At 51.7% G+C, this 115,343-nt stretch carries 109 protein-coding genes (2 of these 109 cut by a window edge); 52 read left to right on the top strand and 57 right to left on the bottom strand.

The features are described 5' to 3' along the window. Positions 1 to 1,625 carry the 5' portion of an acyl-CoA dehydrogenase C-terminal domain-containing protein gene (locus B3007_RS15565; protein WP_301377714.1) on the bottom strand. 145 nt of this gene lie to the left of the window's left edge, so the window shows 1,625 of its 1,770 coding nt (coding positions 1–1,625); its start codon is at positions 1,623 to 1,625; the stop codon falls past the left edge of the window. A gap of 193 nt (positions 1,626 to 1,818) precedes the next feature. Between B3007_RS15565 and B3007_RS15560 the strand changes: the two genes are divergently transcribed. From B3007_RS15560 to B3007_RS15485, 16 genes are all read left to right on the top strand, one after another. Next, a complete protein-coding gene (locus B3007_RS15560; protein WP_301377712.1) occupies positions 1,819 to 2,805 on the top strand; it encodes an NAD(P)/FAD-dependent oxidoreductase in 987 nt (328 codons plus the stop codon). Then, complete coding sequence (locus tag B3007_RS15555) at positions 2,802 to 3,212, top strand: sirohydrochlorin chelatase (protein ID WP_301377710.1); 411 nt, start codon at positions 2,802 to 2,804, stop codon at positions 3,210 to 3,212. The genes B3007_RS15560 and B3007_RS15555 overlap by 4 nt, the downstream gene beginning before the upstream one ends. A 176-nt stretch (positions 3,213 to 3,388) precedes the next feature. After that, positions 3,389 to 4,360, top strand: coding sequence for a YbgA family protein (locus B3007_RS15550; protein WP_301377709.1), 972 nt, complete (start codon positions 3,389 to 3,391; stop codon positions 4,358 to 4,360). Further along, positions 4,357 to 5,214 carry a MerR family transcriptional regulator gene (locus B3007_RS15545; protein WP_297531301.1) on the top strand — a complete coding sequence of 286 codons (858 nt, stop codon included), beginning with the start codon at positions 4,357 to 4,359 and terminating at the stop codon, positions 5,212 to 5,214. The genes B3007_RS15550 and B3007_RS15545 overlap by 4 nt, the downstream gene beginning before the upstream one ends. Then, on the top strand, positions 5,211 to 6,632 hold the full coding sequence (gene phrB / locus B3007_RS15540) for a deoxyribodipyrimidine photo-lyase (protein WP_301377707.1): 1,422 nt from the start codon (positions 5,211 to 5,213) through the stop codon (positions 6,630 to 6,632). Before B3007_RS15545 ends, phrB begins: the two co-directional genes overlap by 4 nt. A gap of 24 nt (positions 6,633 to 6,656) precedes the next feature. Then, a complete protein-coding gene (locus tag B3007_RS15535; protein WP_301377705.1) occupies positions 6,657 to 7,619 on the top strand; it encodes an acyl-CoA desaturase in 963 nt (320 codons plus the stop codon). Continuing rightward, on the top strand, positions 7,585 to 8,082 hold the full coding sequence (locus tag B3007_RS15530; RefSeq protein WP_301377704.1) for a nuclear transport factor 2 family protein: 498 nt from the start codon (positions 7,585 to 7,587) through the stop codon (positions 8,080 to 8,082). Before B3007_RS15535 ends, B3007_RS15530 begins: the two co-directional genes overlap by 35 nt. Continuing rightward, positions 8,079 to 8,900 (top strand): SDR family NAD(P)-dependent oxidoreductase, encoded by an 822-nt coding sequence (locus B3007_RS15525; RefSeq protein ID WP_301377703.1) that lies wholly within the window; start codon positions 8,079 to 8,081, stop codon positions 8,898 to 8,900. Before B3007_RS15530 ends, B3007_RS15525 begins: the two co-directional genes overlap by 4 nt. Next, the gene (locus B3007_RS15520) at positions 8,897 to 10,159 is read left to right on the top strand and encodes an NAD(P)/FAD-dependent oxidoreductase (protein ID WP_301377701.1); all 1,263 of its coding nucleotides are present in this window, start codon (positions 8,897 to 8,899) and stop codon (positions 10,157 to 10,159) included. The genes B3007_RS15525 and B3007_RS15520 overlap by 4 nt, the downstream gene beginning before the upstream one ends. Next, positions 10,156 to 11,058 (top strand): DUF1365 domain-containing protein, encoded by a 903-nt coding sequence (locus tag B3007_RS15515; protein ID WP_301377699.1) that lies wholly within the window; start codon positions 10,156 to 10,158, stop codon positions 11,056 to 11,058. The genes B3007_RS15520 and B3007_RS15515 overlap by 4 nt, the downstream gene beginning before the upstream one ends. Further along, a complete protein-coding gene (locus B3007_RS15510; protein ID WP_301377697.1) occupies positions 11,055 to 12,305 on the top strand; it encodes an SAM-dependent methyltransferase in 1,251 nt (416 codons plus the stop codon). The genes B3007_RS15515 and B3007_RS15510 overlap by 4 nt, the downstream gene beginning before the upstream one ends. Then, a complete protein-coding gene (locus B3007_RS15505) occupies positions 12,305 to 12,832 on the top strand; it encodes a DUF2878 domain-containing protein (protein WP_301377695.1) in 528 nt (175 codons plus the stop codon). Before B3007_RS15510 ends, B3007_RS15505 begins: the two co-directional genes overlap by 1 nt. Further along, complete coding sequence (locus B3007_RS15500; protein WP_301377694.1) at positions 12,825 to 13,523, top strand: hypothetical protein; 699 nt, start codon at positions 12,825 to 12,827, stop codon at positions 13,521 to 13,523. Before B3007_RS15505 ends, B3007_RS15500 begins: the two co-directional genes overlap by 8 nt. Before the next feature lie 23 nt (positions 13,524 to 13,546). Further along, positions 13,547 to 15,571 (top strand): TonB-dependent receptor plug domain-containing protein, encoded by a 2,025-nt coding sequence (locus tag B3007_RS15495; RefSeq protein ID WP_301377693.1) that lies wholly within the window; start codon positions 13,547 to 13,549, stop codon positions 15,569 to 15,571. Between the two features lie 106 nt (positions 15,572 to 15,677). Beyond that, positions 15,678 to 16,619 (top strand): LysR family transcriptional regulator, encoded by a 942-nt coding sequence (locus tag B3007_RS15490; protein ID WP_068434414.1) that lies wholly within the window; start codon positions 15,678 to 15,680, stop codon positions 16,617 to 16,619. 18 nt (positions 16,620 to 16,637) lie between these two features. After that, entirely contained in the window at positions 16,638 to 17,507 is an 870-nt protein-coding gene (locus B3007_RS15485) for a class I SAM-dependent methyltransferase (protein ID WP_301377690.1), read from the top strand. 14 nt (positions 17,508 to 17,521) lie between these two features. On the opposite strand, the gene B3007_RS15480 is transcribed toward B3007_RS15485, so the two are convergent. Then, positions 17,522 to 18,139, bottom strand: coding sequence for a histidine phosphatase family protein (locus B3007_RS15480; protein ID WP_301377688.1), 618 nt, complete (start codon positions 18,137 to 18,139; stop codon positions 17,522 to 17,524). Between the two features lie 92 nt (positions 18,140 to 18,231). Here B3007_RS15480 and B3007_RS15475 point away from each other — a divergent pair, with 92 nt between their 5' ends. Both B3007_RS15475 and B3007_RS15470 read left to right on the top strand, forming a co-directional pair. Then, positions 18,232 to 18,573 carry a PilZ domain-containing protein gene (locus tag B3007_RS15475; protein WP_301377686.1) on the top strand — a complete coding sequence of 114 codons (342 nt, stop codon included), beginning with the start codon at positions 18,232 to 18,234 and terminating at the stop codon, positions 18,571 to 18,573. A 45-nt stretch (positions 18,574 to 18,618) separates the two neighbouring features. After that, positions 18,619 to 19,536, top strand: a complete 918-nt coding sequence (locus B3007_RS15470) for an ROK family protein (protein ID WP_301377684.1) — start codon at positions 18,619 to 18,621, stop codon at positions 19,534 to 19,536. Between the two features lie 158 nt (positions 19,537 to 19,694). Here B3007_RS15470 and ampE read toward each other — a convergent pair whose 3' ends face one another. Further along, entirely contained in the window at positions 19,695 to 20,567 is an 873-nt protein-coding gene (gene ampE, locus B3007_RS15465) for a regulatory signaling modulator protein AmpE (RefSeq protein WP_301377682.1), read from the bottom strand. Between the two features lie 2 nt (positions 20,568 to 20,569). Beyond that, a complete protein-coding gene (gene ampD / locus B3007_RS15460; protein WP_301377680.1) occupies positions 20,570 to 21,136 on the bottom strand; it encodes a 1,6-anhydro-N-acetylmuramyl-L-alanine amidase AmpD in 567 nt (188 codons plus the stop codon). Positions 21,137 to 21,239: 103 nt separating this feature from the next. Here ampD and B3007_RS15455 point away from each other — a divergent pair, with 103 nt between their 5' ends. From B3007_RS15455 to yacG, 8 genes are all read left to right on the top strand, one after another. Next, on the top strand, positions 21,240 to 22,592 hold the full coding sequence (locus tag B3007_RS15455) for an alanine/glycine:cation symporter family protein (protein ID WP_301377678.1): 1,353 nt from the start codon (positions 21,240 to 21,242) through the stop codon (positions 22,590 to 22,592). 90 nt (positions 22,593 to 22,682) lie between these two features. Next, entirely contained in the window at positions 22,683 to 23,534 is an 852-nt protein-coding gene (gene nadC / locus B3007_RS15450; protein ID WP_301377718.1) for a carboxylating nicotinate-nucleotide diphosphorylase, read from the top strand. A gap of 289 nt (positions 23,535 to 23,823) precedes the next feature. Further along, the gene (locus B3007_RS15445; RefSeq protein WP_301377677.1) at positions 23,824 to 24,282 is read left to right on the top strand and encodes a pilin; all 459 of its coding nucleotides are present in this window, start codon (positions 23,824 to 23,826) and stop codon (positions 24,280 to 24,282) included. Positions 24,283 to 24,414: 132 nt separating this feature from the next. Next, positions 24,415 to 26,124 (top strand): type IV-A pilus assembly ATPase PilB, encoded by a 1,710-nt coding sequence (pilB, locus tag B3007_RS15440; protein WP_301377676.1) that lies wholly within the window; start codon positions 24,415 to 24,417, stop codon positions 26,122 to 26,124. A gap of 40 nt (positions 26,125 to 26,164) precedes the next feature. Beyond that, positions 26,165 to 27,397 (top strand): type II secretion system F family protein, encoded by a 1,233-nt coding sequence (locus tag B3007_RS15435; protein ID WP_301377674.1) that lies wholly within the window; start codon positions 26,165 to 26,167, stop codon positions 27,395 to 27,397. Beyond that, positions 27,394 to 28,275, top strand: a complete 882-nt coding sequence (locus B3007_RS15430) for a prepilin peptidase (RefSeq protein WP_301377672.1) — start codon at positions 27,394 to 27,396, stop codon at positions 28,273 to 28,275. The genes B3007_RS15435 and B3007_RS15430 overlap by 4 nt, the downstream gene beginning before the upstream one ends. Positions 28,276 to 28,391: 116 nt before the next feature. After that, a complete protein-coding gene (gene coaE, locus B3007_RS15425; protein ID WP_297531262.1) occupies positions 28,392 to 28,982 on the top strand; it encodes a dephospho-CoA kinase in 591 nt (196 codons plus the stop codon). A gap of 7 nt (positions 28,983 to 28,989) precedes the next feature. Continuing rightward, positions 28,990 to 29,217 carry a DNA gyrase inhibitor YacG gene (yacG, locus tag B3007_RS15420; protein WP_301377670.1) on the top strand — a complete coding sequence of 76 codons (228 nt, stop codon included), beginning with the start codon at positions 28,990 to 28,992 and terminating at the stop codon, positions 29,215 to 29,217. Positions 29,218 to 29,249: 32 nt separating this feature from the next. On the opposite strand, the gene B3007_RS15415 is transcribed toward yacG, so the two are convergent. From B3007_RS15415 to B3007_RS15395, 5 genes are all read right to left on the bottom strand, one after another. Further along, positions 29,250 to 30,425 carry a hypothetical protein gene (locus tag B3007_RS15415; RefSeq protein ID WP_301377669.1) on the bottom strand — a complete coding sequence of 392 codons (1,176 nt, stop codon included), beginning with the start codon at positions 30,423 to 30,425 and terminating at the stop codon, positions 29,250 to 29,252. A 199-nt stretch (positions 30,426 to 30,624) separates the two neighbouring features. Further along, a complete protein-coding gene (locus tag B3007_RS15410; protein WP_301377667.1) occupies positions 30,625 to 33,189 on the bottom strand; it encodes a LuxR C-terminal-related transcriptional regulator in 2,565 nt (854 codons plus the stop codon). 80 nt (positions 33,190 to 33,269) lie between these two features. Continuing rightward, entirely contained in the window at positions 33,270 to 33,995 is a 726-nt protein-coding gene (locus tag B3007_RS15405; protein ID WP_301377665.1) for a PepSY-associated TM helix domain-containing protein, read from the bottom strand. Then, the gene (locus tag B3007_RS15400; RefSeq protein ID WP_301377664.1) at positions 33,979 to 34,458 is read right to left on the bottom strand and encodes an FMN-binding protein; all 480 of its coding nucleotides are present in this window, start codon (positions 34,456 to 34,458) and stop codon (positions 33,979 to 33,981) included. The genes B3007_RS15405 and B3007_RS15400 overlap by 17 nt, the downstream gene beginning before the upstream one ends. Positions 34,459 to 34,514: 56 nt before the next feature. Then, a complete protein-coding gene (locus B3007_RS15395; protein WP_068443359.1) occupies positions 34,515 to 34,742 on the bottom strand; it encodes a hypothetical protein in 228 nt (75 codons plus the stop codon). A 303-nt stretch (positions 34,743 to 35,045) separates the two neighbouring features. Here B3007_RS15395 and leuS point away from each other — a divergent pair, with 303 nt between their 5' ends. From leuS to B3007_RS15375, 4 genes are all read left to right on the top strand, one after another. After that, positions 35,046 to 37,625, top strand: coding sequence for a leucine--tRNA ligase (leuS, locus tag B3007_RS15390; protein WP_301377717.1), 2,580 nt, complete (start codon positions 35,046 to 35,048; stop codon positions 37,623 to 37,625). A 178-nt stretch (positions 37,626 to 37,803) separates the two neighbouring features. Then, positions 37,804 to 38,268, top strand: a complete 465-nt coding sequence (gene lptE / locus B3007_RS15385) for an LPS assembly lipoprotein LptE (protein ID WP_076515358.1) — start codon at positions 37,804 to 37,806, stop codon at positions 38,266 to 38,268. Continuing rightward, entirely contained in the window at positions 38,268 to 39,284 is a 1,017-nt protein-coding gene (gene holA / locus B3007_RS15380; RefSeq protein ID WP_273089658.1) for a DNA polymerase III subunit delta, read from the top strand. Before lptE ends, holA begins: the two co-directional genes overlap by 1 nt. Positions 39,285 to 39,525: 241 nt before the next feature. Next, complete coding sequence (locus tag B3007_RS15375; RefSeq protein WP_084188794.1) at positions 39,526 to 40,122, top strand: hypothetical protein; 597 nt, start codon at positions 39,526 to 39,528, stop codon at positions 40,120 to 40,122. A gap of 17 nt (positions 40,123 to 40,139) precedes the next feature. Here the strand turns inward: B3007_RS15375 and B3007_RS15370 are convergent, their stop codons facing one another. The 7 genes from B3007_RS15370 to mpl form a co-directional block, all read right to left on the bottom strand. Then, entirely contained in the window at positions 40,140 to 40,976 is an 837-nt protein-coding gene (locus tag B3007_RS15370) for a sugar nucleotide-binding protein (protein WP_301377662.1), read from the bottom strand. A 69-nt stretch (positions 40,977 to 41,045) separates the two neighbouring features. Continuing rightward, positions 41,046 to 41,417 (bottom strand): hypothetical protein, encoded by a 372-nt coding sequence (locus B3007_RS15365; protein WP_068438994.1) that lies wholly within the window; start codon positions 41,415 to 41,417, stop codon positions 41,046 to 41,048. Between the two features lie 51 nt (positions 41,418 to 41,468). Beyond that, positions 41,469 to 41,720: a DUF2175 domain-containing protein gene (locus B3007_RS15360; RefSeq protein ID WP_076515367.1), complete on the bottom strand. Its 252-nt coding sequence runs from the start codon at positions 41,718 to 41,720 to the stop codon at positions 41,469 to 41,471. Positions 41,721 to 41,826: 106 nt separating this feature from the next. Beyond that, positions 41,827 to 44,289 (bottom strand): thrombospondin type 3 repeat-containing protein, encoded by a 2,463-nt coding sequence (locus B3007_RS15355; protein WP_301377659.1) that lies wholly within the window; start codon positions 44,287 to 44,289, stop codon positions 41,827 to 41,829. Between the two features lie 14 nt (positions 44,290 to 44,303). Beyond that, the gene (locus tag B3007_RS15350) at positions 44,304 to 44,651 is read right to left on the bottom strand and encodes a hypothetical protein (protein WP_297531237.1); all 348 of its coding nucleotides are present in this window, start codon (positions 44,649 to 44,651) and stop codon (positions 44,304 to 44,306) included. Positions 44,652 to 44,653: 2 nt separating this feature from the next. Then, complete coding sequence (locus B3007_RS15345; RefSeq protein WP_297531235.1) at positions 44,654 to 45,274, bottom strand: flavin prenyltransferase UbiX; 621 nt, start codon at positions 45,272 to 45,274, stop codon at positions 44,654 to 44,656. Next, a complete protein-coding gene (gene mpl, locus B3007_RS15340; protein ID WP_297531233.1) occupies positions 45,267 to 46,634 on the bottom strand; it encodes a UDP-N-acetylmuramate:L-alanyl-gamma-D-glutamyl-meso-diaminopimelate ligase in 1,368 nt (455 codons plus the stop codon). Before mpl ends, B3007_RS15345 begins: the two co-directional genes overlap by 8 nt. A 131-nt stretch (positions 46,635 to 46,765) precedes the next feature. Here mpl and B3007_RS15335 point away from each other — a divergent pair, with 131 nt between their 5' ends. Beyond that, positions 46,766 to 47,734, top strand: a complete 969-nt coding sequence (locus tag B3007_RS15335) for a class 1 fructose-bisphosphatase (protein WP_301377656.1) — start codon at positions 46,766 to 46,768, stop codon at positions 47,732 to 47,734. Between the two features lie 26 nt (positions 47,735 to 47,760). Here the strand turns inward: B3007_RS15335 and B3007_RS15330 are convergent, their stop codons facing one another. The 4 genes from B3007_RS15330 to B3007_RS15315 all read right to left on the bottom strand — a co-directional run bounded on the left by B3007_RS15330 (position 47,761) and on the right by B3007_RS15315 (position 53,874). Beyond that, on the bottom strand, positions 47,761 to 49,719 hold the full coding sequence (locus B3007_RS15330) for a hybrid sensor histidine kinase/response regulator (RefSeq protein ID WP_301377654.1): 1,959 nt from the start codon (positions 49,717 to 49,719) through the stop codon (positions 47,761 to 47,763). Beyond that, positions 49,716 to 50,600, bottom strand: a complete 885-nt coding sequence (locus tag B3007_RS15325) for a hypothetical protein (protein ID WP_301392236.1) — start codon at positions 50,598 to 50,600, stop codon at positions 49,716 to 49,718. Before B3007_RS15325 ends, B3007_RS15330 begins: the two co-directional genes overlap by 4 nt. Positions 50,601 to 50,767: 167 nt before the next feature. Continuing rightward, a complete protein-coding gene (locus B3007_RS15320; protein ID WP_301377651.1) occupies positions 50,768 to 51,583 on the bottom strand; it encodes a hypothetical protein in 816 nt (271 codons plus the stop codon). After that, positions 51,583 to 53,874: a TonB-dependent receptor plug domain-containing protein gene (locus B3007_RS15315; RefSeq protein ID WP_301377650.1), complete on the bottom strand. Its 2,292-nt coding sequence runs from the start codon at positions 53,872 to 53,874 to the stop codon at positions 51,583 to 51,585. Before B3007_RS15315 ends, B3007_RS15320 begins: the two co-directional genes overlap by 1 nt. 136 nt (positions 53,875 to 54,010) lie before the next feature. Between B3007_RS15315 and ppa the strand changes: the two genes are divergently transcribed. Beyond that, on the top strand, positions 54,011 to 54,541 hold the full coding sequence (ppa, locus tag B3007_RS15310; RefSeq protein WP_301377648.1) for an inorganic diphosphatase: 531 nt from the start codon (positions 54,011 to 54,013) through the stop codon (positions 54,539 to 54,541). Between the two features lie 62 nt (positions 54,542 to 54,603). On the opposite strand, the gene B3007_RS15305 is transcribed toward ppa, so the two are convergent. After that, complete coding sequence (locus B3007_RS15305; protein WP_068438750.1) at positions 54,604 to 55,068, bottom strand: PAS domain-containing protein; 465 nt, start codon at positions 55,066 to 55,068, stop codon at positions 54,604 to 54,606. Between the two features lie 171 nt (positions 55,069 to 55,239). On the opposite strand from B3007_RS15305, the gene B3007_RS15300 reads away from it, so the two are divergent. The 3 genes from B3007_RS15300 (at position 55,240) to B3007_RS15290 (ending at position 57,440) form a co-directional block, all read left to right on the top strand. Beyond that, positions 55,240 to 56,151: a MerR family transcriptional regulator gene (locus tag B3007_RS15300; RefSeq protein ID WP_301377645.1), complete on the top strand. Its 912-nt coding sequence runs from the start codon at positions 55,240 to 55,242 to the stop codon at positions 56,149 to 56,151. Further along, positions 56,148 to 57,155, top strand: coding sequence for a class I SAM-dependent methyltransferase (locus B3007_RS15295; protein ID WP_068439014.1), 1,008 nt, complete (start codon positions 56,148 to 56,150; stop codon positions 57,153 to 57,155). The genes B3007_RS15300 and B3007_RS15295 overlap by 4 nt, the downstream gene beginning before the upstream one ends. A gap of 159 nt (positions 57,156 to 57,314) precedes the next feature. Continuing rightward, positions 57,315 to 57,440, top strand: a complete 126-nt coding sequence (locus B3007_RS15290; RefSeq protein WP_273092020.1) for a hypothetical protein — start codon at positions 57,315 to 57,317, stop codon at positions 57,438 to 57,440. Between the two features lie 42 nt (positions 57,441 to 57,482). Here the strand turns inward: B3007_RS15290 and speD are convergent, their stop codons facing one another. Next, a complete protein-coding gene (gene speD, locus B3007_RS15285; protein WP_068439016.1) occupies positions 57,483 to 58,274 on the bottom strand; it encodes an adenosylmethionine decarboxylase in 792 nt (263 codons plus the stop codon). Between the two features lie 29 nt (positions 58,275 to 58,303). After that, positions 58,304 to 58,726: an OsmC family protein gene (locus tag B3007_RS15280; protein ID WP_068439018.1), complete on the bottom strand. Its 423-nt coding sequence runs from the start codon at positions 58,724 to 58,726 to the stop codon at positions 58,304 to 58,306. A 189-nt stretch (positions 58,727 to 58,915) separates the two neighbouring features. Between B3007_RS15280 and crp the strand changes: the two genes are divergently transcribed. Beyond that, positions 58,916 to 59,554 carry a cAMP-activated global transcriptional regulator CRP gene (gene crp, locus B3007_RS15275; RefSeq protein WP_068439019.1) on the top strand — a complete coding sequence of 213 codons (639 nt, stop codon included), beginning with the start codon at positions 58,916 to 58,918 and terminating at the stop codon, positions 59,552 to 59,554. Positions 59,555 to 60,385: 831 nt separating this feature from the next. Here crp and trpC read toward each other — a convergent pair. The 5 genes from trpC to B3007_RS15250 form a co-directional block, all read right to left on the bottom strand. Next, a complete protein-coding gene (trpC, locus tag B3007_RS15270; RefSeq protein ID WP_076515393.1) occupies positions 60,386 to 61,186 on the bottom strand; it encodes an indole-3-glycerol phosphate synthase TrpC in 801 nt (266 codons plus the stop codon). 19 nt (positions 61,187 to 61,205) lie between these two features. Beyond that, positions 61,206 to 62,252, bottom strand: coding sequence for an anthranilate phosphoribosyltransferase (gene trpD, locus B3007_RS15265; RefSeq protein WP_068439263.1), 1,047 nt, complete (start codon positions 62,250 to 62,252; stop codon positions 61,206 to 61,208). Positions 62,253 to 62,264: 12 nt separating this feature from the next. Then, positions 62,265 to 62,858: an aminodeoxychorismate/anthranilate synthase component II gene (locus B3007_RS15260; protein ID WP_068439262.1), complete on the bottom strand. Its 594-nt coding sequence runs from the start codon at positions 62,856 to 62,858 to the stop codon at positions 62,265 to 62,267. Between the two features lie 12 nt (positions 62,859 to 62,870). Further along, entirely contained in the window at positions 62,871 to 64,352 is a 1,482-nt protein-coding gene (gene trpE / locus B3007_RS15255) for an anthranilate synthase component I (RefSeq protein WP_297531210.1), read from the bottom strand. 206 nt (positions 64,353 to 64,558) lie between these two features. Beyond that, entirely contained in the window at positions 64,559 to 65,236 is a 678-nt protein-coding gene (locus B3007_RS15250; protein ID WP_068439257.1) for an HAD family hydrolase, read from the bottom strand. A gap of 219 nt (positions 65,237 to 65,455) precedes the next feature. Between B3007_RS15250 and B3007_RS15245 the strand changes: the two genes are divergently transcribed. Next, positions 65,456 to 65,797: an HPF/RaiA family ribosome-associated protein gene (locus tag B3007_RS15245; protein WP_068438613.1), complete on the top strand. Its 342-nt coding sequence runs from the start codon at positions 65,456 to 65,458 to the stop codon at positions 65,795 to 65,797. A gap of 54 nt (positions 65,798 to 65,851) precedes the next feature. Here B3007_RS15245 and B3007_RS15240 read toward each other — a convergent pair whose 3' ends face one another. From B3007_RS15240 to bioB, 6 genes are all read right to left on the bottom strand, one after another. Next, entirely contained in the window at positions 65,852 to 66,445 is a 594-nt protein-coding gene (locus B3007_RS15240; protein ID WP_068439156.1) for a TetR/AcrR family transcriptional regulator, read from the bottom strand. A 155-nt stretch (positions 66,446 to 66,600) separates the two neighbouring features. Beyond that, entirely contained in the window at positions 66,601 to 68,391 is a 1,791-nt protein-coding gene (locus B3007_RS15235) for an acyl-CoA dehydrogenase C-terminal domain-containing protein (RefSeq protein ID WP_301378639.1), read from the bottom strand. Positions 68,392 to 68,513: 122 nt separating this feature from the next. Further along, a complete protein-coding gene (locus B3007_RS15230) occupies positions 68,514 to 70,319 on the bottom strand; it encodes an acyl-CoA dehydrogenase C-terminal domain-containing protein (protein ID WP_068439160.1) in 1,806 nt (601 codons plus the stop codon). Between the two features lie 230 nt (positions 70,320 to 70,549). Next, complete coding sequence (locus tag B3007_RS15225) at positions 70,550 to 71,335, bottom strand: putative metalloprotease CJM1_0395 family protein (protein ID WP_068439162.1); 786 nt, start codon at positions 71,333 to 71,335, stop codon at positions 70,550 to 70,552. 17 nt (positions 71,336 to 71,352) lie between these two features. Continuing rightward, the gene (locus B3007_RS15220) at positions 71,353 to 71,604 is read right to left on the bottom strand and encodes a flagellar basal body rod C-terminal domain-containing protein (RefSeq protein ID WP_068439164.1); all 252 of its coding nucleotides are present in this window, start codon (positions 71,602 to 71,604) and stop codon (positions 71,353 to 71,355) included. A 103-nt stretch (positions 71,605 to 71,707) separates the two neighbouring features. Further along, on the bottom strand, positions 71,708 to 72,760 hold the full coding sequence (bioB, locus tag B3007_RS15215) for a biotin synthase BioB (RefSeq protein WP_139325806.1): 1,053 nt from the start codon (positions 72,758 to 72,760) through the stop codon (positions 71,708 to 71,710). Positions 72,761 to 72,799: 39 nt separating this feature from the next. Here bioB and B3007_RS15210 point away from each other — a divergent pair, with 39 nt between their 5' ends. The 3 genes from B3007_RS15210 to B3007_RS15200 are packed head-to-tail and all read left to right on the top strand — an operon-like array spanning position 72,800 to position 75,074. After that, on the top strand, positions 72,800 to 73,531 hold the full coding sequence (locus B3007_RS15210; protein WP_297531196.1) for a ComF family protein: 732 nt from the start codon (positions 72,800 to 72,802) through the stop codon (positions 73,529 to 73,531). A 54-nt stretch (positions 73,532 to 73,585) separates the two neighbouring features. Next, a complete protein-coding gene (locus B3007_RS15205) occupies positions 73,586 to 74,560 on the top strand; it encodes a serine/threonine protein kinase (RefSeq protein ID WP_297531194.1) in 975 nt (324 codons plus the stop codon). A 10-nt stretch (positions 74,561 to 74,570) separates the two neighbouring features. Continuing rightward, positions 74,571 to 75,074 carry an outer membrane beta-barrel protein gene (locus B3007_RS15200; RefSeq protein ID WP_076515418.1) on the top strand — a complete coding sequence of 168 codons (504 nt, stop codon included), beginning with the start codon at positions 74,571 to 74,573 and terminating at the stop codon, positions 75,072 to 75,074. Between the two features lie 209 nt (positions 75,075 to 75,283). On the opposite strand, the gene B3007_RS15195 is transcribed toward B3007_RS15200, so the two are convergent. The 3 genes from B3007_RS15195 to B3007_RS15185 are packed head-to-tail and all read right to left on the bottom strand — an operon-like array spanning position 75,284 to position 81,499. Beyond that, positions 75,284 to 76,645, bottom strand: coding sequence for a DUF1329 domain-containing protein (locus tag B3007_RS15195; protein WP_297531191.1), 1,362 nt, complete (start codon positions 76,643 to 76,645; stop codon positions 75,284 to 75,286). 32 nt (positions 76,646 to 76,677) lie between these two features. Beyond that, on the bottom strand, positions 76,678 to 78,570 hold the full coding sequence (locus tag B3007_RS15190; RefSeq protein ID WP_297531189.1) for a DUF1302 domain-containing protein: 1,893 nt from the start codon (positions 78,568 to 78,570) through the stop codon (positions 76,678 to 76,680). A gap of 19 nt (positions 78,571 to 78,589) precedes the next feature. Beyond that, positions 78,590 to 81,499, bottom strand: a complete 2,910-nt coding sequence (locus tag B3007_RS15185) for a hypothetical protein (RefSeq protein ID WP_297531187.1) — start codon at positions 81,497 to 81,499, stop codon at positions 78,590 to 78,592. Between the two features lie 279 nt (positions 81,500 to 81,778). Here B3007_RS15185 and B3007_RS15180 point away from each other — a divergent pair, with 279 nt between their 5' ends. After that, a complete protein-coding gene (locus tag B3007_RS15180; RefSeq protein WP_068439179.1) occupies positions 81,779 to 82,969 on the top strand; it encodes a thiolase family protein in 1,191 nt (396 codons plus the stop codon). Positions 82,970 to 83,294: 325 nt separating this feature from the next. Here B3007_RS15180 and purU read toward each other — a convergent pair whose 3' ends face one another. Continuing rightward, positions 83,295 to 84,146 carry a formyltetrahydrofolate deformylase gene (gene purU, locus B3007_RS15175; protein ID WP_068439192.1) on the bottom strand — a complete coding sequence of 284 codons (852 nt, stop codon included), beginning with the start codon at positions 84,144 to 84,146 and terminating at the stop codon, positions 83,295 to 83,297. 111 nt (positions 84,147 to 84,257) lie between these two features. On the opposite strand from purU, the gene B3007_RS15170 reads away from it, so the two are divergent. From B3007_RS15170 to ppnN, 3 genes are all read left to right on the top strand, one after another. Beyond that, on the top strand, positions 84,258 to 85,028 hold the full coding sequence (locus tag B3007_RS15170) for a hypothetical protein (RefSeq protein ID WP_301378645.1): 771 nt from the start codon (positions 84,258 to 84,260) through the stop codon (positions 85,026 to 85,028). Between the two features lie 69 nt (positions 85,029 to 85,097). Continuing rightward, positions 85,098 to 85,694 (top strand): HPP family protein, encoded by a 597-nt coding sequence (locus tag B3007_RS15165; protein WP_068439182.1) that lies wholly within the window; start codon positions 85,098 to 85,100, stop codon positions 85,692 to 85,694. Between the two features lie 33 nt (positions 85,695 to 85,727). Then, entirely contained in the window at positions 85,728 to 87,089 is a 1,362-nt protein-coding gene (ppnN, locus tag B3007_RS15160) for a nucleotide 5'-monophosphate nucleosidase PpnN (protein WP_301392235.1), read from the top strand. A 3-nt stretch (positions 87,090 to 87,092) separates the two neighbouring features. Here ppnN and B3007_RS15155 read toward each other — a convergent pair whose 3' ends face one another. Then, positions 87,093 to 88,715 (bottom strand): alkaline phosphatase, encoded by a 1,623-nt coding sequence (locus B3007_RS15155; RefSeq protein WP_297531181.1) that lies wholly within the window; start codon positions 88,713 to 88,715, stop codon positions 87,093 to 87,095. Between the two features lie 186 nt (positions 88,716 to 88,901). Here B3007_RS15155 and B3007_RS15150 point away from each other — a divergent pair, with 186 nt between their 5' ends. Then, positions 88,902 to 90,812 carry an alkaline phosphatase PhoX gene (locus tag B3007_RS15150; protein ID WP_068439188.1) on the top strand — a complete coding sequence of 637 codons (1,911 nt, stop codon included), beginning with the start codon at positions 88,902 to 88,904 and terminating at the stop codon, positions 90,810 to 90,812. A 77-nt stretch (positions 90,813 to 90,889) separates the two neighbouring features. Beyond that, the gene (locus B3007_RS15145; RefSeq protein ID WP_301378649.1) at positions 90,890 to 92,596 is read left to right on the top strand and encodes a hypothetical protein; all 1,707 of its coding nucleotides are present in this window, start codon (positions 90,890 to 90,892) and stop codon (positions 92,594 to 92,596) included. Positions 92,597 to 92,668: 72 nt separating this feature from the next. Here B3007_RS15145 and B3007_RS15140 read toward each other — a convergent pair whose 3' ends face one another. The 11 genes from B3007_RS15140 to B3007_RS15090 all read right to left on the bottom strand — a co-directional run bounded on the left by B3007_RS15140 (position 92,669) and on the right by B3007_RS15090 (position 105,463). Further along, complete coding sequence (locus B3007_RS15140) at positions 92,669 to 93,358, bottom strand: hypothetical protein (RefSeq protein ID WP_297531176.1); 690 nt, start codon at positions 93,356 to 93,358, stop codon at positions 92,669 to 92,671. Positions 93,359 to 93,426: 68 nt separating this feature from the next. Beyond that, entirely contained in the window at positions 93,427 to 95,187 is a 1,761-nt protein-coding gene (locus B3007_RS15135; protein WP_301378650.1) for an alkaline phosphatase, read from the bottom strand. A 16-nt stretch (positions 95,188 to 95,203) separates the two neighbouring features. Next, entirely contained in the window at positions 95,204 to 96,790 is a 1,587-nt protein-coding gene (locus B3007_RS15130; protein WP_297531173.1) for an alkaline phosphatase, read from the bottom strand. 308 nt (positions 96,791 to 97,098) lie between these two features. Then, a complete protein-coding gene (locus B3007_RS15125; RefSeq protein ID WP_301181646.1) occupies positions 97,099 to 97,773 on the bottom strand; it encodes an OmpA/MotB family protein in 675 nt (224 codons plus the stop codon). Then, the gene (locus B3007_RS15120) at positions 97,773 to 98,576 is read right to left on the bottom strand and encodes a motility protein A (RefSeq protein WP_068444604.1); all 804 of its coding nucleotides are present in this window, start codon (positions 98,574 to 98,576) and stop codon (positions 97,773 to 97,775) included. The genes B3007_RS15125 and B3007_RS15120 overlap by 1 nt, the downstream gene beginning before the upstream one ends. Positions 98,577 to 98,624: 48 nt before the next feature. Next, positions 98,625 to 100,544, bottom strand: a complete 1,920-nt coding sequence (locus tag B3007_RS15115; RefSeq protein WP_301378654.1) for a FliG C-terminal domain-containing protein — start codon at positions 100,542 to 100,544, stop codon at positions 98,625 to 98,627. Positions 100,545 to 100,558: 14 nt separating this feature from the next. Beyond that, positions 100,559 to 101,248: a tetratricopeptide repeat protein gene (locus B3007_RS15110; protein WP_297531167.1), complete on the bottom strand. Its 690-nt coding sequence runs from the start codon at positions 101,246 to 101,248 to the stop codon at positions 100,559 to 100,561. A gap of 8 nt (positions 101,249 to 101,256) precedes the next feature. Beyond that, positions 101,257 to 102,324, bottom strand: a complete 1,068-nt coding sequence (locus tag B3007_RS15105) for a hypothetical protein (RefSeq protein ID WP_297531165.1) — start codon at positions 102,322 to 102,324, stop codon at positions 101,257 to 101,259. A 313-nt stretch (positions 102,325 to 102,637) separates the two neighbouring features. Next, positions 102,638 to 102,934 (bottom strand): 4a-hydroxytetrahydrobiopterin dehydratase, encoded by a 297-nt coding sequence (locus tag B3007_RS15100; protein WP_068444612.1) that lies wholly within the window; start codon positions 102,932 to 102,934, stop codon positions 102,638 to 102,640. A 133-nt stretch (positions 102,935 to 103,067) separates the two neighbouring features. Further along, on the bottom strand, positions 103,068 to 104,576 hold the full coding sequence (locus tag B3007_RS15095) for a fumarate hydratase (RefSeq protein WP_068444614.1): 1,509 nt from the start codon (positions 104,574 to 104,576) through the stop codon (positions 103,068 to 103,070). A gap of 116 nt (positions 104,577 to 104,692) precedes the next feature. Continuing rightward, a complete protein-coding gene (locus B3007_RS15090; RefSeq protein WP_068444616.1) occupies positions 104,693 to 105,463 on the bottom strand; it encodes a DUF2846 domain-containing protein in 771 nt (256 codons plus the stop codon). A gap of 173 nt (positions 105,464 to 105,636) precedes the next feature. Between B3007_RS15090 and B3007_RS15085 the strand changes: the two genes are divergently transcribed. Both B3007_RS15085 and B3007_RS15080 read left to right on the top strand, forming a co-directional pair. Then, positions 105,637 to 106,149 (top strand): hypothetical protein, encoded by a 513-nt coding sequence (locus tag B3007_RS15085; protein WP_297531161.1) that lies wholly within the window; start codon positions 105,637 to 105,639, stop codon positions 106,147 to 106,149. Positions 106,150 to 106,160: 11 nt separating this feature from the next. Beyond that, positions 106,161 to 106,634 (top strand): hypothetical protein, encoded by a 474-nt coding sequence (locus B3007_RS15080; RefSeq protein ID WP_297531159.1) that lies wholly within the window; start codon positions 106,161 to 106,163, stop codon positions 106,632 to 106,634. Between the two features lie 22 nt (positions 106,635 to 106,656). Here B3007_RS15080 and B3007_RS15075 read toward each other — a convergent pair whose 3' ends face one another. Together B3007_RS15075 and B3007_RS15070 are read right to left on the bottom strand one after the other, a co-directional pair. Further along, positions 106,657 to 107,496, bottom strand: coding sequence for a hypothetical protein (locus B3007_RS15075; RefSeq protein WP_297531157.1), 840 nt, complete (start codon positions 107,494 to 107,496; stop codon positions 106,657 to 106,659). 5 nt (positions 107,497 to 107,501) lie between these two features. Beyond that, the gene (locus B3007_RS15070) at positions 107,502 to 108,296 is read right to left on the bottom strand and encodes a hypothetical protein (RefSeq protein ID WP_301378658.1); all 795 of its coding nucleotides are present in this window, start codon (positions 108,294 to 108,296) and stop codon (positions 107,502 to 107,504) included. Positions 108,297 to 108,714: 418 nt separating this feature from the next. Between B3007_RS15070 and sodB the strand changes: the two genes are divergently transcribed. Then, complete coding sequence (sodB, locus tag B3007_RS15065) at positions 108,715 to 109,296, top strand: superoxide dismutase [Fe] (RefSeq protein WP_068444633.1); 582 nt, start codon at positions 108,715 to 108,717, stop codon at positions 109,294 to 109,296. A gap of 67 nt (positions 109,297 to 109,363) precedes the next feature. Beyond that, positions 109,364 to 109,957, top strand: coding sequence for a Maf family protein (locus B3007_RS15060; protein WP_301378660.1), 594 nt, complete (start codon positions 109,364 to 109,366; stop codon positions 109,955 to 109,957). Positions 109,958 to 109,978: 21 nt separating this feature from the next. On the opposite strand, the gene gspD is transcribed toward B3007_RS15060, so the two are convergent. From gspD to B3007_RS15040, 4 genes are all read right to left on the bottom strand, one after another. Next, the gene (gene gspD, locus B3007_RS15055; RefSeq protein ID WP_068444636.1) at positions 109,979 to 111,874 is read right to left on the bottom strand and encodes a type II secretion system secretin GspD; all 1,896 of its coding nucleotides are present in this window, start codon (positions 111,872 to 111,874) and stop codon (positions 109,979 to 109,981) included. Continuing rightward, positions 111,874 to 112,755, bottom strand: coding sequence for a type II secretion system protein N (locus B3007_RS15050; RefSeq protein ID WP_301378662.1), 882 nt, complete (start codon positions 112,753 to 112,755; stop codon positions 111,874 to 111,876). Before B3007_RS15050 ends, gspD begins: the two co-directional genes overlap by 1 nt. A gap of 32 nt (positions 112,756 to 112,787) precedes the next feature. Beyond that, positions 112,788 to 113,567 (bottom strand): type II secretion system protein N, encoded by a 780-nt coding sequence (gene gspN / locus B3007_RS15045; RefSeq protein WP_068435107.1) that lies wholly within the window; start codon positions 113,565 to 113,567, stop codon positions 112,788 to 112,790. A 181-nt stretch (positions 113,568 to 113,748) separates the two neighbouring features. Beyond that, positions 113,749 to 114,135, bottom strand: coding sequence for a GIY-YIG nuclease family protein (locus B3007_RS15040; protein WP_068444641.1), 387 nt, complete (start codon positions 114,133 to 114,135; stop codon positions 113,749 to 113,751). 21 nt (positions 114,136 to 114,156) lie between these two features. Between B3007_RS15040 and trhA the strand changes: the two genes are divergently transcribed. Together trhA and arfB are read left to right on the top strand one after the other, a co-directional pair. Then, positions 114,157 to 114,825 carry a PAQR family membrane homeostasis protein TrhA gene (gene trhA, locus B3007_RS15035; protein ID WP_297531143.1) on the top strand — a complete coding sequence of 223 codons (669 nt, stop codon included), beginning with the start codon at positions 114,157 to 114,159 and terminating at the stop codon, positions 114,823 to 114,825. After that, entirely contained in the window at positions 114,822 to 115,244 is a 423-nt protein-coding gene (gene arfB / locus B3007_RS15030; RefSeq protein ID WP_301378665.1) for an alternative ribosome rescue aminoacyl-tRNA hydrolase ArfB, read from the top strand. The genes trhA and arfB overlap by 4 nt, the downstream gene beginning before the upstream one ends. Before the next feature lie 96 nt (positions 115,245 to 115,340). On the opposite strand, the gene djlA is transcribed toward arfB, so the two are convergent. After that, positions 115,341 to 115,343, bottom strand: partial view of a co-chaperone DjlA gene (gene djlA, locus B3007_RS15025; RefSeq protein WP_301378667.1) — the 3' portion only. 840 nt of this gene lie beyond the right edge of the window; 3 of the gene's 843 nt are visible here — the last part of the coding sequence; its start codon lies beyond the right edge, outside the window; the stop codon is at positions 115,341 to 115,343.

Here is a 115,343-nt window from a genome sequence, read left to right as displayed (position 1 = left end):
CCGTCTGCCAGTGCCTGCTCTGCGGTTGCCACCATACGGCTCCAGAAATAAGCAATCGCCGTGAGTGCAAACAGGCGCAGGTATGGCGTTGCAGCAGAGCCTGCCTGCTCGCGGTCACCCATACCGTTCTGCATCAGCCACATTGTTGCTTTCTGCAGGCGACCCGTTGCTGCTTTCAGCTCTTCACCGAAAGGTACACCCCCTTCTGTCTTAATGTAGCTATCCAGCATAGCGAAGAAGCTCTTCACTGCACGGCCACCGGCATGACCCAGCTTACGGCCTACAAGGTCGAGTGCCTGAATACCATTGGTGCCCTCGTAGATACGGGTAATGCGCGAATCACGCACGAACTGCTCTACCGGCCAATCCTGAGTAAAACCAGAGCCACCCATGAGCTGAAGACCGTCGTTTGCGCAGAAGAAGCCCTCGTCAGTCAGGAATGCCTTAACGATAGGTGTGAGCAGCTGCACCATATCATCGGCCTGCTGGCGCTCTTCCTCAGTCGCTGCTTTGTGTGCAATATCGAGCTGCATCGACGTGAAATAGGCCAGTGCACGGCCACCCTCGATGGTTGCTTTCTGACGCAGCAACATGCGACGCACATCCGGATGAACGATAATCGGGTCAGCCGCTTTCTCGGGCGCCTGTGGGCCAGCTAACGAGCGCGATTGCAGACGCTCTTTGGCGAAATCACGAGACACCTGATAAGCCGCTTCAGCAATGCCAAGTCCCTGCAGACCAACCATCAGGCGCGCACTGTTCATCATCACGAACATCGCCTGCAGGCCTTTGTGTGGCTCGCCGATCAGCCAACCTTTAGCATCTTCAAAGTTCATCACACAGGTAGCCGATGCTTTGATACCCATCTTATGCTCAAGACCACCGCAGAACGCCGGGTTACGTGAACCGTCATCCAGGAATTTAGGCACCAGGAACAAAGAAATACCTTTAGACCCACCCGGAGCATCGGGCAATTTCGCCAGCACCAGATGCACTATGTTATCCACGAGGTCGTGCTCGCCGCCGGTGATCCAGATTTTGTTGCCTGTGATGGAATAAGAACCATCCGCTTGCGGTTCAGCTTTGGTACGAATCAGACCAAGGTCAGTACCGCACTGAGGCTCAGTCAGACACATGGTGCCCGACCATTCGCCGCTGATCAGCTTCGGCAGGTACTTTTCTTTAAGCTCGTCTGAACCATAAGATGTCAGGGCATTAACGGCGCCGTGAGTCAGGCCCGGATACATGCCCAAAGATAGGTTGGCAGAGCACACCATCTCTTCAGCCAGAGTATTCAGTGTGTGTGGTAGGCCCTGGCCGCCGTACTCTACCGGGCCGGCAAGCGCTGTCCAACCAGCTTCAGCGAACTGGCGATAAGCATCGGGGAAGCCCTCTGGGGTTTTGACCGCTTTGGTTTCGGTATCGTAGTGGCAGCCCTCGCGATCACCAGACGTATTCAGCGGAGCTAACACGTTCTCAGCCAGTTTGGCCCCCTCAGTCAGCATCGCATCCATAATTTCTCGCGTTGCATCCTCGCATCCCGGAAGTTCAGGCAAGACAGTGTCGCCGTTCAGTACCTCGTAGAGTACAAACTGCATTTCACGGAGTGGAGCACGATAAGTCATGGTATTTCCTCAATATTCAATAGTTATACGTCAGTTATACACAATAGAATAAATTTGTACAACAGATAAAATACCGCCACAATAACCGAGTGCTTAACCCAGATTGCTTTGTACAACTTACGAGCTGCGGGTTAAGAGCTGCGGGGTTACACCTTCAGATCACAGATTAAATGGGCTACCCAGGATCAGAGTTATGAAGAAGATCGCCATTATAGGCGCAGGCGTTGCTGGACTGACCGCACTCCAGGCACTGAAGCAGCAAGACTGCTCCGTGACTGTTTTTGACAAGTCGAGAGGTTCAGGCGGCCGTCTCTCGAGCAAAAAATCCGGAGCATCCAGTTGGGACATGGGCGCTCAGTTCATGCGCGCGCACACTAAAGAGTTTAAGGCTCAGCTGAAGGCGTGGGAAACCGACGGCTGGATCGCACACTGGGATGTTACTCCCTGGTCTATCAACGGTACGCAAAGAACGGCCTCGCCGGATGATGTTGACCGCTATGTCGGCATGCCCCGTATGACGGGTCTCAGCCGGAAGCTGCTAGAATCGGCGGATGATTTCATCACGCAAACACGCATTGTCGAGTCCCGGTTTAATAGCGACCAACTCAACTGGTCACTGGTCGCTGAAGATGGTTCAGAATTTGGACTGTTCGATGAGCTCATTATCAACACGCCACCACAACAGGCCCTGCCACTCCTGCCAGCAGAATCACCGCTCATTGAGCAGGTAGACAGTATTCATATGCTGCCTTGCTGGACACTCCTGTACGGATTCGACGAACCACTGGCTTGTGCTTTCGATGCTGCCTTTGTGAAGTCAGGTCCTATTTCATGGATAGCCAGAAACAACAGCAAACCCGGGCGCGACGCCCGCGAGGCCTGGGTTATTCAAGCAAATCATGAATGGAGCGAACGTAAAAAAGATGCTCCACGCGAGGAAGTTCAGAAAGAACTGGAAGAAGCCTTCGCTATCGCGACAGGCTGCACTGTAACTCCTACGGATATCTGGCTACATCGCTGGCTATATTCATTACCCAGCAATGCGCCGGGGCTTGGCGCCCTGCGTGACGAACGACATAATCTCACGTTATGTGGCGACTGGTGTCACAAACCTTCTGTCGAAGGCGCTTGGCTGAGCGGTCGCGCCGCCGCAAACATTCTCACGGGAAACAAATCATGACGGACTCTAGAACCGCCACTCTGTTACTGGCTCATGGCAGTAGCGACGCTAACTGGCTCGCGCCTTTCTCTAACCTTCTGGCGAATATACGCAAAGGCCTGCAAGGTGAACGGGTAGAGCTTTCTTACATGGAGCTCGCAGAACCCTCCATGGAAGGACAGATCATCAAGCTTGCTGAAGAAGGCTTCGGCCACATTGATATCATGCCGTTATTTTTCGCTGCCGGACGCCACCTTAGAAAGGACGTGCCCGGCCAGATCGAAGCTCTGCAGACCACCCTCACCGAACAAGGACTGAAGGTCACCATTGAGCTGCACCCTCCCGTTGGTCTGGAGCCAGAAGTGACAGATGCTCTGCGTAACATCGTAATAAGGCAGGTCAACTCAGATCCGGCCTCTTCTGAATGATCCTCTACCTGTAATTGCGTATATGTTGCAGCGCTATAGCGCTGCAATACACCACGCCGCTGACCTCTCTGCAGTTCAAGTTATACAAAAAATAGATTTCCTGTACAATTTTTATTGACTTGTACAAGAAACCCAGCGCAGAATGAACTTATACAAATAACTCCCAGGAGTTGTACATGGTTTATTCATCCGACGATAAAATCCCTGTAGGCATCAGTGCCTGCCTCACTGGTCAAGCTGTGCGCTTTAATGGTAGCCACAAGCGATCACGCTTCTGCACCGACGTTCTCAGCGAATACTTCAACCTCCGCCCGATGTGCCCTGAAGTGGCGATCGGCATGGGCACGCCTCGCGAGCCTATTCGTCTGGTCAGTGACACGCCTGCAGACGAGAGTGTCCGGGCTGTGGGCGTTGACTCACCTGACATCGATGTCACTGACGACCTCCGTTCGGAGGCCGTGAAGGTCAGCGATCTCAATCAAGATCTCTGCGGCTTTATATTTATGCAGAAGAGTCCGAGCTGCGGGTTGTTCGGTGTAAAGCGCTACCTGAAAAATGGTCACCCTGAAGGTAAAGCGTCAGGTATTTTTGCCAGCGAGTTTGCGCGCTTGAATCCACTTCTGCCAATCGAGGAAGCTGGGCGCTTAAACGATGCAGCGTTACGTGAGAACTTTATGGTCCGCGTGTTCACCTATCGCGATTGGCAGCTGTTCACACAAACGACGGTTACCCCCGCGCGACTGATCGATTTCCACTCTCGGTATAAGTACCTGATTATGGCGCACAGCACCGTTCTGTATAAGGATGCGGGCCGTCTGCTCAGTGATTTATCCGGTGATATTAATCAGATTGCCGACGAGTACTTCGCGCTCCTGATGACGGCTCTCGCCAAGCCCGCCAGTCGCAAAACGCACACCAATACACTGATGCACTTGCAGGGGTATCTGAAAAATCTCATCAGTGCAGCAGATAAAGAAGAGCTGGCGCGGATTATTCTGGAATACCGTCGCGGGATTATTCCTCTCGTCGTCCCGCTTACTTTGCTGAAGCATCATCTGAACCACCACCAGGAAGCGAACGCCTACGCACGGCAGCAGGTTTATCTGAATCCGCATCCTTATGAACTGGGTTTGAGGAACACGCTGTGAATATTGCAGAGTGTGTGGGCTACCCAATACGTGAGTTTGCACGCCTGACCGGGGTCAACCCAGTCACCCTCAGGGCATGGGAGCGCCGCTACGGCATCATTCAGCCTTTGCGGACGGCTAAAGGTCACCGCTATTACACCGACGATCATGTCACTCAGGTGAAGTCGATCCTGTACTGGCTTGATCAGGGTTACCCAATTCGTCAGGTAAAGCTATTACTCAACGAGCCGCCGGCCCATCCATCGTCGCCATCTGATGAGTGGGACGACATTAAAAAACGGCAGCTGGCCGCTGCCCGTGATCTTAATTCCCGGGCGCTGGATGATGAATGGAGTAACGGTCTGGCAAGTTATCCGATGGCCGTTTATTACGAACGCTGTCTAGTCCCTGTTATTACTGAACTTCAACAAGACAGCAACGGCACTCTGATCCTCAACGCCTATACCCATTTGCTGCAGCGCAAACTCGCACAACTGATACAGCTCCAACAAAAGCATGCGGAAGGCCCGGGGCTGCTTATGTGCACTAACCACGAACAGGCAGAACTCCATCTTCTTGCCGCATCTTATGCCCTGGGAGCCGCCGGATTCCGACTTGAGTACTTTGGCGTGAATCTGAATCCGGATGACATACGTATAGTGTCAGACATGCTGGATTTCTCCTGGGTGTGGGCACACGTTCACCCGACGGGTCATGACGAACAGGCTTTATGGCAAAGCCTTTCAGAGAAATGCCGGATTCCGGTTTACTTTTCGGGCGCCATCCCCGACGACACAGACGAAGCACAGGCACTGCAACAACCCATGAGTAAGCAGATACAGACATTCATCCAACACGCCGGAGGCCGCTCATGACCCGCCTCATGTGGTTCAGAACCGACTTACGTGTGCTCGACAATCCGGCACTGATGCACAGCCGCCGAGATGACGAGGAAGCAACGCTGGCTATTTACTTTGCGACAGAAAAGCAGTGGCAGCAGCACGATCTGGGAGATCGCAGAACGAACCTGATGAAACAGGCTGCCTGTAACCTCCGGGAATCGCTTGATGGACTTGGAATCCCTTTACTCATCCTGAACAAAGAAACGTTCAAGGACAGCAGCGAAGCACTGCTGGAGATAATGGAGCGTTTTGATATCTCAGAGCTCAACTACAACCTCGAGTACGAGATAAATGAGCGCCATCGGGATATAGAGCTAGGCCAGTGGTGCAAAGCGAATGATGTGCAGGTCAATAAATTCCACGATCAGTGCATCGTCCCGCCGGGTGATCTGAAAACCCAGAATGATGATCCATATCGTGTGTATTCGCCTTTCCGCAAAGCCTGGCTGCGCCTGAAGAAAGACTACATGGAATCACCTTCGGCCGCTCCGTCGCAGCAGGACATGCGCACCATTTCGCATGACATACGCGATTACTGGGCGGAGAAAAGCTGGACGCCGGACTACAACAATGACGCTCTCTGGGACCCAAGTGAAGACGCCGCACACGAACAACTCAAAGAGTTTCTGGATAAAGATGGCCTTCAGTATCACGAACAGCGCGATATTCCAGAATTAGATGCGACCAGTCGCCTTTCTTTTTATCTTGCCCTTGGGGTGCTATCGCCACGTCAGTGTATTTACACCGCCTGGCAACAGAACGGGTGTTTACTCAGTGGTGGAGAAACTGGCCTGGACAATTGGATTAATGAACTCGTCTGGCGTGAATTCTACCGTCACCTGATCGTGGCCTATCCTGAACTATGCAAGCACCGTGCTTTCCGCCCGGATTACGAGAATATTCCATGGAGAGACAGCGCTGGAGATTTCGAGCGCTGGTGCAAAGGTGAGACGGGCTACCCTATCGTGGATGCAGCGATGAAGCAGCTGCTGGATCAGGGCTGGATGCACAACCGTCTACGTATGGTGACAGCAATGTTCCTGACTAAGCACCTGCTGATTGACTGGCACAGAGGCGAGAAATTTTTCAGCCAGCATCTGGTCGACGCTGATCTTGCTTCAAACAACGGTGGCTGGCAGTGGAGTGCGTCAACAGGCGCAGACGGTGCACCTTACTTCCGCATATTCAATCCTGTGACGCAATCTGAACGGTTTGATGAACAAGGGCACTTTATTGCCCGCTACCTGCCAGAACTGAACAGTCTGTCGCCCAAAGCCCGACACTTTCCGGATGAAAAGGCCCGGAAAGCCAGTGGTTATCCTGAGGCAATCGTAGAGCACAAAGCAGCGCGGCAACGCGCGCTGGACACATTCAAAAGCATGGAGAACTGAGGCAAACGCCCGGTGAAAACAGGTATGACGAGCATTCGCAAAAAATCCTGGTTACTGAACATCGCCCGCTGGTTCGATTCCTACGCAGGCAGCGATGCGCCCATGACCAGTACGCAATTTAACTGGGTTCGGGTCATTCCGTTTCTGATCCTTCACCTGGCTTGTTTTGCTGCATTCTGGACTGGCGTGAGCACCGTCGCTCTGGTGACCTGCCTCGGCCTGTTCTGGCTGAGGATGTTTGCTATTACGGCGTTTTATCATCGCTACTTTGCCCATCGCAGCTACAAAACAAACCGCTTCTGGCAGTTTATATTTGCTTTGCTCGGCAATATGTCAGCACAGCGCGGGCCACTCTGGTGGGCAGCACATCATCGTGCGCACCATCAGCACTCGGATACGGAAGAAGACCTGCACTCGCCTGTTCAGCGCGGGTTCTGGTGGAGTCACATGGGTTGGTTCACCTGCGATGCAAGCTTCAAAACTCAATTGCATAGAATCAAAGATTTCGCGCGCTTCCCTGAGCTTAAATTTCTCGACCGCTATGACGGCTTCGCGCCATTACTGCTGATCGTGATTCTATATGTCTCAGGAGAGCTGATGGCGGCCTTCGCTCCCGGCCTCAATACCAATGGCGCCCAGATGGTCGTCTGGGGCTTTGTTATCTCCACCGTCATTCTTTTTCACTCGACAGTGACCATTAATTCGCTCGGCCATATCTGGGGCTCTCGTCGCTTCAAGACCAAAGACGACAGCCGCAATAACGGTGTCCTCGCCTTGCTGACGTTGGGCGAAGGCTGGCACAACAACCACCACCGCTGGGCAGTATCGGCCCGCCAGGGATTCTACTGGTGGGAGATCGATATCACCTACATGATACTCAAAGCAATGAGTTGGGTCGGGATCGTTCACAGCCTCAATCCTGTTCCTGCTCATGTTCTGAAGGAGGGGCGTAATGGACAACAAGCGCATTCCAGCCACAACGAGTAAGACAGCAGGGGCACATACAACAGACTCCCGGCTAGCTGCTTTTTACAAGCTCTATAACACACTCGGCCCAGAAACCGCGGGGACACAGAAGCTACGGCGTTGCCTGGCGGAGGTCTACCACCCGGATATCATTTTCAGTGACCCGATGCACCGCATACTGGGCATTGATGCGCTGGAAAAATACTTTGAAGGCCTGTACGAAAATATCACGTACATCGATTTTCAGTTTCACAAAGCCTGGGTCGACTCTGATGAAGGCTCAGTGCACTGGACGATGCGTTATCGTCACCCACGACTGAAAGCCGGCAAACACGATATTAAGGTCGATGGCGTCTCTCTGCTGCGCTGGAAAGATAACCTGGTGATCCAGCATCAGGACATTTTCGACGCAGGCAGCCTGCTTTACGAACATCTGCCAGTGCTCGGCTGGCTAATCCACAAACTGAAGGAGCGCATGGCATGACACAGGCACCTCCACTCAGTCAGCAGGTGATATGGCTGACAGGCGCATCCTCGGGTATCGGAGAAGCGTTGACGGATGAACTCGCACCGCGTTGCAAAGCGCTTTTCATCAGCGCCCGCTCTGAAGAAAAGCTGCGCCCTCTGGCGGCAAAGCATTCCAATGTGACCGTTATTACCGCTGATATCACAGACGAAAGCAGCCTTCATGAAGCAGCGTCTACCATTGAAAAAGCGCATGGGCATCTGGACACCCTGATCGCAAATGCTGGGACTTGCGAATACGTCGACGTCACTGATTTTGATACGCAATTGTTTCGACGGGTTTTTGAAACCAATGTGATGGGACTGGTCAACACCACCGCTGCCGCTTTACCACTGCTTCAGAAAAGCCAACGAGGCTATCTGGTCGGCGTTGGTAGCAGCGTCTCTATGCTTGCCATGCCACGCGCACAAGCTTATGGCGCGAGCAAAGCAGCAGTCGCACATTTTCTGGAAAGTATGAAAGCCGATCTCAAGGCCATGGATATCGACGTGTCTCTGGTCAGCCCGGGCTTCGTCAAAACACCACTGACAGACGCAAACGACTTTCCTATGCCAATGCGCATCAGCGCTGAGCAAGCAGCAGAAGAGATCGTAAAAGGCGTTGAGAAGCGCCAATGGCACATACACTTTCCGAAAGGGTTTACCCGTATTCTTTGGTTTATCGGGCAATTGCCCGCTTTTCTTCGCCACAGGATCACGGCTCAGATGTCCCGTACTGATGAAGCGCTGCTGCAACAGGGAAAACGACAGATAAAACAACAGGAATCTGATTCATGAATAAACGCGTCGCAATCATTGGTTCAGGTATCGCAGGATTAACCTGTGCCTGGTTATTAAGAGAGAAGTACGATGTCTCTCTTTATGAAGCAAATGACTATGCCGGTGGTCATACTCAAACGACAGACGTTGAGGTTAACGGCACCAGCTGGCCAGTAAACACCGGGTTTATCGTATACAACGACTGGACGTACCCGAACTTTATCCGCCTTATGGATTTGCTCGGTGTTAAAAGTGAAGAGTCGGACATGAGTTTCAGCGTAAAGTGCGAGCAGTCAGGGCTTGAGTACAATGGCCATACCCTTAATACATTGTTCGCTCAACGCAGAAATATTTTAAAGCCTTCATTCTGGGGCATGATCCGCGACATTCTGAAATTCAATAAAGAAACCCGGGAAGAGCTCGCTAATAACAGAGTCGATCAGTCTGAAACGCTCGGCGGTTACCTGCAGCGGAAAGGCTACGGCGAAGCTTTCAGAACAAAATACATCATTCCTATGGGGGCCGCAGTCTGGTCAGCCAGTGAAGAAATGATGATGCAATTCCCGGTCTATTTTTTCCTTCGCTTTTTCAATAACCATGGCATGTTGAGTGTTGATGAACGCCCGCAGTGGCGGGTCATTTCGAACGGCTCGCGCAGTTATGTGACACGCATACTCGAAGATCTGCCCGAAGATCAGGTTCATCTGAATACGCCAATTGACGGCGTCAGCCGCTCTGCAGACGGTGTCATCGTCAGCAGTCACCGGGGGCATGAGCACTTTGATGAGGTGATTTTTGCCTGCCACAGTGATCAGGCACTGGGAATGCTGAAAGACGCGACCAGCGATGAGAAGGATATTCTCGGTGCTATTCCCTACAAGATGAACGATGTCGTTCTGCACACAGATAAAACCATTCTGCCCCAGCGTCGATTGGCATGGGCCTCCTGGAATTATCATATTGGAGAGGAAAGTCAGGATTCGGTCGCCGTCACCTACTACATGAATCGCTTACAGAATTTCGATGACGCACCGGTCGATTTTTGTGTCACGCTGAATAAAACAGAAGCGATTGATCCCGATAAAATTATTCGACAGTTCCGCTACGCACATCCGGTGTTTACTCTCGAGGGTATGGCCGCACAACACAGACATAGTGAAATCAGCGGCAAAAATCACTCTCATTTTTGTGGCGCTTACTGGTTTAACGGTTTCCACGAGGACGGTGTGAAAAGTGCTCTGCGTGTGACGGAAGCGTTGGGAGTTCCTCTGCCATGAGCATGACCCAGAGTGCAATATTTACCGGCACAGTTCGTCACAGGCGTTTTCATCCAGTTAAACACGCCCTGAATTACCGCGCTTTTATGGTGTGGCTGAATCTGGATGAGGCGGACGATGTGCTCCACCGCTCTGCACTCTGGGGGCAATCCCGCTTTTCTCTTGCGCGCTTTCGTCGCGAGGACTACTTTTCACTGCCTGACCTACCACATCAATCAACAGCGGATAACCTTAAGCTGCACGTCTGTGAAGCCTTCCGGCGCGAAACAGGTATGGAGCCGGAGCAGATCTGTATGATGACCAATCTGCGCTATTTCGGTTATCTGATTAACCCAGTGACCTTCTATTACGCCTACGATGCTGATGGCAAACATCTGGGTATTCTTTCTGAGATTACCAATACTCCATGGGATGAGCGGTTTCACTACACACTGCTCAGCCAGCAGGCGGCCAGTCATGCAACCGCCACGCATGCCACCCCGGAAGAGAAATTTCGCGGAATAAAGCCAGAACATACTCAACAACATGCAGATGGCCACCAGCGCCATCGTTATCGGTTCAATAAAGTTTTTCATGTATCGCCATTTAATCCGCTGGATATGACGTATATCTGGAGCATGCCAGAAGTGACGGACGACTGCCTGATTCATATGCAGACGATGAATCAGGGCAGGCTCGACTTCGATGCCACGATGACTATAAACAGACAGCCCATGACATCGAAAACGATGCGCAGAACCTTGCTTCAGTACCCCTTTATGACCATGAAGGTGGTTTGGGGAATTTACAGCAATGCGTTGCGTCTCTGGCTGAAGAAAAGCCCTTTTTACGATCACCCTGAAAATGATCCCGAGCAGGACCATAAAAAATCTATCGCCCCACGACAGGAGCACTTATGAAAACACTGACAGTGACCGCCGAAAATATGCCCTGGATTGATCGTTTCTGCCGTAATGGGCTGATCGATACGCTTCAGAAACTTCACACTGGATCTCTGGAAATTGTCGAGGGTGATAACACGTTGCAGTTCGGTAAAGCCGGATCAGACATGCACTCACGCATCGAGATTCTGGACAGCGAGGCCTACCGCAGCATTGCACTGAACGGCAGCGTCGGCGCTGGTGAATCCTACATGACCGGTGACTGGACCTGCTCAGATCTCCCGATGCTGATCCGGATTCTGTCCCGTAATAAAGACGTCGTTGATCAGATAGACAGTGGCTTGGCGAACCTGGGTAAGTTTGCCCTTAAATGGCTGCACTCACTCAACCGCAACACTGAAAAAGGTTCACGACGCAATATCGCGGCACACTATGATCTCGGCAACGATATGTTTGAACTCTTCCTTGATCCGACCATGATGTATTCCAGTGGTATATTCCCGAGTGCAGATGCCACTATGGAAGAAGCGTCAGTGTATAAACTGGACCGTATCTGCAAAAAGCTCGACCTGCAGCCAACAGATCACCTGGTGGAAATTGGTACCGGCTGGGGAAGCATGGCCATCCACGCGGCGAAACATTACGGCTGTAAGGTAACCACAACGACTATTTCCGAACAGCAATACGCCTGGGCCGAGAAGAAGGTCAAAGCGGAAGGCCTGGAAGACAAAATTACCCTACTCAAAAAAGACTACCGTGCACTCGAAGGTGAATACGACAAGCTTGTTTCTATCGAGATGATTGAAGCCGTGGGCTGGGAATATCTGGATACCTACACAGCGACTATAAGCCGACTTCTGAAGCCTGAAGGTATCGCCCTGATTCAGGCGATCACAATTGAAGATCAACGTTACGAGCAAGCGAAAAAAGACGTCGATTTTATTAAGCGTTACATCTTCCCTGGCAGTTTTATTCCTTGTGTGACCGCTATTCAGAATTCATTCACACAGTGTACCGATATGAAAATGGCACACATGGAGGATATTACGCCCCACTATGCCCGCACACTTGATGCCTGGAGAAAGCGCTTCCTCGCCAACAAGAAAGCCATCATGGCTAAGGGATATGGCGAAGACTTTATTCGCCTCTGGGATTTCTACTTCGCGTACTGTGAGGGAGGGTTCGCTGAGCGGGTTATTGGTGATGTGCATCTGATGTTCGCCAAACCACTCAATCGCAGTGAACCGGTACTTGGTAACCTCTGATGTCTGCGTCTCAGCTGAAGATCATTAATGCCGTGGCGTTCCAGCTTTGCTGGTTTGCGTGTGTACTGGGAGGCAGCCTGTGGGCGCTCCCTGCTGTACTGGCATTTATGATCTGGCACCGACAGATCGCGACCAGAGCAGAATGGCTGTTTATCTCGATACTCAGTCTCTGTGGTATTGCTTTGGACACAGTCTGGTATCAACTCGGGATCTTCAGCTTTGATAACTACTCCATGCCGGTTATTCCAGCCTGGCTCGCGCTGCTATGGCTCGCCTTTGCTTCGACGCTATTCCATTCGCTATACGTAATCTTCTCCAGAATCTGGCTCATTGTGCCTCTGGCTGCGATATCCGCCCCGATCAGCTACTACGCAGGTCAGGAGTTCGGAGCCATCGTCCTTGGCAGCAACGCCCTTTGGGTCATTTCAGCGTCCTGGGGCAGCCTGATGCTGATTGCCTCACTTGCACATTCGCATCAGTTTCCTTCAGAAATATCATCCACGACTCAGAGGAAAAGCCGTGATTAAGTATCTTACGACGGCCTTATTAGTTTCTTTATCCAGCCTGCTGACCGCGGAAGAATCGGTTCTATCTTACCGAGGTGATGCATTCAGTCTGGAGGGCGGCGAACTTCTTTATACGGAATATCACGAGTTAACCACTAAAGACGGCCGGCCTGTTGCCCGTGAGACCCGCTATCAGACACCAAACACTGAAGAGTTCGCACAAAAACAGAATCAATACGGTGAAAATCCGGCCACACCCAACTTTAACCTCAACGACACACGCTATGACTACTCTGAAGAGGTAACCTACAGCAATGGTAAGTGGCGTGTCAGTTACAGTGAACCTGATGAGTCAGATAAAGGGACACTCGGGTCACCAGATTACACTCCGGTCATTGATGCAGGCTTCGATGAGTTTGTACGCTCGGAGTGGCCAAAGTTGCTGGAGGACAAAACCGTCCGGTTTTCGTTCGCGGTACCTTCAAGGCTGGAGTGGGTTAATTTCCGTCTGATTCCTCTGCAGCGTGAAGAGGGAAAGCTCACAGTCGAAATGCGGTTGAGCTCCAGGCTCCTGTCCTGGCTTCTTGAGCCAGTTGAGCTGACTTATGATGAAAAAACTCAGCGACTCCTGACCTACCGTGGCCTTACGAATATCAGAGATAAGGACGGCGAGGGCATCAAAGCTGAAATCCGATACACTTACCCGGATTAAACGACGACTAAAAGGAAAGGAAGATGCGTCCGTTTGCAGTTCCACTGATCATTGCCATCAGCGCTCAGGCCGTACAGCTTCACGCAGAGGTCACGCTGGATAAAGTGACCACCACCGGAGAGGAAGTCGAATCTCCGCGACCTACCACAGAAAAATTATTAAAAATCCCGGGCGCCGGTAATGATCCGCTCAGAGCTTTGGAGGCGCTTCCGGGTGTCGTCTTTGGCAATGGACGCGAAGCCGCACCCGCCGTGCGCGGATCATCGCCCGACGATAACGCCTACTACCTCGATTTTCTGCCAGTCGGTTATCTCTTTCATAACGACGGCTCAAGCATCGTCAATGACGCTCTGGTCGAAGGTTTTGAGCTCTACCCTGCGGCCTTTGGCCCGGAATTTAATAATGCCACCGGCGCAGTGATCACCGCAGATTCCCGCTCGCCCTATTTTGACGACCAGCAGACCATCGTCGACTTAAGCTTGTTACGCGCTGGGGTTCTGTTTGATGTTCCCGTCAATGAATCCAATGCCGCATTTCTGAGCGCTCGCATGAGCCTGTTTCAGTACTATCTCGAAAACCTGGTCGATGACGAGGATTTCGAATTCACTACGGTGCCTGAATTTTACGACTATCAGGGCGCATGGGAATACCGACCGGATTCCGTGTCTGCGCTTCGTTTCCAGGCCATTGGTGCCCGGGATAAAGCCGGCTTCGATTTCCCCGAAGACTCTGATTTTGTTCAGCAGGACCCCGCACTCAGCGGTGGGCTGGAGGCCGAACAATACTTTAATAGTCAGGGCGTTGTTTACGAGCGCTTTTTTTCTTCGGGTCTGAGCATGAAAACCGGTATATCTCAACTTGAGGAGAGCTTCGAGTTCAGTATCGGGCAAGGCAATTTTATTGATGCCAAAAGCAATCGTTACGGTCTGCGCTCGCAGTTTATTTATCCGGTTTCCCTTTCTCATGAACTTCAGTTCGGTGCTGAATATTCGGAACAGAACATCAACTACAAAGGTCGCTTTTCCGCACCACCCTGTGATGAGTTCTCCAGCGATTGCCGTCTTGTTACGGCGACGGAGGAATTAACGGGCTCCGGAAATTTTGTAATACGCGAATTCAACGCCAATCTGGCTGACCAGTGGAACATTCTTCCCTGGTGGCAGCTGACCCCCGGCGTGCTCGCCTCCTATAATGAATTTACCGAAAACACGTACGCAGAGCCGCGACTGGAAAGCCGCATTCAGGTTGCACTGCCACTGACATGGACGCTTGGCTTTGGCGAGTACCATGCTTTGTCGGGCAACCCCGGGCAGTACACGCCGGAATTCGGAAACCCAGACATCAACGAAACCCGTTCGACACACTACGAAACAGGCCTCGAGTATCAGATCAGAGGCGGCCTCAACCTGACGTCCGAACTCTACTACAAAGACATTACAGACATTGTCGTGTCACGCGCCCCGCAAAATAACTACCCCGGCCTGACGACTGAGGAATATAACGCTCTGCCGCGCTATACCAATGACGGCAGTGGCGAGTCCTGGGGAGTGGAAACTCTCCTCAACGCGGACTACAGCGACCGCTGGTATGGCTGGGTCTCTCTCACTCTCTCACGCACTGAGCGGAGTAATGACATCACCGATGAGAACTTCCGCTACTCCTACGATAAACCCATCGTAATAAACGCCGTCGGCAATTATCGCTGGAATGACCGCTGGACCTTCGGCCTGAAGTGGCGCTACGAGAGCGGACAACTCGTGACTCCACTTGAGGGCGTTGAAGAAGACGATGACACCCCCGGCCTGTTCAATCCGATTTATGGCGACCCATTCTCAGAGCGGCTTCCGGCTTACCACCGCCTCGACTTCAGAGCAGACCGTGCCTACCAGTTCAGTCGCTGGAGTATGGACCTCTACTTTGAGGTGATTAACCTTTATGCCCGGGAAAACGTCGTAGGCTACCGTTACCTGAATGCCGACTACAGCGAGCGTGAGGAGGTCAACGACCTGCCTCCGATTGCTTCCTTTGGTGTTCGTATGGTCTTCTGAGCATGCAAATTGGATACAAAATGCAGTCAATTGTCTCATATATCTTTTCAATTGCTGTTTTTATGGCCATACTGTCCAAAGCTAAAACTCAAGGAACACTCAGCCCATGCAGATAGGTAAACGCGAAGAATTCGACCTTAACGAAATGGCTATCTTCGTTCATGTTGTGGAGGCGGGCAGTTTTACTGGCGCTGCGCGCCACCTGGGTCTACCCAAGTCGACTGTCAGCCGCAAGATTACTCAACTCGAAGAACGTCTCGGTGTACGCCTGATTCAGCGCACAACGCGGAGTCTGCGGCTTACTGACACAGGTAATGCTTATTACAACCAGTGCGCACGCATCCTGGGCGAAATTGAAGAAGCCAACATCGCGGTCACGCGTATGCAGAGCACGCCAACGGGCACTCTTCGTATTACGGCGCCTGTTCTGTTCGGCTCAACTGTACTTTCCGGACTAATTGCAGATTACTGTGACCAGCATCCTCAGGTGACTGTGGATATGGTGCTCAGCGACCAGAAGCTCGATCTGGTTCAGGACGGTATTGATGTTGCCTTCCGGGTCGGTACCCTCGAAGACTCTTCGCTGATTGGCAGACACCTTGGTGATGTGCGTTCAATTCTTTGTGTCAGCAGTGATTATGTGAAGAAGCACGGCGAACCTAAACACCCGGATACACTGGGTGAGCACGAGCTGATGACGCTTTCACAATGGCCGAGCTGGCAGCTCTGTGGGCCGTCTGGCCAGACGCACAGTCACAACGTACATGCCCGTATTCAGGTGAATGACTTTGCCAGCCTGTACACCCTGGCACTGTCGGGTGCAGGCATTGCTCCGCTGCCGACTTTAATTGCAGCGCCAGCAATTCGCGCAGGCTCACTCGTTCAGGTATTACCTGAATGGCCTTTCGAAGCCAGCCCGATTCATGCACTCTATCCAAGCAACCGCCACCTTTCTGCGAAGGTGCGCAGTTTCGTAGAATTCGTTATTGAATCCGTCCGCCCTACCCCACCGTGGGAAGTCGGACACGACATTGCACGCTCCGAATAGTAATTACGAGGTTCAGGGATGAAAACTGTTCTGCTGAGTAAGACCGCAACCATCATCACAGCCGCCCTGCTGGCGGCGTGCTCACCAGAGGCTACCGAGACGGAAGAGGCCGACAAGGCGAAGGTACTGACCAAGCAGACCACGACTTCTGCCGATACCGATGCAAAACCTAAGGTTGCGCCGACGCGCTCCGCCGCAGATCTCGCTCGGGATCAGTACAGACACCCTGCTGAAACCCTAATGTTCTTTGAGGTTGAGCCTTCTCACACCGTTGTTGAGTTATGGCCGGGTGGCGGCTGGTATACGGCCATACTGGCACCGTATCTTAAACAGAACGGTCAGTTGATTGCAGCGCATTTCCCGGCTGACAGTGAAATCAGTTTTTTCCAGAAAAGCCGTGCCGCATTTAATAAGCGCTTCCTGCTGCAACCTGAGCTTTATGGCAATATTTATGTCACTGAACTGGCGCCGCCGCAGAAGCTTACAATTGCCCAAGCCGGAGAAGCAGATCGTGTGCTGACGTTCCGTAACGTGCATAACTGGATGCGTAACCGCCAGGAACAGGCGGTTTTCGATGAAGCCTACCGGGTGTTGAAACAAGGTGGAATTTTAGGGGTTGTCGAGCACCGCGCTCCAGACTCATTTTCCCGCGAAGAGATGGTAGAAACCGGATATGTCACTGAATCCTATGTGACTCAACTCGCGATTAACGCAGGTTTTGTTCCAGATGGTCATTCTGAAATCAACGCCAATCCGAAGGACACCCGGAATCATGCTCATGGCGTATGGTCTTTGCCGCCGACATTACGGGGTGGCGACATTAACCGGGCTGAATTTCTCGCCATTGGCGAAAGCGATCGTATGACGCTTAAGTTCAGAAAACCCTGAACCGAAAAGCAGGCTCATAGCTCGACGCCGTCCATGCCGATCATGGTCACCCAATGTTTGTTGTCGTGGTCGGTGTCCACGCGCAAGCGCAACATACCTGCGTATGGAATGCCAAGCCGGTTCATCGCTTCCGGTGCCAGAGACAAGAGGTGCTGAGCCAGTACCCGCATCACACCACCGTGCGTCACGATCAATATTTGCTGGCCAGCATGTTGTTCAAGAACATGTTGCCATCCTTCCAGTACCCGCGATTGCAACTTGCCTACAGGCTCCCCTCCCGGGGCGCAGAAGTTCATCGGGTCTTCCCAGAGTTGGCGGACATGGGTCTGCTCAGCTGACATGATCTCTTTAATGGGAACATTCTCCCACGCTCCATAATCAATCTCAGCCCAGCGCTCATCGATGTGCAAAGTTAAACCGGATTGCCCAGCGACCCGCTCTGCGCTTTCACTGCAGCGACTCAACGGAGAGGACACCACGCGCTGCCAGTCACCGGGATTTCGCTCCAGCCTTTGCTGAAACTGACGACGGCCGTTGTCTGTCAGGCGGTGATCGGTGCGGCCACGAAATACCTCGCCACCCTCGGGCTCACCGTGACGAATAACGTCAAGGAACGTGACTATACTGCTCATTCTTTATCGGGCTCCGGCGAAGACGCTGTCAGTGTCTAGACTTATGACCACATGGTAACAAATTTACCCGAATCATCTTCAGGAGTATGAACATGAGCGCGCAATCATTTGCAGAAATGCGTATGGAGCCACGCTGGCAACTGAAAAGCACCGTCAGCGTGTTCCGCAAAGGAGGCAGCGACTGCCTCGGGTTACTGGTCAACTGGTCAAAGAGTGGCTTAATGATATCCAGCTACCAGGCGTTAAAAGAAGGCGAGACGCTTGATGTCGACCTGGTCGACATCCTTCAGGACAACGAACGTCGTACCGCGCCCTGCCGCATTGAGATCGCCTGGAGTAGAGAACTGAACCCCAGTCTTTACGGCAGCGGCTGTCGTCTGGTCGAAGGGTCCGCAATGTTCGACGCAATGATGCAGGACTATTGCGACGACTGAGCAGCATCGTACACTGTCCTGACATTCTCACTCGACAGGACAGCCATGCTGCAGTTTGGCATAGATCTCGGTGGTACCAAGACAGAAATCATCGCTTTAGATCCGAGCGGTAAAGAACTCCTGCGCCGCCGTAAACCTACCCCCCGCGATTGCTACGATGCAATCCTTAACAACATCCTGAGCCTGGTGAATGATGCTGCATCTGAACTTGCTCAACCCTACACTCTTGGGCTGGGTATCCCCGGCGCGCTTTCGTATCAGACTGGACTGGTAAAGAATGCCAATACCACCTGCTTGATTGGCAAAGATCTCAAAGGCGATTTAGAACGCGCCCTTGAGCAGCCTGTCGTTATCGCCAACGATGCCGATTGCCTGGCCCTGTCGGAAGCTACCGATGGCGCAGGTGCCGGCTTCCCTACTGTATTTGCTGTGATTGTGGGTACTGGATGCGGCGGAGGCTGGGTTGTCAGAGGCAGCCTGGTATCCGGGCCAAATGCGATTTCTGGAGAATGGGGGCACAACCCTCTCCCGTGGCGCGAAGATTCAGATGCGGTGCTGAACTGCTACTGCGGTTTATCCGGCTGTCAGGAGACAATCCTCTCGGGCACCGGCATTCGCTTACAGGCCAGAGAAGAAACCGGTAAAGACCAACCTGCAGAAGTCTGGGTGGCAGCCGCAGAAGCTGGTGACGAAGAAGCTAAGGGCGTGTTGTTCAGACATCATCGACGGCTGGCGAAAGCACTCGCCGCCGTAATTAACCTGATGGACCCTCACGTTATCGTGCTTGGTGGTGGCGTCTCGAACATTGCCAGTGTTTACGACGTGGTACCGCAGCTCTGGCAGGAGTGGGTATTCTCTGATTCGGTGGTCACACCGTTGAGAAAATCGGTTCATGGCGACTCCAGCGGAGTACGCGGTGCCGCCTGGCTGGGCGCTCAGGCGGTACAATCAAGTACAGGCTAACCGGCTAAGCGGCTGTTAACAGGCCGTTGAAACACGTTTTCGAGGCAGTCAGTGCAAGGCAAAAACAGGCGAAAAGCGGAGTTTATAAGTCATAAATGAGCATTATGAGCCTGTTTTTAACGAAGCAATGACAACGCAGATAGTTTTTCAGCAGCCTGTTAGAGCAGATACCCGCCCACAGTCGCGGCGCCAATAATAACCATCCACACCGACAACGAGCGGATATGCAGGCGCTGCCAACGATCAAGTTCGGCAGCGGCCTCTTCAGCACTCTCATCAACCGGGCACGACATAGTAACTGACTGCCCGGCCAGAGATTCATTTGCTACACGGTAGAGAACATCGGCACTGTGCGTCGTGCGATCCCAAAGGTAAGAATGAAGCACAGGAAATGCGCGCAGAAAGTCTCCGGCAAGCGCATAGGTTAACCCCAGAAGCCGAACGGGAATCCACTCAATCCAGTGCAGGTAACGCCAGCCCTGTGCATCGCAATGCGTTGCCCGCGCATATTGGAGAGAAAACCACGCCAACAGAATCCCGGCAATATCCGCAACCATGTACCAGAAAACCATCAGGAAAAAGAACTCAAACCAACGGTGCAGAAGTGCCCGGATCACCTGATGATTCATGGTGGTCAGGTCATCGCTGACACGTACTTCCGGCACTGCAAGGTACTGGTCAGCGCAATGATAGGCCCCTTGTGTATCGCCCTTTTTTAAGTCACTGCGATAGGCTTCGAGGTGCTTGCCGATACTGATATGCGACAGCACGTATAGCAAGACAAGAATCTTCAGTAACACACTGAGCAGACCAAAGGCATAGGGATCAGCCAGCAACATCGCCGCCGTAATAGTGACAACCGGAAGAACCACAACAACCGAGTACCTGAAATGGCGATGCCAGTTCATAAAGCGTGGCAGCCTTTCTACCTGCTTCAGCCACCAGGCGAAGGTGCGGCTACTGGTGCTGCGATGCGGTAAAGGGAAGCGCTGCTGCCATAATAAGACGACAAACAGAACGAGAAACTTCATTTCTACTCCTCAGGACACCCGTCACCCGTGACCAGCGAGGCACGGTAACGCGTCCAGTCAAAGGCAGGCCCGGGGTCCGTCTTCCTGCCAGAGGCAATGTCTTCATGCCCGGTTATCCGCTCATCCGTGATCATGCGGTAATGCCGCTTAAGACACTCAGTCACCGCCGTAAGCTGCTCATACTGAGCATCGCTGTACGGAGCAGTGTCGGTTCCTTCCAGTTCTATTCCTATAGAATAGTCGTTGCAATTATCGCGGCCAGAAAATTGCGACTGCCCCGCATGCCAGGCGCGATCATCAAAACTTACAAACTGAGTGATCGCCCCGTCGCGCTCGATAAACAGGTGACTCGAGACCTGCAAGTCTGCGATGGTCTCAAAATAGGGATGTTGCCCCGCATCAAGTTGATTGCAGAAAAAACGTTGCACACAGCCGCTGCCGAATTGCCCAGGTGGCAAACTGATGTTGTGAATCACAAGCAGGGAGATATCTCCGACGTCCGGGCGAGGACCAAAATTCGGGGATGGAATCCATTGGGCAGAATCCAGGCGACCATTCGTTATCTTCATTATTTTCCAAAGCAATCAATGTTGTTCTTCAGCTCTTCAAGTTTGGCATAAACACAGCGGGCCGATATAGTCCGGGGACCAGCGAATATGACAGGAATATAAAATGGAGTTTCTGAATACTCTCAATGGCATTGTCTGGGGCTGGCCAATGCTGGCTTTAATTGCGCTTACAGGCCTGTTTTTAACTATCGGCCTGAAGGCTTACCCTATCCGGCATCTGAAAACCGGATTCGTCGAATTATGGCAAGGCAGACATAAACACGGTGAGGGAGAAATCTCTGGCTTCAATGCCCTGATGACCTCACTCTCGGCAACGATCGGCACAGGCAACATTGCCGGGGTCGCAACGGCTGTCGCTATGGGAGGCCCTGGCGCCATTTTCTGGATGTGGATCATCGCTCTTGTTGGTATGGCCACGAAGTATTCTGAAGCCGTACTGGCTGTGCGTTTTCGCGAACAGAATGAACAAGGGCACTTTGTCGGTGGGCCCATGTACTACATCCGCAACGGCCTTGGGCCTAAGTTCAAGTGGCTTGCGGTCGCCTTTGCTTTCTTCGGTATGCTCGCGGGATTCGGCATTGGTAACGGTGTACAGGCCAACTCGGTGGCCGACGCCATGTCGCATATCTCACCAGGCGGCACTGGCATTCCTGAATGGGTAACGGGTCTGGTGGTTGCTGCTTTGGTGGGTCTGGTCCTTATCGGAGGCATCCGCAGAATCTCAGACGTCGCGGGCAAGCTGGTTCCGTTTATGGCGATTACTTACGTGATCGCCGGCGTCGTTCTACTGGGAATCTATGCCAATGAAATTCCGGCAGCGCTGGAGCTGATCGTTACACACGCCTTCACACCTATTTCGGCCGCGGGAGGCTTCGCAGGCGCCACCGTCTGGGCTGCGATTCGCTTCGGTGTCGCACGTGGAGTCTTCTCAAACGAAGCTGGCCTTGGTAGCGCTCCTATTGCACACGCTACAGCAACCACAGACAGCCCCGTGCGTCAGGGTACAATCGCGATGCTGGGCACCTTTATCGATACTATCATCATATGCACCATTACTGGCCTGGTGATCGTTGCATCCGGTGCCTGGCAAACCGGCGCCTCAGGCGCTAGCCTGACCGCATCTGCCTTTGACGCCGGGCTCCCGGTGATTGGCCAGTACATAGTCACGCTGGGGCTGGCAGTGTTTGCTTTCACCACCATTATCGGGTGGTCATTTTATGGCGAACGCTGTACCGAGTACTTATTTGGTATCAAAGCCGTTCCGGTATTCCGGCTTATCTGGGTTGCAGCCATCCCCATTGGTGCGACACAAGAGCTGAATGTCGCCTGGCTCATCGCGGATACTCTGAACGCCATGATGGCCCTGCCTAACCTGGTCGCACTGATTCTGCTCAGCCCTGTCGTGTTCGGCCTTACCCGGGAGTATCTACAAAAAGGTTCCCAGAAAGACCTGTAGTAAACCAGTCGGGCAGTATCAGTTGGGGCGCGACTTCGTGTAGAATCGCGCCCTCATGATATGAACCCACTCATAGAACGAAGCCCCGCCATGGACCTCACTCAGCATCAGACAGACATCCGCAATGCAGTTACCCGCGCCATTGAAGAAGACATCGGCACTGGTGATATTACCGCGCAGTTAATACCGGCAGAGCAGAAAAGCCATGCACGTATCATCTCCCGGGAACATGCAGTGATTGCTGGGCAAGCCTGGGTGACTGAAGTGTTCAGGCAAGTTGATCCAACAGTCGAGGTCGACTGGAAAGTCAAAGACGGCGACGTGGTCGAAGCTGACCAGGTACTGTTTGAACTGAAAGGCTCGTCACGCTCACTGTTGAGTGGAGAGCGCTGCGCTCTGAACTTCCTGCAGAGCCTGTCTGGTACGGCAACACTGTGTGAACACTACGCCTCTCTTGTCGAAGGTACTGGTGTAAAACTACTGGATACCCGTAAAACCATTCCTGGCCTTCGTATCGCACAGAAGTACGCCGTATCCGTTGGCGGATGCTTTAATCACCGCATTGGTCTCTATGATGCGTTTCTGATCAAAGAAAACCACATCATGGCAGCAGGCAGCATTTCAGACGCTGTACGTCAGGCGCATGACATTGCTCCGGGCAAACCAGTGGAAGTTGAAGTGGAAACCATGGCCCAACTGGAAGAAGCGATCGACGCTGGTGCCGACATCATCATGCTGGATAACTTCAGCCCAGCCGATATGAAAGTCGCTGTCGCTTTCACACGAGAAAAAAGCGCAGGCAATATCAAACTTGAAGCCTCAGGTGGCATCACTAAAGACACTTTGCGCCACTATGCAGAAACCGGCGTAGATTATATTTCGATTGGTGCACTCACCAAAGACTGTAAGGCGATTGACCTGTCGATGAGGATGGTTGGCTAAGCCATTACGCCTCTGTCATTTTGCGCCGCACCTCCCGTAAATGCCCACCAGAGTGACGATAATTGTCACTCTTTGCCAACTTTTTGCGCGTTTTTCGAACAGATATTTTTATGACGCCAAAAAATGTGACTTAAGCCCGAAAACAGGGCTTGCTGGTCTCAGAGAAGCTTGGCAAACTCCATCCCACAGTCATGATTAATGACAGGTAAGACCGCCGGAAGGGCCAACCCAAAAAGGACCGGAAAGCAGTCACCCAATAACAAATCTCGAAAGAGAGTGGAGAAGCCCTATGAAAAACATGAAAGCACAACAAGGTTTTACCTTGATTGAATTGATGATCGTTGTTGCGATCATCGGTATTCTGGCGTCAGTTGCACTGCCTGCGTATCAAGACTATACAAAACGCGCTCGCTATACAGAAGTGATCAACATGTCTAACGGCGTAAAAACAGCTGTCGAGCTTTGCGCACAAGAGGCTGGAAATGTACTCACAAACTGCGACTCAGCTTCAGGTGGTGAGGCTGGTGTAGTAGCCGCTGCAACTACAGCAGCTGACAACGCATCTGTTACATCTGTAGGTGTAGTTGACGGCGTAATTACTGTCACCCCTGTTGCAGGTAATGGCATCCTTGCCACAGACACATTTATTCTTACCCCAGATATTAGTACCAACGGACAGCTTAGCTGGACCAACAATGGCTCTACACCATCTGGATGTATAGCGACGGGCGTCTGTAAAGCTAACTAATCATTCTTCTATAAGAGAACCCGCCACGTGCGGGTTTTTTTTCGCTTGTGAACAAGCACACATTTTGATTTGTAGTTTACCAATACTTCATCTGGTATCTTGGATAGCTAGCATTCGATAACAGGGTTCTCTATGAGCAAAACTCTCTCTGGTTTATCAAGACGTATTGTCGAGAAAGGGCTGATCGCTCAAGAAACTGCCTCAGAACTAGCTGAAAAGGCAAAAGAAGCGAAAATTTCATTCATTACTCAAGCGGTAACTTCTGGCGCGATCAACTCTAAAATAGTAGCCCTGATCGCATCTGAGGAATTTGGCCTTCCACTGCTAGACCTCGCTTCCTTTGATACGGAGCTAATCCCACAAGATTTGATCGGCGCCAGCCTAATCGAAAAACACCGAATCATCCCATTATTTACAAGAGGTAACCGCCTATTTGTAGGTCAGAGCGATCCTTCTCATATACTTGGCATTGATGAAGTTAAATTCAGCACGGGAATGGCAGTTGAAGCTATAGTAGTAGAGGAAGATAAACTCGCTGTAACACTCGATAAAATTGTCAATGCCTCTGATAACAGCTTGGAAGAAGCATTTGGAGACCTGGATGGTACCCTAGACGAAGTAGACCTTGAGGATCCTGAAGCCAAAGCGAAAGAACAGGAAACAGATGTTACACCGGGCGATGATGCTCCTATTGTTCGTTTCGTAAATAAAATGCTGTTGGATGCCGTGCGTATTGGTGCATCCGATATTCATTTTGAACCTTATGAGAAAAGATATCGCATTCGCTACCGCACAGATGGTGTGCTAAAGGAAGTTTCCCAACCACCGATTAACTTAGCAGGTAAGATCGCCGCTCGCCTGAAAGTAATGTCGCAGATGGATATCTCTGAACGACGCATTCCTCAGGATGGTCGTATTAAGATGAAGATATCTAAAAATAAAGCCATCGATTTTCGTGTTAATACGCTTCCTACCCTCTGGGGCGAGAAGATTGTATTGCGTATCCTCGATCCCTCGTCTGCGAAACTGGGGATCGATGCCCTAGGCTATGAAGAAGACCAAAAGCAGCTCTACCTTGAAGCTCTATCAAACCCTCAGGGTATGATTCTGGTAACAGGCCCGACGGGATCCGGTAAAACAGTTTCCCTCTATACAGGACTGAATATTCTCAACGTAGAAGGTACAAACATTTCTACAGCTGAGGACCCGGTAGAGATCAATCTTGAGGGCATTAACCAGGTCAACGTGAATAATAAGGTAGGCCTCGATTTTGCCTCGGCACTGCGCTCATTCCTGCGCCAGGATCCGGATGTTGTCATGGTGGGTGAGATTCGGGATCTTGAAACCGCTCAGATTGCGATTAAAGCGGCCCAAACAGGCCACCTTGTTTTATCCACACTGCACACCAACAGCGCGGCAGAAACACTCACGCGACTTGCTAACATGGGAGTTCCCGCATTTAATATTGCCACCTCTGTTTCCTTGATTATTGCTCAGCGTCTCGCACGTCGCTTGTGCTCCAGTTGCAAAACTCCTGCAGAGATTCCGCCTGAGACCCTGCAAGAAGAGGGGTTTACTGAAGAGCAAATTTCTCACGGAGACTTCTTCTCACCGGTGGGCTGCCCCCACTGCAATGGTGGATACAAGGGCCGAGTGGGCATCTATGAAGTCGTAAAGGTTACAGATGCGGTCTCGCGTATTATTATGTCTGGCGGGAATTCAATTGAAATATCTGATGCGGCACGCCGAGAAGGGTTTGCAAACCTTAGAACTTCAGCGCTTAAAAAAGTAGCTATGGGTACAACAAGCCTCGAAGAAGCAAACCGAGTGACCATGGATTAACCTTCTATCGGGAAGGTCAGTGCAAAAGAGTTAAAAAACAATGGCAAAACAAGAAAAAACAAGCACTTTCGCCTGGGAAGGCGTTAATCGCCGCGGGCAGTCTGTAAAAGGTGAGATAATCGCTTTGAGTTCAGCATACGCAAAAGCTCAGCTTCGCAAGCAAGGTATCGAGCCGCGTAAAGTTAGAAAAGCAGCAGAGCCACTTTTCGGTATAGGTGGCCCTGGGGCAGGTAAAAAGGTTAAGCCAGCAGATATAACATTTTTTACGCGACAAATGGCTACGATGGTTAAATCGGGCGTTCCGCTTGTTCAAGCCTTCGATATCGTCAGTGACGGCGTAGATAACCAGAAGATGAAGAATATCATCAGTGATGTCAGGGATTCAGTTTCTTCTGGTAATGACTTTGCCGCAGCTCTAAGGAAGTATCCAGAGCACTTTGACGACCTTACATGTAACTTGATTGAGTCCGGCGAGCAGGCAGGTACACTGCAGACGATGCTAGAGAAGGTTGCAATATACAAGGAAAAAACGGAAGCGCTCAAGGCAAAGATCAAGAAAGCCCTGATGTACCCAGCAATTACTCTATCGGTAGCTTTTGGGGTCACACTTATTCTATTGATTAAAGTAGTGCCGTCATTTCAGGATATGTTCAATAACTTTGGTGCAGACCTCCCAGCCCCAACTCAGATGGTAGTCTCAATCTCAGAAGTAACCCAAGATTACTATCTGTATATATTATCAGCATTGGTCATTATTGGTGTCGTTTTCGTACAAAGCTTGCGTCGCTCAAAGCATTTCAGAGACCGCTTCGAAGCATTCCTTCTAGGCGTACCAGTATTTGGTGATTTGATTCAGAAAGCTGCGATAGCTCGATATTCAAGGGTTTTATCGACCACCTTCGCGGCCGGGGTTCCCCTCGTTGATGCTCTCGACTCTGTTGCCGGCGCGGTAGGTAACTCCGTGTATAGAGATGCAGTACACAAGGTTAAAGACGAGGTCGCGTCCGGGCAGCAAATGCATCTAGCGATGCGCTCCACTAAAGTATTTCCAAATATGGTCGTTCAGATGGCGAGTATAGGTGAAGAGTCAGGTGCGCTTGACGATATGCTTTCGAAAGCTGCCGATTACTACGAAGAGGAAGTAGATAACGCTGTCGACAACCTCACTGCCATGATTGAGCCGGCAATGATGATCTTCCTTGGTGTCGTTATTGGTGGTTTGATTGTAGCTATGTACTTACCAATCTTTGAGATGGGCAGCGTCATCGGATGATGTCTGTCCTCGAATACTTATCAGGGAGCTTTGATGCTCTACTATTAGCAGTTCTAACTCTATCACTTCTTATCGGCAGTTTCCTGAACGTCGTGATTCTGCGTATGCCGATCATGATGTTCAGAGGCTGGAAGCAAGAATGCCAGGGGATGGAAGGTGAACTTCCGGACCACCCGGCCATTAACGACCTGAGCAAACCCTATAACCTCGTTACCCCAGCTTCGCACTGCCCTTCTTGTTCAGCACCGGTTAAACCGTGGATGAATATCCCGGTGATCAGCTGGATTTTCCTTCGTGGTAAATGTGCGTCATGTGGCACTCGGATTGGTCTGCGTTATCCCTTGGTCGAGATAGCTACGGCGTTAATGAGCGGCCTCTTACTGCTCAAGTTTGAATGGGGTTGGCCACTACTGGCGATGCTGGTGTTCACCTGGCTTCTGATTACGATGTCGGTTATCGATATTGATCATAAGATCCTGCCGGACACATTAACACTCGGCTTGCTCTGGCTCGGCCTTCTGCTGAATACCCAGGGAATGTTTACTGACCTTCAGTCGGCTGTTCTTGGGGCGGCACTGGGCTATGGTGTGCTTTGGGGATTCTTCTGGGTCTTCAAATTGCTCACGGGCAAAGATGGTATGGGCTACGGTGACTTCAAGCTTCTCGCCGCACTTGGCGCGTGGTTCGGCTTTCAGTCGCTGTTGACCATTATCATTATGTCGAGCGTTGTCGGTGCCGTCGTTGGTATCGCAGGCGTGATTGTACTTGGACGTGATCGTCAGGTTCCCATTCCTTTCGGCCCCTATCTCGCTATGGCAGGTTGGATCGTAGCCATGTGGGGTAATGAAATCACGCAGTGGTACTTCTCGGTCATATAAGCGGCTCTTCGAATAGCTCTTACGGGGTGCCGTTGCAAGTCGCTTTTACAGGTCGAAGGTTCAGGCCTGTTCGTTCTTTTCTTTTTAGTATTTTTTGAAGCAGGCTCTCAATCAGTATGTTTATTCTCGGCCTTACCGGCGGCATAGGCAGTGGTAAAAGCGCTGCCAGCGCGTATTTCAGAAACCAGGGGATTGTCGTCGTCGACGCCGATATTGTCGCCCGTGAAGTGGTTGAGCCAGGCCAACCTGCCTTGCTCGCCATCAAACAGCGATATGGGTCTGAAGCCCTTCATGATGATGGTACGCTTAACCGTGCCTGGCTACGCGCAAAAGTCTTTGCAGAACCTGATGAACGCAAATGGCTGGAGAGCCAGACCCACCCGCGAATACGGGATAGCATTATTGCGCAATTAAAAGCAGCGACTTCCCCCTACGCCATTCTGGAATCTCCACTTTTGTTTGAGAGCGGTCAGAGCGAGCTGGTCGCCCGCACCCTGGTGATCGATGTTCCAGAAGAGATTCAGGTTGAAAGAGCCTCTTCACGTGATGGCAACGAGGAAGAACAGATTCGCCGTATTATTGCAGCACAGATACCTCGCTCAGAGCGGTTGCAGAGAGCAGACGATGCGGTGGATAATTCAGGCAATCTTGAAGCCCTGTACAGTCAGCTTGAACCGCTTCATCAGTCGTACCTGCAATTAACCTGAGGTGTTCGTGGAAGTTAAGTGTCCAACGTGCGAAAAAACGGTCCAATGGACCCCAGAAGAGAAGTACCGCCCTTTTTGCAGTGAGCGCTGCAAGCTGATCGACCTTGGCGAGTGGGCAAGCGAGGGACACGCGATTCCAGGGAAACCCATGACTGATGAGCTTATGTCTGGTGATATCTCAGACGACATGTTTGCCGCCGACGAAACCCTGAGTGACCACCTTAAACGTCATTGATAGGTGATTGAAGAAGGGTTGATCCGAGCGGATCAACCGCTCGCCGGTATCTTTTCGACCAGAGCCATTAATTCCTCGGTCTTCACTTTATCTGAAGCGAAAACCCGGCCGACTTCGGTGAGGTAGCCTGTCAGACTCTTGTCCATCTTCAGGCCCTCGTTGAAAACCCGGTTGGTCTCGAGGATCCCCTTCTCAAGAACCTTCTGAATTACCCGCTCCTGTTGCTCGTCCATGCCCAGGAACTGGATTTCCTGCTCAATGCCATCGGCAATGTCTTCCACCGCATCGGCAATGCGAACCATAACATCGTGATACCCTTTGTCGATGCCTTCCATAATGCTGGTCATCCGTGAGGTCAGCTTAACTACAAGCTGACTTTCGAGTTTCAGCGACTCAACATTATCCAAAGCGCCGACTCTGGCATCCAAACCCTGTAGCAGTGAAAAGACATTGTCCTTGATCGCACCGTATTTATTCGGGTCATCTACTGGCATGTTCCTGACCAGTAAGGAAACACGCCCGTAATTCATTATGGAGCGCTTCCCGAAGTCGACATAGCGTCCCATCTCACTGCATTCCCGCAGTAAGGTCGACTCCAGGTCCTTCGCCATCCCATTCGCTTCCATGTTCTTTTCACCGAAACGACTGCGAATCTGCAGGGAACTACTGATATTGTAACTTTTGAGTGCCTGAAACAGTCGCATCCCCGCCTGATCGAGGTTCTCACATTGATTGATATCCAGCAGAAACTGAATATTTACTCCCAGATCAGAGGTGTCTGACATGGCAATAAAGGCCATCTCATTAGCCTTATCCAGCTGCTGTTTTAACTGCTCGTTAGCGATGCGGTTAAAGATGGCTTTCATCAGGCGAACCTGTAACTCTGCGCCGTTACCAAACTGGATATGATCATCACAACCGGCATCATAGAAACCCAGCCGGGAATCCAGATCGCGCTCTTCTGTTGCCAGTACAACCACGGGTAATGGTGAAATTACCGGGTGATGTTTGAGTGCCCGAACCTGTGCCTGAGCGCCTGTTCCGTCAGCCTCTTTGTCAAGCACGATAGCAAGCTTGTATTCTTCGAGGTCAGGCAGGTGAAATGTTTCCTGCGCAGTCGCAACAGCCAACAGCGAGAACTGATTTCCGAGGTTTTCCCCGAGCTTTTTTATATCGTTGCAGCCAACAACGAGGACCTTGTATTCCATAGGCGTTAAGGCATCTAGTGAGACGTATTACAAGGTTTAGTCCAGTTAACGCAAATTTACCAACGCGATTCACGATTGGATTACAAAAGCTATCCTATTGATATCTATATCAAATTAATAGTTACATTCGCTGTTAGGCGTATTCAGAAAATCCAAGCCACTATCAAGCACACCGAAAGGCTGGAGATAGTGTCAGAAATCAGATTAACATCAGCTCTTTGGCTTTATGAATCGCCTGAGTCCGGCTAGCAGTGCCAAGTTTCACGTTTATCTTACGAGCATGTGTTTTCACGGTATGCAGCGAAATGTAGAGCTGATCTGCAATCGCTTGATTCGACAATCCCTGAGCCATAAGGTTGAGGACATCACGCTCGCGCTCACTGAGCGCAGACCCTGGCTCATGAGCCGGATTCAGTTCTACCTTTGGCAAATCAAGAAAAGCCACCAGCCCGGGCAGCCAGCTTTGTAATTGCTGGTTTACGCCTTCTGCACGAAATGTCTTCTTCACAACGTCGATCTGGCGCATGGCTTCAGCCGGTTGTTGCAGCGTCATCAAGGCCCCAGCGCGAATCATGCGGATAAACACAGACATAAAACCGTCCGGAGTATGACGCAACCAGCGATCAGTCAGCTCCAGGCATACCTCTGGGCGCCCAGCCATCAGGTGAAGTCTTGAGAGCGTCAAGGTGCTGAACCCCGGTAGCAACGCGCTGTATTCACAACGCGCAACGCCCGCACTGTCAGCATCCGCCAGTAACGCCTCAAGGCAATCATGAGCCCGGCGGAATTTTTTCTGTGAGATCCAGATATTCGAACGCACTGTATGCAACCAGGCATACGCAACAAAATCGACTTGCTGTTCCTGTAAGCGACGCTCGCCATCATCAAGAACATTCAGAGCCAGGGAGTACTGCCCCTGCCCCATCAGATTAAGCGCCCGGATTGCATACCCATAGGCTGCTGCCGGGTCAGAACGCTCTTCACATAGCAGCAATGCCTGAGTAAGAGCGGTATCCGTTGGCTCATCACTGTAACCCGTAATCCAGCCAACGGTTGCTTTCAGTATCTGCAGCCTCGCATACGCCAGACTGTTACCGCCATGCGGACTTGCTTCCAACACCTCATGGCCCTGAGTCAGAACAGATAAGCAGCGCGACGCGTGACCGCGGTTAAACTCAATACGCGCATGATCCAGATGTGCCATACCCTCGAGTGCACTCTGGCGGGATTTACGGGCGATATCGAGTGCAAAACGATTCCAGATACGTGAGCCATCAAGATCCCTATGCGCCAGCGATACCAGAGCCAGCATAGAGGCGGTAAGAAATCTCAGACTAAAACGTTCCGCGGGTAACATCTCCAGCGCCTGACGGCATTGCCGTTCCGCCCGGGTTAACTCGCCTCGCGAACCTGCCATGTACCCTTTCAAAGCAATCAGGCCAGCTTCATCTATGCCCGGAATCAGTGACAGACGCTCGATCAAGCTCTGAGCAGCATCCAGTCGGTTCGTCAAAAGGTGCGTCCAGCACGCAATCTGCATCAGATCGGGAGACGTGTATAGCTGGTCTTCGTTCAGTTGATCAAACCAGACAGTAAGCCCTTGGGTATCCAGACTAGCGAGGATACTGTCAGACTGTTGCGCCATCCAACCGGCGTCGATCGCATCATGATCGGACTGCCCAGCATGAAATAACGCTGCAATCGCATCGTTACGATCCCGAAACCAGTTAAACGCGCGCAGGTGAATATCTCTTCGCCAATCGGCTGGGCGTAGCCGCGATAGACACTGGGCTACAATCGGATCCATTCTGAACCACTCAGGACGGCCGGGAACCTCCTGTAAGTACAGACCCAGCGCCAGTAATCCCTGCATATCACCCGCTGCATAAAGGTCAGGAGCGACAGCTTTAACCAGATCATCATGAAAGGTGCCAAGCACTGCACATAAACACATGAGATCCCTCAGCGGCACAGCCAGATTTGGGATGACTTCGCCACGAAGATAATCAGACACCTCATACAGACCCAGATCACTGCTCCAGCGCTCTGGCATGCCAGCACAACGCCAGGCCATGAGCCAGAGAGCCAGGCCCGCAGGCCAACCCTGCATTTTTCGCAATAACGACGGCACCTCCGCCGAGGGAAGAGTCAGTTGTTGACACTCTAACAGCGCGTTGAATTCAGATATCGAGAAGCTGAGTTGTTGAGTGGTGAGCCAGGCAATATCAGGCAATAATCCAATACTGCCGCGGGCAAACGGTAAATGACGTCCGCTGAATACGAGTTTCAGGTTCGCTGGTCGATACCGTAAAAGGAGAGTCGTAATCGCCCGGCTTTCTTCAAAATCGAGATATTCGACGTTGTCGATGATAAATACATACTGAGTGTCTTGCTGTCGCACATGCTCCAGCAAAGTTGCCACCGCTTCCATGTCGGAAAGTGACGACGAAACACCGCTACTGGTCAGGCCCAGCTCTTTCTCACACGCTCGGACCATCAACCGCGACGACTCGTCAAAACGGTCACACTGATAATATACGACCGTGTGGTCCATCTGCAGTAAAGAGATAGACGAGGATATCACCGACGTTTTCCCATAGCCCGCCGGCGCCAATAGCATTGCCACAGGCGAAGATGCCAAGGCCGCCATGAGAATATCAGAACGGTCGATATGGCTGGCAGGCACCTCAGGACGGGTTGTCTTAACCGCGATAACGCGCGCCTCTACATCGCTTTCGTTATTGCTGGCGGGGTGTACAAACACAGTGTCAGAATCCGTGACGCAAAATTAGTTATTGGGGCCTATAGAAACAAATCGGACGAGCTGCGGCAACGTTGCTCTGGTTACCTTCTGTTACCAGGACGCGACCACCACATCCAGATACCGCTGAATGCCAGAAGAAGCATTGCAAAAGCGGCGGCATCGACTATCCATATCCCCCCACGACCAAACCAGCGCCCACTGTGCATATCCTGCATCACACGCTGCCAGCTAATGGACTGGTTGACGGAAGGAAGCACCTCATACGAGGCAATTCGGGCATGAGGCATAATTTCTTCAAGAGTGAGCGCATCAGTATTCAGCCTCTGCCAATGATCAGGCGATCCAGCAACCAGCTGCCCCTCTGAAATCGCCGGCCTGGCGTCGTCGGCCAGACTAAGAAAAGCAGGATCAAAAGACTCGATCAGCTGATAATCGCCCGTCAGCAAGTGCCAGCCAGAAAGGCAGCTGACGAGCACATAATCCAGAGCCTCTGCAGCCCCCGTCAATCGGTCACAATCTGCTATGACCTCCTCGTCTAGCATCAGCATGCCGTTAGCAGAGTACAGCAACCCGTAGCGGCCGCGGTAGCCAATGTTATCCGGCAATACCGACTGATATGGCCAGAGCAGGACACGGCTCTGAGGGTAATGATTGTCCAGCTCAAGTTGCCCAGTATGATTCAACGCAACACCGGTAATCACGAGAAGAATAAGTAGGATAGATACCAGCAGTCCCAGGCGGCGATGCCAGCGGTGCAGAAAAAAGCGGATTCTTCGTCTTAGCTGCGGTCTAAGGTTCGACTGCATTATCCTCGTTCGCCCAGCGATCTAATAGAAGCGCCAGTTTAGCGACTTTCTTCATTGTGCGCACTGAATAGGTCGCACCTGATATGCCATCAATATGCTGAGAAAGATCTCCACTGTCTGTCAGTGAAATATCTTTATATTGGCGGGTGTACTGTGGAAGACGAATTTCGTCACCACGTACTTCTCTGAATACCATAACCTCTATACGCTCTATGCGCCCAGACGAGGTGACGATGCCGAAGGTAATGGGCTTCTCTTTGCCGATCTCACTCAGCGTCCAGAGGTACCGCCCTCCAGCCGATAGATAGCGAAGCCGAGCCTGGCGAGGCGCGTCTCCTAGCAAAGCCTCAGCTTGCTGTCGGCGCTCTGGCGTCATCCAGAGCGCCGATTTTTCCGGTTCAGACTCGCTGAATACTTCAGCACTGATCTGCGCTGGCGTGTAATACGTTGTTCCGGCCGACACCGGCAAACCTATTATTAGCAAGAAAGTAAAAAGCGAGCGTAACAAACCGGTCTACCTCAGAAGCTGAAACCTACACCAAGATTGTAACCAGTGGCGCTCAATTCACCAGCGGTTTCCTGACGGAAGTAATCAGCTTTCAGAACTGCAGTATCAGCCAGCCAGTAGTTCACACCGATGTCATTCTGAGTTTTCAGTTCATCAATCTGAGCTTGTGTTGCAGCATCCGCCGCATAGGTCATGTTAGACAGAGCGATAGCGGTGCCAAGCACAGCGAGCTTTTTCATCTGGGATCTCCAAATTAAGGTCATCAATTTCATCAGGTTGTTCGATTGCGACAGGAAAGATACCCGAATGCACAATACAAAAGCAAATGCTACAGATTACTATTAACAAGAGTATTTCATTACTGTATACAATCGCATTTGTCGGTTTTATACAGTCACCGTACTGCACTACCCCAAGCAACGAAGGTTGAGCCTTACTCTTCAGACGGCAGAACTCCCATCGACCGGTTCAATCAGGTAAACTCCTGAGTCATAGAATTTGCGAATCCACGCCACGAATCAGGCCTAATACAGCACATGACCATGCAAGAGACTTATCAGCCCCAAACCATTGAATCTGCCGTTCAGAGTCACTGGGAAGAAAATCAGGTATTTAAAGCCGTAGTCGACAGCAACAAAGAAAAATTCTACTGCCTGTCGATGTTCCCTTATCCAAGCGGACGGCTACACATGGGGCATGTGCGTAATTACACCATCGGTGATGTGATCTCGCGCTATCAGCGCATGCAAGGCAAAAACGTGATGCAGCCAATGGGTTGGGATGCGTTCGGTCTGCCCGCTGAAAATGCCGCGATCAAACATCAGGTCGCGCCAGCAAAATGGACCAAAGAAAACATCGCCTACATGAAAGGTCAGCTGAAATCGCTGGGTTTTGGTTACGACTGGGACCGTGAACTGGCCACCTGCGACCCTGAATACTACCGCTGGGAACAGTGGTTCTTCACCACTCTGATCGACAAGGGTCTGGCGTACAAGAAAGTTTCTGCCGTGAACTGGTGTCCGAACGATCAGACCGTACTGGCGAACGAACAGGTCATCGATGGCTGCTGCTGGCGCTGTGACACCGTGGTTGAGCGCAAAGAAATTCCGCAGTGGTTTATCCGCATTACCGATTATGCGGAAGAGCTCCTGAACGATCTGGACCAGCTGGATGGCTGGCCAGATCAGGTGAAGGCCATGCAACGCAACTGGATCGGCAAATCCCGTGGCATCCAGATGACATTTGGTCTTAAAGATCGAGCAGACAGCCTTGAGATCTACACTACCCGTCCGGACACCCTGATGGGCGTGAGCTACGTTGCCGTCGCGGCGGGCCACCCTCTGGCGAAAGAAGCCGCCGAGAACAATCCTGAGCTCGCGGCGTTCATCGACGAGTGCAGCAAGTCCGGTACCGCTGAAGCCGACGTTGCCACCGCCGAGAAGAAAGGTCTGGCCACCGGTTTCACTGCCATTCACCCAATTTCCGGCAAAGAAGTCCCTGTCTGGGTCGCGAACTTCGTACTGATGGAATTCGGCACCGGTGCCGTAATGGCCGTGCCCGCGCACGACCAGCGCGACTGGGAGTTTGCAACCAAATACGGTATTGAGATCCAACAAGTCATCGAACCTGCCAACGGTGAAGAGATTGATCTGAGCAAAGAAGCCTTTACCGAAAAAGGCACCCTGGTCAATTCTGGTGAATTCGACGGTCTGAGTTTTGAATCAGCCTTTGATGCCATTGCAGAGAAACTCAAAAGCGAAGGCAAAGGCGAAATCAAAGTTAATTACCGCCTGCGCGACTGGGGGGTCAGCCGTCAGCGCTACTGGGGTGCGCCAATTCCAGTGATCCGTACACAGGACGGCGACACTGTTCCAGCGCCGGAGAGCCACCAGCCGGTGATTCTGCCGACCGACGTAGTGATGGACGGCGTGAATTCGCCGATCAAGAACAATCCTGAATTCGAGAACATCGAACTCGACGGTCAACCGGCATTCCGCGAAACCGACACCTTCGATACCTTTATGGAATCGTCCTGGTACTACGCGCGTTACTGCTCACCGCAGGACGACACCCAGATGCTGGACCCGAAAGAAGCCAACTACTGGCTCCCGGTTGACCAGTACATTGGTGGTATTGAGCACGCGATTCTGCACCTGCTGTACGCGCGTTTCTTTCACAAGCTGCTGCGCGATGCGGGTCTGGTGAACTGCGACGAGCCGTTCAAAAACCTGCTGACCCAAGGCATGGTACTGGCCGAAGCCTTCTCCTACACCACGGAAAACGGCGCCAAAGAATGGGTTAACCCACTCGACGTGACCGTTGAGCGTGACGAGAAAGGCCGCGTTACCGGTGCCAAACGTACCGAAGACGGTCTGGAGCTGACGGCAGCGGGCATGAGCAAAATGTCCAAGTCGAAAAACAACGGCGTTGACCCTCAGGAAGCCATTAAGCAGTACGGTGCCGACACCGTGCGCCTGTACACCATGTTTGCCGCGCCGCCGGAACAAACACTCGAGTGGTCTGACTCTGGCGTTCAGGGCGCCCAGCGCTTCCTGCAGCGTGTATGGCGCTTAAGCTATGAGCTGTTGCAACAAGCAGATCGTGGCGACATCGCTCAACTGAACAAAGATGAAAAAGACGCACGCCGCAAAGTGCATGAAACCATTCAGAAAGTGAGCGACGATGTAGGCCGTCGTTACAGCTTCAATACTGGCATTGCTGCAGTGATGGAATTGATCAACACCCTGCAGAAGCAGAAACTCGATAGCGCTGGTGCTCGTGCTGTCGTCACCGAAGGTCTGGACGCCGTGGTGCGCATGCTGTCACCGATTGCTCCGCACATTGCCCAGTCTTTGTGGGAGGCCTTTGGCAATGACGGTCTGGTTCTGGATGCGCCGTGGCCGGTAGTCGATAAAAAAGCACTGGAAAAAGACAGTATCCTGCTGATCGTTCAGGTGAACGGTAAAGTGCGTGCCAAACTGGAAGCGCCCGCTACCGCGAGCAAAGACGAACTCGAAGCCATGGCGATGGCAGACGACAGCGTTAAAGCCCAGATTGACGGTAAAACCGTACGAAAAGTTATCGTTGTGCCAGGAAAATTAGTCAACATCGTTGCTAATTAATGGAGCTAGCTGCGTTGCTCTGGCGGTGTTAAAAACCAGATTAAAATGCTCATTTATGACGTATAAACTGCGCTTTCAATCTGGTTTTTGCCTTGCCATAGCGGCCTCGCTGACGCTCCCGAAGCACTGAGTCCGGTTAAAAACATAGCCTTCAGGGTTTCTATTTTTCGGAATTAATATGCGCCACCTGATTTTCTTATTGTCACTCACTCTGATCGCCAGCTGCGGCTGGCAACTCAGGGGTGTTTCGGAGCTGCCAGAAGGCTTCCGTATTATTCACGTAAGTGGTGGCCCTCAGGGCATTCGTGAACAGCTAGTGCAGCGCCTTCGCTTTAATGACGTTGTTGTACCCGAACGAGCACTCGACGCACCTGCTCAGATTGAAATTAACGAATACTCCGTAGAGCGGCGTACTCTGACAGTAAATAGCGTTGGCCAGATTGCTGAATACGAGTTCAACGCATTACTTGATGTGACCGTAATCCGTGGAGAAGAGACGTATCAATTTGTCACAGAATCCCGGCGCACTCTGAGTAATGACGTCAACAACGTCGTTGCCACACAGCAAGAAGAACGACAGTTGCGCGATGCGCTGGATTCAGACTTGCTCAGTCGCTTGATGCGCCGTCTGGAACGCCTGTAATGAAATTACGTCAGGATCAGTTAGGGCCGCATCTCGCCAAAGAACTGGCTCCCTGCTACCTGATTTCAGGCGATGACCCGTTACTGGTCATGGAGGCTTGCGACGATATACGCAAAGCCGTCAAACAACAGGGCATTGATGAGCGCGAACTGTTTCATGCGGAAGCCGGTTTCGAATGGCGCACTCTGAGAGAAGAAGCGTCAGCCATGTCTCTGTTCTCCAGTCGTCGCCTGCTGGAACTACGCATCCCCAATGGTAAGCCTTCCGACAAAGGGGAGACGATTAAGGATCTTGCCGAGCATCCGTCGCCCGACAATATTGTGCTGATCATCTGCCCAAGACTCGATGCTAAGACGCAGAAAACCGCCTGGTATAAAGCGATTGAGAAACATGGTGTTGTACTGCCCATCTGGCCCATCGAGCGAAATCAGTACCCTGGCTGGCTGAAACGTCGCTTCCAGATGGCAGGGCTCCAGGCTGACCAGGCTGCCGTTTCTGCACTTGCTCACCAGACAGAGGGCAACTTACTGGCCGCAGTTCAGGAAATCGAAAAACTGCGGATGCTGGGCGAAACTAACGTCAGCGAAGAGCTTATTATGCAGAGTGCGGGCGACAGCTCCCGCTTCGATGCGTTCGGGCTGGCAGATGCCTGCCTGATGGGAAAGCTGGGCGAGGCAAACCGTATGCTGGGTCACCTGCGTTCTGAGGGGCACGAGCCGATTATGGTGTTGGGCGCCCTGACCCGGAAGATCAGGCAACTGATTGCATTAAAGCCCTGTCAGGGGGCACAAGCACTCTCCGAGGGTTTCCGGTCTCAGGGCGTCTGGCCAAGACAGCAGGCCCCTTATAAAGCAGCCCTTCAACGTCTGTCGATGAAAGATCTCCACAGAGCACTGAGCACTGCGGCAGAAGCAGACCTGGCCGCCAAAGGCAGCGGCGACGACGCTTGGCTCAAAATGGGGCAAATAGTCATTATCCTATCAGGTCAGGCAGACAAACTCTTTACATTGACCTGAAAAGAACCGTTAGCTCAGTCACACTTTTTTCCGATTGCCGCTGCCATACTCTCCTGAGTGATCCAATCAGCCTGAATTTGTACTCTGCCAGTCATATGGCTCACGACGACTAATCACGCGTCATGATATCGACAGAATTTGGCAATTAAGATTTCGGAAGTGTAGCCAGTGCCGTCATACCGGATTCATAATCCGGTAAAAAATAAGCGGTTTCAAAACCGCGTGTCTGATGGAGATTAAAATGAACACAGTAGCCCAGCAGCAGAACAGCGATCTCGTATGGGATCTTGAGAAACTCAATCAGCACAAACGTGCGATGAATTTCGTAAAGCAGTTCGAAAACCGCTTCTGTGTATTCTCAACTTCCGTACGTCAGCTTTACACCAATTACAGTATTTTCTTCCCGGAAGAAGCACACCGCCAGATGGTGATTCTTCCAGATCCTTACGCCTTTCACGATACCTTCAGCCACCTGAACCCTGATGCTGTCAGTGCCACAGGCCTGCATGTCATTCCGGGTAACCTGATAGGCAAGCAAGGCTTGTATCTGGTGATTTCTCACAAGGATAAGAAGGTTCGCTCGGTGCCTATTCCGTTCCAGGAAGGTATGCGTCAGATTCTTCGCCGAACAAACAGCGACGATCCTTTCCTGCCCGTATTGATGAAAGGTGACCTACGTGAGTTCAACGACAAACTGCCGTGCCTGCACTTGCATCGTCTGCGTCTGAGCGAACTGTCTGGGCTGTCATCTCTGGAGCGTGAAAGTATCCGCAGCCTGATCACAGATAAGCTGATGGATCTCTACCAGAAGTCTGCGACTTTCAACACCGGCAGCTGACCCAAAAGTCTGAAATCTCAGGCGGTTTCTTTCGATGGGTCGTGGTAATAGGCCCGAACCAGACGCGCTAACCCTTGTCGCCACGCCTTATTCTTAATCCCAAACGTGTGGAACAGAGACGTGTGATCAGCAATAGGTACCCACACCTCCGGTGTCATACCCCCCTCCTGAGTAGTCAGTTCTACGGCCGTCAAATCCTCAAACTGACGCGCCTCTGCCAGCAAGGCTTCTGCAAAGGTGTATGATGAAACCGGCTCAACGCCAGAAAAATGATAAGTTCCCCAGAGATCCTCTGCGAGATGAATCTGACGAAGCATCGCCAACACCACGATCGCAACATCGTCGACGGGGGTCGGTTCAAACTCACGCTGCATATCTAACGCCAGCGACGGCTCTGAGCGGATGACGCTGAGAATACGACTGGCAAAGTCGCTGCCATCGAGCGTTAGCAACTGCCCAACTCGAAGAATAATATGCTGAGGGTTCTCGGCCACCAGTATTTCCAGCTCAGCAAAAGCTGAGCTCAATTCACTGGTATTGTCGGCAGGTGACTGCTCCTTCACTGTTTCTTTGCTGCCCAGGTATCGATGCAAGGTGGAGAGCAACACCACCAGAGCACCCTCTTCCTGGGCCCGGCCAATCCAGAATTTAGCAGACTCAAAATCGGTAGTTTCATTCAGCGCTGGCGAAATTACGTACACCGGTCGGGCACTGGACTGCAACATCGGACGCTCAGTACTGGCAATAGACACGCCGCGATGAATGAGATTCTGTTCTGCCAGATAGCGACAGAGATAACGACCTATTGGGCGGTCTGCACCAATGACGTGGGTGTGAAAACTACTGATAGCCAAGTGCGTATTCCGAGTATGGAGTTCAAAAAAGCAAGGTTACCACTGCAATCCTTAGACAGCACGCGGGATTTAATCGACGGCCAGTGACAATTCACAGATCACATTCTGATTCCGTAATGCATCATTTCTGTTGGGATACATGCGAACGTCGTTGAGGCCGATAAGTAGAGCGAGACCTCCAGTAAGGCCGACAAACCCGGCTCTGTGCTCTTCAATAAACGGGGAATGTAACGCTAGTCCTTGTGCAAGCGCTTCATTGCGTACCATGCCTCCAGCCAAGGGATCTACGCAATCTCCCGGGCGACGAAATAGAGCGATCGACTGTGGACTGATGACAAGAGCATTGCCATTGACCAGCTCAGCCTCAGCCACAGGCGTACCATCTACCAGGGTCAGAAGCTTCCAGGCACGGATCAGATCAGATGAATTTTCAATAATCATAGACAAAAATGGCGACTTAAAAGTCGCCAGTGTACCCCACCCGAAAGCCCCTCAGAAGAGCTCAATTTCGCTGTCACCGCCGCCCTCGTCTCTGCGGCGCCGATCGTTGACTTCAGCAAGCACCATATCCTGCAGGTCCAGAAGCTCATCATCGGTAAGCTGACTGATATCCAGAGCCTGAAACGTACGCGCTAATGCCGCCTGCGCCTGATAACAATGCTGGTGGGCTGGGCCGCTACCCGGGACCGTAACACCACTGGTGCCGAATACGGGCTTTTTGCAATACACACAATTGAGTGACATAACTCTCCTTCGGGAGAAGTTGTTGACCTTCTTTGTGTGAGTATAGCCAGTGATCCCGGTTTCGCCTGCGAGGTGAGGTCAACCCCCGACCTTTACACAGTTGCAACTACTCGAAATTCACCGACTTCTCAGCACGGTTGCCAAACTTATCTTCGACAACCAGCGTCCAGCGAGTACTGTTGCCAATGATCTGGCATGGCACCATAACGTGGCCAGGGTAAGACACAAAACCATCGCAACGGTCCCCCATAACACTTTCAAGCCAGACTGACTCAATGCCGCGGCCATCATCATACGCCATGCCTGACAGCCTCTTCGTCTCATCGAGCCATTCTATGTCACCAATCACGGGAGCATCATAATCGGGGTAATCCGATTTATCCCATGGGTCCGTACCATCCCGCGCTTCAATATCGTTACTGAAGCCATCACCATCGAGATCAGTGTCTGTATTATCTCCAATGCCGTCGCCATCAAAGTCTGCCCACTCCGTTGGGTCAGATGGAAAGGCGTCCACGTCATTGCTGTAACCGTCATTGTCTCGGTCATCATCCAGCTCATCCGGAATACCATCACCATCGGAGTCCGGCGGTGTACTGGTGTTGTCGTATGGATCATACGATAGTTCGCGCTCATAGCGATTAATGATGCCATCACCATCAATATCCGGGTCACTGTTATCGCCAGTGCCATCACCGTCCGTGTCGCTCCATTCCTTGCGATTCAGCGGGAATACATCGCTGCCGTTCGGGACTTCATCACCATCAATGTCTTTGTCCAGGGCATCTGGAATACCGTCCCTGTCCATGTCTGAAGGGACACTTAATGGGTCTTTTGGATCTGTACCCAGCCGTACCTCATATTCATTGCTGATACCGTCGCCATCGATGTCGAGATCGATATTGTCGCCTTCGCCGTCTCCGTCAAGATCAGACCACTCAAGGGGATTATCAGGAAAAACGTCTTCCTCGTTCAGGTAGCCGTCACCATCTCTGTCCTGGTCAACAACGTCGGGGATTCCGTCGCCATCAGCATCACGAGGTACGGAGCTGGCATCTGCAGGATTCGTCCCTGCCTGTTCCTCATAGACGTTATCGATGCCATCACCGTCGCGGTCTCTGTCGCGATTATCGCCGATGCCGTCACCATCCAGATCAAACCACTCGGACGGGTCACGCGGAAAGAGATCAATATCATTGCCAATGGTGTCACCGTCGAGGTCGGTATCCAGCTCGTCCGGAATACCGTCCCCATCAAAGTCGTTCGGGACGCTGTCAGCATTGTAAGGGTCAAAGCTCAGGGTAAGCTCAAACTCGTTATTGATGCCGTCGTTGTCGATGTCTTCATCTGAGTTGTCGCCAAGGCCATCGCCATCAAAGTCCGCCCACTCAGAGGCGTCCTCAGGGAAGGCATCGTCTTTATTCAGATAGCTGTCACCATCAATGTCATCATCCAGTACATCAACAATGCCGTCTTTATCCAGATCACGTGGTTTACTTTCAGGATCTGAGTCATCTGAACCCGCGATCCGCTCGACTTCATTACTGAAGCCATCATTATCCCTGTCAGGGTCGCGGTTATCACCGATACCGTCACCGTCAGTGTCTACCCACTCTTCGCCATCCGACGGGAATACATCGACACTGTTATCGACGCCGTCACCATCGAGGTCAGAGTCGAAGTAATCTGGCATGCCATCACCATCGACATCCGACGGCTTGCTATCCGGATCAAGAACGCCGGTGCCAAGATGCATTTCGAAAACGTTCGGAATACCGTCGTTATCAGCATCCGGATCTTCGTTGTCCGGGATACCATCGCCGTCGGTATCCGCCCACGCCGCACTGTTGTCCGGGTAGAGATCGACATCATTAGCAAAACCATCGCCATCACGGTCATCATCAAGGGTGTCAGGAATGCCGTCACGATCCGTATCGGCTGGCGCTGAAAAACGGTCATCCGGATCAGTACCCGCCTCCTCTTCGAAGCTATTGGCTACGCCATCACCATCACGGTCGGAGTCTGTATTGTCACCCGTTCCGTCGCGGTCAAGGTCTGACCACTCGTTTTTATCCAGCGGGAAGGCGTCGTCGACGTTAGGGACACCATCGTTATCCATATCAGGGTCAAGCAGATCTGGTATACCATCTCTGTCGCGGTCTTTCGGACGGGAGCTGGCACGCGTTGGGTCAAAGCCAAGCTTTTCCTCGTACTCGTTGCCAACACCATCACCGTCGAGGTCCTGATCCGTATTGTCGCCTACACCATCGGCGTCCGTATCCTTCCAGTCGTTCAGGTCCTGCGGAAAGGCGTCTTTCTGATTGGGCACTCCATCATTGTCCATATCATCATCAATGGAATCAGGAATACCATCACCATCGATGTCTGTCTGGTCAGGGACATCAGGGTCAAAACCGGCAGCCGCCTCGAGAAAGTTCGGGAGTCCATCACCATCACGGTCCGGGTCCTGAGCATCTGCGATGCCATCATTATCGAGATCATCAAGGGCCGAATGGGCAGGCAGTGACAGCGCCGCTAATATCGCCAGCGCAAGTGGTGTACGCCACATAGTTCTTTTTATTCCTAAGGCTGTGTTCTGGCCAGATCAGGCTGGCATTCAACCGGACGATTTTTATCAGTCACCAGAATACCGGCAACGTCTTTATCATTCTGTGGTCTGAGTAACAGATAGCCACTCTCACAGAATGCTTCTTTGCCGGAAGACTTTTCGGATACTTTGACGGAATACTCGGGGCTCAGTGACAATAGCTTGAATTCAGCCACAGTAGCCCGGTCTTTCTCGTCAGGAAATTGAATATAACCGTAATGTTTGAGGGCCAGTACAGTAACGATGACACCAACAATAAACCCGATAAAGCTCCACTTCGCTTTGTCCGGTTCGTTGTATTGCTCAGGTGTACTTTCAGTCATGCTTATTTCTCCGGAGATTCGCCCCACAAGGGCATCAGCTTGTGGTCAATGCCGAGTTGATTCAGTATACGCGCGACAATAAAGTCGATCAGATCATTGATGCTTTTCGGGTCATGGTAGAAGCCAGGGCATGCCGGCATGACCGTCGCTCCCATGCGGGTCAGGGTCAGCATATTCGTCAGGTGTATTTCAGAAAATGGCGTTTCGCGAGGCACAAGAATCAGTTTACGCCGCTCTTTAAGGGCAACATCCGCCGCTCGCTCGGTCAGATTGTTGCTTGCCCCGGTAGCCACCGCTGACAAGGTACCCGTACTGCAAGGACAGATCACCACAGGGCCTGGCTGACCTGACCCCGATGCCCACGGCGCCATCCAGTCTTCCCGGCCGTATACCCTGACATCATCCTCATCACAGCCGTAGTATTTCTGCAACTCACGAGCCTGAGCCTGAGGCTTGGCCGGTAGCGTCAGCTCAGTTTCAGTTGCCAAAACCAGCAGCGCAGCTTTTGAAAAGATAAAATCAGCACCGACACCCGCAGCAATCAATGCCTGGCCAAGCCGCAACGCATAAGCAGAGCCAGAGGCTCCTGTCACTGCAATAAGGATTCGGCCAGCATCAGCCATACTTTTCCTCCAGAGCCTTGGCTAAACGTCGGGGCATATTATCAAAGCCTCCGTTGGACATCACAAGGATACGGTCTCCCGGGCGCGCGTCATTGACGACCGCATCGACTATTTCCGCTGTCGATTGATAAGAATGTGCTGGGGCACGACACGCCCTCACGACATCCGACAATGACCAGCTGATATTTTCAGGCTCAAACCAATACGTGCCGTCAGCATCGTTTACCGAGCCCGCCAGTGTCTCTTTGTGAACGCCCGCTTTCATTGTGTTAGAACGTGGCTCCAGAACCGCGAGCAGACGTCCGTCAGTGTTAGTCAGCTGAGCCTTCGCCCCCTGAAGCGTGGTCGCGATCGCGGTTGGATGGTGCGCAAAATCATCATATACAGGAATTGCGCCTTCGGGGTTCACAAGCTCCATGCGCCGTTTCACCGATTGGAACTCAGCAAGTGCCTCGGCCGCAACAGCCGGGCTGACGCCCACATGAAACGCTGCCGCCATCGCCGCCACGGCGTTACTGACGTTGTGAGCGCCAGACAAGCTCCAATGGATGGGATACGCCTCGTCACGGACAGTCACTTCAAACTGACTGCCATCGGGCGCACTCATCGTCCATTGCCAGTCAGCTCCGGCCGATGAAAAAGTCGTCTGACTACTCCAGCAGCCCATAGACATCACACGATCAATTGCCTCACAGTCGGCTGGGCGAATGACCTGCCCGCTTTGAGGAATAGTACGGATGACATGATGAAACTGGCGTTCAATCGCCGCCAGATCAGGGAAGATATCGGCGTGATCAAACTCAAGGTTATTGGCAATAAAGGTTCGCGGGCGGTAATGCACGAACTTTGACCGCTTATCGAAAAAAGCCGTATCGTACTCGTCTGCTTCGATAACAAAGAAAGGGCTATCTCCCAATGTTGCAGAAGATGTGAAGTTCTCAGGGACACCGCCAATAAGATACCCCGGAGACATCCCCGCGAACTCAAGAATCCACGCCAGCATACTGGCGGTCGTGGTTTTGCCGTGAGTCCCTGCAACCGCTAACACCCAGCGGCCTTGAAGCACGTGATCGCCTAACCATTGAGGGCCTGAGGTATAGGGAATACCCCGCTCCAGCACATACTCTACCGAAGCGTTGCCACGTCCCATAGCATTACCAATAACAACAAGATCAACATCTTCAGGGATCCCCGCTGGATCAAACCCTTGCGTCAACGCAATGCCCGCCTGCTCCAGCTGATCGCTCATCGGCGGATAGACACCGTGATCGGATCCAGACACATCGTGTCCCAAGGCTTTTGCCAGCTGTGCCAGCGACCCCATAAAGGTGCCGCAGATTCCCAGAATGTGAAGCTTCATCCGTCGACCAGTCATCTTACAAAGCGGTTAGTTTACACGGCCACTGCCGTCTCCCCAACAGCCACTGAATTTCCGCACAGATTAAGGTAGTATGCGCCCATTACTTAAATCAGGACTATGAGGTTCGGAGCATGCAGCGCCTGCGCACTTTTCTCGACAACCACTGTAAGGATTCAGACGTCGCCAACATTATTGAAGGTCTGACGGTTACCTGTAAGGATATTTCACATCGCCTGCACCTGGGTGCACTGGCAGGCGTACTTGGCAGCGCCGGACAGGAAAACGTGCAGGGAGAATCTCAGAAGTTGCTGGATGTGATCTCTAACGACCTCATCAAAGAGTGTCTCGCAGCGATGCCTGCGGTGCGCGGTCTCGCCAGTGAAGAGGAGCCAGATCCGGTTGCCTGTAACCCAGAGGGTGATTATCTGGTTCTGTTCGACCCTCTCGACGGATCATCCAACATTGATGTGAATGTCACTGTCGGTACCATCTTTTCTGTACTGAAAGCAGCACCTGGGGCTGATGGTGGCGACGAAGCTACCTATCTGCAGGCTGGAAATAAGCAGGTTGCTGCAGGTTATGTACTGTACGGCCCTTCGACCCTGCTTGTGTTCAGCACTGGCGAAGGTGTCCACAGCTTCACCCTGGACCCTCGTATCGGTGAGTTCGTACTGCAACGTGACAACATTCAGGTACCTACTGAAACTCAGGAGTTCGCCATCAACATGTCGAACCAACGTTTCTGGTTACCGCAGATGCAGAACTATGTAGCCGACCTTCTCAAAGGCGAAGAAGGCCCTCTGGGTAAGCGATACAACATGCGTTGGATTGCGTCTATGGTGGCTGAGATACACAGAATTCTGACTCGTGGCGGTATATTCATGTACCCGTTCGATAATCGTGATCCTTCAAAGCCAGGCAAACTCCGCTTGATGTACGAAGGCAATCCGATGAGCATGTTGATCGAGCAGGCTGGCGGTAAAGCCAGCACCGCCTTTGAAGATATTATGGACGTTGCCCCTGACGCGATCCACCAGCGTGTGTCTGTCGTTATGGGTTCAGCAGACGAAGTTGAGAAAGCCTGTTCCTACCATAAGTAAGCAGCGTTCTCTCTTCGATGTCTGACTCAGGTGGCTGTACTCTCCAGCCACCTTTCAGTCATCAGGATCAGCCCCTTAAGAGAAATCGGCTTGGCCATATAATCATTCATACCACTGGCAAGACATCGCTCTTCAACCTGATCGGTTGTATTCGCGGTACAAGCGATAATAGCCCCACTAAACCCTGCCTCACGCAACTTCTGACTCGTCTCAAAGCCATCCATTCCCGGCATCTGGCAGTCCATCAACACCAATGAAACGGATTGTTCTTCGACGGCGACTAACGCGGCAGCCCCAGACATCACGGCGATCACGTCACGATCAGGATGAATCCGCGCTAACATTTTTTCAGCTACTTTGAGGTTCACCTCATTATCCTCAACAATCAGCAGCTTTCCTTTATTGCCCGACGGGGAGTCCTCACTACTCCCCTCAGCCCCAGAAAAAACCCGACGACCTCCAGAATATAGAGTGCCCGAGGAGTGATCAGGAATTGCGCCCGGCACTTGATTAACGGGTGCCAATATCACTTCCGGCAAGGTAACTTCGACAATACAGCCTCCACTTTCGTGCTGGCTGAAGGTCAGCTCACCCCCCAGTGCCTTAACTACATGCGACGTTATCGTTAAGCCCAGCCCCGCGCCCTCGTATTGGCGGTTAAGATCTGACTCAAGCTGAGTGAAGGGCTCAAGAATGGATGCGTACTCCGATGCCGGGATGCCAATACCAGTATCAGAAACAGTAATACGTATCCCCGCCCCCTGTGGCGCGATACTGACGGACACAACCCCCTGCAGGGTAAACTTAAGGGCGTTATCAATCAGGTGCCTCAGTATCTGCCGCAAAAGGCCCGGATAAGTAAGAATAGGTTGCTCACGCAGCTCTCCCTGAATATCGGTGATAAACGAGAGACCTTGCGACATCGCCCGAGACCTCAGAACCTCAAAGAAAGAATCAAAGTAGTCGCTGAGCAGGCAGTACTCCGGCGCCGCAGCCACGGACTTCTGGTCGGTATCCGCAACGACCATAATGTCATCAAGAAGCTGACCGAGTTGAACCAGGCTCTGCTCCGCCTGCTCTTTATGCAGCGTAAAGTCGCTTTTCTGCATCTCATGATGCATCAGCTCCAGCATTCCCAGAGCACCGTTCAGAGGGGTTCGCAGTTCATGACTCATCATCGCCAGAAACTGACTTTTGGATTCACTCGCGCTGCGAGCTTTTTTCTGTTCTTCCAGCAGCCTGGCGGTAAACACGCGTTGCTCACTCTGAGCCCGCTCAAGGGCTTCGGCGAGGCGATTACCGCTGTTCTGTACGCGCCCCAATTCAGCGCCATCCGACTCCTCAATGCGGTTCCAGTAGTCGCCTCCGGAAAGAGACGACAGAAAAGCCGCCGTGCGCTCCAGCGGCCGCACAATCATCAGAGCAATATATCGGCCAGTCAGCGCCGCCAGCAAGACCACCAGCACGCCAGCAACTACTGATTGATAGAGAATTTCCATCTCCCGGGCGTGCAGGTAGTGATCCGTCATCGCTATTTCAATCACTGCGAATGTCACGCTTCGCTCTGAGCTTTCTTCGTCCAGCAGCCCTCCCATATCAACCGGGTCCAGATCGATAACGGTGCGGTTAAGCTCTTTCTGAAAAACACGGAGATCATCGAATTCCAGCTCGTCATAACCTTCAACTGTTCGCTCGATCAGGGGCAGACCGAGAGGATCCAGCACCCGAACCGCTGCTATCTCCGGCCTTCCCAGTGCAGCATCCATTAATGGCGCCAGCATCTCATAATTACCCGAGATCACGGGGTACTCTGCAGAGGCACTGATACTCTCTACCATCAGACGCACAATCGATTCGCTGTTCTCACCTGCATCTGACCAGCGCTGAGACATGTGCATTGCCGTTAACAGCAGTACAGTAATGAACGCCGGCACCGCAGCAAGCACAATAGCCCTACGACGAATAGACCAGTGACTGATCCTCATTGATCTGACTCCTGCGACCTTAGCCTTTTGGCCACGTCAACAGAATCAGGGAGCAACAGGTTAAGCGAACGCCCGACCTGACGATTGAATCCGACACTAAAATAAGGGTTGTAATCAGCCTCAGGAAAGGTCGCTGCCTCACTGAGACCTTCATTAACTATCTCGGTGAGCCGCTGCACAACATCTTCTGGCGTACTGTAAGTCGATGCCAGCGCTCCCGCCTTAAGATAGGCTTGCGTCGGGCCAATTAATGGCCGGTTGTGCCGGTAGGAGGTAATCAGAATACTTTTTATATTTTCAGCACTATAGAGATCAGGATCATAGACACCGATAAGCGCTCTGCTGGACCCAAGCAATTCAACCAACGCATGATTAAGACTGTCGTATTCAGATACAGGGTAAACACGAAGGTTGTCGGCCGACACAAGGCTACTGGCATCACTGGCAACCAAAGCGCCAAACACTTCCTTTTCACCGAATATGGCCTCGGCAAGCGCTAACTGACGCTGCAACGGAGCCTCAGAATACACGGCACTAGCAACATAAGAGCGGAATTCGCGGTGTTCTGCTCTGGAAAGGTAGGAGGCCACAACAGGGATATTGCCCGGAAGCCTGTCCTCGGCAATCAGTTGACGTAATGTACTACCGCTGAGAGTGACTATCAGACGGTATTTCTCAAGATTAACCTCTGAGTTCAGGTCAACCAATTCGACGCGTTCGGGGGTCGCTGTGTCTTTGAGGGAATCCTCCAGCATCTGGGCAAATTTCTGTGCCTGAGCCGTCGCCGAAGGTGCAATCATTGCAATATCAGCATGCGCGGCAATCATGCTGCAATAAAGCAACAATGCCCAACATATCCTGATAACTGCTTCCATGCGCATATCTCTGCCTTGATGATATCCTCAGCGCAGTATAGCGCTTCCTGATAACAAACGCTTTTATCTATACAAATGAATACTCAATGATATCGCTCACCTCTGACAGACCTGAAAACGCTGTGCCAGACCAGAGCATCGGAACAGAAAGCAGTTCAGATTATGAGGTGTGACTACCGTAACCGCGAGGTAATTTCAGAAATGTCTTCGGGCAGGACAATATCGAGCGAACGCGCCACCTGCTCATTCACGGTGACCGAGAAGTAAGGGTTGTACCCCGGGGGAGGGAGCACGTCTGATTCGATGATTTCGACCAGTCGCTTAACGGTATCTGCGAGAGAACTATAAGTGGTGGCAATAGCACCCGCGCGGATATAGGCCTGATGAGGGCCAACCAGAGGGATGTTCTGGCGATAAGCCGTGATCAGAATATTTTTGATCGTTGATGGGTTGTACACCCCCCTGTCGAGGGTGCCCAGCAATACATCGTGCTCAGCCAGAGCTTCTTTTAAGGTCCGGTTCAGGCTGTCCTCTGGTTTCCTGGCAAACACAGTAAAGTCATCGCCTTGCAGTAATCCAATTTCACGGCTGACCCAGTCAGGCGCTTCATCTGACAGGATCAGCGCCAGACGAGCGTCAGGAAACAGCAACCTCGTCAGATCAAGCTGGCGCTGCACAGGGGGCTCAGAAAATATCGCACTCTGAATCTTGCTACTGTTAGCCTCAATCGCCTCTCGACGGGTCCAGACCACCACGCTTTTCTGCTTACCGCGCCAGCTTTTAGCGGTCGCGTCACCGGCAAGAATGACCAGGTCGTCCTCTCCCACCAGCTCTTCAGAATGAACCTGCCGTACGGGCTTTCCGATTGCAGAGGAAACTCCCTCGGCCAGTGCTAACAGCGCAGGCGAGTGGTTCTCAGACAATAGCAGAACATCAGCGCGGGCCAGAGCCGCGCCGAAAAGCAGGATGAAGAATCCCGCTACGCGCATCAGAATTTAACACCTACCTGAAGGAATCCGAGATACTTATCTTCAATGCGGTTAGTGTTATAAGCGATCGGTTCATCATCAATCAAGTGATGCAGAAATGCGCTGGTTTCGAGCTCAAAGCTGTTGAATGCCCACCCTTTTTTCAGATGCGCCTCATAACGACGATATGGATTCAGCTCATCGTCATTACCACTGTCATAGCTACGGTGCCAGAAATAAGATTGCGTCAGACGCCAGCTACGGTATTCGAAACTCCAGCTAAGGTTATGACTAAATTCTGAGCTGAGGCGAGTTTCAACACGGAAAAGGTTTTCTACTTCTCTCACCGACAAAAGTGAAACATCCCCTAACCTGACATCAGCATCAACATAAGCTCCCGAGTACCAAAGCGAGTGTGCCCGTACCGGATTCCAGGTAAACTGCCAATCAACACCTGATAAATTCATTTCGGTATCTGAGCTGACATCAGGGGTATTCAAATTGATAGGTGCTGAAATCAGTTGATATAAGTGGTCTCGGTATAACTTGATGTCCATCTCAATGTTCTGAGAAGGCACTCGACCGTAATACCCCAATTCCCAACTGGTGATACGTTCATGATCAAGCTCTCCATAAGCGCCGTTTTGAGTCTCGAAATAAGTACCCTCTTCTAACCCGAGATAGTTCTCCGTCAAATTATCAAGCGTGAGTCGGTAGTCCGGCTCCTGCTCGAGCAAGTCGGGTGAGCGTACCGCCGTTGAATACACCAGGCGCAAACTGTGCTGGGGAGCGATCAGGAAGTTAGCGGCAACACGAGGCGAAAAAACAGCACTATTCTTGTCTTCGTCCTCGTACATGCCACCAAGGTTGAAGATCAGTTTATCCAGTGGGCGTATCTCAGCATTCGCAAATACACGCATCAGATCATTACTCACAGTGCCATTAAAGTATGTTTCAGACGTTACTTCATCTCGGCGAAAGTTCACCCCGGCAACGGTGCGCAGAACATCATTCCACTGGACAGTATCCTGAAACTCTACATCAAACCGACTTTCGTCAAAATCCAACAAATAGTCCCCGCAAACGGTGGACGCTAGTGTTTGCGCCGCAGTTTGCGGATCCGCCCCACCTTCTGCCAGTAACGCCTGCGCTTCATCAAGATCAGATTGGGAAATGTCGAAACCACGTTCAAACACCCCCTCTATCTCGGCCTCAACCACTTCAGGGTCTGCAAGACCATAGAAAACCCGAGCGAGCTGCTCATCCGGGAACTTTGACGATAGTAAAGCCGATGCCCAATACGGGTCCTGTTGATAAAGCGCCCGCAAAGTTGGAGATAAAGTAACAGCCGGACCGCACTTGCGGAAATCCGTGCGACGCTTCTCCCTCTGCCAATAAGTTCGCAATTGGGTGGTGTGGCTCGCGGAGAAATCATACTGCCACTGAGCCATCACGAAGCCGCTCTGATTGTCGTCGACCGGGGCAATCTCATCTTCCCCACGACGCTGGCGGATACGCTGTTTTCCATCTTTGTATGCCGCTTCGACAAGAAGCCGACTCTGATCGGAGAACTGAGTCGTTGCATTCAGGCTGATAAAGCTATCGCGGCTACCGTCATGTAGGTTGTCCCCTGGCTGAACAGTCTCCTGGCCGAGACGCTCACTACCATCGAAGCCATCATCATGCTTACGGGACACGGTCGCGCGATACACCCACTCGCCAAGTTCAGCCGAATGACTGACCTCGTAGTCACGTACTCCCTGGTAACCAGAGCGGGCAAACGCGCGAGAGCCCAATGTGTCCGCAGGGTGGAAGGTCACAATGTTGATCACCGCCATAAAGGCATTGGCACCGTATGAAGAGGCGTTTGGCCCACGGAACACTTCAATGCGTTGAATGTCTTCAAGCGCAACCGGGATATCTTCCCAGACCACAGAAGCGATACCTGCGCGATATACTGAGCGACCGTCGATCAAAACCTGCATACGACGCATCAGGTTAGGATTGGACGCGTGATAGGCAATAGAGTCCTGATCACCATGCTTAACGAACATGCCCGGGACAAACCTGAACAGTTCAGGAACAGTACGCACCCCCCACTGTTCGATATTCTCTGCTGTGATCACAGTCATGCTACCCGGTACCTCCGACCTGGGCTGCTTCAGCCGTGTCGCAGTCAGTACTTCCGGTACCACAGTGAAGCCGGACAGTTCCGCATCCAGACCCGCATCAGGCAGAAATAAGTCTTCTGCAACTGCTGCATTCATTGCCGTGGCCAGAATTGCGACCATTGAGCCCAAATAGCCCTTCATTGCACCCTCTCTGTTATTCTCGTTTTCTACTGTCCCGATTATAGAGTCTTTCTCCATTGGTGGAACTGACAGGACACATTAGATAGGTCTATAATCCGCGCCATCTGTTAAAAACTCTCACGTTACAGGAAATACCATGAGCTATAACGCGATTACTGCTGGCAAAGACCTGCCAAATGACGTTTACGTTGTGATTGAAATCCCGGCGAACCACGCCCCAATCAAATACGAAATCGACAAAGACATGGACTGCCTGATGGTAGACCGTTTCATGGCGACGCCGATGTTCTACCCAGCGAACTACGGTTACATCTCAAACACCCTGGCTGACGATGGCGACCCACTGGATGTGCTCGTCGTAACTCCTTACCCAGTGGCTCCTGGCTCAGTGATCCGTGCACGTCCAGTTGGCGTTCTGAACATGGAAGACGAAGCTGGTGAAGATGCAAAACTGGTCGCTGTTCCACACGAGAAGCTGACCCAGCTGTATAACGATGTAAAAGACATCGACGACGTTCCGCAGCTGCTGCGCGATCAGATCGGTCACTTCTTCGAGAACTACAAAGACCTCGAGAAAGGTAAATGGGTGAAAGTGAAAGGCTGGGGTAACGCTGACGAAGCTCGTCAGATGATCCTGGACTCTGCCGAAGCCTATAAAAACGCCTGATTCTGGCGTGAACAAAAAAGGGAGCTGTCAGCTCCCTTTTTGTTGCCTGATTATAAGTACTGTCAGGCTTTGCTGGCCTTCAGCGCAGCAAGTTCTTCCTCCGCCGCACGGGCGCGGGCTTCGGCTTCGATCTGTGCGGTGACATCTTTCTGGATGCCGATGTAATACGTCAGCTGATCCTGATCATTGCGTATAGGAGACAAGCTCAGCTCATTCCAGAACATTGTGCCGTCTTTATGATAATTTCTCAGAACTACCCGGGTACTGCGCCCTTCTTTGATGGCCGCACGTACTTCCTGCAATCCCTCCTGCTCACGGTCACCGGTTTGCAGAAAGCGACAATCCTGATAGAGGATCTCGTCAGCGGTATAGCCTGTCAGGCGCTCAAACGCCTTGTTGACGTAAATCAGAATGTTATCGTCACCTTCCTGCTCGGCAATCACGATGCCGTCGTTTGAGGCATCAACTGCCTTCTTCAGAAGTTCAAGATTGATAGGGCCCTGCTCATCATTCAGGTCTGTGACCATCGATCGTCTCCGCTGTTACTCTCTGTCGCCGACTCTCTGACTGTGATCAGAGTCGCTTTTCATATCATTCAGATCAAGACTGAGCGTATCAGCCTTTTGGTTTCTTTTACATTATGTACAACTACTTATAGAATTTGGACTGCTTTGTATAGTTCTGGAAATAAATTCGTCATGTCCGCCCCCTCTGAATCTCAGGCTGCCTACTATCCGATACGGGTAGTCTCGAACGAAACCGGTGTTAACGCGATTACTCTGCGTGCGTGGGAGCGACGTTACGGCCTCATTACCCCGAAACGTACCGCCAAGGGACATCGTCTGTATACCGAAGCAGACATACAACTTATACGCAAAGTTGTATCACTTTTGCAGCGCGGCATTCCCATTTCTCAAGCTAAGGCGATGCTGGAAAATGGTGAGCCTGAGCCCGATATTAATGTGCAGACCAGTCAACCGTCACAATGGTCACAGTACAGAGCCCGCCTCGCTAGCGCGATACGGGACTTCGACGACGTTGAAATTACGCGGGTCATGGACGAGGTAACCGGCTTCTTTCCAGTCGACATCGCCCTACGCTTTTTGCTGCTTCCACTTCATCAGCAGCTACGGGAGCAGATAACCGAACCCCTGGGCCCCGCCCGGTTACAGTTCTTCGCAGGCTTCCTGCAGGGCCGGCTATGCATGCGGCTCAGCGAATCTTCTGAGCATTCACTCAACGCCACTCTGGTATTGGCTAATACGGTATACAGTGATGATCTGGAGCTGCTTCTGCTGGGCATACTGCTGAAACAGTTTGGTATTCGGGTTATCCGCCTCGCCGGTCTTTCGACACCGCAGGAAATTTCCGAACTCATCCGCACGCAGAAGCTTCAGGGCGCAGTCGTTGGCGTTGCTGATACGCCGGAGCCGGGCCAGTTACAGAGTCTCAGAAACCTTGCTGCCGAAACGGGTCAGCTGATCTTCTGCAGTGGGCAGAATGTCTCTCAGGCGAGTACGTTACGGGAGCGCGGCCTCGTGGCACTGAACCGCGACCCACAACAGGATGCTCTCACAGTAAGAGATGTACTGACCGGCGTTAACGAATGAGCAACGTATACGAACTGCTACAGCGCCACCCGATGCTGCTGACGGCCAACACCACGATTATTGGTTCAGAAGCACGCTTACCATCAGGCTGGGCTGAACACATAAACGAACACAAGGTTCAGATTATCACCGCCGACTGGCTGACCGCTCAGGCCTACCACGCTGACAAAGAGAATCCACAGGTACAGTTCGGCGTTCCCGATGTTTCTGAGCTCTCAGGTCGACTGGTGATTGTGCTCTGGCCAAAAGCCAAAGCCGCGGGGCAGGCTCTGATCAGTATGCTCAGCCAGCAGCTCGACAGCTGCTACGTTGTCGCCGCCAATGATGCGGGTGGTAAAAGTATCGGAAACGCCCTGAAAGATCACGCCAGCGAAAGTTCAAAAATGGACAGTGCCCGACACTGCTCACTCTGGAATGTGCGTCTGAATAAATCTGATGCGCCAGCTAACTGGTTACGCTTCGCCAGCTCATTTCAGGCGGGCGACCTCAGTTTTATGACGCTGCCGGGCGTATTTGGCCATGGCAAACTCGACCAGGGAACAGCCTTGTTGCTGGAACATGTACCCGCTCCGGCCCACGGCAAGATATTGGATCTGGGATGCGGCTCTGGAGTCATTGGGCTAACCATGAAATCACGTAGCCCTGCTCTCGACATAACACTGAGTGACGTCGATGCCATGGCACTGAGAAGCGCAGAACTGAACTCCGCCCGTCTCGGACTGAGTGCAGAAACAATAGCCAGCGATGGGTTAATGAGTGTCGAAGGGCGTTTCGATTACATATTCAGTAACCCGCCTTTTCATCAGGGAAAGCGTACCGATTACGAGTTCGCCTTACGACTTTTCCGTGATGCCAGACAACACATGACACGCGACGGACAGTTGTGGATTGTGGCCAACCGGCACCTGGCCTATGAAGAGTGGGCCTCTGAAGCATTCAGAAGTGCTGAGGTGATGGTTCAGAGAAACGGCTTTAAGCTGATTTGCGCATCTGACCCAAAATAACCAATCAGACGTAGTTTTTACGATCGCTACTTCCTATGAAGTAGCTTTCCCGGCCTTATCCATGGTTTCACGCCCTTGGCTGAAAGAGCTACTCGCATAATCCACTGAAGCAGCTACTCTGAAACAGACACTGACCATAAGGACCAGGAGACGTTTCCGATGTTGTTTACCTACGCCGTTCTCAGCGGAGTGATTATTGTGGGCGGATTGCTCACCTGTGCATTACGCCAGTCTAAGGATTCCCGTGGGCGTATTCTCGCCGTTTACCCCATACGAAAACGCTGAGCATAGCTCAGCGTTTTACATTGACGGCCAACAACCTCAAGGTTACGGCATATTTCTTGAGTAAAAGATTTCGAGCATTTCTTTACGCACCTTAGCCTCTACTTCAGCACGCTCTTCGGCGCTCATATTTTTGGAGCGCTCTCCAAACAGATAATTATCCAACTCAAAATCTTTCAGGATCATCTTGGTGTGGAAAAGATTCTCCTGATACACGTTAACATCAATCATCTCGTAGGCATTACGAGTGTCTTCGGTCATGTAGTTCTGAATCGAGTTGATGTCGTGATCGATGTAATGCTTCACACCGTCCTCGTCACGGGTAAAGCCACGGACGCGGTAGTCAACGGTCACTATGTCCGAATCCAGTGAGTGGATCAGATAGTTCAACGCCTTCAGCGGTGAAATAAGCCCACACGTAGACACATCAATGTCTGCCCGGAAAGTCGAAATACCGCCATGCGGGTGACTTTCAGGATAGGTATGCACGGTGACATGAGACTTATCCAGGTGAGCGACTACGGAGTCACGCAGAGGGCCTGGCTTCTCTTCAACCATATCCTCCGGTGGTGGTACCTCATGCTCAGCAATCAGCATGGTGACACTGGCACCCTCTGGCTCGTAGTCCTGACGCGCAATATTCAGAATATGAGCACCAATAATGTCGACAACTTCCGTCAGAATCTTGGTCAATCGGTCGGCACTATAGAGCTCATCGATGTACTCAATGTACTCAAGACGCTCTTTCTCTGTCTTGGTATAGCAGACATCATAGATGTTAAAGCTCAGCGTCTTCGTCAGATTGTTAAAGCCATGCAGGCGCAGCTTATTATTCAAATCGGTAACCTCAAATGCCTAGCCAGAATTTATTCAGCTTCGGCGACAGTATAGCTATGAGTAATTTCAACACCGCCTTGTTCCAGCATAATGGAAGCAGAACAGTATTTTTCGGCGGACAGCTTCACTGCCCGCTCCACAGCCGATTCCTTCAGGCTTCTCCCCGTCACAGTGAAGTGGACGTGGATTTTAGTAAATACAGCAGGAACGGCATCTGCGCGCTCAGCGTCGATATCGGCAACACAGTCCGTCACATCCAGACGCTGCTTACGCAGAATGCTCATGACGTCAAAACTCGTGCAACCACCCAGCCCCAGCAGCAACATCTCCATCGGGCGCACACCGAGGTTACGGCCGCCGTGATCTTCAGGCCCATCCATCACCACCGAGTGACCGCTGCCTGACTCCCCGAGAAACATAGCGTTATCGACCCATTTAACCCGCGTTTTCATCTGCGTTCACTCCGGCTGGTAAAAACGCGGAGCTTAACACAGACGGGCCAGACCGATAATATGACAGCGAGAAAAATCAATAAAAGCCTGAAAAACAAAGGCAAACGGCATAAATGGCCCCAATGCCGGGTTCAACTCACGCCGGCGATGCGTAATAATCAAAAGAGATTCGATTAAGGACAATAACAAATGATCATCCCTCGTATTCCATCAATGCACGCGCCGCTGGAACACTTCCTGACGCACTGTCATAAGAAGCGCTATCCGGCCCGGACCACCATCATCCATGCAGGTGAAGAAAGCGACACCCTGTATTACCTGATGAAAGGGTCTGTGAGCGTCACCATTGAGGACGACGAAGGCCGTGAGATGATCATGGCTTATCTCAACGAAGGCGACTTCTTTGGAGAAATGGGCCTGTTTGACGACGAAAACAGCCCGCGCACAGCGTGCGTCCGCGCCAAAACCCCCTGCGAAGTCGCTGAAATTTCATATGCCCGCTTCCGTGAACTGGCAGACTCCGATACTGAACTCGTATTCCGTATCTTCCGCCAGATGGCCGAGCGCCTGACCCGTACCACCCGCAAAGCTGGCGACCTCGCCTTCCTTGACGTAACCGGTCGTGTCGCAGGCACCCTGCTGGATCTTTGCAAACAGCCAGACGCCATGACCCACCCAGACGGCATGCAGATCAAAATCACCCGTCAGGAAATCGGCCGCATCGTTGGTTGTTCCCGCGAGATGGCGGGCCGCGTACTCAAATCTCTGGAAGAACAGGGGCTGATCAGTGTGTCTGGTAAAACCATTGTGGTGTTTGGTACTCGCTGAGTACCGCAGCTGCTGAAAGCGCCCGGTTTTGACCGGGCGTTTTTGTATGTGAGGTTTATAGCTGCCTTCGGCAGAGAGGTTCTTTTGGCTGCCGCCGGGTTCCATTGCCCTTGTTAGCAGTAGCTGCCTTCGGCAGAGAGGCGCTTTTGGCTGCCGCCAGGTTCCTATGCCCTTGTTGGGGGATTGCATCCCCCGGGCGGGCGGCCCATCCCCCTGCTTTCGCGCTTTCTGGGCCGTGAATCCGATATTTACTGGCTTTTCCGGCAACCGGCTCCGGCGGGCATCCATGCCCGTATGGAGCCTCGTTCGGCATCCTGCCTCACGTTGCCTGCAAAGCTGGCGTAAATCCCGGCGACCCCAGAGGCGCATTTGAATCCGCGAAACCGTGCTCTTCTCATGGTGCGCAATACCCCCCCCCTACCGTAGGGTGGGTACTACCCACCAAAAGGCCTACATAAATATTATTCAACCTCGCCGCGAAGCGCTGATGAAGCCCGGCTTGTGATGACCCCGCAGGATCGCAGATAACGATGGGTGCTAACCGGCAGGACGCCGGTTAAGCCTGCCCGCGGCCATGGATGGCCGCTGCAGGCGTGCCCCAATCGGTATCAAGAGACAAGGATTAGGGCATCGCGCCGGAAAAGGGGATCGGAAGGGGCCTGCCCCTTGCAGAAAAAACAAAGGCCCGGCGGCAGCCAAAAAAGCCTGTCCACCGAAGATGGCTATAAACTCTGAGGACCGAAAGAGACTTGCCCCTTGCAGAAAAAACAAAGGCCCGGCGGCAGCCAAAGAAGCCCACCCACCGAAGGTGGCTATAAACCGACCGTCAGGTCAGAAAAACAGCTTGGCGAGCTCCTCGCCCGGATCATCCGCCCGCATAAAGGCTTCACCAACCAGAAACGCATGAACATCCCGCTCACGCATGGCTGCAACGTCTTCTGGCCCAAGAATACCGCTCTCAGTAACCAGCAGGCGATCAGATGGTACTTTGTCCAGCAGGCCGAAGGTGGTTTCAAGTGTCAGGTCGAAGGTATGCAGGTTACGGTTGTTAATGCCAACCAGAGGTGTCTGCATAGTCAGCGCAGTTTCAAGCTCTTCGCCGTCGTGAACTTCAACCAGTACATCCATACCCAGTTCGTGGGCAATGCCTTCAAGGTCCTGAAGCTGCATTTTGCTCAGAGCAGAAACGATCAACAGCACGCAATCGGCATTAATCGCGCGAGCTTCGTAGATCTGGTAAGGGTCAACGAGAAAGTCTTTACGGATCACCGGCAAGCTGCAGGCTTTGCGTGCCGCCTTCAGGAAGTCTTCGTGGCCCTGAAAATAATCGCGGTCAGTCAGTACAGACAAACACGCAGCGCCGGCTTTCTCGTAGGATTCTGCGATTTCCTGCGGAATAAAGTTTTCGCGCAGTACGCCTTTCGATGGCGATGCTTTCTTGATCTCGGCGATCACTGCTGGCAGGCCAGCGTCGACTTTCGCCTTCATTGAGCGGTAAAAACCACGCAGTGCGTCTTTGTCCATATCGAGTGCCTGAGCTTTGAGCTCATTCAATGGAAGGTTCGCACTGCGCTGAGCCACTTCTACGGCTTTGGTATCGATGATTTTTTTCAGAATGGTCGGAGTATTCATAGCAATTCTTTCGTGCCGCTCAGCGGTCGTTGTCTTCCGCCAGCAGTCCGGAGAAGCTGACCAGTTCATTGAGTTTGCCCAGCGCAAGGCCAGAACAAATAGCATCATCTGCCATGGCGACGCCCTCTTTCAGGCTTGTCGCAAGACCAGCCACGTAGATCGCGGCGCCTGCATTTAATGCGAGCATATCTGCAGCACGTTGGCCTTCGGCTGTTTCACGCTTTCCTAAGGCATCCTTAATTAAGGTCAGGGACGCCTCAGCACTTTCAACGTCCAGTCCTTTTAGTGGCTGAGACTCAATACCGAGCTCATCTGGAGTAATAACAAACTCACGCAACTCGCCATTCTTTAATTCACAGGCGTATGTCTCAGTGGCCAGACTGATTTCATCAAGTCCGTCTTTTGAGTGCACGACTAATACATGACCACCGCCCATTCTCTGTAATACTTCGGCAACAGGGCGCACAAGCGCCTGTGAGAAAACACCAATGACCTGATTCGCAACACCCGCTGGGTTGGTCATTGGCCCAAGGATATTAAAAATGGTACGCATGCCCAGCGACTTTCTTGGGCCGATGGCGTGCTTCATTGCACTGTGGTGTGATGGCGCAAACATGAAGCCAACACCCAGCTCATCAATGCAACGCGCAACCTGCTCTGCAGTAAGCGTCAGGTTGACCCCTGCGGCTTCAAGCAGATCCGCACTGCCGGATTTTGAAGAAACCCCGCGGTTACCGTGTTTTGCAACTGTGCCACCAGCCGCCGCGACAACAAACGATGACGCCGTTGATACGTTAAAAAGGTTCGCACCATCACCGCCGGTACCCACGATATCAACCGCATTTTCAGCCTTAACAGAAACGCCCGTAGCCAGTTCGCGCATGACGGTAACAGCACCCACGATTTCATCGATACTTTCGCTTTTCATACGCAGCGCAACCAGAAAAGCACCGATCTGAGCATCGTCACACTGACCCGTCATAATCTGACGCATGACGTCGATCATTTCGTTAGTAGCCAGGTCCTGACGCTCAACAACGCGAGCCAGTGCCTCTTTAATTTCCATGAGTTTCTCCTGTCAGTCGCGGTTAAGCGTCGTTTTTAAAAAGTTATCTAATAATTCGTGCCCATGCTCCGTCAGAATAGATTCCGGATGAAACTGAACACCTTCGACGGCCAGCTCTTTATGTCGAACACCCATAATTTCTTCGATACTGCCGTCAGGATTCTGAGTCCATGCAGTTATTTCCAGGCAGTCCGGAAGATTCTGTTTATCTATCACCAGAGAATGGTAGCGGGTCGCTTTATAAGGGTTGGGTAACCCTGAAAAAACACCCTGACCCGCATGATAAACATCAGAGGTTTTGCCGTGCATAACTTGCCCGGCACGAATGATGTCACCGCCATAAACCTGGCCGATGCTCTGGTGCCCGAGGCAAATACCCAGCACTGGAATTTTTCCGGCAAAATAGCGGATCGCTTCCATAGATATGCCCGCTTCATTCGGCGTGCAGGGCCCCGGTGAAATAACCAGGCGCTCGGGTTTCAGCGCTTCGATTTCTTCGACGGTAATTTCATCATTGCGGAATACCTTTACTTCGGCTCCGAGTTCAGTGAAATACTGGACTACGTTGTAGGTAAAGGAGTCATAATTATCGATCATTACCAGCATGCTATTTCTCCTTTACTGATCCAGCCCTGCAGCCGCCATTGCGACTGCACGGAATACGGCACGGCCTTTGTTCATCGTCTCTTTCCATTCAAGTCGCGGCACAGAATCAGCAACAACACCGGCGCCAGCCTGAATGTTAAGGGTACCGTCTTTAATCACAGCCGTGCGGATAGCAATAGCGGTATCCATGTTGCCATTCCAGCTCAGATAGCCCACTGCTCCGCCATAAACACCGCGTTTGGTGGATTCGAATTCATCGATGATTTCCATTGCACGAATTTTCGGAGCACCGCTCAAGGTACCGGCAGGATGGGCTGCCCGTAACACATCCATTGCCGTAATGCCGTCTTTTACTTTACCAGTCACATTAGACACGATGTGCATGACATGACTGTAACGCTCAACGACCATCTGATCAGTGACTTTCACCTGACCGGATTTTGCAATTCGGCCCACATCATTGCGGCCTAAATCGATCAGCATCAGGTGTTCGGCAATTTCTTTCGGGTCAGCAAGAAGCTCATCTTCGAAGGCCTTGTCTTCTTCCTCGGTATAACCCCGCTTGCGCGTGCCAGCGATCGGGCGCACGGTCACTTCACCATCTTCAAGTCGGGCGAGAATTTCTGGTGAAGATCCCACTACATGAAAATCACCAAGGTTCAGGCAATACATATATGGCGATGGATTTAACGTACGCAGAGCCCGGTATACATCAACAGGGTTACCGTCAAAAGGAATGCGCATGCGCTGAGAAATCACGCACTGCATGATGTCGCCAGACAGTACGTATTCTTTAATCTGATCGACGGCATCCATGAATTTCTGCTCACCAAAACACGAGCGAAAATCCTCTTCGGTAATTTCCGTTGCCGTACGAAGCTGACCAACTTCGCCCTGATAAGGCGCACGCAGAGTTTCGCGCAGTTCACCCAGGCGCTGTTCGGCTTTTTCGAAAGCCTGCTCCACAGACGGGTCGGCCATCACAATCAGGTGCAGTTTGCCGCTGAGGTTGTCGAAAACGACGACCTCTTCGGAGACCATCAGGAGTATGTCCGGCGTACCGATTTCATCTTCAGGACAACTGTCTTTCAGTCGCGGTTCGATATAGCGGATCGTGTCGTAGCCAAAGTACCCCACCAGCCCACCGTCAAACTTCGGCAGGCCTTCCAGATCTGGCACCCGGAAGCGCCCCTGAAATTCCTCGATGAATGCCAGAGGATCATTAACCTCCTGCTCTTCAATGATTTCGCCGTCCCGCAGGTGCTGCACGGTGTAACCACTTACCCGGATGACTTCACGGGCTGGGAGGCCGATCATGGAGTAACGCCCCCATTTCTCGCCGCCCTGCACCGACTCGAATAAGTAGGTATATGGCTGATCAGCCAGCTTGAGATAAGTAGACAGAGGAGTATCAAGATCAGCCAGTACCTGGCGTGCGACCGGAATACGGTTATAGCCCTGTTCAGCCAGAGCAGCAAAAGATTGCGGAGTCATATAAAACCTTCAGATTGTTAAGCGCGTAAAAAATAAAAGACGTAAGAAGTTCTGGCGCTTAACACCATCGACGGGTCAGGTGCTGACCCTGTTGTTGTGGGCGGCTGTATTGGAAGAACACCGCTTGCTCCGGAGAATAATTGAGAGATACGGCTGAATATAACGGCTGGTCGCCGCAGGAGCAAGACCTCTCCTGAATTTGCGTACTATGAAACGGTCTCACGCCAATCCAGTACCGGCCAGCTACGCTCCTGTGCGACATCGGCAAGAATTTGAGTCGGATTCAGAACCACCGGAAACCCGACCTGCTCAAGCAATGGCAGGTCAGCATGGCTGTCAGAATAGAAGGCTGCCTGATCCAGGCCATAGCCCGAACCACTCAAAAAACGTCGCGCCATATCTACTTTGCCAATCCCGTAACACAAGGGTTTCTGCAGCCCCTTGATCTGAGTTTCGGCGACATCCAGACGATTGCTGATGACATCTCCAATGCCCAGCTCGCGGCCGTAAGCCTCTGCGACAACCTCATCAGCGCCGGTGATCATCACGATCCGGGTTCCCTGACGTTGATAGGCAAATAACAGAGAGGCCGCCTGCGGGTAAATATGAAGCTGGCCGCGCTCATTGAAGAAACGTTCGACAGACGACTGGTAATCGGCAAGGGTCATTCCGCGGGTGCGGGTACGATAGTAATTAGACAGGCGGGTATGAGTGACGCGGCCTTTTTTGTAGGCACGATACAAAGATAGCAATGCCTGAACGCCTTCGACCATAGCCCAGCGGTCGCGGCGGAAGCGCCAGCGAATCCACAAGCTGTTGGCGTCTTTATTTATCAGGCTGTCATCAAGGTCAAAGAATACGACCGGGACATCATAAACCTTCATTCTGTCCTCCTCTGACCTACAGACTACCACACGGCCGGGATGACCATAGTGTCCCGATTGTAAAGGCGCCATCACAGAGAGACTTCATAAATGTGACAAATTAAATTTTGCCACGTTTCGAGGATTGACCTGAATCACCACAGGCGTAGTGTAAATAGTCCATCCTTAATCAAGACGGAGCATTAAAGCGACGTCTCGCCACTGTGAAAAGGAGCGACTATGAAAGGTTTGGAAATTTCTTTCCGTGATATCGAGCACTCTGACGCTATTGAGTACCAGATCCGCGAAAAAGCCAGCAAGCTGGCATCCCGCTACGATGAAATTACAGGAATTCGAGCCGTTGTTGGCTTACCCCACAATCATAGCCACAAAGGGAATATAGCCCACATCTCCCTCGAGGTCGGACTGCCGGGTGAAACCGTCGCTATCACTCACGACCATCATGACAAGTCCGAACACGAAAATATGTATGTTGCACTGCGTGATGCCTTTGATAAAGCGCAGAGAAAAATCGGCAAGATTCACAATAAGCGCATCGATAACAAGCGCAGGATTCATTAATTCGCCAACTAAAAAGGGGCCTCACGGCCCCTTTTTGTTTCACCAGCCGTCCTTTTACAGCTTACCGCTAAGCAGTACCTGAAGCAGACCCGGCCGTGACAGGTCGGCATACAGAGATGCCAGTTCTTCCGGGCTTTCGTTAAAGTCTTCACGAATCCAGCGGACAATAACCGCAAATGACGCACCCGCCAGATAATCGATAACGTAGTGAATACGACTGTTGCTGGCAATATTGAGCTTGTGTGCCTCAATGTAGCGTTCGATAGTACGACCCACATAGGTTTTGAACTCGTTCAACAGGATCGCTTCGACATCTTCAGCCACCAAGAGCTTGGCTACTTCAGAGTGCAACTGCCATTGACGGAACATCAGCACCGCGATCTCAGGGTCGACGTTCGGAGAGCGGGTCAGAATCGGGTCAATCTGTTCAGCGAACTCAAGAAACATCTGCTCAATGTAATAACGCAGCAAATCGTCCTTCGAGCGGAAGTGCAGATAGAATGTCGGCCGGGCTACACCTGAGTGCTCACAGATGTTTGCTACCGATAGCTTCGAGTATGGTTTCTCTGCCATCAGCTTAAGCAATGTATTAACTAACAGGCGGCGAGATCGTTCTACCCGTTTATCCAGTTCCTTCGCAGCGGCCACAGCGCCCCCTACAGATTGGTGAGTTTTTCTTATAAATATACAGATTGGCGCAAGTGTACATGAACTTATCAATGGGAAGAAGATGGCCTGACACTTCGGGCACAAAAAAACCGCCCGAAGGCGGTTTCTTTACGCTCATACTGACAATGTCAGTATCAGGCAGTCTCGAACATTTCGTCGTCCAGACCATAAAGTGACTCAGCGCCACCCTTAACGGTTGCAGACAGACCAATGTAACGAGGCAGCAGACGCTTAACGTAGAAACGTGCAGTCTCCACTTTCGCCTTATAGAAGCTGTCGTCCTGCTTAGGCAGAGCAACAACCGCCATCTTCGCCCACATGTAAGCGTACGCCGCGTAGCCAAAGACGTGCAGGTATTCAACAGACGCCGCACCGATCTCGTTCGGATTGCTCTGAGCCTGATCGATAACCCACTGGGTCAGGTCAGACAGATTTTCCATCGCTGCCTTCAGAGGCTCGATGAACTCAGCCGCCGCTTCGTTACCTGCCTGAGAGGCAACGAAATCGTTAACGTCCTGCTCAAACACTTTATACAGAGAGCCATTAGTACCGACAATCTTACGACCCATCAGGTCAAGCGCCTGAATGCCGTTTGTACCTTCGTAGATCTGAGTGATACGCAGGTCACGAACGTGCTGCTCCTGACCCCACTCACGGATGAAGCCGTGACCACCGAAGATTTGCTGACCCGCAATCGCGCTCTCCAGAGCTACGTCTGTCATGAACGCTTTCGCAACTGGCGTCAGCAGAGCAACCATCTGCTCAGCGTGCTTCGCCTGATCTGCATTGTCGCTGTACTTAGAAGTATCCAGCCACGCACCTACGTAAGTAGAAAACGCACGCCCCGCTTCGTTGAAGGCACGCATGGTCATCAGCATGCGACGAACATCAGGGTGTACGATGATCGGGTCAGCGGCTTTGTCTTTTGCCACAGCACCAGTTGGAGCACGGCTCTGAATACGGTCACGAGCATACGCCACGGCGTTCTGGTAAGAGTTCTCGGCAACGCCCAGACCTTGGATACCCACACCCAGACGCTCATAGTTCATCATGGTGAACATGCACGCCAGACCTTTGTTTTCTTCGCCTACGAGCCAACCTTTCGCACCGTCGTAGTTCATTACACAGGTCGCCGAACCTTTAATACCCATCTTGTGCTCAATCGAACCACAAGAAGCAGCGTTACGCTCGCCCAGAGAACCATCTTCGTTCACCATGAACTTAGGTACCAGGAACAGAGAGATACCTTTAGGGCCAGCTGGAGCATCCGGCAGCTTCGCCAGCACGAGGTGGATGATGTTTTCCGCCATGTCGTGCTCACCCCAAGTGATAAAGATCTTGGTGCCAGTAATATCGTAAGAACCGTCAGCGTTTGGCTCAGCCTTGGTACGGATAATACCCAGGTCAGTACCGGCGTGAGGTTCGGTCAGGTCCATCGCACCAGACCATACGCCTGAGTACATGTTTGGCAGGTACTTCTCTTTCAGTTCCTGAGAACCGTGAGCGTTCAGAGACAGGCATGCGCCAGCAGTCAGCATAGGCGCCAGACCGAACGCCATGTTCGAGCCCTGAACCATCTCTTCAACCTGAGCAACCAGAGTTTTAGGCATGCCCATACCGCCAAAGTCAGGGTTACCACCCAGACCGTTCAGTCCCGCTTCAACGTAAGTCTGGTAGGCGTCTTTGAAGCCTGGAGCGGCAGTCACTTCACCGTTTTCCCAGGTAGATGAGTTCTCATCACCGTCACGGTTGATCGGTGCCAGAACCTGGCTTGCGATTTTCCCACACTCTTCCAGGATGGCTTCCGCGGTTTCCATGTCCACAGCACCCTGCAGACCAGCAAGGGATTCCCACATTGAACCCGCATCAAAAACTTCATTCAGAACAAAGCGCATATCGCGTAACGGAGCTTTATATTCTGGCATGACTCACCTCATTTATATTGGTACAGAACGCACATCCGGAGCGTTCAGAAATTCAATCAAAATAGCTTTATATATAACGCAGAAAAACCGCGCCGTGGCGCGGTTCTTCTTAGTCAGACACATCAGAACGCGAAGTGTTCAGCGTCCAGATCCATCATGCTGTCAGCGCCGGCAACCATGGCTGCAGCGTGACCTTTAGCGCGTGGCAGTACGCGTGCGAAGTAGAACTTAGCGGTCTGAATTTTCGCTTTATAGAAGTCTTCTTCACTGGTGCCAGCCGCCAGAGCGTCCTGAGCAACCTTAGCCATACGAGCCCACAGGAAAGCCAGAGTCGCGTAGCCAGAGTACATCAGGTAATCAACCGATGCAGCACCCACTTCTTCGCGGTTCTTCATAGCGGTCATACCGATCTTCATGGTCAGGTCGCCCCACTCTTTGTTCACTTCAGCCAGAGGCGCTGCGAACTGAGCCATCTGTTCGTCACCTTCAACAGACTGACAGAACTTGTGAACGATCTTAGTGAAGTTACGCAGAGACGCACCCTGAGTCATCAGTACTTTACGGCCCAGCAGGTCGAGTGCCTGAATGCCAGTAGTACCTTCATAGATACAAGCGATCTTAGTATCACGTACCAGCTGCTCCATACCCCACTCAGCGATGAAGCCGTGACCACCGAATACCTGAACACCCAGGTTAGTTGCTTCGTAGCCAGCTTCAGTCAGGAAAGCTTTCGCAATTGGAGTCAGGAAGCCCAGCAGTTCGTCTGCAGCTTTACGCTCTTCTTCGCTTTCCGCTTTCTTAACGATGTCGTTCTGCTGTGCCGCCAGATAAACCAGTGCACGGCCACCTTCTGCGAAACACTTCTGAGTCAGCAGCATGCGACGTACGTCTGGGTGAACGATGATTGGGTCAGCTGCTTTCTCAGGCGCTTTAGCACCAGTCAGAGAACGCATAGCCAGACGATCTTTCGCGTACGCCAGTGCGCCCTGGAAAGACGCTTCAGCCGCAGATGCACCCTGCAGAGCAGTACCGATACGGGCAGTGTTCATGAAGGTGAACATGCAGTTCAGACCTTTGTTTTCAGGTCCGATCAGCCAGCCTTTAGCACCGTCGAAGTTCATCACACAGGTCGCGTTGCCGTGGATACCCATTTTGTGTTCGATAGAACCACATACAACACCGTTGCGCTCGCCCGGAGTGCCATCTTCGTTTGGCAGGAACTTAGGAACGATGAACAGAGAGATACCCTTGGTACCTTCTGGAGCGCCTGGGAGACGAGCCAGTACAATGTGTACGATGTTCTCTGCCATGTCGTGTTCGCCAGCAGAGATAAAGATTTTAGAACCAGTGATGGCGTAAGAACCGTCAGCGTTTGCTTCCGCTTTGGTCTTCAGGATACCGAGGTCAGAACCACAGTGTGATTCGGTCAGACACATGGTACCAGTCCACTCACCTGACACCAGCTTGCTCAGGTAGGTGTGTTTCTGTTCTGGCGTACCGTGCAAGTCCAGAGTGTTCATCGCACCGTGAGACAGACCCGGGTACATGCCCCATGACCAGTTAGATGAACCCACCATCTCAGAGATAACAGTACCCAGAGATTCTGGCAGGCCCTGACCGCCATGGTCTTCTTCGTGCGCCAGTGAAGGCCAGCCGCCTTCAACGTACTTAGCGTAAGCTTCTTTAAAGCCAGTTGGCGTGGTTACGGAGCCGTCATCGTGGCGGGTACAACCTTCGATGTCACCAGTACGATTCAGAGGAGCCAGCTCCTGCTCACAGAATTTTGCACCTTCAGTCAGAATGGCGTCGATCATGTCAGGCGTTGCAACCTCAGCATAAGCTGGGATGTTTGCGTAATGACCTGGCATATCCAGCAGTTCGTTCATTACAAACTGAATGTCACGGAGGGGAGCTTTATACTCTGGCATAGGGATGACCTCGTTGCCGTTATTTGTTAGCGCAGCTAGGCTGCCTGATTATTTTCCCGCAGACCAAAAGCCTGGCAGGGCGCAATTTCGATCAGGATATACAATCCAGATTCAAACAAGTGTTTGAAACATACGTTCGCACAATGGAATTGTCAAGCCTGAGAGGGATGCAACATCGGGGATTGATCGCATAGAAATTGAAAAGAAAGGGTTATGACCGATTAAGCCAATCAGGCTTCTTCGTCGAAGAGAGTCCCGGAGGTTGGAAGGCTCGGAGAACTTATGCGCAGCAATGTTTCGTTGATCTGACGAAGTCTGGCGTTGTATTCAGCGAAGCGCTCAGCGACGGAGACGAAACCTTCGTCTTCGTCTTCATCGGAGCCTGACTGAGCCTGTCGCGCCGCTTCGATCTCTGCACGCATATCATCACGTTTCTGATCTCTTAGCTCAGCCTCTGCGCTCAGGTCTTCGCGTTGCTGCTGAGCAATATCGGCCTGAGCTTCGGCCATTTTCTGTGCCGCCATGGCAGCGACCTGACGGTCCTGAGCAGATGGTTCCGCAGGTGCCAGCGCTGCCCGCCGGACACGCGCCATCTTCTCGTAAGTCGCGGAGGGATCTCCCGGCACGTCCGAGACATCAATACTGACTTCCCCCGATACCGCATACCGCTGACCATCCGGGCCTTTCGTAAAGCTGTACGTCGGTGCGCTTGCCAGCTGCCCACCAATTGCCTGATGGGCTCTTTCATGGTTCCGAACTTCAATATCCCGGCTCTGTAGTTGCCGTACGAGGTCAGCATCCTCCTGCTGATTACGCATGTCAGCGTCAGGCTGGCGGACGGATGAAGAGGCGCCATCAAGGGTCTTCCCCGCTTCGGGAGCGGCATTTACCGGGGAGTCGGCACCGACGTCTGTCGTTGCATCAGTGCCTATGTTGGTATTTTGGGGGCTTCTCTCAGCCCGCGAAGAATAAGCGGGCTCAGGAGCGGTGAAGAGTACACCTGACGCTATCTGCATATAACGCCCTCAGGGGATTACGCCTGCGTATCGATAAGAGAACCCAGCTGACGGTCGGCTGCCTGCAGTACTTTCGCGTTTGCGTCAGTAGCCTGCTGACCCTGCTTCATGTCTGTCATCGCAGACGCAAGATCTCCGGTCCCCTCAACGGGACGCTCGGTTGTAGTTTCAACGACGGTCTGGGCAGCCTTGGCAACCTGCTCGGTTCCCTGACTGACACCATATGCTGCGGTGGCGAACGTCGAACCTGCTGTTGATCCTATATTCATAACGACCTCTACTGAACAAATGTTCCTGATCATTATTTAATCAAATCAAAAACAAAAACGCCATCCCGGACAGGATGGCGTTTAGACTGATTTCTTATATAAATCAGTGAGTTTGTGCTGACTGCTGAGAAGCGTCATAAAAAAGATCAGCATTCTGCTCAGGTTGCGCCAATATCTCGTCAAGCTCCTGTGGGGCCTTGGTAACCCGATGTTCTGAGTTGATTCCCAGTTTACGGAACAGATCCTGGTCCTTGTTAGCAGCCGGGTTAGGAGTCGTCAGTAAGCACTCACCATAGAAAATGGAATTAGCCCCAGCAAAGAAGCACATTGCCTGCATTTCTTCCGACATTTCCTCTCGCCCAGCACTCAGACGAACATGAGACGCTGGCATCATAATGCGGGCTGCTGCAATGGTGCGGATGAAATCCAGAGGATCAAGATCGCCCTGAGTCTCAAGCGGCGTGCCCGCCACTTTCACCAACTGGTTAATCGGTACTGAATCGGGATGTACCGGAAGATTAGCCAACTGAGCCAGAAGACCCGCACGGTCTTTATGGGACTCGCCCATCCCCAGAATGCCACCGGAGCATACTTTCATGCCGGCGTTACGCACATTGGCCAGAGTATTCAGGCGATCTGAATACGTGCGCGTCGTGATAATTTCACCATAAAACTCAGGCGACGTATCAAGATTGTGGTTGTAGTAATCGAGGCCCGCTTCAGCGAGGGCATCCGCCTTCTTATCATCCAGCATGCCGAGCGTCATGCAGGTTTCGAGGCCCAACTCTTTCACGCCCTTAACCATCGCGAGTACGTAAGGCATATCTTTGTCGCGCGGCGAACGCCACGCAGCGCCCATACAAAAACGATCCGAACCCGCAGCCTTAGCCGCCTTGGCCTTCTCAATAACCGCCTCAACTTCCATCAGGCGTTCACGCTCCAGTCCGGTGTCGTAGCGGGCACTCTGAGGGCAGTACGCACAATCTTCCGGGCATGCACCCGTCTTAATGGACAGTAAGGTACTTACCTGTACGGCGTTCGGGTCATGATACTCACGGTGCACGGTCTGAGCCTGAAAAAGCAGATCATTAAACGGCGTGTTCAGTAGCTGCTCGACTTCTTCAACAGTCCAGTCGTGGCGAACAGTGCTCATCATGGTACCCTCAGTTTGGTGTCAGTATCACGGATGATAAAGATGAGGCATAACTGGTCAACCCTGATGAAAATCCGGGGTAACCTCAGTACGTTTTTTGATCAACTCTTCGAGTGTGAGCTCTGCCTTGAGCCCGATGGCAGCAGTACAGGAATCTGCGAGGAGTGCCTGAACCGCTTACCCTACATGGGACTTGCCTGCCCGCAGTGCAGCGAAAGTGTTTCGACGGAGGGGTTGTGCGGTCGCTGCCAGCGAACGCCACCAGCGTACGACTACAGCTATTGCTCTCTCAGTTACGAACACCCGCTTCCTCACTGGCTGCATCGCTGTAAGGACAAACGCGATACCAGGCAAATCAGCCGGATGCAGACGCTCATGCTGATGGCACGTCCTGCCTTAGATGACCAGCCTGAAAACTACCCAGATATGGTTACCTGCATACCCACCAGCCACCGACGACGACTCTGGCGCGGTTTTAACCTGAGTGAAGAATTGGCCCGCGCAGTCGCCCATGATCTCGGCCTGCCATTCCATCGTCTTCTGAAGAAAACGAAACACCAAGAGCAACGTGGACGTTCCGCCAGACAGCGAGCCAGTAGTCAAACCGATATGCGCGTAGAAACCAATCTCAACCTTGCTGGCAAACACATTCTTATCGTTGATGATGTCATGACTACCGGCAGCACGCTTCACACCGCTGCAGCACTTCTGAAAGAATCCAATGCGCAGAAGGTCGGCGCCTGGTGTTTTGCCAGAACACCGAAAACCCGATAAACCCAGCTCACCTTCAGGCATAATGTCCACCACACTCATGTTCCGGATTCCGCTATGCACGCCTACGCCGATTTAAGCCACGACCTGGTCATGGACGCAATTGAATCGCTCGGATACCTCTGCGATGCCCGCGTAATGGCATTAAACAGCTATGAAAACCGTGTATTTCAGGTAGGCATTGAAGATGAACAACCTTTAATCGCCAAGTTCTATCGCCCGACTCGCTGGACTGATGAGAGCATCCGTGAGGAGCACCAGTTTCTGCTTTCGCTGGCCACAGAAGATGTGCCCGTCATTGCTCCGATAGAGATAAATAACGAAACTTTATTCACCTATGGCGGTTTCCGTTTTGCACTTTTTCCTCGCCGCGGTGGTCACGCTCCCGAACTGAGTAATGACGACGACCTGGAACTGATTGGGCGCTGGCTTGCTCGCCTGCATAACATTGGTGAGACCACACCGTTTATTCACCGGCCGCATATCAATGGCAGTGAAGATATTTCCGCAGCAGCAGATACCGTACTTGCCAGCGGTTTAATGCCTGAGGATTATCATGCGGCGTACACGTCACTCATCAGAGACATCTGCGCACATACAGATCAGATCAAGCTGTCGAATCATTCACAGATTCGTCTGCATGGTGACATGCACACGGGCAATCTGATTATCCGGGACGAGAACCTCTACCTCGTCGACTTCGATGACTGCGCTCAGGGTCCTGCAATGCAGGATATCTGGATGTTACTCAGTGGCAGCCGAGAGGAACATCGCCAACAAATCATGGTCATAGCAGAAGGCTACAGCATGTTTCGCAGATTTCCTGCAGAGGAACTCCCTCTGATAGAGACCCTGTGTACACGACGAATTGTTCGACATGCCGCCTGGCTGAGCCAGCGCTGGGACGACCCGGCATTTCCGGTGGCATTCCCGTGGTTTGCATCACACCGCTACTGGTCAGAACATTTACTGGCACTGCGTGAGCAACTGTCCGCACTGCAAGAAGAACCACTGGCATTACCTGTATTTTAAAGAGGATGTTATGAAAAAGTACCTGATCGCTACCGCCATTTCTGCCGCAACTATTACGACCGTTTCTGCGGAGGAAAATAACCTGCGTAATGCGCTTTATCTCGGCGGTGCCGTTAATCACAACGTCATTGATTCACCGTTCGGCGGCGACGAGTTGGACGCCAATGGCTACTCGCTGTTTGGGGGGTATAAGTTCGACAACTCGGTTGCCGACCTGATGACAGCAGTTGAGTTTGGATACAGTGACACGGGCGATTTTTACAACAGCAATGGTAACGGTGACGAGGATATCAATGGTGTCTGGGTCGCTGCGGTTGCAGAAAAGTACCTGCCGGAAATTGACCCACGCTTAAGCGTTATTGGTCGCGGTGGCCTGGACCTGGGTGACGACGACGGTATTTTTCTCGGCGCAGGTGCCGGATTTAAAGTAAACGAACAGGTCGGGCTTCGCGCAGAATTTATTAATAAAGATGCATCCTCTGTTTATCAGGTTGGCGCCTTGTTTCATTTCTAAGTTCATTACCTGACTAGTAATCTGATCCTGACTAATGACCTGATTAATAATCTGAGTCAGGATAAATAAAAATGCCCGGCCTGAAATACAACTCAGTGCCGGGCATTTTTATGCATAAAGTGGATTAAAAAAGCTCCCCACCCTAAATGGATGAGGAGCTCTCTTAGATCAGGGAGATAAACCTCCCCATCAGGTTCGCAGTCAGAGTATCAGCGAACACCGCCACGGCGCAGGGCCGCTGGAGTGTAGTCAGAATAAGTACGCTCAAATTCGTACTGGTAACCTGACTCTTCTTCGTTATCCAGACCCAGAGCCAGGTAGCGTCCTGAGTTCAGGTCGTACAGTGTCTCGATGGCATACCAAGGCACTTTACGGTCGAAGTAGAACATGTTGTGTGATTCAGCCACACGCCACAGTTCGCCACGGCCGTCGTAATGATCGATCTCAGTCGCCTGCCAGGTATCTTCATCGATGTAGAAAACACGCTTAGCGTATACATGACGCTGACCATCTTTCAGAGTCGCTGTTACTTTCCACACACGGTGCAGTTCGTAACGAGTCAGATCCTGATTAATGTGACCAGCTTTGACGATGTCGTCATACTTCAGGCTGGTGTCTTTCAGCTGATATGAGTTGTACGGAATGTACACTTCCTGCTTACCTTCTAACTTCCACTCGTAGCGGTCCGGAGAGCCGTTGAACATATCGAAGTTATCTGCAGTACGCAGACCGTCAGACGCGGTACCTGGGCCGTCGTAAGCAACCTGCGGCGCACGACGTACACGACGCTGACCAGCGTTATATACCCATGCCTTACGTGGCTCTTTTACCTGGTCCAGTGTTTCGTGAACCAAAAGAACGTTACCCGCCAGACGCGCTGGAGACAGAACATCCTGCTTAAAGTAAAAGAGAACGTTGTCATCTTTATCCGCCTGGAAATCGACCAGGTTATTACGGAAGGTGAACTCGTCTTTAAAACGAACGACGGTGTAATCACCGTTCACCTGCGGCGTCACCTGACCGATGATACGGCTGACCGAACCACCGCGATATCGCGTAATGTGGTTCCAGATCACTTCAACACCTGTCTGCGGGAATGGGAAAGGCACGCCGAACGTGAAGTTCGCGATACCATTACCGTCATTCAGCAGAGAGGTGTTCACTGCGTTCTTCTTAGTCTCGTCGTAGACGTCCTGAGGGTAAGCCGCTGAACGCACAGTTTTGTACACGGGCATACGGTAGGTATCAGGATACTTCTCGAACATCGCTTTCTGACCGTCGGTCAGATTTGCGGCGTAGTCTTTGTAGTTCTCTGCGGTGATCACGAACTCCGGCTTGTCTCCCGCAAATGGGTTACCAAGACGACCATTCTTATCAACGCTGGCTGCGTCTGTTGCCAGACCGCCCGTCCATGCAGGGATATTACCCTGAGCTTCTTTCACTGCGCCCACTGGAGTCAGTTCTGTACCCAGCTTGGCAGCCTGATCAGCGCTCACACCTGCGTGTGCAGAACCCACCAGCATGGAGAGGGCCGCAGCCGCTCCCCAGGTTTTAAATTGTTTCTTCAACATATTCGGAACCTCTGTGTAACTTGTTCAACTGCTCAGAATGAATATTTAGCAGAAAGACTGATGTTGTCGCGGTCTTTCAACTGGTTATATTTGCCACCCGAGAAGTTAGTGTATGACACGTCTACGGATGTCTGGTTCAGATACAGGAATGACACACCCAGACCTACGGTCAGACGATCATCAATAAACTGAGAACCTGGCTCTGGACCGTAACCCTTGTCGTAAGCAATCGACAGGTTAGGCGTCATATTTACACCCGCGAAGGCGTTGTTGTACGTCAGGCCAGAGCGCAGACGGATACCACCTGACAGCTTGGTGGTGTAACCATCGTCGGTACAGTAGTCCGAGTTCACGTTTGCTGACGTGCCACCAAAGATACAATAGTTAGTATCACCGCCAGGTTCATAGACCCCATCGTTGTTACCAATACCGTAGGCACCTGAGCGGCCATAACGGGCATCATCAGTGTCCGGAAGATCCGGGATGTAGGTCGCGCCGACTTCACCAACGAGCGCCAGACGGTCTGCACCTAACACACGATCAAAGAACATGATGTAGGTTGACTGTGCCTGCCAGATATCAAACTCGTCGTAGCCCTTACCAACTTCACCGTACAGGTCAGCAGCATTACCTGCTTCTTCAGCACGTTGCTGATACAGGCGACTCCACGGAGCACCGTTACCCGCCAGAATCAGCTCAAATGCGTTCCACTGAACTGGCATATCTGGCTTATAACTGATCTCACCCGAGATAGATGCACCACTTGCGGTACTACGCGCAAACGAGACACCCGCAATTTTGATGTCTTCTGGATAAGCGATCTGATACAGCGGACGATACGTGTTATATGAAGCATCTTCATTCACTTCCATATCCGGCGTACCGGTCAGAACACCAAGGCGGTCCTGGTTCGTGATAACACCGTTGATGTATGGAAGGCGGCTATGAATGTTCATGTAGTAGAAACCGAATTCGGTATCACCCAGCGCTTCTGAATACCAACGAACAGCCATACCGTACTGACCACTGTCGCTCGGTTCTTCATCTTCGATCCGCTCTGTTACTGGTGCCACGCGGTTTGCCAGCGGCACACCCGTGTCCACTTCCAGATCGCGCAACGCGAGGATATCGCGTTCATCAGCCGTACCACCCAGAATAACCGGGCCACAACCGTCGGCTACGAAATCAACCGTTGAGAAGAATGTACCGCACGGGTCACTGCGTGTGTGATCCCACTCCAACTGATAGAAAGCTTCCAGAGTGATCTCACCCGTCAGGCCAATCGAGGTATAGAACATGTTGACCGGAAGAAGTCCCTCTTTCAGCTCGGCACCCGGCTTACGGAATGCGGAGGCATCCACTGGGTTAACGCTGTTGATGCCACCCTGAATGAAGGTACTTTCACCCCAGCTAAGAACCTGACGACCAAGACGGAAGGTCACAGGCACGTAGTTGATGTCATAGTCTGCCCAGACAAAAGCATCCAAAAGTTCAGCACCACGACCGGCGGCGTTTTCAGTTTCTTCGTTCAACTGTTTGAACTCAGTGTCCTGATCCATAATCGCGTGATCATAGTAAGCACGGGCACGGAAGAAACCACCGTAGTTGCGGTAGCTCATTTCGAGATCGCCGCTCCACTTGAAGACATTTGTATAAATGTCTCCCTGATCGTAGTTAAGCGTACCGTCGTCGTAGTTGTACGATGCACCGGAGGTGTTCTCTCCAATCGCATTCCCATTACCTGGCATAATCTGAGAGCGGTCACGCTCATCAACACGCCAGCCAATACCATAGGACACTGTGTTTGCCAGCTGAATATTTAACTCGCCAACGTTGTACTCAATTGCTTGAGCTGACGTGACTGCTCCCGCCATGGCCAGAGCCAGCGGAGTCTTTTTAAACATCTGATAAATTGCTTTATTCATGATTTTTATTCTCCGCAACTCAATTACCGGTGCTTTCAAGGACAGCCGTATTTTCAATGATCAGACCTTGCTGATCACCCGCAAGACCAGATAGTTTGGTCGCGCCATAAGGGTCAAAGAAAGATCCGATCTGTTGATAGATCTCAGCAAATACCGCCTGAGGGTCTGCCGAAGAGAAAGTCGCGTGTGTACCTTGAGCAACACGTACATTCGCCCTAACGATTGCGTCGTTAGTAGTGCTTGGGTAGTAGTACTGAGGATCAGGACTGATCACACTTCCGGTTTCCGCCTCTTCCTTCGTAATAAGAGTGTCGATACCCATCTCAGCTACCAGAGGATCTGTACCAGCCAGGAAGGATACTGAGGTTGCAAGCGTCGCTGTTTCTGCATTATTCGGCACAACCTGATCCGACGGTTCATCAGCATCACCCGTTACACCTACGTCTTCATAAACAAGCACTGGCACATCTGCAGTACCGGCAGCGAAGTTAATCGGATCAGCTGAGTCCAGCATGGCCTGGAAAACCCCAAAGAAGCTTTCGATGCTGTCCGAACCCTGCTCAACACCACTAGCTGCCAGACCAGCAATGATACGTGGACCAATCTGAGCACTGTTTTCCAGCAACTTCACGACACCACCACCTGGATTACCCAGAGCAGCCGCTTTGATCTGCGGAATGTTTGAGTTGTACGCACGAACGCTAGTGTCGTTAGCAACAGACAGGAAGGTCGCACCGACAATACCGCCCAGAGAGTGACCTACGAAGTACACATTGGCAGGATCAAGATCATCCGCTGTACCATCTGAGTTCACATCCATATCGTCAATGGATGCGGCAACATTCAGCATGTCCAGCACCGTCTGACGAATTGCATCGCGGGTACGCGCAAATTCGTTCAGGTTGATATACAGGTCACCGGATTCACCGACCGAGGCTGCAGTCACTGGGTTACCCTGAGCGTCCAGAGCACCCTGGAAAACCATGCTTACATTACTCTGATCGGCGGCCTTACCTACGTTATTGTGACGCTCAGCCAGAGCAGCGAGGCCAGGAACGTTTTCAGCGCCAACCGCCTGGATAACACCTGCACGTGCTGCAGCAAATGGGCTATTGGTGGCGGCATCAGATGCAGCAACCTGCTCGACGTTAAACAGACGCAGGCTGTTCGCCTCACCGTCGTTCAGTGGAGCAATACCGTGCATTACGTGGTCAATCGCGATGGTAGCGATACATGCCGAAGCCAGAGCGTTACCCACCAGAAGACCTGCAGTACGGTCAACGGTAATGCCGTGCTGATAGATAACTACTGGCCAGCCATCAGCAGGCTTACCAGAAGCCGGCCCCGGACCATCAGGATCACAGGAAGCATCTGGTATCATAGCCAATACAGGGACAGTCACATCGCCCTGTTTGTCTGCGTACGGGAAACGCCAGGTAACGTTGATGCTACCGTCGGCGTCGGCAGGAGCACTTTCGAGCCCAAGTGCCAGGGCAGCATTGTTGCTACCAGACCAGCTACCAAGGTCCGCATCCGCTGTACCTGCTTCAGGAAGAGGCAGGAAGTTAGGTATCGTCAGACCACCCTGAAGAATCGAGCCGCCAGATGAAATTGCTGACACCTGACCTGCGACAATAGCGTCAACAGTTGACTCATCTGCGTCCGGGTTCGCTTCTTCAACGCCCGGGCGCAGTGCCACTGTAAGGAAAGCATCGTAAGAGATCTCTACCGCTGTAGAACCATCCGCCGTAATCGGCGTATAAGTACGGGACGCAGGCTTATCAACAATCGTATCTACGCCTGCTCCGCTACCATCAGCGATTGTGGTAATGAGGCCCTGATAGTAATTCGGAGAGAAGGTCTCGCTCGCCTTCAGCACATCGCGAGTCGTGCTATCAACAGGAACGACCGTGGTTCCTGCCTGCGCATTGATCGCCGCAGCAACACCCTGTGCAATTGTCAGTAACGTTCCCTCTGCAGTTGCCTCAGCTGTCGCCTGGTCAGCTCCTCCAGCAATCGCGGTCGCGATTACAGACGCGGATATCGTCGCTTCAGCTGCGTCAATGCTGGTAATTTGAGTAGTCAGGAAGGTTGCAGGAGCTGCCATTGCGTGTAACACATCCGTCGTACCAGTCGTTGTGAATGCGTAACTGAGGATGATGTTGTCCTGGGTCACCTGGCCGGAGGTCGCCCCATTCAGGAAAGCACCCGCCAGAGATTCCCATGCCTGAACCGCATCACGAACCGGCTGCAACGTAGGCGCCGGTAGTTCCAGATCACTTGTAACAAGGTCATATTCAGCTGACGGCCCAACTTCCACACCGCTCGCTGACTCGAGTGCATCAGTCAAAACCACCAGATACTTGGTTTTTGGATCAAGAGGGGTTTTAGGGAGAATCTGAATGGCCGGTGTAGAACCTCCGTCCATTGTGATGAATCTTGCTTCGTAGTCTGTACCAGCGACAGGCTGATCTGCTGCAAACGGGTTATCACCCTCATTCTCAACGATGGTACTGATATCCAACGGATCAATCGCAGCGTTGTCTTCACTATTTTTCAGTTTTACCAGCAAAACAGTCTGACCTGCTGCGACAGTGTCTGCGTCCAATTCAGCATTGAACTTAACGTAAATGGCTGCAGATGTAGAAAAACCATCGAGTTTGTTCAGTGCGGTAGTTACTGGCGGAGTGGTGTCACTCGTGTTCGCAGTGCCGTCGGTATCACCGGCATCCGCAAATAGGAAATCGTTTGCTAAAGGAAGGGTTGCGCCGCCCGCAGAAAAAATAGGAGAAACGCGCGACACCTCCGAACCCGGAGAACCGGCAGTCACCGCCCCGGTATCAACTTTATAATCACCGCCAGTCTTACAGCCCGCAAGACCTGCGGCTGTGGCTGCGATGGCCAGACTGAGTAAAGTCTTCTTCACCATACATGTACCTGTAATGTGTTGTTATGGTTATTCAAATGCGCTGGTACACACATCCCTTGCGGATATCAGCAATCACCTGACTATAATCCCGTCGACTCATACCCTCATCACTCGAAAGTATGATTCGCCTCCTTAAACCGGGGCATTTTGTATCTGATCGTAATCAACCATAGTCCAGATCGGCCAACCTACCAAACCGGGGGATAGGATTTACGCACCCCTTTGTCATAGAATAGGCGCCCTTTTAAACCAACCCTCATTCCCGAACAGGAGATCCCTATGTCGTCCAATCAGGATTCCGTTGTAATTGTTGCTGGTGCCCGTACCCCAATGGGCGGCTTTATGGGCAGCCTCAGTTCAGTCTCTGCACCCGAGCTTGGTGCTATCGCAATTGAAGAAGCAGTGAAGCGCTCTGGCCTGCAACCAGCTGATGTTCAGGAAGTTATCATGGGTAACGTACTGTCTGCTGGTCTGCGTCAGGGTCCTGCACGTCAGGCGATGCGCAAGGCAGGTCTGCCGGATAACACTGGCGCAACCACCATCAACAAACTTTGTGGCTCTGGCATGAAAGCCACCATGATGGCTCATGATGCAATCAAAGCCGGTTCTGTTGATATCGCGGTATCCGGCGGCATGGAGTCCATGTCAAAAGCCCCTTACATCCTGGAAAACGCACGCGGTGGCTATCGCATGGGCCACGGCGATCAGGCCAAAGACCACATGTTCTTCGATGGTCTTGAAGATGCAGAGACTGGCAAACTGATGGGTGCTTTCGCTCAGGACATGTCAGATAAGAAGGAATACACCCGCGAGCAGATGGACGAATACGCGATCCGCTCCCTGAATCGTGCTAAAGACGCGATTGAGAAAGGTCTGAACACCGCTGAAATCGTACCGGTTACTGTAAAGAGCCGCCGTGGTGAGACTGTCGTTGAACAGGACGAGCAACCATTCAACGCCAACATCGAAAAAATCCCATCTCTGCGCCCGGCATTTGCGAAAGACGGCACTATCACAGCTGCTAACGCTTCATCTATCTCTGATGGCGCTTCGGCACTGGTACTGGCACGCGAATCCGTTGCCGCTGAAAAAGGTCTGACGCCGGTTGCCCGTATCGTGGCACACAGCACTCACTCTCAACACCCTTCTGAGTTCACGGCCGCACCTTGTGGTGCTATCGAAACCCTACTGGCAAAAACCGGCTGGAACAAAGACGACGTTGATCTGTGGGAAATCAACGAAGCTTTCGCCATGGTCGCTATGATGCCTATCGACGCATTCGGACTGGATGCTGAGAAAGTAAACATCTATGGCGGCGCCTGCGCACAGGGCCACCCGGTTGGCTCTACTGGCTCGCGTCTGATTGTGACTCTGATGAACGCCCTGAAAAACACCGGCGGCAAGAAAGGTATTGCTGCTCTGTGTATCGGTGGTGGTGAAGCAGTTGCCGTTGCAATCGAGATGATCTGATTGCAGCGCTAACGAAAGAAGCCGGCTTAACGCCGGCTTTTTTGTGCCTCGCACATAGCGAGCTTACTTAGAGAGTTAAAGCGTCTGTGAAGTCGTCACAGCAAGGCAAAAATCTTCGAGAAAGCGGAGCTAGTTATAAAACTGAGCCGTCGGCGAAGAAGTCATAGCGCGGCAAACATCGGCCAAAGATACGGAGCGTTTATATCAGTTAAAGCGTCAGCGAGGCGGTCACAGCAAGGCAAAAACATTCGAGAAAGCGGAGTTTACTTTAGTAAATGAGCATTTCGAGAAGGTTTTTAACAACGCTGTGACAACGCAGCTAGCTTTAAAACACGATTGTTTTGTTACCGTGGAGCAACACCCTATCTTCCAAATGACTCCGCACCCCTCTCGCCAGCACTGACTTCTCAACGTCTTTGCCTAAACGCACCATGTCTTCGACCGTATCGTTATGACTGATGCGGATTACGTCCTGATCAATGATAGGCCCGGCATCCAGCTCCTGGGTCACGTAGTGGCAGGTAGCACCGATCAGTTTTACACCGCGTTCTGCGGCCTGGTGATATGGCTTGGCCCCTACAAACGATGGCAGGAAGCTGTGATGAATATTGATCACTTGCCCAACGTATTGCTCACAGATTTCTGGCGGCAGAATCTGCATATAGCGCGCGAGTACGATGGTATCGGCCTTGTGTTCTTCGACAATCTCTGTCACCCGGCGGAAGTGTTCGGCCTTGTTATCTTTATCAACCGGTACATGAAAGTACGGAATACCGTGCCATTCCACCAGCGAGCGCAAGTCGTCGTGATTTGAGATCACGCATGGGATATCACACTCAAGCTCCCCACTGTGCCAGCGGTGCAGAAGATCAACCAGGCAGTGGCTCTGCTTACTCGCCATCAGGATGACCTTCTTAGGTGAACCACTGTCGCTGAGCTGCCAGTCCATCTCGAATTCGTCGGCAATCGGCGCAAAAGCTGCCTTCAGCCCATCAGCATCAAATGGCAGGGAGTCTGCGCGGATACAATGACGCATAAAAAAGCGTCCGCTAACCGGGTCTGAATAGTGGTTTGCCTGAACAATCCAGCCACCGTGCCCCGAAAAAAACTGGCCAATTTTAGCCACGATGCCGACCCTGTCAGGACAGGAGATAGTCAGCCTGAATACTCTTTCCATAATGTGATACATCACTCAATAACGATAGCCACCAGCTTGCATCCAGAAACCTTTCATGGTCAACTCTTTGACGCTCTAATGACTGTTCAGAACTAAAACAGAGACGGATCTATGTTACTCCTAAGGACACTCTTACTCAGCCTTTTTTTCAGCTTGCCTGCGCATGCATCAACTCTGGCAGAAGAGCTTAGCGTTTTTAAGCTGAGTACCAGTGTTAAGATTTTGCTTCTAAAGTACTACCACGTCCAGGCGGATGAGGGAAATCCTCAACTCGTCGAGGAAGTTCTGCGCCATCGCGAAGAAGTCAGTCTTCAGAAAAGTCTTCTGCTCGAGGATCTTGGAGCTAATTTTCCTGCGAGAACTCAAGGGATCCAGACCCACTGGGACGAATTTAATAGCCTGCTCGATGAGAACATCGCTGAAATCCGCGAAAGCAATTACCCTGAACTGCAAGTCGTCACTCTGATGCGCAAAGCGCAGCGAGCTATGTTGCAGGAATTAGAATTACTTTCTGACCAGATACTGGCAGAAAACGAGCTTACTCTGTCAGAACTCACTGTCTGGCAGCGTCAGCAGAAAAACCTGCTCCTTGAAGTGGTTGAACGTTACATCGAACGTGCGGCGTCCTCTATGGGAGCTCCCCTGACCATTGATAACGTCGACATCCGAGTACTATGCCAGCAGTTTGAGCGCGGTATTGCCGATATGAAGAGCCGCGTCACGGCAAGTGAAGCTCAGCGCCAGCTCAGCAAGATTCATAGCCAGTGGCTGTTTATCGAAACAGCGGCAACCGATACCAATGCGCGCCTTGTTCCGTTTCTGGTGATGCGCTATGCCGACGGTATTCTTGGACGTCTTGATGAGGTTGCTCATCACATCTGAGAGCTGCGTAAGAGGTTTTAGCCGTCGGACGCGCTATACTTAACGCTCAGCAGCCAGAAAAAGTAGCCGATGGGTTTAATTGTTTTCGACATGGGGCGCAGAGTAGAAACGCCCGTAAACAGCCCACGCCGGCGCGTGTCGCCGGTAGAGCGAACTTCTGCGGTTTCCAATATCGAAAACGAGCCTGATCAGGCACTATCATCCGACGATCTGATTTACTCCCCAGAAGGTACCACCGAACGTCAGGAGCATGCTCCACAGACGGTTGCCTTCGCCGCCGACATCATGACGCGTAATGTCATTACCATTCGCCAGGAAACAACAATCCGGGACGCCTACCAGCTCATGCGGGAGCACGACATTCACCATCTGCCGATCATCGACGAACACGATAATCTTCAGGCGTTAATTTCAGACCGGCGCATATTAAGAGCACTGGCCGAGCAACGTTCTATAGAACATGACTCCGTCATGACGGTTGCCGTCAGACCAGTCTATTGCACAGCAGAGAGCACCGACATACGACAGACAGCAAGACTACTTACGGAATATCACATCGGTGCCCTCCCTGTGCTTAATAACAAAGAACAACTGACAGGTATCATCACCCGCAGTGATTTACTGCACCTGCTCAGTGAATATGGCCCGCTGGAATTGTGGGCCTGACATGCCCTTAGGTGGGCATTAAGGAGAATGATTTTGGCTAAACAATATGAGTTAATTCACCCGAAGACACATCTACGCGTGCTTTCGCAGTATGAAATTCAGCAGCTTAAAAATGTCAGCAGCGGTGCTCACGAACTGCTCCGTCGCTGCTCATTCGCAGTCCTCTCTGCCGGAAGCCTGGAGGATGACTACACCCGACTGGAAGAGAGCTACAAGAACTTCAATATCACTGTCGAGCAGGAAGAGCGCGGCATTGTATTGCAACTCAGCGGTGCGCCAAGCGGTGCATTTGTTGACGATGAAATTATCCGGGGTGTACGCGAGCAGCTTTTTTCTGTGCTGCGGGACATCCTCTATGCGGAAGAAAATATCCTGAAAGCCCATCGTTTTGATTTAGATAAAAGCGAAGATATTACCAATGCGGTATTCCATATTCTGCGCAATGCAAACCTGCTAAAGCCAGACGTAGAACCTAAACTAGTCGTCTGTTGGGGTGGGCATTCCATTCCGCCTAACGAATATCAATACACCAAGGAAGTCGGCTATGAACTGGGGCTTCGAGGCCTTGATATCGGTACGGGCTGTGGTCCAGGTGCCATGAAAGGACCGATGAAAGGCGCAACCATTGGCCATGCTAAGCAGCATATCCGAAACGGTCGCTACATCGGTATTACCGAGCCCGGTATTATTGCTGCCGAATCACCCAACCCAATCGTCAACGAGTTGGTGATCCTGCCGGATATCGAAAAGAGGCTGGAAGCCTTCGTTCGCATGGCGCACGGAATTATTATTTTCCCTGGTGGCCCGGGTACCGCCGAAGAGATCTTATATATCCTCGGTGTTTTGTCGCACCCGGCAAATAAGGATATTCCCTTCCCTCTGATAATTACCGGCCCAGAAGAAACCCGGGCATATCTCGAAGACATTAATCGCTTCATCGGCGATACGCTCGGAAAAGAAGCTCAGGCGCGTTATGAACTGGTGATTAATGATCCGGTGACGGTTGCGAGAAAAATGAAAGCCGGTATGGAAGCCGTTCGACAGTATCGCCGTGATAACAACGACGCCTACTTTTTCAACTGGACCTTAAAAATCGATCATGATTTTCAGGTGCCTTTTGAACCGACCCACGCCAACATGAAAACCCTTCGTTTAACGCACGATGCTCCGTTCCATGAGCTGGCCGCAGATCTGCGCAGAGCATTTTCAGGTATCGTGGCCGGTAACGTGAAGGCCGATGGCGTTAAGCTGGTGCGTAAGCATGGGCCTTATGAAATTCACGGCGACGCAGATATTCTCGACGGTATGGACCGTTTACTGCGAGCCATGGTTGACCATGGCCGAATGAAAATCAGTGGAAAATATGATCCGTGCTACCGGATCGTAAAATCCTGAAGGTTATTGTTTTGCGCTGAGGCGTGCTGCTGCCTTTCCGGATAGGTTGGCAGCACGATCCATGACATGGAAAATGACGTTCTGCTCGTTCACGCCAGACACCATTGCGGCCCCCGGACCTGTTGCATAAATCGCCACATCTTCACCGCCATGCGTTTCTGAATCACGTGGAATCAGAGCCTCCTGATGATAACCAGCGGCCTCCGTATTCATACCGGTAATATCTTTACGTCCTGCATTAATTGGCTCTTCGTATACAAGTTCGGCGTCTGTTTCACCACCCAGGTGATGATGTCCGCGACCGTTCATATAACCCAACGTAGTATACGGCAGGCCATCACCGGCCATGGTGGGTTCTGTCTCACCGGGCGCAACGACTTTACCAAGAATAGGATTACCGCGCTTAGGATACCCTGCAATGGTAAATACATGACTGTGATCAGCAGTAACGATAATCAAAGTATCTTCCGGAGAAGTCATAGACTCGGCGAGAGCAACAGCATCAGAAAACTCTCGGGTCTCATTGAGCGCATTAAACGCATTTCCGGCGTGGTGCGCATGGTCAATACGACCGGATTCCACCATGAGAAAGAACCCCTCCTCACTGCCTGACAACAACTTAATCGCTTTTTCTGTCATCTGGCTAAGTGATGGCTCCCCTAATGTGTCCTGGTTGCGATCTGCCTCAAACCGCATATGCGCCTCTTCAAACAACCCCAACACAGGAGTACTGCTCAACTGATTAAACCCCTCTTCATCGATAACCAGTTGACCTTGCGGATTCTGGGCTTTCCATTCTTCCATCAGATTACGGCCATCAGTACGATCACCTTCTACCGTACTTCTGGCATCGGGGGTATTAGACTGAACATCATCAGGAAGAAAATGTCGACGACCGCCACCAAAAGCGAGTTCGATGCCATCTACCGCGACACCATAGTCTTGCAAAGTACGTTGCCTGAAACTCAGAAACTGCGAAGCAATATCCTCGCAGCCTGCTTCAACTGCAGCTTCCGGCATATCCGAAATATCTTCCCAGTTGCGTTCAGAAGAATATGCGTAAGTAGCCGCCGGAGTCGCATGGGTTAAGCGAGCTGTCGTGACTATCCCAGTTTTCTTACCGGCTAACTCAGCGAGAAGCAGAGCCGAAGGGACTTCATCCTCCACACGGTGACAAAGACCACGTTCTGCGCTCTCAGCCAGACCAATAACACCGGCGTCCGTCTTAACACCAGACATCATTGCGGTCATAGTGCCTGCTGAATCAGGAGTCTGAGCATCAACATTGTAGGTTTTACTTAAACCAGTAAAAGGAAATTTCTCAAAACTGAGCAGATTCTCCTCACCACTCATGCCCTGCTGCTGTCCGGCGTAGATTCGGGCGGCTGTGACTGTTGATATTCCCATGCCGTCACCAACAAACAAGATCACGTTCTTGGCAGGTGTAGTCTCTCGTAAAACTTCGCGTTTACTTTTTATGGCAGACCGCCCCTCGACAAACCAGGCGTTATCCTGAGGTAAGAAGTCCAGTGGTGCTTCGTTTTTAGTCTCATAGAGACACCCAGTCATTGAAATAACAAGAGAGATTAGAGTACCAACGTAAACACTGCGCATCGTTATTTCCATTACTAAAAACCTTAGAACATTAACCTTTGGATTTTACATATTTATTAATACCCATGCCTTTTTATCCGCATTTTTTGTAATAAATAATTCACCACCTGGGTTACAGAAGTTAAACATTTCTGTCACAGACCACACTTAGCCCGAGCGCTCCTGAAACCTATAACGAAGCAATATTGGGGAACCGTGATGAAACTGAAATTATTAGCAATCGCTGTAGCATCAGCGTCACTGCTGACTGCTTGTGGTGGAGAAGATGGTGACGATGGTCGCGACGGTCTGAATGGACTGAATGGCCAGAACGGAGTTTCGCCTGACGCAGCTCCGGGCGCACCAGGCTCAGATGGTGCCAACGGTGAAGATGGCCAGGATGGCGCCGACGGTAAAGATGGTGCGAATGCTGACGCCGGTGCAGGTACTCTGACGCGCATCGCGACTGTACCTTCCGGTGCTGAAGTAACGGGGCTGTTTCTGACCGAAGACGGTGATCTGTTCTTCAATGCGCAACACCCAGCAGGTAGCAACATGGAAACTGATAACAACGGTGTCGCTTACAACACAGGTACCGTTGGTGTGATAGAGGGTGTTAGCTTTAATAATCTGCCAAACACACTGATTTCAGTAGCGGTTCCTGAGTCTGACTACGAGCGCCAGACGATTCAGACAGCTTACGGTTCTTACCGTGTTATTGGTCAGACTGGCGACCAATACGAGGGTGAGCTCAGCGAAGGGCTGGGTCATATTTATAATCTCGCTGGTGACGCTCTGATCCTTGAAAACGACATGCCAGACTTCAATGGCTTCGTATCTACAGGTGCAAACACTGGCTACCTCTTCACTAACTGGGAAGAGTATCCGGGTGGTATGAGCCGTATCGGGCTGAGCAAATCCGCTTCTGGCGAATGGTCTGTAGAAGATGCCATGATGGTGAACTTTGCAAACGTAAAAGGTACGGGTGCTAACTGTTTCGGCTCTGTTTCACCTTGGAATACACCACTGACATCTGAAGAGTGGATCGTGAACTCTGATGTTAACTCGACCACTTACGCTAGCTGGAACGACCCTGAAGAAGTGGCCAACAACGATCGTCTGAATCGCTTCTGGCAGCTGATGGATGAGCCTGTTAACCCGTACGATTACGGCTACATCGTTGAGATCACCAACGCTGTTTCACCAACGCCTGTACCGGTTAAACACTTCACCATTGGCCGCTACGAGCATGAAAACTCGGTCGTTATGCCAGACCGTCGCACTGTTTACTCTTCACAGGATGACACGGGTGGCGTTCTATTTAAGTTCGTTGCTGACACAGCTGAAGACTTGAGCTCTGGTACGCTATACGGCGCTAAGCTGACTCAGGATGCGGGCGTAAATGATCCAGCGGTTACAGGCTTTGATGTTGACTGGGTAGAGCTTGCGACTTCTGACAACTCAACCATCGAAGCTTGGGTTGATGAGTTTGATGGTATCAGCACTGAAGACTATGTCGATGGCGAAACCAGCTATATGACGGTTGCAGACGTTGAAGCCTGGGCAGCCTGGGTAGTTTCAGGTCGCCCTGCGAACACTACTTACCCAACCGTAGAAAACGGTGGCGGCAAAGTCACTGCGGGTCAGCCAATGGATGACCGTGCAGCCTTCCTCGAATCACGTCAGGCCGCTAAGCAATTGGGTGCAACGGCAGAATGGCGCAAGCTGGAAGGTATCAGCATTCATGCTGGTCGAGTTCAGGAAGCCATTGAAGGCATCGACCTGATTCCGGGTGAAGAAGTCGAGAACGCATACATGTACATGGGTATCGCTGATATTGATAACACCATGATCGACGGAGAAGGCGACATCCAACTTTCTGGTCGCGTGAAAGATTGTGGTGGTGTATTCCGTGCATTGATCGATTCAGATTACAGCCTGAGCCGTATTGAACCAGTTGTGATGGGTGCGACCTACCGCAGTTCACTGGATGGTGCAGAGCGTTGTGATGTGGACAACCTGTCTCAACCTGACAACGTTATCGTTATGCAGGACGGTCGTATTCTGATCGGTGAAGATGGCTTCCAGGAAAACAACACTCTGTGGATGTACGAGCCACACCATAAGTAAGACAAAGTATTAGTACAAATATGTAAGACCTTTCAGGGGGAGAGCTTTCTCCCCCTATTTTCTTTCCGGATGTAAGTATGAAAAACCTGATTAGAATCCTGGTACTACTGCCATTACTAAGCGCGTGTAATCAAGACGTAGATACTCATTTCAAAGCCCATTCAGATACCAAAACAATAAAAAAATCTGAAACAGCTTTATCAGACGAAGTTCAGCCTGCCTATCAGCCTGGGGATGACATCCCTGCAACGGCGTACATTGAGCACGATGAAATTTATAACCCTGAGGCCGTCATCCCACCTCAGTGCTATACCCGTACCGATGGTAAGAATAACCCTTGTTATGTCTGTCACCAGACGTACACCGATGATCGTCCGAATGTAATGAAAGACGTTTATCTGCAAGGCCTTTACGATTTCTCAGATGCGGGGATGACAAACAGCTGGAAGAATCTCTTTAAAGACAGAAGCGAAGAAATCAAAAATATTCCCGATGATCAGATTCTCAATTGGGTAAATACAGACAACTACTCTGATTGGATAGAGCGCGAGAGTCAGCGCGAAGAGTCTGCTGCTCCCCCTATGTTCCTGGAGAACCTGGCAGATCCGGTGAAAGCATTTGATGAACGAGGGGTCGCTCGCGACGGTAGTCACTGGATCGCATTTAACTACAAACCATTCCCTAGCGCCTTCTGGCCAACAAATGGTTCTACTGACGATGTCATGATTCGTTTACCCGCAGAATTCCGCGAAATAGACGGAAAATACTCTGAGGCTCTGTACTTCGCGAACCTATCACTTCTGGAGCTGACAATGAAACGGCTCAGTGGTATTTCAATTCCTACGGTGAACGAACGTGACATCGGCTCTGATGTTAATGGCGACGGTGTTCTGACCGAGAATGTCTCTGAGTTGGTTCGTTCAGGTAACTATCTCGGTGATGCCTCAGATATTCCGGTCGAAGATATGCTTTACCCTGAAGGAACAGAGTTTCTGCACACTGTTCGTTATGTCGGTGTAAACAATGATGGTGATATCTTCGTACCCAAGCGTATGAAAGAAGTACGCTACATGAAGAAGCATCAACTCAAGTCTGCTGTTGCGCTCCGCAGTGCTTACTTTCTCGAAGCCAAGGAAAAGCACCTGGGTAACCTTCCGCTGACCGTTCACATTGGTGAACGAGGCATAGATAACCGCTTTGGCTGGACACTGAATGCCTACATCGAAGATCAACATGGTGAACTCCGTAAGCAGAACAAACAGGAAATGGCATTCTGCAATGGCTGCCATAAAACGGTCGGTAGTACGATTGATCAGACATTCTCTTTTGCCCGTAAAGTGGAAGGCGAAGACGGCTGGGGTTACATCGACCTGAAAGCGATGAAAGATGTCCCTACCATCAATGAAACTCAGGGTGAGTACCTGACCTACTTTGAACGTGTGGGCGGTGGTGATGAATTCCGACAGAACAAAGAGATGCAGAAGAAATACTTTGAGAACGGAACGGTTAACAAGGAAAAAGTTAAGTCGGCAGATTCAGTGTATGAGCTGATCACTCCGAGTCGCGACCGGGCGCTGGCTCTGAATAAAGTCTATAAGCGTATTGTTGAAGAACAGAGCTACATCTTTGGTCGCGATGTTGTGCTCTCACCGGCCAGCAACGTTATCGAGAATATTGATGCCGAAATAGCTCCGCTCGAAAATGATTTCCGGTATAGCTATGACATACGTCTGAATTGGGGAGCGTCTTCAGATATGAATGAGCTCGTCAGTAATCATTACTGAGTTCTCGTAATCAGTTTGCGTGCTGTAGCGTATCCGGACGCTACAGCACGCCTTTTCTTCTCTCCAGTATAATCAGTGAGCGTGACCATGCCCTTCAATTGCATGACCGTGCTCGTCGTAGAACCCACTGGCACCATGTTCCACAAAGCCCCAATTGATCATCTTCTTCACAAATGGATTCTCCTCAGAGTCACCGATATCAGCAAAATCTATGAGAGTGTAATCGTCTCTCGAAACCAAACGCTGCTGAAGCCCAGAATCACCTTGCTCAGTCAACGACCATGCGAGAACCGGATTTTCATAGCTTACAACGATCTGCTGGGCAGGTAGCCAGACAAGCTTTTCTTTCTGCGCCTCTGATTCCCAAGTTTCTACCAGCTCACAACCGCTGCCCTGCTTGGATACCAGTGTCATGCTGTCACGAACATCCGCAGGTACTGCCAGAGATATTTCCTGCCAGACCCGATCCTCATTCCCTCTGAAGTCTTCGGCCTGATATTCAATACCATGCTTTTCAGAATCAACGTAGCGAATCAACTTAAGGCGGCCTGCAGGGGAGTGATACCAATACTCAACAACGCCGGTTGTCAGATCTTCACGGACAACTTCCCTGCCAGCTCTGTGAATAGCGATCTCTTTAGTATTTCCTTGTGACGTTACCTGATATTCCAACGAAACTGGAGAAACACAGTCGCTTGCACTAACTGCAGCTGAAGCCGAAGCGGCTATGGCCGCGAGACTCAAAGTAATAAGTGTTTTCATAATCTTCAATCTGTATTTATTTAAACGGAAAAAGGGGCCAGTAAGGCCCCTTGAACTATCGAGCAGTATTAAGGCTGATTTACAACAGCATCGGCACGATTGGCCAGATCTCCAGCGAAGTTCATCACGTGAAAAATAATGCTCTGCTCATTCGTACCTGAAACCAGGTGAGCACCAGGTCCTTTCGCATAGATACCGACATCTTCACCTGAATGCGTTTCTGAACTCATTGGAATCAGAGCTTCCTGGTGGAAGCCTGGAGCAGTTGTATCAACACCAGACAGGTCGACACGACCTGTGTTAATGGCAGCACCGTACCCCGCATCCGCATCCGTTTCAGATGGATCAACAGCAACGTGACCGCGACCATTCATATAGTTCAGAGTGGTATATGGCATGTCATCAGATGCGAGGCTTGGCTCGTCAGCACCAACGGCGACTACTTTACCCAGAATTGGGTTACCACGTTTCGGATAGCCTGCAATAGTAAATACATGGCCGTGGTCGGCAGTGACAATAATCAGCGTATCGCGATTACTGGTCAGCTCATCTGCGATAGCCACCGCTTCAGACAGCTCAATCGTATCCTGAAGTGCGTTGTAGGCGTTGCCTGCGTGATGAGCGTGGTCAATACGACCCGACTCAACCATCAGGAAAAAGCCTTCTTCGTTATTATCCAGGATTTTAATGGCTTTCTCGGTCATCTCTGCCAAAGATGGCTCGCCAGCGACGTCGTTTGCACGGTCTGCTTCATACTGCATATGCGACTCGTTGAACAAACCAAAAAGGTGGGTAGTTAGTTCAGGGTCGATAGAGTCAAAGCCAGCCTGATCATAAACGTAGAAATCCCCCGGAGCGTTATACTGAGCAGACCACTCATTCGTCAGGTTGCGACCATCAGTACGATCGCCTTCAACTGCGCTGACTGCATCCGGGCTGTTAGCCTCGGCTTGTTTTGGTAGGAAGTGACGACGACCACCACCCATTACAACTTCGATACCATCAATATCGAGCATAGAATCAGCGTGACGCGTTTCCAGGTTTTCTTCAAACTCGACCAGCTGCAGAGCGATATCGGCGCAACCCTCTGCGCCCGTCTCTGGCATATCAGAGTTATCTTCCCAATTGCGGTCTGCAGACTTTGCGTATGTCGCAGCAGGTGTTGCATGCGTAATACGAGCGGTAGAAATAATCCCGGTCGACATACCTGCAATCTCGGCCAGCTCAAGTGCCGTCGCCAGCTCATTACCTGCAACAGATGAGCAATCACCACGTGCGATATCTTCGTCTACACCGATGGTACCAACATCCGTTTTTGCACCCGACATCATTGCAGTCATCGTACCTGCGGAGTCTGGAGTCTGAGCGTCGACGTTATAAGTTTTGGACAAACCACTGAACGGAAAATTACCGAAGCTCAGGCTGTTTTCTTCACCCGACATTCCTTTCATCTGTCCTTCCAGAATCCGGGATGCAGTGACGGTTGAAACGCCCATACCGTCACCAACGAAGAGAATAATATTTTTCGCTTCACCCGCCTCTTCGATAATTGTATTCACCGCACTCTGAGTGCTTGCTACTTTCTGAGACGCCTGAATATACCAGTCATTATTTTTGGTATTTGCAAGAACATCGGAAAGTTTAAATGGCAAATCTTCCACCAGACCAGGGGCTCCATCTGCACCCGGTGCACCATCAACACCATTTGAACCATTCACGCCATTCTGACCGTCGACACCATCACGACCGTCATTTCCATCTTCACCGGCACAACCAACAAGCGTCATTACTGCGGCAACGATCGCTGTATGTAATAAATTAAGTTTCATCATTTTCTCCTCAGTCTCAGTCAGCCAGCAGATTCAAAGAGCGGCCAATAATCTGGAAGACCAGATTCTGTTCAACAACGCCCTGCACCAGATGAGAGCCTGGGCCTGTCGCGTGCAATGTAATATCTTCACCAGCGTGAGTCTCAGAAGACATTGGAACCAGAGCTTCCTGGTGATAACCCGGCGTTGTTGTATCGATTGCGCTCAGATCCTGACGACCCGCATTGATCGCTTCGCTGTAACCCGCGTCCGAATCAGTTTCCTGCCCCAGATCCATCATGCCGCGACCATTGGTGTAGCCGAGCGTTGTGTATGGGAGTCCATCAGATGCCAGCGCGGGGGATTCACCACCTACCGGTACGACTTTGCCCAGAATTGGGTTACCGCGTTTTGGATAGCCTGCAATAGTGAATACATGGCTGTGGTCAGCAGTAACGAGAATCAAAGTTTCTTCTGGATCAGTGCTGTCAACCGCGGCCTGAACAGCATCAGCGAACGCCAGCGTATCTTCGAGAGCACCAGCCGCATTTCCTGCGTGGTGTGCATGGTCAATGCGACCAGACTCAACCATCAGGAAGAATCCTTTATCGTTGTTATCTAAAATATTGATAGCAGCTTCTGTCATCTCAGCAATTGATGGTTCACCAGCAATATCGTTCTCGCGGTCTGCTTCGTATTGCATGTGAGATTCATTGAACAAGCCAAGAACACGCTCTGTAGATTCAGTATCAAGCGCGTCAAAACCGGACTGATCGATTACGTATGTACCGTTCGGGTAAGCATCCTGCCATTCAGCTGTCAGATCACGACCATCAGTACGATCACCTTCCGTCGAACTGACTGCGTCAGCTGAATTGAATGCAGCATCTTTGGGCAAGAAGTGGCGACGTCCACCGCCCATGGCGACTTCGATACCATCGACATCGACGCCCGGGTAGCGCTCTTCGAGGTTGTCTTCAAAATTCACCAGCTGCGATGCAATATCCTCGCAGGCGAAAGCCGCAGATGGCATATCTGAATTATCTTCCCAATTTCGATCCGCCGCGTGAGCATAGGTCGCCGCTGGAGTGGCGTGTGTAATGCGGGCTGTTGAGACAACGCCGGTAGACAGACCTTTAATTTCAGCAAGTTCCAGCGCGGTCACAACTTCGTTTCCAGCAACGCTGTAGCAATCGCTGCGGATGACGTCTTCGTCAACACCAATTGTGCCGACGTCAGTCTTAACACCGGACACCATAGCCGTCATGGTTCCGGCAGAATCAGGCGTTTGTGCATCGACGTTGTAGGTTTTAACAAGCGCAGAATATGGGAAACTTTCAAACGAGAGGTAGCCTTCCTCTCCGTCCTGACCTTGTTTCTGACCCTTAAGAATACGGGCAGCAGTCAGTGTAGAAATACCCATGCCGTCACCCACGAAAAGGATCACGTTCTTGGCGTTGGCAGCGGGCAGCTCCATGGCAGATTTATTCATTACAGAGGTTTCTGCATCGGTGAACCAGGCATTTTCAGCCTGATGCGCAGGCACTGCGGGCGCCGCCTGGGCTACTGAGCTGACTGCGGAAGCAGCAATTACAGCAGCAAGTAGTTTCATTTTAGTGGTCATAACTCACCTGTTCTCAAGTTCAAATCGGGCTATCCGAAAATTAAAAGCGAGGTGAGCTTAGGGAGCGTAAATGACGTTTTTTTTACGAATAAATGTCATTCACAAGTAGGAATGTTATACCATTACAGTAACCATAACAGATAAAGACTACAGATTTCTTACGCTGTCATAATCAGTTACATGGTCAGACTTTTTTCAACCAGGCCAGAGATCACGGGGCTCGCAGCAAACAACCTGAAACGCCTCGACTGTTCTTGACGGTCCATGACCCCAGCTGAACGACAAACAGGACATTAATAAGTAATTGGTCAATAGCGTCTTATTGAGACCACCACACGCCGGTTGGCCTTCCGCTGTTCGTTCAGTGGCAGGTCATCCAGCCCCTCCTTTGGGCGACTGTCAGCATATCCGGATGCTTTCAGTCGCTCCTTTTCGATACCGCTCTCAAGCAGGTACTTCACAACTCCGGTCGCACGGGCGGAGGATAGCTCCCAGTTAGAGGGAAACTGCTCATTCGAGATAGGCAAATCGTCGGTGTGCCCTTCGACTTCGATCATGTGTGAACCATGGCTGACATCACGGATTACACGACTCAGCTCCTGCAGCAGTGGTGTTGCCGCAGGCTTTAATGATGCTGCGCCGGAGTCGTATAACGCAACATTCGCAAACTCTACCTGCACACCACGAGGGTCGAGCGTAACCGACACCTGATCCTGTAGACCATTCTGCTCAATATAATCATCAATGCCTTGGCGAATGTCGGTAAAGGGAGTCGTGGTAGTTTCTGATGAGATAACTTCGGCTAATCCTTCTTTAAGGGATTCGATCTTTCCTTCATTAAGATCGGATACCGCCAGAATCATGACGAAGAACGCCAGCAACAAGGTAATCGCATCGGAATAGGTCACCAGCCAGGAGCTGGATGAATCGTCAAAGTTAGGGCGGCGCCGGCGCAACCCCCGCTGGCGGCTGGCGTGACTCATTACAGCTCTCCCGAGAGTGCCTGATCACGCACGGAAGGTTTGATAAAGGCGTTCAGGCGATCCTGCATATAGAGCGCCGTTCTCTTTTCACTCAGCAGGACAAAGCCCTCAGAAATCAGCTGATGACGGAAGTACATGGTTTCCTGTTTCTCAGTGACCTGATTCGCTGCAGGCTTAAAGAATAAATTCGACAACAGCACACCATACAAGGTCGTAATCAGCGCAAGCGCTAACCCCTTGCCTAACCCCGCCATATCGCCGTTCAGGTTATCGAGCATGATAATCAGGCCGACAATCGTACCGACCATCCCAAAACCGGGAGAGTAAACAGCCATGGTATTGAGCACTTTGCCTTCCAGGGTGTGACGCTGCCAGGTTGCGTCCATCTGGTCAGTCAGCATGGTCCGGACGTCATGGTTCGCGTATCCGGCGCCCATCAGATCGATACCTGCACGAATAAATTCGTCATTGTTTTCCTGCTTCGTCAGCGATTGTTCTAGCGCAACAATGCCTCCCTGACGATAGATACTGCTCCACTCAACAAAGCGTCTCGTCACTTGCTTAAGGTGCTTCTGCGACGTCGGCGGATGAAAAAAGGTATAGAGCATACTGCGCATCGCATGTAGCACATCAGCAGTGGAGTAACTGATCAGTGCGGCCGCCATGGTGCTACCAAACACAAGCCCGAAGCTTGACAGGCTGATGAAAATAACGTGATTGTCAGTGGCACTGGCAACCGCAAATGCCAACAGGCCGATACCTGCGCAGAAACCAATGAGCGTACTGAATGAAAATCGAAACACTGACTTTGCCCCTGTTGTTGTCTCTTAATCTGCAGACTTCTGAATCGATTACTGTGCTGGCTTAACATCCGCCAGCTCGTCCATAGAAAAACGACCTTCACGGATGATTTCCCGCATTTTCTGAACCACCTGGCGACGCGCTGACTCGATCTGATCCTGTACAGTTTCAGACTCTGATACTTTCAGTTCGTTAATAATCCCCGCCCGTAATTTCGCTGGCAGCGCAGCCAATACGTGACGCTTAAACTCAATGGATGTATTGCATAAGGAGGCGGTCAGAACACCGGCATCGATAGATCGTAACTCGTTCGAGATAATACGATCTGGCGTGCGCGACAGGTCAGCGTAAGTAAAGTAAACCTGACGCAGCCTATAATAGGTTTCGGGCTTCTCGGATTTCAGTGTTTTGAGCATCCGCGTCTCTTCACTGGTCGTCATACGGTCAAGCATACCGATAAGAACAGACAGGCCATCGGCAGTGATATTCTCGAATGACGGAACAGTGAGAGAGGCTTTAGCCAAACGATCGGCAACATCTTTAAACGCCGATACAGGCAAGCTTTCAAACTGCCCAAGCTCGAAAGCAATGGCAGCGAGCTCCCGCTCGTCGAGACGTAGAATAATATCTGCAGAGCGCTGCGCTGGTAGCTGTGACATCACCAGAGCTTTAATGCGGATATCTTCATCCTTGATGAGGTACAGTACCTGCGAGTCGTTCAGCTTGTTCAGGAAAGCAAACGGCTGGGTATTAGACGCATCATCCTGCTGACGCTCAAGCCGCTGAGAAAACTGCTCCATGCCTTCAGAGAGTTGCTCTTCACTCCACTCTCCTTCCTGCAGCAATTCGTCAATCTGCTTCCAGTCCGCAGGCGTCAAATGCGGCGCCAGACTGGCAAAAAGACTTTTCCCCATCGTGGCCGACAAGGAGGCAACTTCAAAGGCCTGGGCACTGACAAGCGCCTGGGACACCGCCTGCTGAAAACGGTGTGGCTGAGACAACCCCTGACTGACTAAGCGCTGGCGAGACTCGTTAATCCGGTACCTGAGTGCCGCCGCCTCACCCTCTGACTGACGTGCTACGAAGTGTTGGCTGACAGATTCGGTTCCGCTAGCTGCATTTACCGGTGCTGTGGACACAGGCTGATTAAGCCGACGCCACAGTGCCGCAAACGCCAGCACTAACAGCAAGCCAACAACCAGCAAGGTCACCAGCCAGATCCAGGGGCTGTAAGACTCCCAGAACGTGAGTGGCGTTTCTTCTTTCTTCAGGTGACTGAATGCCGTTTTGACGATGTTCAGCGTATCGCCACGAAGTTCATTAATCTGGGCTTTACGCGTGACCAGATTTTTAAGAAATTCTATCTGTTCATCTTTCAGTGCATTGTCGACGACCAAGGTAATTTCAAGCTTCTTGATAATATTGCGATAGCCAATCGTCTTTTCTGAAGGCTTGCCACCGCCAGACTGACTCTGACTTTGCTGCGCTACGTTCTTCAACTTGTCGGCGTAAGTAATGATCTCCTGACGCTCTTTCTCAAGTTGTTGTAGCTGACTACGCAGCGCCCTTAGCTTTTCATTATTTTCTTTAAGCAACGGCATTTCGCTGACGGGCAGGCCCGGCAGTTCTTCAAGCTCATCCATGCCAGTAGCGTCAATATCAGGAAGAGAGAGAGTGCCGCTTACCCGAGGCTCTGCGGGCAACTGTGGCGCTGCTGCTTGCTGTTGACCTTCAGAGTTCTCACGAACGACGGTGCGCGCTCGTTCGATGACTGCATCGACCTGAATGATAAACCGGTTATTGCCGAGATAAGATTCAATATCCTGACGAAGGCGCGCCTCCAGGTCACTTCGGAAACGTGCTTCTTCTACCTCGTCCTTTTTAACCGGAACCTCAAACGTGTCCTGAGCAAGAACAGGTAAAGCCGCAAAAAGAGCAATGGTTACCAGCCACGTCATTAATTCTTTCATCGTCACAGCCCCTTTCATCGCACACGAGCCAGACTAGCGCGTACCTGATCCAGCTCAGGATCAAGTTCTAATGCCTGCTCCCAGCTCGCTCTGGCCTCGGGTATCAGCCCCATCTTGTAGTAGATACTGCCTTTCAAGGCGTGCGCCTGGGCTGAATCAGGAATCACTTCTAACGCTGCATTCGTCTGATCCAGGGCTTCCCAATATTCTTTTTTATAGAAAAGACTCTGAGCCGAGAGAATGTGTTTCGTCATTGTTTCGCTGCGGCGCAGTTTTTCAGACTCCTGCTCGCTGATTTTTCCGTCGACATCAGTGTGGTTTTCAGCGGCACGATCTTCGGCAGCTTCATCCGATAGTCCATCGCTACCGGCAGATTTTTCTTCAGCGCTTTGCGGTAATTCCATGATGAATTTAACGTCAGAGTCGCCAGCATCAATGGTCATAAGAACATCGTACCCAGCTCCATAACGATGAATATGCATCAGGCCATGTTGTTTCTTTGCCTTGTCAGAGATTTTTTCAAGTTGAGAAATTTCCTCAACAATGACTTCCTCTTCTGTTTTCTTCTCGGCCTCAACCGGTTTACCCGGATCAACCCATGGGCTCGGGTTAAACCCTTTCACCAGACGGTTAGAGCGTTCGTGAGAGCACCCCTGAAGCCCCAGAGAGACCAGAAGCACTGCTGCAATAATTCCTGCTTTCATACTGACTCCTAAAATCTCAGGCCAAGAGAAAGGTCGTAGCTTGCGCCACCGATTTTCCCGGTATCTTCAAGACCCGAGACTTCACTCCACTTCGCCGTGCTTTCAGGAATGTAGGTCACGCCATAATCGATGAACCCATCTTTAAAGAACGGAAATTCAAAACCAAAACGGAAGACGATGGCATTGGTATCATTAAAGAATGCCTGCCCCATACCCAGGTACACTTTGGTATCAATCAGATCGTCCATGCTTGGAATATCGGCAATAATCCGTCCTTCCAGATTGATCCCCGAAATATCGAAGTTTTCGCGGTTAGAGAAGTTGCGGAAATATTCAAAGGCCAGGGTGTATTGAAGCTGGTCATCCAGACTGGTGGTTTCACGACGGCGAATACCAAAGACAGTCAGACCTTTCACATCTTCAGAGTCTGCACTGGAGAGATGATCACGTTCTGCGGAGATACCCCAGGCGCCGACAAGCAGTTCGTAGTTTACGCTATCGAAGCCCTGCACTTCCTCTTCGAGTGTGGTTTTCTTGGAGTATTCTTTCAGCCACAGAAGCTTGTTATCGCGGGCATCCACCATGCGTAAATTAATGGTGAACTTGTTGTCCTGAACGGAAGCGTTCCAGAAAAGAAATGCGTCTGCCCGGACATGCTGCCCGAGCTTACGTAATGCCTGATTGTCTGTAGCAGCATGGCTGATCTCAAGACGGTCTGCACGCATAGCGACTTGCGTAGTGCGGCATTCAAGGCACTGAATAATCTCGAAGCGCCCGCTGTCCAGCATACGCTTCATCAGTTTATTTTCGATCATCAGGTGCACTTGCTTCGGCACCTTACGATGCATCCTGTCACCATTGTGGTACAGGGCTACACGATTGATCTCTTCGGGCAGATCAATCAGCTCTTCTTTAACGAGTGTCTTATCGTCATCAAGTAACTGGGTAAAGCCGGTATACAGTGATGAGCGCATTTCAGGTGGCTCAAGCCCCGGAAGTGACTCCTGAGCCGACACCATAAATGGCAGGCAGAATATCAATACAGATATCAGTGGAGAAAGTGACCGTCGGAACATCAGATGCGTCCTGTAAAAGTAGCGTAAAACGAATACAGTCAGCTTAGTTCAGTTCCCTTTTTTCACATGAAATGTAACTTATCCAAGTGTTTGATAAACAAATGTTTTTCTAATAAGACAAATAAATACGACCAGAATATGACGGAGACAACCGGCTTTTCCGCCGGTGCTCCGACTTTTGTAATCCATCACGGCTCAGTTTCCCGACAGACTGATGTGGATGTCAGAACATTCACATCGATCAGGGTAACGAAGGTCAGAACTTCGTCACCCTGTTTTCATTGGTAACAAATTGTTGGGCGGAAGATGGACCTCAGGTAGACAGATGGTCACAAAGCGCGACCATTTCCAGATCGGCCTGCGTTACGCCGCCAGCATCATGACTCCACCAGGCCACAGCAAGCTCCCCCCAGGAAACCGTTATTTGGGGGTGGTGATTATATTTCTCTGCGAGATCAGCAACGCGCCCGGCAAACCGGAAAGCATCGATAAAATTATCGAAGGTCCAGATCCTGCGGACACAGGCAACACCGCCGACAGATTCACGGTGCCATTCCGGATAGCGAATAAGGTGAGACTTAAGTTCTTCTTCAGTGAGGACATCGGTCATACGAACTCCTTTGACGTATCGATTGTGTTAACTCACTGAGACAAAAAAAGGGAGCAATTGCTCCCTTCTTTACGCACGAATTTGCCAGTCAGTGGCCGCTGACACACAAGTGTCAGCTTTGACTGGAATCAAATCAGACTTCAGTGGCGTTAATGCGCGCAAACCACTCTTTTGGTCCGGTGTTGTGTACCGATTCGCCTTTGCTATCGACCGCAACAGTCACTGGCATATCTTCCACTTCGAACTCGTAGATCGCTTCCATACCCAGGTCATCAAAGCCGACAACTTTCGCGCCTTTAATCGCCTGAGACACCAGATAAGCAGCGCCACCCACGGCCATCAGGTAAACGGCTTCGTTGTCTTTAATCGCTTCAATCGCAATTGGACCACGTTCGGCTTTACCGATCATGCCCAGCAGACCGGTTTCTTCCAGAACGGTACGGGTGAACTTATCCATACGGGTTGCTGTAGTCGGGCCAGCCGGACCAACAACCTCTTCGCGCACCGGATCAACCGGGCCCACGTAGTAGATAAAGCGACCCTTCAGATCAACCGGCAGTTCTTCACCTTTGGAGATCATGTCTACCATGCGCTTGTGCGCAGCATCACGGCCAGTGAGCATTTTGCCAGACAGCAGTACGGTTTCACCCGGCTGCCACTCTTTCACATCTTCTGGAGTGACGGTGTCGAGGTTGACGCGACGAACGCTGTCACCGACTTCCCAGCTGATTTCTGGCCAGTCTTCCAGTTTCGGCGCCTTCAGAGAAGCAGGGCCAGAACCGTCCAGTTCAAAATGGGTGTGACGGGTCGCTGCACAGTTAGGAATGATAGCCACTGGTTTATTCGCAGCGTGCGTTGGGTAGTCAGCTACTTTGATGTCGAGCACAGTGGTCAGACCGCCGAGGCCCTGAGCGCCAATACCCAGCTTGTTCACTTTCTCATACAGTTCAAGACGCAACTCTTCAGAACGGGTCTGGGCACCGCGCTCCTGCAGTTCCTGAATATTTACCGGCTCAAGCAGGGCTTCTTTCGCAATCTGCATCGCTTTCTCTGCAGTACCGCCAATACCAATCCCCAGCATACCCGGTGGGCACCAACCTGCGCCCATCTTCGGCACCTGCTCCAGCACCCAGTCAACAATAGAGTCAGAGGGGTTGAGCATGGCAAACTTAGACTTCGCTTCAGAACCACCACCTTTCGCAGCCACGTGCACATCCACCGTGTTACCCGGTACTAACTTCATGTGGATGATGGCTGGTGTGTTGTCTTTGGTGTTTGCACGCTTACCGTCCGGATCAGCCAGAACAGAAGCACGCAGAACGTTGTCAGGGTGGGTGTATGCGCGACGAACACCTTCGTTACACATATCTTCGACACTCATGTCGCCTTCGAACTTAACGTCCATACCGATGGTCAGGAAAACCGTCACGATACCTGTGTCCTGACAGATCGGGCGCTTACCCATGGCACACATGCGCGAGTTAATCAGAATCTGAGCCATCGCATCTTTTGCGGCTTTTGATTCTTCGCGCTCATACGCCTGATGTACAGCATCGATAAAGTCTTTCGGGTGGTAGTAAGAAATGTATTGCAGAGCATCAGCAACGCTCTGAATCAGATCTTCTTGCTTGATCACAGTCATCGGGAGGTCTCTCTCTGGAGTTGCAAACGGCAGTCGTAAAAACGCCCACTGGTCAGTGGGCGTTTACTGATGGGCTTATTGTAGCCTAAGCCGGGCCACTCTTGAATCCGCGGCGCTTAAAACGGCCACCATTCTTCTTCGGTTGAACGAGGCTTCGCACGAATACCTTCAGGGGCGTCCGTCTCATTGTTGTTTTCTTCTATAAAGAAGGTCTGCGGCTCTTCCTGCTGCTCAGTTTCCTGAACTTTAGGAGCTGACTTGCTGGCTACGACAGTTTCATCCTGCGCGTCTTCATCACGTGCTTTTGCACGGATCAACTCACGACCATGGTGGTGCAGGCGTGTGTCGTTCATTTCACTGACTGCGAGGTCATGACCAACCAGCTGCAGGGGACCATCGCCGCCCAATGAGCCATCTTCCAGCATCACCATGTTCTGAGGATCAACTTCTGAATAACGCAGGTAATACACCTTACCCGCCTCAAGGTTCAGGTCGAAATCACTGTAGGTACGGAATACCAGATTACCGACGCCTTCGAAGCCGAAAATACCGCGGCGAACAACAAAGTCGTAGGTGCCTGGTTCCATTTCGTACCAGGTGTAGCCGCCGCCTTTGAAGTTAAACAGGCGCTCGCCGTTAACGTTGAGGCTCGGCGCTTCGACTTCATCCATCGACCATTCAGTCGCTGGGCGATAGATATACACAAGCGCGTACTTTTCATAATCCCAACGATAACCAACGGATTTGTAGTACTGCCCTTTCGGCGAAAAAAGCCACTTAGGGTATGAACCAAAGTTGTCGAAGGTTGTAATGTGAACACTGCTGCAACCGGCGATCATTGCGCTTACGGCGGCGGCAGAAAGAATTCTGATTGCTGTTTTTATCATTATTATGCCCTGTTACCGGCTATTGCATCTGCATCGGGTCGGGAGGTTTAACATCTGACAGCCACCCTACACCTATGGCGTAGTGTTACCAACTGTACAGAAAGTAAACCGTCGTGCTATATTGCATTCTACACATAATAACAAAAAGAAACAGCCACAAAGGGAAAGCAAACATGAAGAGTAGTCTGTACACACTTCCCCTCCTGTCGCTTCTGGCGGCGATGCCAGTCATGGCCGCTGACAGCCCGGAACAGGAAAGCGCCAAACAAGCCTACACCTCGCCAGAGATCGAAGTGGCGGTAGAAGCTGCACGTCGTTTTCCGGTGCAGACCGAGTATGTGGGTTATGAATGGTATAACCGCACCACAAGCAAAAGTTTTCCTCTGCCGAAAATGCTCAATACTGAAATGAACGAGCTGATCGTTGAAGGCGCGATGGGGCCAACTGCTGCCGGTGTTGCAGCGGCTGAAGATGCGACCCGCCCTGTCAGACGTGTCGCACTTGGGCAGAGCAATGAAGACGAAGAAGTTATCGAAACCGATGGCAACCTCCAGCCTTCACCCCGGGCAGACGTTAAGTTGCCACGTGAAGTCTTGATCAATGAATCGCGTGCCGTTAACCGCACCGGCGAGATGATCACGCGCCAGACCCGCTCCGTCGGGACAGTGACAGCGACAGCCCGCTGAGGAAACGTCTCGTGTCGATGCGTCTCTCTATTACAGCACTTATGTTGTCTGTGATTGCATGTCATGTATCTGCAGGTGGCAAATCAGCCACCTCGGAAGACTTCCGCAAAGCCCAGGATGACTACTACGCGAATGACCTCGATGCTGCAATCACCGAGGCTCGCGAGCGCACTCATCACTATGATTACAGCAGCGAGTTTCGTTACGAGCGGACAACCTCTCAAAGTATCCGTTTTTCGCGAATGCGGAATAACGAGCTGGAACAACAGCGCATAGAGACAGCGTCGCTCGCACCTACCAGTGCAGGCAACACGACAGAAGCCGGGCAGATAGATTCTGCAGACGGAGCTCAGGACGATGTCCGAGCCGTGGATTTCATCAGTCAGAATGAAAAACTGTCGAGCGCAGCTCCAATCAATGCCGCTCCCGCGGCAGCAGTCTCTCTGCCGTCATCAGGCATCTCTGTGCGGGTTAACCAGCGCTAGTCGCGGAGTCGCCGGCCTTCAGTCAGGCCAGGCGACTACGAATGATATCTCTTGCCTTCTTACCCATGAGCAACAACTGACGATCTCTGTGCCAGGTCTGCTGAAATTTGGCTGGAAGGGAAATTTGCAATAGTTCTTCAATAAGCGCATCAAACGCATCCAGCTGAGACCTATCATACCCCGTCGCGCCCGTACGATAGCCGTCCGCTAAAACCTTCATGCACTGAATCAGACTCTGGTGATCATGATAAGCTTCAGATACCCGCAAAACCCAGCCCGCAAAGGCAAGCAATACCATGACGTCTTCGTGGTAGCGAAAGGGTTTGTTAATGCACTGGTGAGCATCCTCTGCAAGGTACCCTGAATCTACCGGACTCGCGGTAAAATCGACCACATGGTGAGGCAGTTCAGGAATGACCGGCTGACCCGGTTTAGCAGGATGAGGAGAAACCCCATCTGCTTTCGCAGAGACGCGCTGACAAATGAGGCCTGACGCGGATCGCGCAATCACATACAGCCAGTCGATACCGTCCATTGCGAGCATGGCATGACTTTTCCGACCGCTGACAGCACCCGCCTCTATAGAAGTTTCCATTTCGGAAAGTGAGCGCAATCCTTTTTCTGACACACAAAGGCAGGCCCACTGCTCCGGTGGCAAGGCAGGGTCTACGGCCCTCATGGCAATCTGATAGGCAGAGAGAAAAGCAGAAGCTGGAATGTCGGAGCGTAGTCCGGCAATAATGGCTGCCTCAGCAGGTGAGGCAGTACGAAGTAACCGAGCCAGGTTGATCCTCAACGTATATGGCGTCGTCACTGAGAGTGCGGGCATTTCTAACGCCCGCACCCAGAGCTCAGGCAACATACAGATTAACCACCAGTCATCGCGTTCTGAATACGATCGAGGCGAATCTGAATATCCTCAATCTCGAGTTTCATATTGGTCAGGTCATCATAACCAACAGAGCCGCCAGATGAAGGTCTGCTCTCCATATTCGCAACATCGCTGCGCAGGCTTTTGATACTGGAACCCAGCATTTCGATGTTCTCTTTATTCTGAGCTATGGAAATTTCCAGACCGGATGGCAAGGCTGCCACAGCATTCTCAAGTTCAGTCACTTTAGAACGGAGAGCTTTCAGATCCGAAGCACTGGCGCCAGATGCGCTGTTCATTGCAGTATTCAGGTTGCCCAGTTTTGCCGTATTGGCATCGATGTCAGCCCGGTTCCGCTTACTGGCGAGGTCCCAGAGTTTACGAATTTCATTATCCTGTTCGCGCAGTACAACCTTAAGGGCATCCACCGACAAATTGGCATTCTCACCCGATGCTGAGAGACGGTTTTCCAATGCCTCAATCTTACTGCCCTGCTGGAGAAGAATTTCCTGAGCGGCTGCGTACTTCTGATCAGACTTCTGCAGAAGCGTGTACATATAACCCGCGGCGCCTAGTGCACCCAGTGCAATCACAAGACCTGCCGCAGCCAGCCCTGAGGAGGCTGATGAGCCCGATGCTTTTGACGCGGCGGCAGGTGGAGGTGGCGGTGTCGCTGCTGCAGCATCTGCCGGAGCGCTTCGCTTCGCAGCTCCCGCTTGCGCAAGGCGTTGCTGAGCCTGGCGCCGCAACTGTTGTTGGCGCAGCGCGATTTCTTCCTCAGTCGGTTTCATTTTTTCTACCTTTATTGTTATTGGCTTACTACTGCTTCCCCACAGCACCATCGAAGCCGGACAAACATGCGCCCGGCTAACCGGAAAAGTTTGCTCAGTTTGTGCAACAGATATTTCCATCGCCCTGGCAACGGCTCCCTGTTTCCGGCGCACTTGCGCGCCTCAACATACCTCAAACCCACGCCAGCTGGGAACATGTAGTGTCCATGAATGTCTACCAGTTGGCAATTTGTAAAGAATTGATCAAGAAGACCTCTATAAACAAGGGGTTATAACGACGTAGCCGGTAATAAGGGCCGGTGTTATTATTTTGAGGAATATAAAAGACGGGCTATTGAAAAGATACTTTTCGACCCCATGTAGGTCGTAACGGACATTTCAAGAGATCCGGCAATCAACCTGAAAATGGAGAGAGACCATGGCGTTCGAACTTCCTGCACTGCCTTACGAAAAAAATGCACTGGAGCCACACATTTCATCTGAGACTCTGGACTTCCACTACGGCAAGCACCACAACACCTACGTTCAGAAGCTGAACGGTCTGGTTGAAGGTACTGATCTCGAAGGCAAAAGCCTGGAAGACATCATCAAGACTTCTTCAGGTGGCGTTTTCAACAACGCAGCTCAAATCTGGAACCACACTTTCTACTGGAACAGCCTGAGCCCTAACGGTGGCGGCGAGCCAACTGGCGCAGTTGCTGATGCCATCAATGCAGCTTTCGGTTCTTTCGAAGACTTCAAAGCTAAATTCAACGATATGGCTGTGAACAACTTCGGTTCAAGCTGGACTTGGCTGGTGAAGAAAGCTGACGGTTCTCTGGACATCGTAAACACCTCTAACGCTGGCACGCCGATCACTGAAGGCCTGACTCCACTGATCACTGTTGACCTGTGGGAACACGCTTACTACATCGACTACCGCAACGTTCGTCCTGATTACCTGAAAGGTTTCTGGGCGCTGGTTAACTGGGACTTCGCGAACGAAAACTTCGCTAAGTAATTCAGTGCCAGAATAAAAAGGGAGCTATGCTCCCTTTTTTTGTGTCTGCCCTCCAAGGAAACTAATCATGTCTTTTAATCTGCTGCTAGCTTCCAGCTCACCGTATCGGGCAGAGCTTCTTAAGCGTCTGCATATTCCATTCAGTCAAGCATCTCCAGACATTGATGAGACGCCACTTGCAGACGAAACACCCCAGGAGTATGTGTTGCGTCTGGCTAAGGAAAAAGCACGAGCATTACACACCCGTCATCCAGACAGCTGGATTATCGGCAGCGATCAGACCTGTGTAATCGACGGCCAGCCGGTGGGCAAGGCAGGTACAGAAGAAAAAGCACTTGGGCAGTTAAAGCGTGTTAAAGGCCAGAAGATCACTTTTCTGACAGGCCTCTGCCTGCTGTCACCAGCGGGCGATGAATACACGCTGACGGAGCCTTTTCACGTGCACTTCAATGATCTTTCGGATGAAGCCCTGAAACGCTACATCAGTATCGAACAGCCGTTAGACTGTGCCGGTAGTTTCAAAGTCGAAGGATTAGGGATCGCGCTCTTTTCAGCGCTGGAAGGACGGGATATGAACGCCCTGATCGGGCTGCCTATGATAGGCCTGTGTGAATTAATGCGTCAGGCAGGTTTAGAGCCACTGGCATTAGCGGAGGCCTGAGCCTCCACCCGCCAGCATGGATCACTTGTTCTGCATCGGCAGGCCTTTAAACAGGCGCTGCAGTTGCATGTCGGCTTCATCGATACCGAGTTCTTCAGAAACGGTAAACTCCCAGATGCCGTTAAATTTCTCGCGAGTAAGGTCTTTCGCTTTACCGCCATCACCAACGATCGTTGGGCGCAGGAACACCATCAGATTACTCTTCACCTGATTCACGCTCTTCGAGCGGAACAACCAACCCAGCAAAGGAATATCGCCCAGCAGCGGCACCTTGCTGACAACTTCGCGTACGTCATCACGAATCAACCCACCCAGCACGATGGTTTCGCCATCATCAGACAGAATCATGGTTTTGATTGAGCGCTTATTCGTGATCAGGTCGGCACTGCCCGCGACGGTCGTGTTTGAAACCGACTCCGCAGTTGCTTCAACTTCCAGACGAATCGCTTCACCATCATGAATGTGAGGAATCACTTTCAACGTCACACCCACATCCTGGCGGTCAATGGTCGTGAACGGGTTTGTGTTGGTGCTTGATGCCGTCTGGCCAGTCACGAACGGAACGTTCTGACCGACAACAATCTCAGCTTCCTGGTTATCCAGTGTCATGATGCTCGGCGTTGAGAGCAGATTGGTTGAAGAGTTACTCTTCAGCGCCTGAATAATCACACCAAAATCAATATCACCACCCGACTCTTTAAAGCCACCAATGGTCAGGCCTTGCCCAACGGCAGAAGCATAGTCACCTGTGGCCACACCGGTAGCAATGGTCGCAAGGCCCGGTCCAGCGTTGTTGAAATTCGTGCCTGCAACCGGAGAATCCAGATCACCACGTACCCACTGAACACCAAGAGCATCGCTGGTATCGCCAGTTACTTCAATAATTGCCGATTCGATCAGCACTTGTGCACGACGCACATCAAGGGAATTTACCAGCTCCTGTACTTCTTTCAGGATGGAAGGCTCAGCACGGACAACCAGAGCGTTCAGGTCTTCGTCGGCATGAATACCAATATCACCTTTAACTTTCGCTTCGTCACCAGAACCTGACGCTTCACCCATCAGGTTCTTCAGCATTTCCGCCAGCTTGGTTGCGTCGGCATATTGCAGGCGGATCACCTGAGCGCTGCCGCTGAAATATGACGGCTGGTCAAGCTGTTCGATCAGACCACGAATACGTTCACGCGCCGTTTTCTCGCCCTTGATAATCAGGCGGTTACTGCGCTCATCGGCAACAACACGAATGCTGCCTGCTGTATTGTTGTTATCCGTCGTGCCCTGCGACACCTTAGAAGGATCAAGGCTCTGCAGCATGGTAACGACATTGCCCACCCAGGCTTCTTTCAGTTGAACCACTTCCAGTTCTTCTGAGCCGGAACGGTCCAGTCGGTCAATAATTTCTTCGATGCGGTTAATGTTGATCGCATGGTCAGAGATGATCAGTGCATTCGCGGATTTCACGCCAGCAAGGTGACCGTACTTGGCCACCAATGGACGCAGAATAGGCACCAGATCCAGCGCCGGCGTATTCTTGATCATAATGACTTTGGTCAGCAGCTCCTGACTGTCGACCGCCGCACGTTCTTCAAGGCTGCGGCCGGCCTGCTTCACATCATTCTGCTGAATGACCAGAGTGACATCGCCCGCAGGAACAGCAGCGAGGCCATGGATCTGCAACACGGATAAGAAAAGCTCATACACGCCTTCCTGATTCATTGGCTCGCTGGAGAGCACACTGACTTTGCCCTTAACCCGTGGATCAAGAACAAAGCTCTTACCAGTAATATCAGCAACCTGACTGATGAATGCCTCAATATCGGCATCCTTCAGGTTAATCTGCCAGCTTTCCTCTGCTTGCAGCGGCATAGCCATGCCTGCCATCAGCAACACGGCTATCAGCCAACGTCTGAGCAACATCAGTTCCGAGCTCCAAAACTCTGATTAATCATAAAACGACTATTACCGCGCTGAACTTCAATCTGCGCACGGCCTTCCTGCATCACCTGATCAAGTAACGCCTGATCAGACGACGCGTCTCCCAACTGCTGCCCGTTAATAGAGAGCAGCACATCGCCGGGTTTCATACCGGCTTTCAATAATATTGAGCTGTTATCAACGCGATAACCTTCACCAACGCCCACAGATTCAAGCCCCAGCCCCTCAATAACGGCTTCTGGTGACTCCGTTGCCGCTTCGCTGGCGATACCCATAAAGTCTGATGGGCGACGGATACGGCTGAAACGATCACGAAGCTGAGATGCGCGTTCTTCACGGACCTGACGCGGCGCTGGTTCCGGTGCACGGGCAGAAACACCAACACCACGCGCTGAGAATTCTTCGAACTTGAGAGTCTCCAGCTTACCCGCGGTATCAAGAATCACTTTATCGGGATACACACCTGCCAGTTTGGTTCGGCCCTGAACCACATCACCCACACGGTAGAAGTCACCCTTCCCGCTTTTCTGAGCAATGATCGCACTCGACATTTCGGCCGTGCTCGATTGCATGACACCCAGAAGTTCGAGGCGTAGGCGGGTATCCGGTGCATCCACTTCTTTTACCGCCACGACGGGCTCGGCACCGACTTCACCAAATAAGTGGTATTGCGCAGCACTCACCTGAGGAGTTTTAGCGGCAGAGGACTGCCCTGCCACAGGTGCCTTCAGTATAAGTGGCTCGGGCGCCAGCACCATCCAGAAGATCTTCGCCAGTAGCCAGGCCGTCAACAAGGTGAGCACAACGTACGCAAGGCGCTTCGCCCAGCGTTGCCACGGGGTCAATTCAACTGACTGATTCACTACAGCGACCATCGTTTATCAAAGCGCTCAGGTTATAGAAACTTCTGCGACACTTCAAAAATAACCGTGTCTGCATCTGCTTGTTTGTCAGGCCAGCTCTGACCTGCAATATCCACGGCACGACGCAGTACTGTCATGCCCCCCCAACCGTCTTCCTGAAGAAATAGCTGCCCAAGAGGTTCACCATCGGCTGTCGCCACAGGCACAGTCACTTTAGGCCCGTCCATAACGATGTTCGCCACCAGCATCGGGAGTTCAGTATCAATTGACTGGCGCTCTACGCGTGCACGAAGCTGACCGCCCGAATACACCAGCTGTCCGGAAATATCGTTGATGCCCTGATCGGCAATGGAGATATCTGCATTGAGGCGGCTCAATTCAAAGCTGCCATCAAGATTCGCCCGTGCCTGCATTAACAGAGGCGCCAGTGCCGACGAATCCAGATAACCATTCAGATCTTCAATAATGACGCGTTCAGGCAAGCCTGCGTATAACCCTGTTGCCAGTGCTGCACCTGTCAGGCGAATGTTTTCGCCTTCGGCGTTGATAGCCAGGTCTGCGTTGCCGAGCAGCAGCGACAGCGGGCTTAATTCCCAGTCAGCGGCAATCGTGCCAGCTTGAGGAACACCAACGTCTGCCCGCCCCTGCCACAATGTGCCAGTCGGATTCTGAATCCGCACAGGCAAGTCCCGGGCGTAGGGCTCGGCGTATTTCCAAAGGAAGTGGATAGGTGTGGTAGCAACCACTATCAGGATGAAAGCCAGCAAACCAAGCAGTATGTACCACTTTGCTGACCATACGGCACGCAGCATAATTTTTATTCTGTCCTTGTTTCCGGTCGGACATTCTACCAGCAGGGGATGTAAATTTAACCTGACTTCAAACAGATGGCGTAAATAATGGTCAACCAGCCTGTGTATTCAGACACAATAAGAGCAGGTTAACAGGGTTTTATGACAGCCGTGTAACAAAAATGTCTTTTTTGATCCGGCTTCAGGAGCCCCCGATCAGTTCAGCCTCGGGGGTTAGTTTGAGCTTAAGGGAGAAGGCACGATCACCACTGATCAGCCGCAGCTTCTGAGGGCGGGACAGTTTCTTCACCTGTCTCTCAGCCCGCAGCGCATCTCCATGCGCACCAGCGACCGCGACGAAACGCAAAGCCAGTGGCCCTTTGCCCCTCAGAAAACGCGCGGTGCGGCGACCATTACTGCAATGCTCTTTGAAGCGACGGCTTACATCCAGCGTGATCCCGCAGTAGAGATGCCCGCTGGCGGTTTCTATCAGGTACAGATACCAGAGGTCGGTTTCGTCGACGCTACCGACTTGATCCATCGTTGTTTTCTCTGCCACCGCTTTACCGTATGGTGTGCCGCAACTCATAAGTTTTTACCGGACAACCGCATGCATTCTGTTTTCCGTGATCCTATCAGTGGCCTTACCCATCTGGCCGGGGCTGTTTTTGCCATTGTTGCACTCGGTATTCTGATGGCAAGAGCCGCGATGTACGGCGAAGTCGTACATATTGTCTCATTCGCAGTTTTCGGCGCAACACTGTTTCTGATGTTTGCAGCCAGCGCTCTGTACCATCTGATTCACGCGTCAGAGCAGGTGATTCTCTGGCTCAAACGCATCGATCATATTGCGATCTTTCTGTTAATTGCCGGCACCTACACCCCTTTCTGCCTGATCCCTTTGTACGGCAATACCGGCCTGATCTTACTTGTTGCCGTCTGGAGCTTAGCGCTTGCAGGCATCGCTCTGAAGCTATTCTGGATTTCAGCGCCACGCTGGCTATCAACTCTGATCTATGTCGGTATGGGCTGGCTGGTCGTGTTCGCGTTTGAGCCAGCAATGACGCGCGTACCCGAAGGTGCTTTATGGTGGCTGCTCTTCGGTGGCATCGCCTACTCTGTAGGCGCCATCGTCTATGCGCTGCGCTGGCCTGACCCATGGCCACGCTGGGTCGGATTCCACGAAATCTGGCATATCTTCGTCATGGCTGGCGCTTTCTGCCACTTCTGGGCCATCGCCTTCCACCTGTCTCATGTCCCGGTAGGGGCTGGCGTATGAACGCGAACGGACTCTACATCAACCACAGAATTACCATCCCCTGGGCTGAAGTCACCCTGAAAGCTATACGGGCACAGGGAGCGGGCGGTCAGAACGTGAATAAAGTGGCTTCGGCCATTCATCTTCGTTTTGATGTGCGACGCTCGTCGCTACCTGAGGATGTGAAAGAAGAAGTGCTCAAACTGGATGACCAGCGCCTGACACAGGACGGTACTATCATCATCAAAGCGCAGCGTTTCAGAACACAGGAGAAAAATCGGGAAGATGCCCTGCAACGGTTACAGCAGCTGATTCGCTTTGCTCTTCAGAAAGATAAGCCCAGAGTAGCAACACGACCAACGCGTGCGTCGCAACGCCGGAGAGTCGATCAGAAAGTTCAACGTGGCCAGGTCAAAGCCTTGCGCGGCAAAGTTCAGTAGCAGGGTTCAGTAGCAGGGTTCAGTAGCAGGGTTCAGTAGCAGGGTTCAGTAGCAGGGTTCAGTAGCAGAGTTCAGCAATAGCCCCGCAGGCTGCCATTA

This window comes from Thalassolituus sp. UBA675, assembly GCF_002297765.1.
In the GTDB taxonomy this organism is placed as follows: Bacteria; Pseudomonadota; Gammaproteobacteria; order Pseudomonadales; family Oceanobacteraceae; genus Thalassolituus.
This window is presented reverse-complemented; position numbering and strand designations above follow the sequence as displayed.

Coding starts and splice junctions, on each gene's coding strand:
- B3007_RS15560 (WP_301377712.1), top strand. CDS start 1,819: ATGAAGAAGATCGCCATTATAGGCGCAGGCGTTGCTGGACTGACCGCA.
- B3007_RS15555 (WP_301377710.1), top strand. CDS start 2,802: ATGACGGACTCTAGAACCGCCACTCTGTTACTGGCTCATGGCAGTAGC.
- B3007_RS15550 (WP_301377709.1), top strand. CDS start 3,389: ATGGTTTATTCATCCGACGATAAAATCCCTGTAGGCATCAGTGCCTGC.
- phrB (WP_301377707.1), top strand. CDS start 5,211: ATGACCCGCCTCATGTGGTTCAGAACCGACTTACGTGTGCTCGACAAT.
- B3007_RS15535 (WP_301377705.1), top strand. CDS start 6,657: ATGACGAGCATTCGCAAAAAATCCTGGTTACTGAACATCGCCCGCTGG.
- B3007_RS15530 (WP_301377704.1), top strand. CDS start 7,585: ATGGACAACAAGCGCATTCCAGCCACAACGAGTAAGACAGCAGGGGCA.
- B3007_RS15525 (WP_301377703.1), top strand. CDS start 8,079: ATGACACAGGCACCTCCACTCAGTCAGCAGGTGATATGGCTGACAGGC.
- B3007_RS15520 (WP_301377701.1), top strand. CDS start 8,897: ATGAATAAACGCGTCGCAATCATTGGTTCAGGTATCGCAGGATTAACC.
- B3007_RS15515 (WP_301377699.1), top strand. CDS start 10,156: ATGAGCATGACCCAGAGTGCAATATTTACCGGCACAGTTCGTCACAGG.
- B3007_RS15510 (WP_301377697.1), top strand. CDS start 11,055: ATGAAAACACTGACAGTGACCGCCGAAAATATGCCCTGGATTGATCGT.
- B3007_RS15505 (WP_301377695.1), top strand. CDS start 12,305: ATGTCTGCGTCTCAGCTGAAGATCATTAATGCCGTGGCGTTCCAGCTT.
- B3007_RS15495 (WP_301377693.1), top strand. CDS start 13,547: ATGCGTCCGTTTGCAGTTCCACTGATCATTGCCATCAGCGCTCAGGCC.
- B3007_RS15490 (WP_068434414.1), top strand. CDS start 15,678: ATGCAGATAGGTAAACGCGAAGAATTCGACCTTAACGAAATGGCTATC.
- B3007_RS15485 (WP_301377690.1), top strand. CDS start 16,638: ATGAAAACTGTTCTGCTGAGTAAGACCGCAACCATCATCACAGCCGCC.
- B3007_RS15480 (WP_301377688.1), bottom strand. CDS start 18,139: ATGAGCAGTATAGTCACGTTCCTTGACGTTATTCGTCACGGTGAGCCC.
- B3007_RS15475 (WP_301377686.1), top strand. CDS start 18,232: ATGAGCGCGCAATCATTTGCAGAAATGCGTATGGAGCCACGCTGGCAA.
- B3007_RS15470 (WP_301377684.1), top strand. CDS start 18,619: ATGCTGCAGTTTGGCATAGATCTCGGTGGTACCAAGACAGAAATCATC.
- ampE (WP_301377682.1), bottom strand. CDS start 20,567: ATGAAGTTTCTCGTTCTGTTTGTCGTCTTATTATGGCAGCAGCGCTTC.
- ampD (WP_301377680.1), bottom strand. CDS start 21,136: ATGAAGATAACGAATGGTCGCCTGGATTCTGCCCAATGGATTCCATCC.
- B3007_RS15455 (WP_301377678.1), top strand. CDS start 21,240: ATGGAGTTTCTGAATACTCTCAATGGCATTGTCTGGGGCTGGCCAATG.
- nadC (WP_301377718.1), top strand. CDS start 22,683: ATGGACCTCACTCAGCATCAGACAGACATCCGCAATGCAGTTACCCGC.
- B3007_RS15445 (WP_301377677.1), top strand. CDS start 23,824: ATGAAAAACATGAAAGCACAACAAGGTTTTACCTTGATTGAATTGATG.
- pilB (WP_301377676.1), top strand. CDS start 24,415: ATGAGCAAAACTCTCTCTGGTTTATCAAGACGTATTGTCGAGAAAGGG.
- B3007_RS15435 (WP_301377674.1), top strand. CDS start 26,165: ATGGCAAAACAAGAAAAAACAAGCACTTTCGCCTGGGAAGGCGTTAAT.
- B3007_RS15430 (WP_301377672.1), top strand. CDS start 27,394: ATGATGTCTGTCCTCGAATACTTATCAGGGAGCTTTGATGCTCTACTA.
- coaE (WP_297531262.1), top strand. CDS start 28,392: ATGTTTATTCTCGGCCTTACCGGCGGCATAGGCAGTGGTAAAAGCGCT.
- B3007_RS15415 (WP_301377669.1), bottom strand. CDS start 30,425: ATGGAATACAAGGTCCTCGTTGTTGGCTGCAACGATATAAAAAAGCTC.
- B3007_RS15405 (WP_301377665.1), bottom strand. CDS start 33,995: ATGCAGTCGAACCTTAGACCGCAGCTAAGACGAAGAATCCGCTTTTTT.
- B3007_RS15395 (WP_068443359.1), bottom strand. CDS start 34,742: ATGAAAAAGCTCGCTGTGCTTGGCACCGCTATCGCTCTGTCTAACATG.
- leuS (WP_301377717.1), top strand. CDS start 35,046: ATGCAAGAGACTTATCAGCCCCAAACCATTGAATCTGCCGTTCAGAGT.
- lptE (WP_076515358.1), top strand. CDS start 37,804: ATGCGCCACCTGATTTTCTTATTGTCACTCACTCTGATCGCCAGCTGC.
- holA (WP_273089658.1), top strand. CDS start 38,268: ATGAAATTACGTCAGGATCAGTTAGGGCCGCATCTCGCCAAAGAACTG.
- B3007_RS15375 (WP_084188794.1), top strand. CDS start 39,526: ATGAACACAGTAGCCCAGCAGCAGAACAGCGATCTCGTATGGGATCTT.
- B3007_RS15365 (WP_068438994.1), bottom strand. CDS start 41,417: ATGATTATTGAAAATTCATCTGATCTGATCCGTGCCTGGAAGCTTCTG.
- B3007_RS15360 (WP_076515367.1), bottom strand. CDS start 41,720: ATGTCACTCAATTGTGTGTATTGCAAAAAGCCCGTATTCGGCACCAGT.
- B3007_RS15355 (WP_301377659.1), bottom strand. CDS start 44,289: ATGTGGCGTACACCACTTGCGCTGGCGATATTAGCGGCGCTGTCACTG.
- B3007_RS15350 (WP_297531237.1), bottom strand. CDS start 44,651: ATGACTGAAAGTACACCTGAGCAATACAACGAACCGGACAAAGCGAAG.
- B3007_RS15345 (WP_297531235.1), bottom strand. CDS start 45,274: ATGGCTGATGCTGGCCGAATCCTTATTGCAGTGACAGGAGCCTCTGGC.
- mpl (WP_297531233.1), bottom strand. CDS start 46,634: ATGAAGCTTCACATTCTGGGAATCTGCGGCACCTTTATGGGGTCGCTG.
- B3007_RS15335 (WP_301377656.1), top strand. CDS start 46,766: ATGCAGCGCCTGCGCACTTTTCTCGACAACCACTGTAAGGATTCAGAC.
- B3007_RS15330 (WP_301377654.1), bottom strand. CDS start 49,719: ATGAGGATCAGTCACTGGTCTATTCGTCGTAGGGCTATTGTGCTTGCT.
- B3007_RS15325 (WP_301392236.1), bottom strand. CDS start 50,600: ATGCGCATGGAAGCAGTTATCAGGATATGTTGGGCATTGTTGCTTTAT.
- B3007_RS15320 (WP_301377651.1), bottom strand. CDS start 51,583: ATGCGCGTAGCGGGATTCTTCATCCTGCTTTTCGGCGCGGCTCTGGCC.
- B3007_RS15315 (WP_301377650.1), bottom strand. CDS start 53,874: ATGAAGGGCTATTTGGGCTCAATGGTCGCAATTCTGGCCACGGCAATG.
- ppa (WP_301377648.1), top strand. CDS start 54,011: ATGAGCTATAACGCGATTACTGCTGGCAAAGACCTGCCAAATGACGTT.
- B3007_RS15305 (WP_068438750.1), bottom strand. CDS start 55,068: ATGGTCACAGACCTGAATGATGAGCAGGGCCCTATCAATCTTGAACTT.
- B3007_RS15300 (WP_301377645.1), top strand. CDS start 55,240: ATGTCCGCCCCCTCTGAATCTCAGGCTGCCTACTATCCGATACGGGTA.
- B3007_RS15295 (WP_068439014.1), top strand. CDS start 56,148: ATGAGCAACGTATACGAACTGCTACAGCGCCACCCGATGCTGCTGACG.
- B3007_RS15290 (WP_273092020.1), top strand. CDS start 57,315: ATGTTGTTTACCTACGCCGTTCTCAGCGGAGTGATTATTGTGGGCGGA.
- B3007_RS15280 (WP_068439018.1), bottom strand. CDS start 58,726: ATGAAAACGCGGGTTAAATGGGTCGATAACGCTATGTTTCTCGGGGAG.
- crp (WP_068439019.1), top strand. CDS start 58,916: ATGATCATCCCTCGTATTCCATCAATGCACGCGCCGCTGGAACACTTC.
- trpC (WP_076515393.1), bottom strand. CDS start 61,186: ATGAATACTCCGACCATTCTGAAAAAAATCATCGATACCAAAGCCGTA.
- trpD (WP_068439263.1), bottom strand. CDS start 62,252: ATGGAAATTAAAGAGGCACTGGCTCGCGTTGTTGAGCGTCAGGACCTG.
- B3007_RS15260 (WP_068439262.1), bottom strand. CDS start 62,858: ATGCTGGTAATGATCGATAATTATGACTCCTTTACCTACAACGTAGTC.
- trpE (WP_297531210.1), bottom strand. CDS start 64,352: ATGACTCCGCAATCTTTTGCTGCTCTGGCTGAACAGGGCTATAACCGT.
- B3007_RS15250 (WP_068439257.1), bottom strand. CDS start 65,236: ATGAAGGTTTATGATGTCCCGGTCGTATTCTTTGACCTTGATGACAGC.
- B3007_RS15245 (WP_068438613.1), top strand. CDS start 65,456: ATGAAAGGTTTGGAAATTTCTTTCCGTGATATCGAGCACTCTGACGCT.
- B3007_RS15235 (WP_301378639.1), bottom strand. CDS start 68,391: ATGCCAGAATATAAAGCTCCGTTACGCGATATGCGCTTTGTTCTGAAT.
- B3007_RS15230 (WP_068439160.1), bottom strand. CDS start 70,319: ATGCCAGAGTATAAAGCTCCCCTCCGTGACATTCAGTTTGTAATGAAC.
- B3007_RS15225 (WP_068439162.1), bottom strand. CDS start 71,335: ATGCAGATAGCGTCAGGTGTACTCTTCACCGCTCCTGAGCCCGCTTAT.
- B3007_RS15220 (WP_068439164.1), bottom strand. CDS start 71,604: ATGAATATAGGATCAACAGCAGGTTCGACGTTCGCCACCGCAGCATAT.
- bioB (WP_139325806.1), bottom strand. CDS start 72,760: ATGATGAGCACTGTTCGCCACGACTGGACTGTTGAAGAAGTCGAGCAG.
- B3007_RS15210 (WP_297531196.1), top strand. CDS start 72,800: ATGAGGCATAACTGGTCAACCCTGATGAAAATCCGGGGTAACCTCAGT.
- B3007_RS15205 (WP_297531194.1), top strand. CDS start 73,586: ATGCACGCCTACGCCGATTTAAGCCACGACCTGGTCATGGACGCAATT.
- B3007_RS15200 (WP_076515418.1), top strand. CDS start 74,571: ATGAAAAAGTACCTGATCGCTACCGCCATTTCTGCCGCAACTATTACG.
- B3007_RS15195 (WP_297531191.1), bottom strand. CDS start 76,645: ATGTTGAAGAAACAATTTAAAACCTGGGGAGCGGCTGCGGCCCTCTCC.
- B3007_RS15190 (WP_297531189.1), bottom strand. CDS start 78,570: ATGAATAAAGCAATTTATCAGATGTTTAAAAAGACTCCGCTGGCTCTG.
- B3007_RS15185 (WP_297531187.1), bottom strand. CDS start 81,499: ATGGTGAAGAAGACTTTACTCAGTCTGGCCATCGCAGCCACAGCCGCA.
- B3007_RS15180 (WP_068439179.1), top strand. CDS start 81,779: ATGTCGTCCAATCAGGATTCCGTTGTAATTGTTGCTGGTGCCCGTACC.
- purU (WP_068439192.1), bottom strand. CDS start 84,146: ATGGAAAGAGTATTCAGGCTGACTATCTCCTGTCCTGACAGGGTCGGC.
- B3007_RS15170 (WP_301378645.1), top strand. CDS start 84,258: ATGTTACTCCTAAGGACACTCTTACTCAGCCTTTTTTTCAGCTTGCCT.
- B3007_RS15165 (WP_068439182.1), top strand. CDS start 85,098: ATGGGTTTAATTGTTTTCGACATGGGGCGCAGAGTAGAAACGCCCGTA.
- B3007_RS15155 (WP_297531181.1), bottom strand. CDS start 88,715: ATGGAAATAACGATGCGCAGTGTTTACGTTGGTACTCTAATCTCTCTT.
- B3007_RS15150 (WP_068439188.1), top strand. CDS start 88,902: ATGAAACTGAAATTATTAGCAATCGCTGTAGCATCAGCGTCACTGCTG.
- B3007_RS15145 (WP_301378649.1), top strand. CDS start 90,890: ATGAAAAACCTGATTAGAATCCTGGTACTACTGCCATTACTAAGCGCG.
- B3007_RS15140 (WP_297531176.1), bottom strand. CDS start 93,358: ATGAAAACACTTATTACTTTGAGTCTCGCGGCCATAGCCGCTTCGGCT.
- B3007_RS15135 (WP_301378650.1), bottom strand. CDS start 95,187: ATGAAACTTAATTTATTACATACAGCGATCGTTGCCGCAGTAATGACG.
- B3007_RS15130 (WP_297531173.1), bottom strand. CDS start 96,790: ATGACCACTAAAATGAAACTACTTGCTGCTGTAATTGCTGCTTCCGCA.
- B3007_RS15125 (WP_301181646.1), bottom strand. CDS start 97,773: ATGAGTCACGCCAGCCGCCAGCGGGGGTTGCGCCGGCGCCGCCCTAAC.
- B3007_RS15115 (WP_301378654.1), bottom strand. CDS start 100,544: ATGAAAGAATTAATGACGTGGCTGGTAACCATTGCTCTTTTTGCGGCT.
- B3007_RS15110 (WP_297531167.1), bottom strand. CDS start 101,248: ATGAAAGCAGGAATTATTGCAGCAGTGCTTCTGGTCTCTCTGGGGCTT.
- B3007_RS15105 (WP_297531165.1), bottom strand. CDS start 102,324: ATGTTCCGACGGTCACTTTCTCCACTGATATCTGTATTGATATTCTGC.
- B3007_RS15100 (WP_068444612.1), bottom strand. CDS start 102,934: ATGACCGATGTCCTCACTGAAGAAGAACTTAAGTCTCACCTTATTCGC.
- B3007_RS15095 (WP_068444614.1), bottom strand. CDS start 104,576: ATGACTGTGATCAAGCAAGAAGATCTGATTCAGAGCGTTGCTGATGCT.
- B3007_RS15090 (WP_068444616.1), bottom strand. CDS start 105,463: ATGATAAAAACAGCAATCAGAATTCTTTCTGCCGCCGCCGTAAGCGCA.
- B3007_RS15085 (WP_297531161.1), top strand. CDS start 105,637: ATGAAGAGTAGTCTGTACACACTTCCCCTCCTGTCGCTTCTGGCGGCG.
- B3007_RS15075 (WP_297531157.1), bottom strand. CDS start 107,496: ATGTTGCCTGAGCTCTGGGTGCGGGCGTTAGAAATGCCCGCACTCTCA.
- B3007_RS15070 (WP_301378658.1), bottom strand. CDS start 108,296: ATGAAACCGACTGAGGAAGAAATCGCGCTGCGCCAACAACAGTTGCGG.
- sodB (WP_068444633.1), top strand. CDS start 108,715: ATGGCGTTCGAACTTCCTGCACTGCCTTACGAAAAAAATGCACTGGAG.
- B3007_RS15060 (WP_301378660.1), top strand. CDS start 109,364: ATGTCTTTTAATCTGCTGCTAGCTTCCAGCTCACCGTATCGGGCAGAG.
- gspD (WP_068444636.1), bottom strand. CDS start 111,874: ATGTTGCTCAGACGTTGGCTGATAGCCGTGTTGCTGATGGCAGGCATG.
- gspN (WP_068435107.1), bottom strand. CDS start 113,567: ATGCTGCGTGCCGTATGGTCAGCAAAGTGGTACATACTGCTTGGTTTG.
- B3007_RS15040 (WP_068444641.1), bottom strand. CDS start 114,135: ATGAGTTGCGGCACACCATACGGTAAAGCGGTGGCAGAGAAAACAACG.
- trhA (WP_297531143.1), top strand. CDS start 114,157: ATGCATTCTGTTTTCCGTGATCCTATCAGTGGCCTTACCCATCTGGCC.
- arfB (WP_301378665.1), top strand. CDS start 114,822: ATGAACGCGAACGGACTCTACATCAACCACAGAATTACCATCCCCTGG.